The sequence below is a fragment of the Pseudomonas sp. PS01298 genome, from assembly GCF_029959745.1.
GTDB classification, from domain to species: domain Bacteria; phylum Pseudomonadota; class Gammaproteobacteria; order Pseudomonadales; family Pseudomonadaceae; genus Aquipseudomonas; species Aquipseudomonas aylmerensis.
The window spans coordinates 1-101,060 of sequence record NZ_JASCPP010000010.1; the positions used below are offsets into that span (position 1 = coordinate 1).

At 59.5% G+C, this 101,060-nt stretch carries 84 protein-coding genes and 1 pseudogene; 35 read left to right on the plus strand and 50 right to left on the minus strand.

Annotation, left to right across the window (positions count from 1 at the left end):
* Positions 1-91: 91 nt before the first annotated feature.
* The 12 genes from QMX97_RS06625 to arnC form a co-directional block, all read right to left on the minus strand.
* Positions 92-1,243, minus strand: a complete 1,152-nt coding sequence (locus tag QMX97_RS06625; protein WP_262133862.1) for an acyl-CoA dehydrogenase family protein — start codon at positions 1,241-1,243, stop codon at positions 92-94.
* 3 nt (positions 1,244-1,246) lie between these two features.
* A complete protein-coding gene (locus tag QMX97_RS06630; RefSeq protein ID WP_201144508.1) occupies positions 1,247-2,350 on the minus strand; it encodes an enoyl-CoA hydratase/isomerase family protein in 1,104 nt (367 codons plus the stop codon).
* A 142-nt stretch (positions 2,351-2,492) separates the two neighbouring features.
* Entirely contained in the window at positions 2,493-3,203 is a 711-nt protein-coding gene (locus QMX97_RS06635) for an HPP family protein (protein WP_201144506.1), read from the minus strand.
* A gap of 183 nt (positions 3,204-3,386) precedes the next feature.
* The gene (locus QMX97_RS32110) at positions 3,387-3,626 is read right to left on the minus strand and encodes a type VI secretion system contractile sheath small subunit (protein ID WP_348775363.1); all 240 of its coding nucleotides are present in this window, start codon (positions 3,624-3,626) and stop codon (positions 3,387-3,389) included.
* Between the two features lie 208 nt (positions 3,627-3,834).
* Positions 3,835-5,457 (minus strand): glycosyltransferase family 39 protein, encoded by a 1,623-nt coding sequence (locus tag QMX97_RS06645; RefSeq protein WP_282396543.1) that lies wholly within the window; start codon positions 5,455-5,457, stop codon positions 3,835-3,837.
* Between the two features lie 3 nt (positions 5,458-5,460).
* Complete coding sequence (locus QMX97_RS06650; protein WP_282396544.1) at positions 5,461-6,840, minus strand: UDP-glucose/GDP-mannose dehydrogenase family protein; 1,380 nt, start codon at positions 6,838-6,840, stop codon at positions 5,461-5,463.
* Positions 6,837-7,238, minus strand: a complete 402-nt coding sequence (arnF, locus tag QMX97_RS06655) for a 4-amino-4-deoxy-L-arabinose-phosphoundecaprenol flippase subunit ArnF (protein ID WP_106803828.1) — start codon at positions 7,236-7,238, stop codon at positions 6,837-6,839. Before arnF ends, QMX97_RS06650 begins: the two co-directional genes overlap by 4 nt.
* On the minus strand, positions 7,235-7,582 hold the full coding sequence (arnE, locus tag QMX97_RS06660) for a 4-amino-4-deoxy-L-arabinose-phosphoundecaprenol flippase subunit ArnE (RefSeq protein ID WP_282396545.1): 348 nt from the start codon (positions 7,580-7,582) through the stop codon (positions 7,235-7,237). Before arnE ends, arnF begins: the two co-directional genes overlap by 4 nt.
* Positions 7,579-9,234, minus strand: coding sequence for a lipid IV(A) 4-amino-4-deoxy-L-arabinosyltransferase (arnT, locus tag QMX97_RS06665; RefSeq protein ID WP_282396546.1), 1,656 nt, complete (start codon positions 9,232-9,234; stop codon positions 7,579-7,581). Before arnT ends, arnE begins: the two co-directional genes overlap by 4 nt.
* Complete coding sequence (gene arnD, locus QMX97_RS06670) at positions 9,231-10,115, minus strand: 4-deoxy-4-formamido-L-arabinose-phosphoundecaprenol deformylase (protein WP_282396547.1); 885 nt, start codon at positions 10,113-10,115, stop codon at positions 9,231-9,233. The genes arnT and arnD overlap by 4 nt, the downstream gene beginning before the upstream one ends.
* A complete protein-coding gene (gene arnA, locus QMX97_RS06675) occupies positions 10,115-12,106 on the minus strand; it encodes a bifunctional UDP-4-amino-4-deoxy-L-arabinose formyltransferase/UDP-glucuronic acid oxidase ArnA (RefSeq protein WP_120448627.1) in 1,992 nt (663 codons plus the stop codon). The genes arnD and arnA overlap by 1 nt, the downstream gene beginning before the upstream one ends.
* Entirely contained in the window at positions 12,103-13,140 is a 1,038-nt protein-coding gene (gene arnC / locus QMX97_RS06680; protein WP_065905334.1) for an undecaprenyl-phosphate 4-deoxy-4-formamido-L-arabinose transferase, read from the minus strand. The genes arnA and arnC overlap by 4 nt, the downstream gene beginning before the upstream one ends.
* A 412-nt stretch (positions 13,141-13,552) precedes the next feature.
* Between arnC and QMX97_RS06685 the strand changes: the two genes are divergently transcribed.
* Together QMX97_RS06685 and QMX97_RS06690 are read left to right on the plus strand one after the other, a co-directional pair.
* Positions 13,553-14,365: a hypothetical protein gene (locus tag QMX97_RS06685; RefSeq protein ID WP_282396548.1), complete on the plus strand. Its 813-nt coding sequence runs from the start codon at positions 13,553-13,555 to the stop codon at positions 14,363-14,365.
* Between the two features lie 108 nt (positions 14,366-14,473).
* Positions 14,474-15,388: a tyrosine-type recombinase/integrase gene (locus QMX97_RS06690; RefSeq protein ID WP_065905329.1), complete on the plus strand. Its 915-nt coding sequence runs from the start codon at positions 14,474-14,476 to the stop codon at positions 15,386-15,388.
* A 92-nt stretch (positions 15,389-15,480) separates the two neighbouring features.
* Here QMX97_RS06690 and QMX97_RS06695 read toward each other — a convergent pair whose 3' ends face one another.
* Together QMX97_RS06695 and QMX97_RS06700 are read right to left on the minus strand one after the other, a co-directional pair.
* A complete protein-coding gene (locus tag QMX97_RS06695; protein WP_065905536.1) occupies positions 15,481-16,338 on the minus strand; it encodes an SDR family oxidoreductase in 858 nt (285 codons plus the stop codon).
* A 95-nt stretch (positions 16,339-16,433) separates the two neighbouring features.
* Complete coding sequence (locus tag QMX97_RS06700) at positions 16,434-17,336, minus strand: LysR family transcriptional regulator (protein WP_282396549.1); 903 nt, start codon at positions 17,334-17,336, stop codon at positions 16,434-16,436.
* 114 nt (positions 17,337-17,450) lie between these two features.
* Between QMX97_RS06700 and QMX97_RS06705 the strand changes: the two genes are divergently transcribed.
* Positions 17,451-18,065 (plus strand): LysE family translocator, encoded by a 615-nt coding sequence (locus tag QMX97_RS06705; protein WP_282396550.1) that lies wholly within the window; start codon positions 17,451-17,453, stop codon positions 18,063-18,065.
* A gap of 30 nt (positions 18,066-18,095) precedes the next feature.
* Here the strand turns inward: QMX97_RS06705 and QMX97_RS06710 are convergent, their stop codons facing one another.
* Positions 18,096-19,310 (minus strand): multidrug effflux MFS transporter, encoded by a 1,215-nt coding sequence (locus QMX97_RS06710; RefSeq protein ID WP_201144492.1) that lies wholly within the window; start codon positions 19,308-19,310, stop codon positions 18,096-18,098.
* A 133-nt stretch (positions 19,311-19,443) separates the two neighbouring features.
* On the opposite strand from QMX97_RS06710, the gene QMX97_RS06715 reads away from it, so the two are divergent.
* Positions 19,444-20,340, plus strand: a complete 897-nt coding sequence (locus QMX97_RS06715; protein WP_282396551.1) for a LysR family transcriptional regulator — start codon at positions 19,444-19,446, stop codon at positions 20,338-20,340.
* On the opposite strand, the gene QMX97_RS06720 is transcribed toward QMX97_RS06715, so the two are convergent.
* From QMX97_RS06720 to QMX97_RS06730, 3 genes are all read right to left on the minus strand, one after another.
* On the minus strand, positions 20,317-21,513 hold the full coding sequence (locus tag QMX97_RS06720; RefSeq protein ID WP_282396552.1) for an iron-containing alcohol dehydrogenase: 1,197 nt from the start codon (positions 21,511-21,513) through the stop codon (positions 20,317-20,319). The two genes, QMX97_RS06715 and QMX97_RS06720, sit on opposite strands and share 24 nt — an antisense overlap.
* A 19-nt stretch (positions 21,514-21,532) precedes the next feature.
* Positions 21,533-23,005 (minus strand): APC family permease, encoded by a 1,473-nt coding sequence (locus QMX97_RS06725; RefSeq protein WP_282396587.1) that lies wholly within the window; start codon positions 23,003-23,005, stop codon positions 21,533-21,535.
* Positions 23,006-23,287: 282 nt separating this feature from the next.
* Positions 23,288-23,647 (minus strand): helix-turn-helix domain-containing protein, encoded by a 360-nt coding sequence (locus QMX97_RS06730; RefSeq protein ID WP_282396553.1) that lies wholly within the window; start codon positions 23,645-23,647, stop codon positions 23,288-23,290.
* Positions 23,648-23,747: 100 nt separating this feature from the next.
* On the opposite strand from QMX97_RS06730, the gene QMX97_RS06735 reads away from it, so the two are divergent.
* The gene (locus QMX97_RS06735) at positions 23,748-24,497 is read left to right on the plus strand and encodes a glucose 1-dehydrogenase (RefSeq protein ID WP_106803840.1); all 750 of its coding nucleotides are present in this window, start codon (positions 23,748-23,750) and stop codon (positions 24,495-24,497) included.
* Between the two features lie 198 nt (positions 24,498-24,695).
* Here QMX97_RS06735 and QMX97_RS06740 read toward each other — a convergent pair.
* The 7 genes and pseudogenes from QMX97_RS06740 to QMX97_RS06770 all read right to left on the minus strand — a co-directional run.
* Positions 24,696-24,907: pseudogene (locus tag QMX97_RS06740) on the minus strand (IS3 family transposase); the annotation flags it as partial.
* On the minus strand, positions 24,908-26,140 hold the full coding sequence (locus QMX97_RS06745) for an MFS transporter (RefSeq protein WP_282396554.1): 1,233 nt from the start codon (positions 26,138-26,140) through the stop codon (positions 24,908-24,910).
* Positions 26,137-27,222 (minus strand): alcohol dehydrogenase, encoded by a 1,086-nt coding sequence (locus QMX97_RS06750; RefSeq protein WP_282396555.1) that lies wholly within the window; start codon positions 27,220-27,222, stop codon positions 26,137-26,139. Before QMX97_RS06750 ends, QMX97_RS06745 begins: the two co-directional genes overlap by 4 nt.
* 79 nt (positions 27,223-27,301) lie before the next feature.
* Complete coding sequence (locus tag QMX97_RS06755) at positions 27,302-28,459, minus strand: FAD-dependent oxidoreductase (RefSeq protein WP_282396556.1); 1,158 nt, start codon at positions 28,457-28,459, stop codon at positions 27,302-27,304.
* A gap of 2 nt (positions 28,460-28,461) precedes the next feature.
* Positions 28,462-29,130, minus strand: a complete 669-nt coding sequence (locus tag QMX97_RS06760; RefSeq protein WP_120448617.1) for a cupin domain-containing protein — start codon at positions 29,128-29,130, stop codon at positions 28,462-28,464.
* Between the two features lie 70 nt (positions 29,131-29,200).
* Positions 29,201-29,542, minus strand: a complete 342-nt coding sequence (locus tag QMX97_RS06765) for a carboxymuconolactone decarboxylase family protein (RefSeq protein WP_201146400.1) — start codon at positions 29,540-29,542, stop codon at positions 29,201-29,203.
* Between the two features lie 91 nt (positions 29,543-29,633).
* Positions 29,634-30,407 (minus strand): SDR family oxidoreductase, encoded by a 774-nt coding sequence (locus QMX97_RS06770; RefSeq protein WP_282396557.1) that lies wholly within the window; start codon positions 30,405-30,407, stop codon positions 29,634-29,636.
* Positions 30,408-30,604: 197 nt separating this feature from the next.
* Here QMX97_RS06770 and gcvA point away from each other — a divergent pair, with 197 nt between their 5' ends.
* The gene (gene gcvA / locus QMX97_RS06775; protein WP_282396558.1) at positions 30,605-31,528 is read left to right on the plus strand and encodes a transcriptional regulator GcvA; all 924 of its coding nucleotides are present in this window, start codon (positions 30,605-30,607) and stop codon (positions 31,526-31,528) included.
* A gap of 323 nt (positions 31,529-31,851) precedes the next feature.
* On the opposite strand, the gene QMX97_RS06780 is transcribed toward gcvA, so the two are convergent.
* The 12 genes from QMX97_RS06780 to QMX97_RS06835 all read right to left on the minus strand — a co-directional run bounded on the left by QMX97_RS06780 (position 31,852) and on the right by QMX97_RS06835 (position 48,977).
* Positions 31,852-33,204, minus strand: coding sequence for an aminotransferase class III-fold pyridoxal phosphate-dependent enzyme (locus tag QMX97_RS06780; RefSeq protein WP_242485899.1), 1,353 nt, complete (start codon positions 33,202-33,204; stop codon positions 31,852-31,854).
* A gap of 84 nt (positions 33,205-33,288) precedes the next feature.
* Complete coding sequence (locus tag QMX97_RS06785; protein ID WP_282396559.1) at positions 33,289-34,764, minus strand: NAD-dependent succinate-semialdehyde dehydrogenase; 1,476 nt, start codon at positions 34,762-34,764, stop codon at positions 33,289-33,291.
* A 612-nt stretch (positions 34,765-35,376) separates the two neighbouring features.
* Positions 35,377-36,810: an amino acid permease gene (locus tag QMX97_RS06790; RefSeq protein ID WP_282396560.1), complete on the minus strand. Its 1,434-nt coding sequence runs from the start codon at positions 36,808-36,810 to the stop codon at positions 35,377-35,379.
* A gap of 199 nt (positions 36,811-37,009) precedes the next feature.
* Entirely contained in the window at positions 37,010-37,864 is an 855-nt protein-coding gene (locus QMX97_RS06795; protein WP_120448611.1) for an EamA family transporter, read from the minus strand.
* Positions 37,865-37,933: 69 nt separating this feature from the next.
* Positions 37,934-38,656 (minus strand): haloacid dehalogenase type II, encoded by a 723-nt coding sequence (locus tag QMX97_RS06800; protein ID WP_120448610.1) that lies wholly within the window; start codon positions 38,654-38,656, stop codon positions 37,934-37,936.
* A 68-nt stretch (positions 38,657-38,724) separates the two neighbouring features.
* Entirely contained in the window at positions 38,725-39,054 is a 330-nt protein-coding gene (locus QMX97_RS06805) for a tRNA-binding protein (protein WP_120448609.1), read from the minus strand.
* A gap of 45 nt (positions 39,055-39,099) precedes the next feature.
* Positions 39,100-40,383, minus strand: a complete 1,284-nt coding sequence (gene gabT, locus QMX97_RS06810; protein ID WP_282396561.1) for a 4-aminobutyrate--2-oxoglutarate transaminase — start codon at positions 40,381-40,383, stop codon at positions 39,100-39,102.
* A gap of 252 nt (positions 40,384-40,635) precedes the next feature.
* Positions 40,636-42,066: a GABA permease gene (gene gabP, locus QMX97_RS06815; protein ID WP_282396562.1), complete on the minus strand. Its 1,431-nt coding sequence runs from the start codon at positions 42,064-42,066 to the stop codon at positions 40,636-40,638.
* Between the two features lie 215 nt (positions 42,067-42,281).
* Positions 42,282-42,782: a hypothetical protein gene (locus tag QMX97_RS06820; protein ID WP_282396563.1), complete on the minus strand. Its 501-nt coding sequence runs from the start codon at positions 42,780-42,782 to the stop codon at positions 42,282-42,284.
* A 71-nt stretch (positions 42,783-42,853) separates the two neighbouring features.
* The gene (locus QMX97_RS06825) at positions 42,854-44,419 is read right to left on the minus strand and encodes a PucR family transcriptional regulator (RefSeq protein ID WP_282396564.1); all 1,566 of its coding nucleotides are present in this window, start codon (positions 44,417-44,419) and stop codon (positions 42,854-42,856) included.
* A 104-nt stretch (positions 44,420-44,523) separates the two neighbouring features.
* Positions 44,524-47,430 carry an FAD-binding and (Fe-S)-binding domain-containing protein gene (locus QMX97_RS06830; RefSeq protein ID WP_282396588.1) on the minus strand — a complete coding sequence of 969 codons (2,907 nt, stop codon included), beginning with the start codon at positions 47,428-47,430 and terminating at the stop codon, positions 44,524-44,526.
* A 254-nt stretch (positions 47,431-47,684) separates the two neighbouring features.
* Positions 47,685-48,977 (minus strand): MFS transporter, encoded by a 1,293-nt coding sequence (locus QMX97_RS06835; RefSeq protein WP_282396565.1) that lies wholly within the window; start codon positions 48,975-48,977, stop codon positions 47,685-47,687.
* Positions 48,978-49,422: 445 nt separating this feature from the next.
* Between QMX97_RS06835 and QMX97_RS06840 the strand changes: the two genes are divergently transcribed.
* The 4 genes from QMX97_RS06840 (at position 49,423) to QMX97_RS06855 (ending at position 54,148) form a co-directional block, all read left to right on the plus strand.
* The gene (locus QMX97_RS06840; protein ID WP_282396566.1) at positions 49,423-51,024 is read left to right on the plus strand and encodes an amidohydrolase family protein; all 1,602 of its coding nucleotides are present in this window, start codon (positions 49,423-49,425) and stop codon (positions 51,022-51,024) included.
* Positions 51,025-51,033: 9 nt separating this feature from the next.
* Positions 51,034-52,014, plus strand: a complete 981-nt coding sequence (locus QMX97_RS06845) for a GTP-binding protein (RefSeq protein ID WP_282396567.1) — start codon at positions 51,034-51,036, stop codon at positions 52,012-52,014.
* A gap of 305 nt (positions 52,015-52,319) precedes the next feature.
* Positions 52,320-53,759, plus strand: a complete 1,440-nt coding sequence (locus QMX97_RS06850; protein WP_106805665.1) for an ATPase domain-containing protein — start codon at positions 52,320-52,322, stop codon at positions 53,757-53,759.
* Between the two features lie 23 nt (positions 53,760-53,782).
* Positions 53,783-54,148: a response regulator gene (locus QMX97_RS06855; RefSeq protein ID WP_065905277.1), complete on the plus strand. Its 366-nt coding sequence runs from the start codon at positions 53,783-53,785 to the stop codon at positions 54,146-54,148.
* Positions 54,149-54,358: 210 nt separating this feature from the next.
* On the opposite strand, the gene QMX97_RS06860 is transcribed toward QMX97_RS06855, so the two are convergent.
* The 3 genes from QMX97_RS06860 to QMX97_RS06870 form a co-directional block, all read right to left on the minus strand.
* A complete protein-coding gene (locus QMX97_RS06860; RefSeq protein WP_065905276.1) occupies positions 54,359-54,607 on the minus strand; it encodes a CsbD family protein in 249 nt (82 codons plus the stop codon).
* Between the two features lie 211 nt (positions 54,608-54,818).
* On the minus strand, positions 54,819-56,198 hold the full coding sequence (locus QMX97_RS06865) for a heavy metal sensor histidine kinase (protein ID WP_282396589.1): 1,380 nt from the start codon (positions 56,196-56,198) through the stop codon (positions 54,819-54,821).
* Entirely contained in the window at positions 56,195-56,866 is a 672-nt protein-coding gene (locus QMX97_RS06870; protein ID WP_065905273.1) for a heavy metal response regulator transcription factor, read from the minus strand. Before QMX97_RS06870 ends, QMX97_RS06865 begins: the two co-directional genes overlap by 4 nt.
* A gap of 146 nt (positions 56,867-57,012) precedes the next feature.
* Here QMX97_RS06870 and QMX97_RS06875 point away from each other — a divergent pair, with 146 nt between their 5' ends.
* The 3 genes from QMX97_RS06875 to QMX97_RS06885 all read left to right on the plus strand — a co-directional run bounded on the left by QMX97_RS06875 (position 57,013) and on the right by QMX97_RS06885 (position 59,475).
* Positions 57,013-57,516, plus strand: a complete 504-nt coding sequence (locus QMX97_RS06875; RefSeq protein ID WP_282396568.1) for a heme-binding protein — start codon at positions 57,013-57,015, stop codon at positions 57,514-57,516.
* Between the two features lie 10 nt (positions 57,517-57,526).
* On the plus strand, positions 57,527-57,937 hold the full coding sequence (uraH, locus tag QMX97_RS06880) for a hydroxyisourate hydrolase (protein WP_282396569.1): 411 nt from the start codon (positions 57,527-57,529) through the stop codon (positions 57,935-57,937).
* A 218-nt stretch (positions 57,938-58,155) separates the two neighbouring features.
* A complete protein-coding gene (locus QMX97_RS06885; protein ID WP_282396570.1) occupies positions 58,156-59,475 on the plus strand; it encodes an ankyrin repeat domain-containing protein in 1,320 nt (439 codons plus the stop codon).
* A 91-nt stretch (positions 59,476-59,566) separates the two neighbouring features.
* Here QMX97_RS06885 and QMX97_RS06890 read toward each other — a convergent pair whose 3' ends face one another.
* Positions 59,567-60,400, minus strand: coding sequence for an oxidoreductase (locus QMX97_RS06890; RefSeq protein WP_106803862.1), 834 nt, complete (start codon positions 60,398-60,400; stop codon positions 59,567-59,569).
* 317 nt (positions 60,401-60,717) lie between these two features.
* On the opposite strand from QMX97_RS06890, the gene QMX97_RS06895 reads away from it, so the two are divergent.
* Positions 60,718-61,845: an NAD(P)/FAD-dependent oxidoreductase gene (locus QMX97_RS06895; protein ID WP_282396571.1), complete on the plus strand. Its 1,128-nt coding sequence runs from the start codon at positions 60,718-60,720 to the stop codon at positions 61,843-61,845.
* Positions 61,846-61,866: 21 nt separating this feature from the next.
* Here the strand turns inward: QMX97_RS06895 and QMX97_RS06900 are convergent, their stop codons facing one another.
* Positions 61,867-62,811: a LysR family transcriptional regulator gene (locus QMX97_RS06900; RefSeq protein ID WP_106803864.1), complete on the minus strand. Its 945-nt coding sequence runs from the start codon at positions 62,809-62,811 to the stop codon at positions 61,867-61,869.
* Between the two features lie 103 nt (positions 62,812-62,914).
* Between QMX97_RS06900 and araD1 the strand changes: the two genes are divergently transcribed.
* The 6 genes from araD1 (at position 62,915) to QMX97_RS06930 (ending at position 70,461) form a co-directional block, all read left to right on the plus strand.
* Complete coding sequence (araD1, locus tag QMX97_RS06905; RefSeq protein ID WP_213553460.1) at positions 62,915-63,913, plus strand: AraD1 family protein; 999 nt, start codon at positions 62,915-62,917, stop codon at positions 63,911-63,913.
* Positions 63,914-63,981: 68 nt separating this feature from the next.
* The gene (locus QMX97_RS06910) at positions 63,982-65,301 is read left to right on the plus strand and encodes an MFS transporter (RefSeq protein ID WP_065905300.1); all 1,320 of its coding nucleotides are present in this window, start codon (positions 63,982-63,984) and stop codon (positions 65,299-65,301) included.
* Positions 65,302-65,346: 45 nt separating this feature from the next.
* The gene (locus QMX97_RS06915) at positions 65,347-66,903 is read left to right on the plus strand and encodes an altronate dehydratase family protein (protein ID WP_282396572.1); all 1,557 of its coding nucleotides are present in this window, start codon (positions 65,347-65,349) and stop codon (positions 66,901-66,903) included.
* Positions 66,904-67,019: 116 nt separating this feature from the next.
* The gene (locus QMX97_RS06920) at positions 67,020-68,606 is read left to right on the plus strand and encodes an aldehyde dehydrogenase (NADP(+)) (protein ID WP_282396573.1); all 1,587 of its coding nucleotides are present in this window, start codon (positions 67,020-67,022) and stop codon (positions 68,604-68,606) included.
* A 164-nt stretch (positions 68,607-68,770) separates the two neighbouring features.
* Positions 68,771-70,309, plus strand: coding sequence for a cryptochrome/photolyase family protein (locus QMX97_RS06925; protein ID WP_282396574.1), 1,539 nt, complete (start codon positions 68,771-68,773; stop codon positions 70,307-70,309).
* On the plus strand, positions 70,306-70,461 hold the full coding sequence (locus QMX97_RS06930) for a DUF2256 domain-containing protein (RefSeq protein WP_083221410.1): 156 nt from the start codon (positions 70,306-70,308) through the stop codon (positions 70,459-70,461). Before QMX97_RS06925 ends, QMX97_RS06930 begins: the two co-directional genes overlap by 4 nt.
* 15 nt (positions 70,462-70,476) lie before the next feature.
* On the opposite strand, the gene QMX97_RS06935 is transcribed toward QMX97_RS06930, so the two are convergent.
* Positions 70,477-71,802 (minus strand): LLM class flavin-dependent oxidoreductase, encoded by a 1,326-nt coding sequence (locus tag QMX97_RS06935; protein ID WP_282396575.1) that lies wholly within the window; start codon positions 71,800-71,802, stop codon positions 70,477-70,479.
* A 329-nt stretch (positions 71,803-72,131) separates the two neighbouring features.
* Here QMX97_RS06935 and QMX97_RS06940 point away from each other — a divergent pair, with 329 nt between their 5' ends.
* From QMX97_RS06940 to QMX97_RS06950, 3 genes are read left to right on the plus strand one after another with little or no spacing between them, the layout of a single operon-like run.
* Complete coding sequence (locus tag QMX97_RS06940; RefSeq protein ID WP_282396576.1) at positions 72,132-73,688, plus strand: efflux transporter outer membrane subunit; 1,557 nt, start codon at positions 72,132-72,134, stop codon at positions 73,686-73,688.
* Positions 73,689-73,717: 29 nt separating this feature from the next.
* Complete coding sequence (locus QMX97_RS06945) at positions 73,718-74,914, plus strand: efflux RND transporter periplasmic adaptor subunit (RefSeq protein WP_120448589.1); 1,197 nt, start codon at positions 73,718-73,720, stop codon at positions 74,912-74,914.
* Positions 74,915-74,923: 9 nt separating this feature from the next.
* Positions 74,924-77,974, plus strand: a complete 3,051-nt coding sequence (locus tag QMX97_RS06950; RefSeq protein WP_106803872.1) for an efflux RND transporter permease subunit — start codon at positions 74,924-74,926, stop codon at positions 77,972-77,974.
* 32 nt (positions 77,975-78,006) lie between these two features.
* Here QMX97_RS06950 and QMX97_RS06955 read toward each other — a convergent pair whose 3' ends face one another.
* The 4 genes from QMX97_RS06955 to QMX97_RS06970 form a co-directional block, all read right to left on the minus strand.
* Positions 78,007-79,305: an OprD family porin gene (locus QMX97_RS06955; protein ID WP_282396577.1), complete on the minus strand. Its 1,299-nt coding sequence runs from the start codon at positions 79,303-79,305 to the stop codon at positions 78,007-78,009.
* Positions 79,306-79,384: 79 nt separating this feature from the next.
* A complete protein-coding gene (locus tag QMX97_RS06960) occupies positions 79,385-80,755 on the minus strand; it encodes an MFS transporter (protein WP_282396578.1) in 1,371 nt (456 codons plus the stop codon).
* 56 nt (positions 80,756-80,811) lie between these two features.
* Positions 80,812-81,645, minus strand: a complete 834-nt coding sequence (locus tag QMX97_RS06965; protein ID WP_065905239.1) for an inositol monophosphatase — start codon at positions 81,643-81,645, stop codon at positions 80,812-80,814.
* A gap of 149 nt (positions 81,646-81,794) precedes the next feature.
* Positions 81,795-82,787, minus strand: a complete 993-nt coding sequence (locus QMX97_RS06970; RefSeq protein WP_282396579.1) for a LacI family DNA-binding transcriptional regulator — start codon at positions 82,785-82,787, stop codon at positions 81,795-81,797.
* A 227-nt stretch (positions 82,788-83,014) separates the two neighbouring features.
* Here QMX97_RS06970 and QMX97_RS06975 point away from each other — a divergent pair, with 227 nt between their 5' ends.
* On the plus strand, positions 83,015-83,884 hold the full coding sequence (locus QMX97_RS06975; RefSeq protein ID WP_065905235.1) for an oxaloacetate decarboxylase: 870 nt from the start codon (positions 83,015-83,017) through the stop codon (positions 83,882-83,884).
* Positions 83,885-83,929: 45 nt separating this feature from the next.
* Here QMX97_RS06975 and QMX97_RS06980 read toward each other — a convergent pair whose 3' ends face one another.
* The gene (locus QMX97_RS06980) at positions 83,930-85,255 is read right to left on the minus strand and encodes an LLM class flavin-dependent oxidoreductase (RefSeq protein WP_282396580.1); all 1,326 of its coding nucleotides are present in this window, start codon (positions 85,253-85,255) and stop codon (positions 83,930-83,932) included.
* Positions 85,256-85,372: 117 nt separating this feature from the next.
* Here QMX97_RS06980 and QMX97_RS06985 point away from each other — a divergent pair, with 117 nt between their 5' ends.
* The 6 genes from QMX97_RS06985 (at position 85,373) to QMX97_RS07010 (ending at position 94,028) form a co-directional block, all read left to right on the plus strand.
* A complete protein-coding gene (locus tag QMX97_RS06985) occupies positions 85,373-85,786 on the plus strand; it encodes a VOC family protein (RefSeq protein ID WP_065905231.1) in 414 nt (137 codons plus the stop codon).
* 216 nt (positions 85,787-86,002) lie between these two features.
* The gene (locus tag QMX97_RS06990) at positions 86,003-87,748 is read left to right on the plus strand and encodes an N-6 DNA methylase (protein ID WP_120448584.1); all 1,746 of its coding nucleotides are present in this window, start codon (positions 86,003-86,005) and stop codon (positions 87,746-87,748) included.
* Positions 87,745-89,394 carry a hypothetical protein gene (locus tag QMX97_RS06995; RefSeq protein ID WP_282396581.1) on the plus strand — a complete coding sequence of 550 codons (1,650 nt, stop codon included), beginning with the start codon at positions 87,745-87,747 and terminating at the stop codon, positions 89,392-89,394. The genes QMX97_RS06990 and QMX97_RS06995 overlap by 4 nt, the downstream gene beginning before the upstream one ends.
* On the plus strand, positions 89,395-91,248 hold the full coding sequence (locus QMX97_RS07000) for an AAA family ATPase (protein ID WP_120448582.1): 1,854 nt from the start codon (positions 89,395-89,397) through the stop codon (positions 91,246-91,248).
* Complete coding sequence (locus QMX97_RS07005) at positions 91,241-92,368, plus strand: hypothetical protein (protein ID WP_162946085.1); 1,128 nt, start codon at positions 91,241-91,243, stop codon at positions 92,366-92,368. Before QMX97_RS07000 ends, QMX97_RS07005 begins: the two co-directional genes overlap by 8 nt.
* Positions 92,369-92,705: 337 nt before the next feature.
* Complete coding sequence (locus QMX97_RS07010; RefSeq protein ID WP_065905229.1) at positions 92,706-94,028, plus strand: OprD family porin; 1,323 nt, start codon at positions 92,706-92,708, stop codon at positions 94,026-94,028.
* Here the strand turns inward: QMX97_RS07010 and QMX97_RS07015 are convergent, their stop codons facing one another.
* Positions 94,029-94,511: a helix-turn-helix domain-containing protein gene (locus QMX97_RS07015; protein ID WP_282396582.1), complete on the minus strand. Its 483-nt coding sequence runs from the start codon at positions 94,509-94,511 to the stop codon at positions 94,029-94,031. It abuts the gene before it with no gap.
* 107 nt (positions 94,512-94,618) lie between these two features.
* Between QMX97_RS07015 and fabF the strand changes: the two genes are divergently transcribed.
* The 3 genes from fabF (at position 94,619) to QMX97_RS07030 (ending at position 98,390) form a co-directional block, all read left to right on the plus strand.
* Positions 94,619-95,887 (plus strand): beta-ketoacyl-ACP synthase II, encoded by a 1,269-nt coding sequence (gene fabF / locus QMX97_RS07020; protein ID WP_282396583.1) that lies wholly within the window; start codon positions 94,619-94,621, stop codon positions 95,885-95,887.
* A gap of 73 nt (positions 95,888-95,960) precedes the next feature.
* Positions 95,961-96,341, plus strand: a complete 381-nt coding sequence (locus QMX97_RS07025) for a RidA family protein (RefSeq protein ID WP_065905223.1) — start codon at positions 95,961-95,963, stop codon at positions 96,339-96,341.
* Positions 96,342-96,410: 69 nt separating this feature from the next.
* Positions 96,411-98,390: a U32 family peptidase gene (locus QMX97_RS07030; RefSeq protein ID WP_282396584.1), complete on the plus strand. Its 1,980-nt coding sequence runs from the start codon at positions 96,411-96,413 to the stop codon at positions 98,388-98,390.
* On the opposite strand, the gene QMX97_RS07035 is transcribed toward QMX97_RS07030, so the two are convergent.
* The gene (locus tag QMX97_RS07035) at positions 98,368-99,273 is read right to left on the minus strand and encodes a DMT family transporter (protein WP_282396585.1); all 906 of its coding nucleotides are present in this window, start codon (positions 99,271-99,273) and stop codon (positions 98,368-98,370) included. The two genes, QMX97_RS07030 and QMX97_RS07035, sit on opposite strands and share 23 nt — an antisense overlap.
* Before the next feature lie 109 nt (positions 99,274-99,382).
* Here QMX97_RS07035 and QMX97_RS07040 point away from each other — a divergent pair, with 109 nt between their 5' ends.
* Complete coding sequence (locus QMX97_RS07040) at positions 99,383-99,823, plus strand: Lrp/AsnC family transcriptional regulator (RefSeq protein ID WP_065905217.1); 441 nt, start codon at positions 99,383-99,385, stop codon at positions 99,821-99,823.
* Positions 99,824-99,923: 100 nt separating this feature from the next.
* Positions 99,924-100,772: an NmrA family NAD(P)-binding protein gene (locus QMX97_RS07045; protein ID WP_282396586.1), complete on the plus strand. Its 849-nt coding sequence runs from the start codon at positions 99,924-99,926 to the stop codon at positions 100,770-100,772.
* The last annotated feature ends 288 nt before the right edge of the window (positions 100,773-101,060 follow it).

Here is a 101,060-nt window from a genome sequence, read left to right on the forward strand (position 1 = left end):
CGCGAATACGGCTAATCAGTCACTGCAGTTTTGACTGACCTGGCGTATTCGCGAGCAAGCCCGCTCCCGCATGGGGGGTGTGGTCTTTCAGTTAGAGGGGATAGTTCTTCAGTTCCCGGGCAATCACCATCCGCTGTATCTCGCTGGTCCCTTCGTAAATCTGCGTGATCCGCGCATCGCGGTAGTAGCGCTCCACGGGATAATCTTCCAGATACCCATACCCACCGTGAATCTGCATCGCCGAGGAGCAGACCTTTTCGGCCATTTCCGAGGCGAACAGCTTGGCCTGGGAGGCTTCCGACAGGCACGGTTTGCCGGCCGAGCGCAGGCGCGCGGCGTGCAGGATCAACAAGCGCGCGGCATTCAGGCGGGTTTGCATGTCGGCCAGCAGGTTCGCCACGCTCTGGTGCTCGATGATTGCCTTGTCGAACTGCACGCGGTCGCGGGCGTAGACCAGCGCAGCTTCAAACGCCGCGCGGGCGATGCCCAGGGCCTGGGCGGCAATGCCGATGCGGCCGCCTTCCAGGTTCGACAGCGCAATCGCCAGGCCTTTGCCGCGCTCACCCAGCAGGTTGGCCTCGGGCACGCTGCATTGGTTGAGGGTGACGGCACAGGTGTCCGAGGCGCGAATGCCCATCTTGTGTTCGGTACGGTCGACGACGAAGCCTGGCGTGTCGGTGGGCACCAGGAATGCGGAGATACCTTTCTTGCCCAATTGCGGGTCGGTCACGGCGAACACGATAGCGAGCTTGGCGCGCTTGCCGTTGCTGACAAATTGCTTTGCACCACTGATCACCCATTGGCCATCGCGCAACTCGGCGCGGGTGCGCAGGTTGTGCGCTTCGGAACCGGCCTGGGGTTCGGTGAGGCAGAAGCAACCAATTGCCTGGCCACTGGCGAGGTCGGCCAGCCAGGTCTGTTTCTGTTCCTGTGTGCCGTAGTTGAGAATGGGCCCGCAACCGACTGAATTGTGGATACTCATCAGCGCGCCGGTGGCGCCATCGCCGGCGGAAATTTCCTCGACGGCCAAGGCATATGCGACGTAGTCGACATAGGTGCCACCCCATTCTTCAGGGACCACCATGCCCAGCAGCCCGAGTTCGCCCATCTTCGCGACCAGGGCATCGTCGATCCAGCCGGCTTTCTCCCAGGCCTGGGCATGCGGGGCGATTTCGCCACGGGCAAAGTCACGCGCCATGTCGCGAATCATCACTTGTTCTTCAGTGTATTCAATGTCTTGCATGGCTTAGTTCGCAACCTTCTCGAAGTGATGGAAGAAGCTCTCGACATGGGTGTTGTCCAGGCCGTGCAGCGTGGGTGGATTCCAACGCGGGGCCTTGTCCTTGTCGATGATCAGCGCACGAACGCCTTCAATGAGGTCGCCGCGTTCAAACCACTGGCGGTCAAGGTGCAGTTCCAGGGCAAAGCAGCGTTCCAGCGGCAGGCGCCGGCCGCGACGCAGCATTTCCAGGGTCACGGCCATGGCCAGCGGCGAGCGGGTGTGCATCAGTTGGGCGGTAGTGAGTGCCCATTCATGGCTGTCGGCGACCGTCACCTGCTGCAATTGCTCGACGATACTCGGTATATCCGGCAGGCCGAAGAAATGGTCGATGGCCGGGCGCAAGGCGGCCAGCGGTGCGTCGGGCAACTGTTGCACGGCGAGTTTGGCCAGTACGCCCTGCAGGTCCTTGAGTGGCGACTCGTGCCATTGCAGGCGGTCGAGCTTGTGGTCGAGGTCGGCCAGCTTTGCGCTGTCCAGGTACCAATCGGCGAGGCCGCAGTAGAGGGCGTCGGCGGCGCGAATCTGCACGCCGGTGACGCCGAGGTAAATCCCCAGCTCGCCGGGAATGCGCGGCAAGAAGTAGCTGCCGCCAACGTCCGGGAAGTAACCGATTGCCACTTCCGGCATGGCCAGGCGGCTACGCTCGGTGACCACGCGCAGATCCGCGCCCTGCACCAGGCCCATGCCGCCGCCGAGGACAAACCCGTCCATCAACGCGAGGACAGGTTTGCGGTAATGGTGGATGGCCAGGTCCAGCGCGTATTCCTCGACGAAGAAATCTTCGTGCAGGGTGTCGCCGTTTTTGAAGCTGTCGTAGAGGGAGCGAATATCACCGCCGGCGCAAAAGGCTTTTTCGCCGGCGCCGCGCAGCACCACGGCATGCACCTGCGGATCGTCGGCCCACGCCTGCAGCTGGCGGGCGAGGCTGCGGACCATGTCCAGGGTGATGGCGTTGAGGCCGGCAGGGCGGTTGAGGGTAAGGTGGCCGATGTGGTTGCGCACTTCGGCCAGGACGTCGTCTTGAAGGATATCGGCGCTGCTTGCTTGGTTTGAAACCTGAGCAGTCATCTGTAACTCCCTGCTTTTATTGTTCTTTATCAAGAGGTTCAGCGAAGAACCATCTCGCGATCGTACCAGTGCAAATTTGCCCAGTACAACCTTCAATCATGCAGGTCGTTTTTGCATTTATGCAGCAGGCCGCGTGTCTGCGTCAGGGGATGCGGCTGGCCAGGACTTCACCAATACTGCGGCGCCGTGCGTGGGTTTCGGCGGCGTGGATCAACTGTTCCAACTCGCTGGGGGCGACATCGTAGAACTGCTCCATGTCGGCGAGCGCGAGCTTCAGGTCGGCAGCGGTAATGGCCGGGTCTTGAGCGGCCCGGGTGTCTGGCAGGACCACCACGGGAGCCTCGACGGCGCCCTTGGGGTAGCGAGTGCGCGTGGCATTGTTGTAGGCCAGTGCACAGGCGAGCAGGGCGCCGGCACCCAGCAACACCGCGCCCATCTCATGCCAGCCGAGGGCGGCCGAGGCCGGGTCGGCCAGTACCAGGGTCATGGCCAGGCCACCGGCAGGTGGATGCAGGCAGCGCAGCCAGCACATCAATACCACCGTCATGCCTGCCGCCAGGCACGCACCGCCCAGGGTGCGCCCAAGGACGCGGGCCACCAGCAAGGCCACCACGCCGGCACACAGGTAGCTGCCGATGATCGACCAGGGTTGCGCGAGCGCGCCGGATGAGACCGCAAACAACAACACCGCCGAGGCCCCGAGTGGCCCCAGCAGGTGCAGGGCCACGTCCATGCCAAACACTTGGGCACATAACCACACGCTGAACAGCGTGCCGAGCGCCATGCCGATAGCGGCACGACTCCATTCGGTGGGACGGGTATTGATAGCAGCAGGGAACCAGCGAGCGAGCATTGACAGGCATTCCATAAACGACAGGCAAAAAAAAGGCTTGTCTGGTTGCCCGGAAAAGCCCTTTGAAAGTTCCAACATTGGGGGAAGGAACCTGTGCAGTGTGCCGTGCCTGTCGACAGCGCGCCAATGCATATTAATGCAGGTTAAATCCAAAAATAATGCAGTTAAATGAGACTGCCACACTTACAAAAGAGGGACCTGCACACTGAGCTTGCCCAGGACGCGATCATCGGTCTCGTCGTTGAACAAGCGTTTTCGCAGATCCGCCTGCAGCCCGGTATCACTGGCAAGTGGGCCCTTGAGCGCCACCAGCGCGTCGCGTAATTCCATCAGCCGCTCCAGGGGCGGGACCGGCAAATAGCCAACGTGAACGAGATCGGGCTCCGGGGTCGCGTAGACGCCCGGCGAAACATCATCTGACACGGCATTGTCCTCTTATTGGATAGGCTGCGGCGTACACCGCGGGCCTACAGCTTCCTTGTTGTTATGCATGACCCGTGGCGGTAAATGATTACCACACATGGCATTCGAGTTTACCGTTGGGTTTCGGGCGCGGGGAAGGGCAATGGTCGCAGCAATTACGCATAGCTGCGTAGGAGTTTTCTGCGTCGGGAGCCCCGACGCAGAGCACTCAAGGGTGTGGGGCCTGGGCCAGGTGCAGCAGCACGTAGGGGTTGCGGTCGAACTCACCGCTCAGGGTCGGCGTGAGGGCGCGAAAGCGCGGGTCTTTCAACCCTTCGAAATCCGCCTCGCTCATCACCAGCCAGGCCGGCCCTTGTATCGGGTTCAGGTCAGCGGGGTTCTGGGTGAACAACGGTACCTGGTCGCAATCAAGGTTGACCATGTATTTGATGGCCTTGGCGTCTTTACCCAGGCCGTGCAATACCACGGGCGCGCGCTGCTGCATGACCTGCTCGTGCACCTGCAGGGTAAACGTGCGGGTGTCGTAGAGGCTGCGCTCCAGCGGCTCGACCACGCCGATATAGCTGGCCCACAACGCCAGTACACCGGCCAACGCCGGGCCCAGCGGGCGCAGTTGCGCCTTGAACAACGCCAGCAAAGCCACGACCTGCAGCGCGCCCAGCAGGCCAAACATTGGCCCCAGATGCTCCAGCTGCTGCGGATAACGTGTGCGTGCGAACAGCAACCCGGCGATCAGCAGCGTCGGAAGCAACGTCCAAATGCCCAGCATCAGCCTGCGCAACCCGGCAAACAGCCGACCCTCGGCAACCTGGAACGGATAGGCCGCAATGATTGCCGCCATGGGCAACATCGGCAGCACATAGCGCGCCTTTTTGGCCTGTGGGATCGACAGGCCAAGCATCACCAGCAGGCCGGCGGCCGCGCAGTACAGCACCAACTGCAAGGCCGGCCCCGGCGTACGCCGGCCGCCGAGGGCGATTGCCAGCAGCACCAGCAGCGCCACGGGATAGGCCATGGCGTAATTGCCCAGCGAACTGGTGAAGTAATACAGCGCGCCGCTGGAGCCTTCGCTGCCGTCCATGCGCCCCAGGAACTGCATGCGGATCACGTCCTGCATGAAGCTTTCACCGCCGCTGAGCTTGGCCATCAGCAACAGCAGGCCGACACACGCCACCAACAGCGCCAGCGCCAGCAAGCCAAAACTGAATAACTGCCGCCATTGCCGATTGATCAGGTAGTAGCTGCACAGCACGCCGGTGGGTATCACCAGGCCAATCGGCCCGCGAATCGCAAAGCCGAGAATCAGCAGCAGGTACAGCCAGTGCAAACGCTTGCCAGCACCGAAGTGGTCATGCGCGTAACCCAGGTAGAACACCGCCAGGGCAATTGCGGCGAGCATCTGGTCGAGGGATACCGAGCGGGTTTCACTGATGAAGGTACTGCTGAGCAGCAATACCGCGATGCTCAGCAGGCCCCAGTGCCGGGAGTAGGGCGCCGTGAGGCGATACACCAGCACCACGATCGCTGCCGAGGCCAGCGCCGTGGGCAACCAGGCCGTGAGGCTGGTGACCTGGCCCAGGGGCAACGACAGCAACCAGGTCAGCAGTGTCGAGGTGGCCAGGTAATCCGCATACGGCTGCCCGTAGGTGGTCGGGAAAAAGCCCGGCCCGTGGCGCAGCATCTCCTGGGCAAACACCACGAAGCGGGAGTCGAAGCCGATAATCGCCTGGTGCCAGCTGCCAGCGATGAATAACGCCAGCGCCAGCAACCCCAGCAGTAGGGATTGGCGGCGAATCGTCGGGCTCAGCAGGGACGGTTGAGCTTTGTTCACGTATCAGGCTTCCACGACCTGTGGCACCCACTGTTGCTGCGGAATCGGCAACTGGCACGAGTCGCCACGGCCCATCGGGAAGTACTGGAAGCCTTTGCGCGCCAGGCGCTCGCCGTCATACAGGTTGCGGCCGTCGAAGATCACCGGGGTTTTCAGGCGCTGGTGAATCAGGTCGAAGTCCGGTGCCTTGAACTGCTGCCATTCGGTGCAGACGATCAGCGCATCGGCGCCGCTCAAGGTCGACTCCGGGGTGCCCATCAGCATCAGGCGCGGGTCATCGCCGTAGATACGCTGGGTTTCCTGCATGGCTTCCGGGTCGAACGCGCGTACGTTGGCGCCGGCGGCCCACAGGGCTTCCATCAATACACGGCTGGGGGCATCGCGCATGTCGTCGGTGTTCGGTTTGAACGCCAGGCCCCAGAGGGCAAAGGTCTTGCCGCGCAGGTTGCCCTTGAAGAACGCATTGATACGCTCGTACAGCTTACTCTTCTGGCGCTGGTTGATCGCTTCCACGGCTTCCAACAGGTCGCTGGAGCAGTTGGCCTGCTTGGCACTGTGGATCAGCGCGCGCATGTCCTTGGGGAAGCACGAGCCGCCGTAGCCGCAGCCAGGGTAGATGAAGTGGTAGCCAATGCGCGAGTCGGCGCCGATGCCCAGGCGTACGGCTTCGATATCCGCGCCCAGGTGTTCGGCCAGCTCGGCGATCTGGTTGATAAAGCTGATCTTGGTCGCGAGCATGCAGTTGGCGGCGTACTTGGTCAGCTCGGCGCTGCGCAGGTCCATGAAGATGATGCGGTCATGATTGCGGTTGAACGGCGCGTACAGGTCGCGCATCACGTCGCGCACTTCTTCGCGCTCGCAGCCGATGATGATGCGATCCGGGCGGCGGCAGTCGGCCACGGCCGAGCCTTCCTTGAGGAATTCCGGGTTGGAGACGATATCGAACTCCAGATGCCGGCCAGCCAGGTGCAGGGCCTTCTCGATGTGCGCGCGCAGGGTGTCGCCGGTGCCCACCGGCACGGTGGATTTTTCCACCAGGATCACCGGCTCGATACGGTGGCGGGCCACGGCATCGCCTACCGACAGCACGTATTTCAGGTCGGCCGAGCCGTCTTCATCCGACGGCGTCCCCACGGCAATGAACAGCACTTCGCCGTGTTCGACGGCCAGCTTTTCATCAAAGGTGAAGTGCAGTCGCCCGCTCTCCAGGTTCTCCTTGACCATCGCGGCCAGCCCCGGCTCGAAGATGCTCACATGGCCTTGCTGCAGCAGCTTGACCTTGTTTTGATCGACGTCCATGCAGATGACATCGTGACCGACTTCGGCCAATACGGTGGCCTGCACCAGACCGACGTAACCACTACCAAATACACTGATTTTCATGGGGCATTCCTGGGACTTGTAGCGCTAGCACGGCGAGAGTTGATAACCAGCACACCGAGGATGACCAAGGCCACCCCCAGGGTTTTTGAAACCGAAAAGTGTTCGTTGAAGACCGGCAGGCTGGCCGCCAGCAGGTACACCAGCGCGTAGCTGATGCTCAGCAGCGAATAGGCCCGGCCCAACGGCAGGTGTTTGAGCGCGCCGAGCCAGCAGAGCATCGACAGCGCATAGGCGAGGATCGCCAGCAGCACCACAGCCAGGGCGCCGAGGTCGATCTGCGCCGTCAGCCATTCGTTGGGCAGCGGCAGGCGCGTCATGCTCCAGCGCATGCCCAGTTGGGCCGCGCTGACCAGTGCGACGCTGCCCAGGGCCAGGGCAAACCCCTGGACCCGGCTCATACGTGACGCCCCAGCAGCACGACGCCGCCGATTACCAGCGCCACGCCCAGCCAGTGACGGCCATCGATGTGTTCATGGAACACAAAACGCGCCATCAGCGTGACCAAGACAAAATTCAGGCTGAGCATCGGGTAGGCGATGCCGACCTCCAGGCGCTGCAGTACCAGCAGCCACACCAGCAGGCCCAGGCCCAGGCACACCAGCGCCGCCCACAGCCACGGCGAGCGCAGTTTCAGCGCCCAGCCGTCCGGCAGGTCACGCCAGCTTTCCACGGCGAACTTTTGCGAGACCTGGCCCATGCAGGTCAGCAGGCAGGCGGCCAATAGCAGGAACAGGGTGATCACGGCTGCACCTGCGGGAAGATCAGAATCACGATATTGCCTTGCTCATAACGCTCGCCGTCGGTGGGCAGCAGCGCTACTTCGGCGATTTCATCGTCGCCTTTGACGCGCATCACCACACCCACCGGCCCTTGTTTGCGCGCCTCGCTCATCCATTGCTGGACCTGGCGGGTGTCGACCTTGTGATGCCCGGCATCCGGGTAGGCCAGGCCGTACTTCACTTCGCCGACCGTGTTGTACAGCGTCACATCCGGGCGCTGCAGGCGCCACGCCAGGGCCGATGCCGCGCCGAGGTCGTTGCTGAGCAACGCCGTAGCCGGGCGCAGTGCCTGCAGGTGGTCGATGATGAATTGATCCGGCGTCTTGTTGTAGACCACCGAATGCGGCAGTGCGGCCGGCAGCAGGGCGACCATCAGCCAACTGCCGATCACCGGCGCGGCCCACAGGTGCAAGGGCCGTGCAGCCTGCAGCAGGTTGACCAGGATCCAGCCGAACAGGAAGACAAACACCAGCACCAGGCTGAAGGTTTCCTGGCCATGTTCGTACAGCGGCTTTTTCAGTTGGAACCAGCTCAGGGCGAGCAATACCACCACACCGAGAATCAGGTTCAGCCAGCCGTTGAGGCGCAACGCGCGACCGCGGCCCTGGGCCAGTTTATCCGCCAGGGTGTTGCCCATCAGCAAGGCCAGCGGCAGCAGGCACGGCATGATGTAGGAGGGCAGCTTGCCTTTGGCCAGGCTGAAGAAGGCCAGGGGCATCAGCAGCCACAACAACACAAAGCCGATCTTCGCCGTGCGCTTGTCTTGCCACGCCTGCTTGAGGGTGGACGGCAGCAGGGCGACCCACGGCAGCGAGAACGCCACCAGCAGCGGCAAGTAATACCAGAACGGTTCGGCATGCTGGGCGTCGTCACCGGCAAAGCGCTGGATATGCTCGTGCCAGAAGAAGAAATTCCAGTAATCCGGTTCCTGCAGGTGCACGGCCAATGCCCACGGCACGCTGACCACAATCGCCACCGCTACGGCCACCAGGCCATAACCCAGCAGTTCGCGAAAACGCTTTTGCCAGATTGCGTAGGGCAGGGCGATCAATACCGGCAACAGCCAGGCCAGGAACCCCTTGGTCATGAAGCCCATGCCACATGCCAGGCCCAGCACTGCCCAGGACCACAACCGGCCGCTGCGCGTGGTGCTGTCGAAGCAAAACCACAGGGCCACACCGGTGAGGTTGACCCAGAAGGTGAACTGCGGATCCAGGTTGGCATAGCCGCCCAGGGCCGCGACGCTGACAAAGCTCATGTACAGCACGGTGCTGACCAGGCTTTTTTGCGGGTCATTCCACAACCGGCGTGACACCAGGTACACCAGCAGGATGCTCAGGCCGGTGCTCAATGCCGACGCAAAGCGCACGCCGAACAGGTTCTGCCCGAAGATCGCCTGGCCCAGCGCGATCATCCAGTAGCCGGCCGCAGGCTTTTCGAAATAGCGAATACCCATGAAGTGCGGCGACGCCCACTTGCCGGTCAGCAGCATTTCCTGGCTGATCTGCGCATAGCGGGTTTCATCCGGAATCCACAGACCGTGGGTGGCCAGCGGCAGCAGATAGAACACGCCGAACGCCAACAGGAGCAGGGGCAGGGCCCAACGGCGGATCATGCCTGTTGCACTCCGAGCCAACCCTCACGGCCGCTCAGGGCGCCGCGCACCAGCTGTTGCTGGGGCAGGGTGGTGACATCGGCAGGCAGCAACTCGCCCAGCGGTTGGAAATCGATGCCGCGCTGCCCTGCCTGGGCCAGCAACTGGCGAAAATCATTGGCCATCAGAATCCCTTCTACTTCTGCGTGGATGGTGTAGACGTTGAGCTTCGACTCCGCGAAGCGCTCGAGGATGTAGCTATTGAAATCCTTGGCAGCCACCACCGGCCCGACGACTTCGTCGAAGGTCGGCAGGTCGACCGGAATCTGTGGGGTGCCCGCGCTGCCATCGGCCAAGGTTGGCCTGAACAGGCTGGTGCCCCGACAATCACTGTTGTAGCGGAAGTTGAAGCCTTGCTTGGCCTGCACCACGCGTTCATCGGCGCGCCAACCGGCGGCCGCGGAACAGTCGATGCGTTCACCCAGGATATCGCTCAGGGTGTCGACGCCGCGCCGAATCTGCTCGACCAGCTGCGCGTCGCTCCAGCGCCCGGTGTTGGCCTGCCAGCCATGGTGATCCCAGGCATGCAGGCCGACTTCATGGCCGGCGGCCTTGGCCTGGCGCATCAAATGCCCCAGGTCACGGCCGATCGGCTTGCCCGGCCAGGCAGTGCCGGCGAGCAAAATATCCCAGCCATACAGGCCGGCAGCGTTGGAACGCAGCATCTTCCACAGGAACTGCGGGCGGATCAGGCGCCACAAGTGGCGCCCCATGTTGTCCGGCCCGACACTGAAGAAGAACGTCGCCTTGACCCCGGCTTCATCCAGGGACTCGAGCAGCTGCGGCACCCCTTCACGGGTGCCACGGTAGGTGTCGACGTCAATGCGCAAGCCTGCCTTCATTACTTCTTGTCCGCGATTTCGAGCATGGCTTCACGCAGGAAGAAGTCCAGGGTGTTGCCGATGGTCTCGCTCATCTCCACGGTCGGCTCCCAGTTCAGCAGGCGCTTGGCGTTTTCGATGCTTGGCTTGCGGTGTGCCACGTCCTGGTAACCGGTGCCGTAGAACGCCTTGCTCTCGACGTCGCGGAAACCGGCGAACGGTGGGAAGTTGCCACGCAACGGATGCGCTTCGAACTGACGCAGCAGCTCTTCGCCCAACTGGCGGATGCTGGCTTCGTTTTCCGGGTTGCCGATGTTGATGATCTGGCCGTTGCAGACATCGTTGTCGTTATCAATGATGCGCGCCAGGGCTTCGATGCCGTCGGCGATGTCAGTGAAGCAACGCTTTTGCTCGCCGCCGTCGAACAGGCGGATCGGCGTGCCTTCCACCAGGTTGAGGATCAACTGGGTGATCGCGCGGGAGCTGCCGATACGCGCCGAATCCAGGCGGTCCAGGCGCGGGCCCATCCAGTTGAAGGGACGGAACAGTGTGAAGTTCAGACCCTTGGCGCCGTAGGCCCAGATCACGCGGTCGAGCAGTTGCTTGGAGACCGAGTAGATCCAGCGCTGCTTGTTGACCGGGCCGACCACCAGGTTGGAGGTGTCTTCGTCGAAGTACTGGTCCTGGCACATGCCATAGACTTCGGAGGTCGACGGGAAGATCACGCGCTTGTTGTACTTGACGCAGTAGCGCACCAGCTTGAGGTTTTCCTCGAAGTCCAGCTCGAACACGCGCAGCGGGTTACGCGTGTATTCGATTGGCGTGGCGATCGCCACCAGCGGCAGGACCACGTCGCACTTCTTGATGTGGTACTCGATCCACTCGGTGTGGATGCTGATGTCGCCTTCCACGTAGTGGAAATTCGGGTGGCTGCGCAGGCGCTCGATGGCGTCGGAGCCGATGTCCAGGCCGTAGACTTCGTAGCGGTCGTCACGCAGCAGGCGCTCGGACAGGTGGTTACCGATAAAGCCGTTCACACCGAGGATCAGCACACGGGTACGGCGCGGCTTGCGGCCGGACTCGGCGCCACGCAGCACGGAGCCGTCGACCAAGCCGAGTTCATTGGCCAGGGATGGGCCGGCCAGGTACAGGCCGTTGTCATTGCGCTGGCCGAACTTGACCACCAGCGAGTCTTCACCACAGGCGATGCGCAGCGGGTTGACGCTGATCACACGTCCTGGCGCCAGGCCTTCATTGCCCTTCACCACCTCGGCCTGCCAGACGATCAGCTTGTGCTCGCCCACGGCGCAGAAGGCGCCCGGGTAAGGTTGGGTCACGGCGCGGACCAGGTTGAACAGCTCTTCAGCCGGCTTTTTCCACTCCAACTTGCCGTCGGCAGCGGTGCGACGACCGAAGTAGGTGGCCTGGCTTTCGTCCTGGGCGGTTTCAGTCAGCTTGCCGGCGGCCAGTTGCGGCAGGGCGTCACGCAGCAGGTTGCTGGCGGCGTCGCGCAGTTTGGCGTGCAGGGTCAGGCCGGTGTCGGTGCGCTCGATGGCGACCTTCTGCTGGGCAAGGATCGCGCCGGCATCGGCACGCTTGACCATGCGGTGCAGGGTCACGCCGGTTTCGGTTTCGCCTTTCACCAGCACCCAGTTGGCCGGTGCGCGGCCACGGTATTTGGGCAACAGCGAACCGTGCAGGTTGAACGCGCCTTTGCTGGCGGTGGCCAACAGGGCTTCGCTCAGCAGGTTGCGGTAGTAGAAGGAGAAGATGAAGTCCGGCTTGAGCTTGGCAATACGCTCGATCCACAGCGGGTGGTTGGCGTCTTCCGGCGCGTGCACTGGAATGCCGTTACGGGCGCACAACTGCGCGACGGAACCGTAGAAGTTGTTTTCCTTGGGGTCGTCGGCATGGGTAAACACGGCAGCAATGTCGTAGCCGGCAGTCAGCAGGGCTTCAATGCCTGCACAGCCAATATCGTGGTAAGCGAAGACAACGGCGTTTGAATTCATGACGAAACCTGATCGGAAGGAGAAGTAGAAGTGGTATGGGAAGACACCAGGCCGTCGACGACGACCACGGGTGCCGGTGCTGCCGGTTGGTTGCGCAGCACTTTTTCAATGAAGAACCGGGGGCGGGCACGCACGTCGCTGTACATGCGGCCCAGGTATTCACCCAGCAGGCCCATGCCGATGAACTGGCCACCGGTGAACACGAACAGCACGGCGAACAGCACGAACAGGCCATCACCGGCCCAGTCGGCACCGAATGCCAGGCGCATGACGATCAACGCGAAGGCGAAAAAAACGCCCAGTGCCGCCAGGCTGAAACCGACGATGGACAGCAGGCGCAGCGGGGTGGTGGTCATGCAGGTCAGCAGGTCGAACATCAGGCTGATCAGGCGCATGGCGCTGTATTTGGATTCGCCGTGCTCGCGCTCGGCGTGGTGCACCAGGATCTCGGTGGTGTGGCGGGCAAAGCCGTTGGCCAGGATCGGAATGAAGGTGCTGCGCTCGCGGCAGGCAAGCATGGCGTCGACGATGGTGCGCCGGTAAGCGCGCAGCATGCAGCCGTAGTCGGTCATGGCCACGCCGGTGGAACGTTGCACCGCCAGGTTGATCAGGCGCGACGGCCAGCGGCGAAAGGCCGAGTCCTGGCGATTGTTGCGCACGGTGGCGACCACGTCGTAGCCCAGCGCGGCTTGTTCGACCAGGCGCGGGATTTCTTCGGGAGGGTTCTGCAGGTCGGCGTCGAGGGTAATCACCACCTCGCCCCGGCACTGCTCGAAACCGGCCATGATTGCGGCGTGCTGGCCGTAGTTGCGGTTGAGGATCACCGCGACCACCTTGCTGCCGTCTACGGCGGCAGCGTCTTCCAGCAGTTGGGCGGAATTGTCGCGGCTACCGTCATCCACCAGGATGATTTCGTATTCGTAGGCCAGTTGCTGGCACGCTGCGGTGGTGCGACGCAGCAGTTCAGGCAGGCTTTCTTGTTCGTTGTAGACCGGGATGACGATCGACACGCAATGAATAGGGTAGGGTTTCAAAGATTCATGACCTCGGGGGTTAGCGCAACTTGGAGCGTGGAAACATCAATAAACAGTGGGCAAACGTCTAGACCGTAGAAGCAGGGACGGTGCTAAAGGTGAAGCGTAATCAACAGGTTAGACGGTGTTGCGCAATTTGCTATTAAGTTTCACATTCAAGATTAAGCGCAAAAATGTTGAACAGATATGAAAGGCAGATGAAAAACTCGTTTATTTGACAGGTAGACAGCTAGGGTTCAGCTAAACATCCACGGCGTTGTCCGTTGAATTGGCTGGCGAAATAGGAACGGCCGCGCAGGTGTTTGGTTCAACGCAAACGTGCGTCCTGTGCGTTGGCACTTTATTCAATAATCTTCTCTGCAATGCGCCCCAAGTGCCGGTAAAGTAAGCCGTCTCTTGCCAGGGTGATCGGATGAATAGCGTGCAGCTTTTACGCGGCCAGTTGCGGCCAGTGTTGATGGGATTGTTGATGACCGTGGCGTGCGTCACCACGGTGCGCGCCGACGACGGCGTGGCGCTGACCAGCATCGACCAGGTGCCGGACGGGGTGGAAGTGCGCGGCAAGCAGATCGCCGCGTATACCTGGGACGATCGCCAGGGCAAGAACCTGCTGGTGCTCGCCGAGCAAGTCAGCGAGCGCGACGATGACGGGACCCAGTCGGCCTTCGTCTACGCGGCTCAGTACCTGATCGATGGCAATCGCCCCAAACGCGTGTGGATGCTCTACGACGACGTGCAGCACTGCGAATTCGATGCCGCCCTGCGCTTCGACAGGGAGGCGACCAAGGTCACCGACCTTACCGGCGATGGCATCACCCAGGCGACCGTGGGTTACTCGCGCACCTGCACCAGCGACGTCAGCCCCAATGAATTCAAGTTGATCATGCACGTGGGCAAGTCGCAGAAGTACCGCCTGCGCGGTGTCGACCGGGTCGGCGCCAGTTGGTGGGACGAAGAAGCGGGCGCCCTGCGCGGCATGCCGTTGCCCAAGGATTGCAGCGTGGCCGGCCAGCAGGCATTGGTCAGCCAATACAAGGAGCAGGGCACCGAGTTGCCCTTGCCGGGTTGCTATGGCGATGAGAAGGATTTTGCCAAGGCCCCCGAGGCGTACCTGACCTTTATGCGCCAGCACTGGTTTGCGCTGATGCAGAAGCAGGACACCGATTGGAGCCAGGCCCAGACCCAACCGCAAGATTCCACCGAGGATGACGACAGCGCCCCGTGATGTGGTGCGAGGGCTCTTGCTGGGGTAGACTCAGGCCTCGCCAATTCACTAAATACCTCGATTAAACAATGGCTTGTTCGAGGTATTTAATCCAAAGGCTGATCTACCTTGACTGAGTCTATCCGCAACCCGCTGACCCTTTACCTCACCCGCCTGGCGCCCTCCAGCCAACTGACCATGCGCTACGTGCTGCAGGACGCCGCCGACCGCCTGGGCTTCGAGGACATCAACCTCGAAGACATCGACTGGCACCTGCTGCAGCCTGAACACGTGATCGCCCTGGTCGCCGCCTTGCGCGAGGACGGCTACGCGCCCAATACCTCATCGTTGTATGTGAACGCCGTGCGCGGGGTGATGAACGAGGCCTGGCGCCTGAGCCTGATCAGCCAGGAACACCTGCTGCGCATGCGCACGGTCAAGGCCGCGCCCGGTACCCGCCTGGGCCAGGGGCGCAACCTGCGACGCACACTGATCCGCGAAATGATGGAAGTCTGCGCCGCCGACCCACGCCCACAGGGCCTGCGGGACGCGGCGGTGATCGGCATCCTGTACGGCTCGGGCATGCGCAAGTCGGAGTCGGTCAACCTTGACCTGGCGCAGATCAATTTTGCAGAGCGCAGCCTGCGGGTGATCGGCAAGGGCAACAAGGAGCTGGTCAAGTATGCGCCGGACTGGGCCTTTGCCAAGTTGCAGGCCTGGCTGGCGTTTCGGCGCGAGCAGCTCAAGGAAGGTGAGCAGGACGACAGCTTCCTGTTCAATCGCATCCGTCGCGGCAGCCATATCACCCGCGAACGCATCACAAAACACGCGATTTACTACATTGCCCGCCAGCGCGGCGAGCAGGTGGGCGTGAAGATCATGCCCCACGACTTCCGGCGCTCGTTCATCACGCGGGTGATCGAGGAACATGATCTGTCGATCGCACAGAAGCTCGCGCATCACACCAATATCCAGACCACCGCCAGCTATGACGTGCGTGACGACAATGAGCGGCGGCGGGCGGTGGATCGGTTTGATCTGTAGAGCGTTTTTTGTGGGCGCCGGACTTGCCCGCGCTGCAGGCGCCTCGGTCTTCCTGGGAAGCCGAGAGGCCGACAACGTCGGCAAGCCAGTTGCTACAGGATGGGTTTGCCGCCGGTGACGGCATAGCGGGAACCGGAGATGTAGCTGGCTTCATCCGAGGCTAGCAGCACATAGATCGGTGCCACTTCCACCGGCTGGCCAGGGCGGCCCAGCGGGGTTTCGCTGCCGAAGCTCTGGACGTCTTCGTCGGGCATGGTTGCCACGATCAGCGGCGTCCAGATCGGCCCAGGTGCCACGCTGTTTACCCGAATGCCCTTGCTGCCGAGCAATTGCGCCAGGCCGCCGGTGAAGTTGGCAATCGCGCCCTTGGTCGCGGCATAGGCCAGCAGGGTCGGCTTAGGCATGTCGGAATTGACCGAACTGGTGTTGATGATCGAGCTGCCGGCCTGCATATGCGGCAGTGCAGCCTTGCAGATACGAAACATCGCGGTGATGTTGATATCGAAGGTCTTCACCCATTCCTCATCCTCGATCTCTTCGAGGGTTTCATGGGTCATCTGGAACGCCGCGTTATTGACCAGCACGTCAATGCGGCCGAACTGTTCGACCGTCTTGTCGACCAGTGCCTGGCAGTTGGCTTTCTGCGCGATATCACCGGGCAGCAGCAGGCACTGGCGGCCCGCTTCTTCAACCCAGCGTGCGGTTTCCTTGGCGTCCTCATGTTCGTCCAGGTAGGCAATGGCAACATCGGCACCTTCGCGGGCAAACGCGATGGCCACCGCGCGACCGATGCCGCTGTCGGCACCGGTGATCAGGGCGATCTTGTTGGCCAGTCGGCCGGAGCCCTTGTAGCTCTTCTCGCCACAATCGGGATAAGGCTCCATTTTCTTCTGGGTGCCGGGCACGGCTTGGGCTTGAGGGGCGAAGGGTGGGCGTGGATAGTCAGTCATTTCAATCTCCATAGCGCATCAAGGGTGCTATGGGGTTAGTAGTTTTGGCGGCAGCGATAGTTGTAATGGATGCCTGGCGGGCCCGACGAATGGTCTCAACCCGTGGCAGGTAAAAACACCAGGCCCGGCAGGTCGATGGCCGGGATATGTCCGCTGAGCGCATCGCGCAGCGCCTGCACTTGCTGGGTGTGCCGAGTCTCTTTCGGCCATACCAGGTAGTAGCCATCACCGGAGGCGACGGCCTTGCCGTACGGCAAGCCGATCAACCCGTCGCGGACATCGTCGGCCACCAGGTGCAGGTCGCCGATGGACACACCGTGGCCGCGCATGGCCGCCGAGATGGCCTGGTCGAGCGTGTCGAAGACCTTGCCGCGATCCAGGTTGATCCGGGTTTCCAGCGGCAGGGCCGCCAGCCAGCGGCGCCAGTCGCGACGGTCGGGAGTGGGATGGATCAGTTCGGCGTGCGGCAGTTCGACGTCGATCTTGCCCGGTGCGCAGATGGGGATCAGCCACTCATCAAACAGCTTGTACGCCTGCACATCGGCACCGAAATGGCCGTTGCCGAGCAAAATCGCGCAGTCGTAGGGCTCGGCGTAGAAGTCCACGCTGTCGAAATCCATCCAGACACTGGCCAGTTGCACGGTCAGCTCGGCCTTGAGAAGGTCCAGCGTGTGCAGCAGCCAGCGCATGGTCAGCGTGGAGGGCGCCTTCAGGCGCAAATTGCCGGTGCCGGCACGGAACGGTGCACAGGCTTGTTCGATGATGCGAAAACCAACCTTGAGTTCCTGCGCCAGCCGCTCACCGGCCGCGGTCAGTTGCAGCCTGGGCCCGTGCCGCTCGAACAGCCGGCAGTCTAGGATGCCTTCGAGGGTCTTGATATGGCGACTGATCGCACTTTGAGTCAACGACAGCTCTTGCGCCGCGCGGGTAAACGAAGAAGAGCGTGCCGCGATTTCAAAGGCGCGCAGGGCATACAGTGGCGGGATGCGTTCGGCCATGGCGATTATTCATTGTGATAAATACTCATAGTAGGTCACAGGCTTTTGCGTTTTTCAACGCGTGCCTGATGCCTCACGCTGCCAGCCCCTGAACCCCACAAGGCGGCGTGCACCATGGACACTTCATTACTGCTGGTCTACCTGCTCAGCGTCTTCATGCTGATCGCCACCCCGGGCCCGGTGGTGGCGCTGATCATCACGACCAGCCAGCACGCCGGCACCCGACGTGCGTTGTGGACGGCCGTGGGGACCAACCTCGCGTCGCTGACCCTGGCAGTACTGGCAGTGCTGATTCTGGCGGGCAGCCTGTCGGTCAGCCCGGCACTGTTGAATGGCATCAGTGTTATCGGCTGCCTGTTTATCCTCTACCTGGGCATCCAGGGCCTGCGTAGCCCTGCAGGTCAAGCGCCTGCGGCCGGCCGTCGCGGTGGCACTGTCGGCAGCGGCTTCCTGGTGGGCATCTCCAACCCCAAGGACATCATTTTCTTCGTGGCGTTTTTCCCGCAGTTCATCCAGGTAGCCGATTCGTTCAGCCGCAGCGTGACGCTGTTGACCCTGGCGTGGGTGGTCATCGACTTCCTGGTACTGGCGTTCTACATCGCCATTGCCCGCAGGCCGTTTGCGCTGAAGTACCGCGACGGCATCAACCGGGTGGCCAGCCTGGTGTTGCTTGCGGTCGCGCTGGTCGGCATCGTGCATTTGGTTGCAGGCACGGCCAGTATTGCCTAGCCTAGGTGCCATGCCCGCAAAGTCGGGTCTTCACTGAGGCGTGTGCGGCACGCTGGACGCCAGATGCGGTGGCAGGCGTTGCAAGGTCCACAGTGTCGTGAGCAGCGCCGCGACCGCGCACAGTGCGATGCCGATCAACATCGGTGCCGGCGTGTGGTCGGCGAACACGCCGACCAGGGTCATCGACACGGCGGCGGTTACCATCTGGATGGCGCCCAGCAGTGCCGACGCCGAACCCGCCACCGCGCCGTGGTCTTCCAGCGACAACACGCCGGCCGCTGGCAACAACAGGCCGAGAAAGCCGAAGCCGATAAACAGCAGCGTCATCATCAGGGCGAGGTTGTCGCTCCACAGGGTAGTCACAGCGAGCAGGATCATCACCGCCGCGACGCTGACCACGGACCAGCGAATCAACGGCGCCAGGCCGAAGCGCGCACTGAGGCGTGCGGTGAGCTGGCTCATGGCAAAAAACGACGCAGCGTTGAGGGCAAAGCACAGGCTGAACTGGGTCGGGGTCAGGCCGAAATACTCGATGTACACGAACGGCGCGCTGCCGATAAACACAAAGAATGTCGCCAGGCCAAACCCGCAGACCACCGACAAACCGGTGAAGACCGGGTCGTGGAGGAGGGCGCCGTAACTGCCGAACGCGCTGCCCAGGGTCTTGCCCAGACGCCGCTCGGCGGGGTGGGTTTCCGGCAGTTGTACGACGGTCATCACCAGGCAGAGCACAGCCACCACAGCGAGCACGACAAACACTTCACGCCAGCTCCACAACGAAATCACCAGGCTGCCGGCCAGCGGCGCAAGGATCGGCGAGACGCTCATTACCAGCATCAGCAAGGCCATCAGGCGCGCGGCTTCGTGGCCGGTGTACAAGTCGCGCACGATGGCCCGCGGGATCACCATCCCCGCACACGCCCCGAACGCCTGCACCGCGCGAAAGCCAATCAGCACTTCAATGCTCGGGGCCAGCGCGCAACCGATGCTGCCCACGGCAAAGATCACCAGGCCGGCATAGATCGGCAGCTTGCGCCCGAACACGTCGCTGATCGGGCCGTAGAACAGTTGGCACACGCCGACGATGATGAAGAACACCGTCAGGCTCATCTGTACCGCCGCCGGCGACGCCTGCAGGCTGGCGCCGAGGGTCGGCAGGGCCGGCAGGTAGATGTCGATGGCGAAAGGTCCGACGGCGGTGATCAACCCGAGCAGGAGGGCGAGGTGAGCAATACTTCGAGACATGGAATATCCGGGGTAGGGCGTGCAAAAGAGCGTCAGCTTAAGTTTCGTACCGCTGGCACACAAGCAAGATTGACGCTGGCGAAGCGCTCGCGTTGAATGAGCCCCTTCATAAGCCTGCACTCAGGGAATTGCTGTGCTCAGAAATGTCACGGACATGGATCTGCGCCTGCTGCGCATTTTTGCCGTAGTGGTCAGGTGCGGCGGGTTCACAGCGGCCCAGGCCGAGCTGAACATGAGCCAATCGAACATCAGCACGCATATCTCCGGCCTGGAAAAACGCCTCGGTTATCGCATTTGCGAGCGTGGCAAAGGGGGCTTTCGCCTGACCGAAAAAGGCCAGCGCATTCTCAAGGCGTCCTCGGCGCTGTTTGGGGCGGTGGATGCGTTTCGTGATGAGGCCCAGGATTTGGCCGGGCGCCTGGTCGGCGATTTATACCTGGGCCTGGCGGACAACATTGCGACCTTGCCTACGGCTCGTATCGACGCGGCGATTGCGCGGTTCTACGCGCGCGAGCACGACATGCACCTGCACATCTTCGTGAACTCGCCGACGGAGCTGGAATTGGCGGTGATCGATGGGCAACTGGACATGGCCATCTCGTATTTCAGCCGGCCATTGCCGACCCTGGACTACCAGCCGCTCTACAGTGAGGCGATCGGCATTTTTTGTGGCCGCACGCATCCGCTGTTCGGCGTCGAGGCGCCGAGCGTGGACCAACTACAAGCCTGTGACTGGATCAAGCATGGCTTTCTACCCGCCGACCAAGTCCTACCGGTGGTGCCCACGCGCGCGTCGGCCACTGCATACCACATGGAAGCGGTGGCCCACGGTGTTCTCGCCGGGACACACCTGGGGTATCTGCCGGCGCATTACGCGGCGGCCTGGATCGCCAGTGGCCATATGCGTGCGCTGCACCCCGACACCCTGCATTACGCGGTGCAGCACAGCATGATCACGCATATCGGCCACCCACGCAGTGAGGCGGTGCGCGCGTTTATCGAGGATTTACGCGTCGAGCACGAGCGCTAATTCGCCATGCACTGCGTTGCGGAAGATCTGGCTGTATTCATCGGCGCTCAAGGGGCGGGCATTGGTGTCGGAGGACGAAATATCGGCCACCGCCTGCTCACCGACCCACGGCGCGGCGTCTGCCTCCAGACCGATTTCGCCGAGTGAATGGGGAATGCCCAGTTGCCTGCGTAGCTGCAGTATCCAGCGCAGGAAACCGTCGAAATCCGCTTGGGGCAGTTCCAGGTAGCGCGCCAGGCGGGCGATGTCATCACTGATCACCGCCCGATTGGCCACCATTACATAAGGCAGCAGGATCGCATTCAACAACCCATGGTGGCGGTGGTACCGCGCACCCAGCGGATGGGCGAGGGCGTGCACACCGCCGAGGCCTTTCTGGAATGCCACCGCTGCCATGGCGGACGCGACCAGCATGCCTTCGCGCGCCACCATGTCCTGGCCATCCGCGCACGCGGCGGCCAGGTGCTGCTGAATCAGGCGCACGCCCTCGACGGCGACCCCGGCCGACATCGGGTGATACAGCGGTGAGCAGAACGCTTCAATGTGGTGGGTGAGGGCGTCCATGCCTGTCGCGGCAGTGAGCGCCGGTGGCAGTCCACGGGTGAGGATCGGGTCGAGAATCACCGTGGCGGGCAACAGCTCCGGGTGGCTGATCACCTGTTTGATGTTGTGTTCGCTGAGGGTCAGCACCGCTTCCCGGCCCAGTTCCGAACCGGTGCCGGCGGTGGTTGGCAAGGCAATCAGCTTTGGCAACTCCAGGCGCGGAAAGTCCGCCAGGCTTGGGTAGCGCTCGATCACCTGGGACCATTCGAAGCGTTCGAGACCATGCCGATCGACAGCCGCGAGGCTGATGCCTTTGGCCGCGTCCATGGCACTGCCGCCGCCGAGGGCGATCAATGAATCATGGCCGCCGGCCTGGAAGGCGCTGACGCCGCGTGCGACATCCTCCAGCGTGGGGTTGCTGTGAATGTCACTGAACACGGCGAAGGGAATATCCGCCTCGATCAGGTGCGCCTTGAGCAAGGCCAGGGGTTCCAGGGCGAGCATGCCCGGGTCGGTCACCAGCATAGGTTTGCGCATTTCGAGCAAATTGCAGCGTTGCGCGAGGACCGCCAGCGCGTCGGGCCCGCAGAAGATTTCGGTGGGGTAATTCCAATAGTGAAGGGCTGACATCTGAAACTCCGTGTCCAGTTTATTGAGCGCGCAATTGCGCGGTGACGCCGCGTTGATACGGCTTGGCCCAGAACAGGTAGATCAACCCGAGCACGGCCAGTACCGAGAACACCAGGACCACCGCCCATACCTGGAACCACGGCGCGTCTGGCGGTGCCAACGCCACCCGCGGCCAGGCCACGTTGATGCTTTCGAATATCAGCCAGGCAAAAGCCGCGACGTTGACCGGCAGGCCCCAGCGCCCAAGGCTGAAGGTGCCGGGCTCGGGTTTCCAGCGGCCGCTGAGGCGAGCGAGCAGGGCGCAGGTCACCACGATCAGGAAGACAAAGAAGAACCCGCCACTGCCGAACGCGATCAAGGTGCCCACGGCGGTCGCGTTCAACCCCAGGGCCAGGCCGAAGCTGGCGAACAGCGTGCTGAAGACCATCGCGGCGAACGGAACCTTGCGTTTATCCACCCGCCGCAGCAGCGCAGACGCCGGCAGGATTTCGTCGCGTGCCATGCCAAACACGGCGCGACCGATATAGGTCTGGACCGAGACGACGCAGGCAATGAACGCCACTAATACAATCGCCACGAAGGGACGCTCAGCCCAGGCGCCGAACGCATCGACCACGGCGGGCGTGACCGGATCGATCACTTGGCCGGAGACCATGGCGGCAGTGTCGGTATAGGACAGCGTCACGGCGAATGCGGTAAGCATCACGGTCAGGCCCACCAGAATCATCGAGCGCAGGATCGCGCGGGGCGTCGAGGTGCGGGCGTCGGCGGTTTCTTCGGAGACTTGCGAGCACGCATCAAAGCCCAGAAACGCCCAGCCGCCGACCGCCATGGCGGTGAGGAAACCCGAGAAGTAGGTCCCGTCACTGGTCGACGTCGCGCTCAGGCCTTCCAGCAGTATCGAAAACGAATGGTTACGGAAAAACAGCAGCAACAGCACACCAATACCAATCGAGGCGATGGCTTCCGCAACGATTCCTGCGTTGACGAAATACTTCAGCGGGTTGATTCCGAACAGGTTCACCCCCAACCCCAGCAGTAACAGCACTGCGCCGCTGAACACCTGGGCATTCGCCGCCGGCGGTTCACCAGTGACGAACAGCCACAGCCAAAACCCGCCCAGATACGCCACGGTGGTCAAGGAAGCCAGGGCGGAGGCGAGGTACATGAACCCGGTAAACCAGGCCAGGCGTTCGCCAGCCAGGCGCTTGACCCACTGATAGCAGCCACCGGCCAACGGGTACTGCGAGGCAAGCTCGGCGTAAACCAACGCCACCAACAGCTGCAGGGCGAGGCACAACGGCACGATCCACACCCAGGAAGGGCCGGCATTCATGGCGCCCAGCGACATCACCGAATAGATACCCACCACGGGGGAGACCGTGGCGAAACCAACCGAAAACGACGACCACAGCGACAGGCCGCGATGCAGTTGCTGGTCATAACCCTGGCTGTGCAGCAGGCGCTCATCGGCGTTTTGCCGGTCAGACAAATGAGAGGACATAGGTATTCCTTGGGTCGGCAGACACATTATTTTTAGGATCGCCCTTGTGTTCAGGGCGTACCGACGACGCATCCTCCATCACGGGGAGGAGTGAGGAGAGCTTAAGAGAGGCAAACATTTGGGAAAATCCATATGTTTGTAGGCTGGCATCTGGATTTTTTGATGTTTGCGCGGTGCGGGGGATTGCAGCGAAGCTTGTGAACGTTTCGTAACTATATGATTTAACTCAACTAAATAGTCATTTAGTTGAGTTGGCTATTGGGGCAGGGCTCAGGCCTGGGAGAGGGCGGTGGTACGCCGTTCGCTGATGCGCTCGACCGTCTGCATATGCTCGGTACCCCAGGCACACAGCCCACCCAGCGCCGTGGCCAGGGAACGGCCGAACGGTGTGAGGGAGTATTCGACCTTGGGCGGAATCTCCTGGAAGTCGACGCGCGCAATGATTTCATCACGCTCCAGCTCCTTGAGTTGCTGAATCAACACCTTATCGGTCACGCCTCCAATCGCACGTTTGAGCTCGCCATAGCGGTGAACATTTTGCGCCAGGTTGAACAGGACCAAGGGCTTCCATTTGCCGCCAATCACCGCCAGCGCAGCTTCAAGCCCGCAGTTGAACGAATTGTTTGCCATGAGGGTGGTTGCTCCCAAGGGGTACTTACTTAAAGGTGCATACTATTCAAAATAATAGCGCGGATCTACAGTTGGGCTTCAACATTCCACGGAGTTCATCATGAGCAGGCTCAACGGCAAAATCGCAGTGGTTACCGGCGGCAACAGCGGCATCGGCCTGGCCAGCGCCATACGCTTTGCAGAAGAAGGCGCACAGGTCGTTATCGTGGGGCGTCGCCAAGAGGAACTGGACAAGGCGTTACAGCTGATCGGCCCTGGAGCCATCGCGATCCAAGGCGATATTTCCAACCTGGCGGACCTTGATCGCATCTATGCCCAGGTCAAAGCGACCAAGGGCCGGATCGATATCGTATTCGCCAACGCAGGGCTCGGCGATTTCCAGCCCATCGGCGCAATCACTGAAGCGTCGTTTGATCGCACGTTTGGCATCAACGTCAAAGGCACGTTGTTCACCGTGCAAAAGGCCTTGCCACTGATGAGCGCAGGCGGCTCGGTGATACTCACCGGTTCAACCACAGCCAGCATGGGCACGCCGGCGTTCAGCGTGTACAGCGCCACCAAAGCCGCACTGCGTAATTTCGCCAGGAGCTGGGCACTGGACCTCAAAGGCACCGGCATCCGCGTCAACGTACTTTCACCCGGGCCAATCTCGACACCGGGCCTGGACCTGGCGCTTTCTGGTACAGGACAGAAAGATGCGATCATCGACGCGATGGTTGCGCAGATCCCACTGGACCGCATCGGCAAACCTGAAGAAGTCGCAGCAGCGGCGTTGTTCCTGGCGTCGGATGAAAGCAGCTTCATGACAGGCAGCGAAATGTTCGTGGATGGAGGCTTTGCGCAGGTTTGATCCAGAGAGGGGTTTTGCCCGTTGAAATCTGATGGGCACTGCCCCTGATTGCGCAACGTCTTATTACGCATAATGTATATTATGTTAAATCACATATCGTGTTAGCGATGTTCATGAGCTTTCTAAGGCACTGATTCGGCGAAGTCTTTTTACGTCTACTATCTCAACGGGCAAAGCTGACACCGTACTTTTTCAACTGGTCATTTTCGTTGTCATTGACCAGTCATCGACCTGACGAGAAAACAGATCCAACACCACCGCCAAATACAACCAGCCTTCATACGCTCGCTACACGATGACGACCACAATCCTCACCGACCTCGCGCAGATCTTTTTGGATTTTGCGATAGCTATAAACGTTGCTGGTCGTCTTTGGCGCGTACAGATTGCGGCTCAGACAACCAGGCGTATTAAACCGACAGGCCCTTGTACTTGGGGATAGTCAGTGCCAGCGCGACGGCAGCCAACACAAGCGGTAAAAACGACACCCACAACACTGTGTTCCAGCCATATACCGACAGCAGCCCACCCGATGAAAAAGACCCGATCGCCATCACACCGAACACGATGAAATCATTGAGCGATTGAACGCGCGTCTTCTCTTCGGGCCGATGGCATTCCAGCACCAGTGCGGACGCGCCCAGGAAGCCGAAATTCCAACCAAGCCCCAGCAGGATCAGCGAGCCGTCAAAATGCATCACCTCGGCCCCGCCAAGTCCAACTGCAGCAGAGAGCCCCGTTAACGCCAGGCCGGCCACTGCAACGCGAACGGCACCGAACCGCGTGATGAGGTGGCCAGTGAAGAAGCTGGGTGCGTACATGGCGATGACGTGCCATTGCAGTCCCAGGTTGGCCGAGGCCTGCGAATGCCCGCAGAGGTGCATGGCCAGCGGCGCTGCCGTCATCAGGAAATTCATCAGCATGTAGGACACCGCACCGCACGTCGCGGCAGCGATGAAACGCGGCTGCCGCGCAATCAGCCCGAGTGGGCGCCCTCCTCCAAGCTCTTCAACTGTCGGCATCGGCAGCTTCACACCCAGCAGGATGAGCGCCGAGACCGCCGCAACGGCGGCTTGCGCCAAAAAGGTGGGGGCGAATGGGTACTGCGGCCAAATGTCCATCGTCCAAGTCACTAACTGCGGCCCCACTACCCCAGCGACCACGCCCCCGGCCATGACAAGCGACAGGGCCCGTGCGCGCCGTGATGGCGGGACACCGTCGGCGGCCGCGAAGCGGAACGATAACACCACGGCTGCATAGCTCCCGCCCAGGAACGTCGCCAGGCAAAACAACCAGAATGAGCCGACGAAGACCGCGAGCATCGCCAACACCCCCGTGAGCACACCCGCGCCCGCGCCTGCCAGGAACGCCGCGCGTCGCCCATACCGGCGCGCCAGGGCGCCCATCGGGAAAATACACGCCGCCATGCCTACCACGAAGATGGAAATGGGCAACGTGGCCAGCGCAGGTGCAGGCGCGAGCGTGTTGCCCACAATCGCTCCCGTGGCGTAAATCACCACCGCATTCGCTCCTGCCAACGCCTGAGCGACGGACAGTCGCCCTATGTTTTCGCGTTGCAAGCGCTCTGGTAGCAAGTAAGGCGCGCTGGCGGGGGGTGCAGTGTTGAGGTTGTGGTTCTTCATGGGTGTCGAGCGCCCATCGAAAGGTTGTCATCACGCGTCGATGGGCGCGCAGTGGCGTGTCCACGTGCGATGGTCAATACCATGCGGAATTTGACGTCGCCGGACCTCATCCGTTGGTAGGCTTCATTGGCCTGTTCGAAGGGCATCACTTCGATCCTCGGGCGTACGCCAGCCAACACGCTGAAATCCAGGGTCTTTTCGTTTTCATAGGGCGAGCCGGTGATCGAACCCAGCAGGCTGCGCTCACCCACGACCAGGTGGCCGGTCGACACCGGCAACGGGTCTTTGCTCGCACCGAGCAGCACAAGACAGCCTTGTGGCGCGAGCCCTGCCATGAGCGCCGATACGGCAACAGGGGCGCTGATTGTAGTCACGATGGCGTGAGCGCCGCCCATTTCCTTGAGCGTTGTTGCCGCGTCTTCTTCATGGGTGTCGATGTAGACATGGGCCCCCAGGTTCAATGCGTCCTCGGCGATATCACTGCCGCGCCCGACGGCAACCACGCGAAAGCCCATACGGCGCGCGTACTGCAGGGCCATATGCCCCAGGCCGCCAATACCAAAGATGGCAACCGTATCGCCTGCCTGCGCGCCGCATTTCTTCAGTGCATTGAACGTGGCGACACCAGCGCAGAGCAACGGCGCGGCTTCCTCGGCAAGGAGTTCGTCAGGAATCGACACAAGCCCTGAGACTCGTGCCAGCATCATTTCGGCATAACCACCGTCGCAAGTAGCGCCGACGAAGGGCTGGTGTTGGCACAGCTGAAAATGCCCCTGGCGGCACTGTACACATTCACCGCAAGACCCGCCCAGCCGGCCCACGCCGACACGCTGGCCGACCTTCCAGAGAGACGAAACGTGCTCGCCCAGCGCGGCGATACGGCCGACCACTTCATGGCCTGGCACGCGCGGTGGCTGCAGTGCAGGGTCTGCCCCTTCGATGTCACCCACATCGGCACCACAGATACCGCAGGCCTCAACAGCAATCAGCACTTGGCCAATACCGGGTGCTGTTGACGGACGTTCCACCAGTTCAAGAACACCCGGTCGGGTGACTTGCATGGCACGGTATGTAGCGTTCATAGCCGTCGCTCCTAAAAATGATGAATAACGGGAGATACCGGCACTGCTGATCAGTGCCGCCTTGCCTCGCGATCTCACGTCAACGCTTCGATGGACTCAACGCAGGCGCAGCGGCACGTTCAGCCAATGCCTTCACGCCCAGGCCGGCGGCCTCGACGGCACCGGCCACATAGCCCGAAAATTGCGGAGACCACTCACTGGCGATGCCTGTCAGGTACCCTTGCCAAGGTCCCGAAGTTGCGTTGGCCGAGGGCGCCCGGGCGTGCTGGGGCGCCGCATTTACATCGACTGCAGTGGCCGTGAACGGCTCTTGCGCCCAGTCCTTGATGGTCTCGGCCTTAGGCGTCGCCGCCTGGGGACCAAACATCCGGACGAGTTGCGAACGGCAATGGGTGCGCAGTACCTCGTCGGAGACCGTGCTGCGCACTTGCGCCGGCACACCCAGAAAGCCAAACAGCGCCGCGCTGCCACCGGGCATGGAGGCGTCATGGATTTCACCCAGCGGCCCACGTGCACTGCGGCCTTCCCCGGACAAACCCTGCTCCCGCCAGAACGGCGTGTCATAGAGGGCGACGTACTTGGCTTGGGGCGCCATCCACGTTCCCGTTTCACGCCACTGTTGGGCCAGGGATGCAGGCAAGGCTGGTTCGAATACGAGGGTGCTTTCAACCAGGCGAGGCGGCAGCGCCAGCAAGACATGCTCAGCCTGCCAGGCCTTGACATGGCCTGCGGCATCTTCGCTTTCGAGTTCGATATGACCGTCGTATTTGCGCAGCCGGCGCACCGTGTGGCCGGTGATGATGTTTGCTGGGGCCAGTTTCTCGCGCAAGGCTTCGATCAAGCTCCCCATGCCACCGACCAGGCGCATGGACGCGGGCGAGTTCACGTAACCACGCATGCGCACAGGGTGCTCCTCGGGCGAACGCTCCACCACCATGTCACCCTCCTCGAACTGCTCAAACCGCTCCAGGCCCAAGGCCTCCACGAGCCGGTCAAGCTCGCGTTGGTAGCCAGGCCAGAACCAGGTGGGGCCCAGGTCGAAACGGTCGATGCCGTCAGTGTTCGCGGTGGTGTGTGTGACCGCCTGGCCGGTGGCGTCGATAGACGCAATCCCACCGCCGAGGACTTCCCTCCCCTCCAGCAACACATAATCGGTAATGCCCTGGCGCTCCAGCAGGTAAGCGGCATACAGGCCGCTCAAACCAGCACCAACGATAGCGATGCGTACAGTGTGCATGCTTATTCCTCGACCGCTACATCGGCCAGATGGCCAGTTTTGAGATACACAGTGGCGCCTTGGTCTCCAGCGTGGAGGTTCGCAGACTCGCCGGCGGGCAGGCGCAGCCAGCTGCCGCGTTCGTAGGCCTCTCCATCCAGCGTCACGTTGCCCGCCAGCACCAGTAGTTCAGCGCCGTCAGGCGGTGTTTCGAAAATCGCTTCGCGCGGTGTCAGGCGTTGCAGACTGACCTGCTCTGTTTCATCGCAGAACAACGCGCAGATCTCGCGTTGACCCTTCCGACGCCACGCGGCAGGGTCACGGGTGTCAATGCGCACAGAGCGCTGCTCGCCTCCGTGCATCTGCTGAAGCTTGACGAAAATGACGGCGCCCTCGGCACTGGAGGGTTGGTGGCTGGACCCGGGGGGATTACGCAAATACCAGCCCACCGGGTAGTCCCCACTCCCGTCAGAGAAGGTCCCCGACAACACGAGAATCTCCTCTCCCCCGGGATGGAAATGGCGAGCGAAACAGGAGTCAGGGGCATACCGCACAAGGCTGGTGGCACGGGCTTTTTCAGCACCCACGCGATCCAGCATCACGCGCTCGACGCCATCCTGCGGCGAAGCCACCCATTGGCACTGCTGGGACGCCACGATGGCGCGGCGCGTGAAGTCGGCATTGATCAGCATGAGGGTTATCCAAACGGGGCAAAGACACCGGCCAACCCGTCCGTGGGTGGTCGGTGCTTATCGATAGGGCTTACTGACTGGGCAGTTGTTGATAGGCCTCGACGACGCGTGCCGAGTACGTCAACGCAGCACCCGCGTTCAGGGCAATCGCTACACCGAGGGCCTCGGTGATTTCTTCAAGCGTGGCACCGTGCTCGACCGCTTTTTTGGTATGGACGGAAATACACCCGTCGCAGCGCGTGGTCACCGCCACGGCCAATGCGATCAGTTCGTGGATCTTCGGCTCCAGATGCCCCGTCTTGACCGCCGAATTGTCGATCATCATCAGGCCCCGCATCACGTCGGGGCTTTGTTTAGCGTAGTCGCCTACGCGCTCCATCAGGGAGTCGCGGTAGCCATTCCAGTCTTGCATCATGGTCTTTCTCCAAAACAGATTGAAGCCAGGTGTCGGGTCACGCCTGGCAAAGAACTCAGTGCCTCAGCAACGCTTGCAGCAGCGCAGGTCAGTTACGACCGGCCATCACACCGCCATCGACGTCCCAGACAGCGCCAGTGACCCAGCCCGCCTTGTCCGACAGCAGGAAAGCGACCACTTCGGCGACGTCCTGAGGCGTGCCCACGCGACCAATCGGGTGGAAGCTATTGAAGCCTTGCAGCGCACTGTGCACTTCGGCCTTTGGAATGAAGCCTTCGTAGATAGGGGTCTGCACCACGGCAGGCGACACCGCGTTAACACGGATGTTCTTGCTACCTAGTTCCATCGCCAGGTGCTGGGTCAGCGAGTGCAGGCCCGCCTTGGCCATCGAGTACGCAGAAGACGGTGTGGCTGCGATCGCCTGCTTGCCCCACATCGAACCAATGTTCACGATCGCGCCGGGGCGGTTCTTGGCGACCAAGTTGGCGGCAACCTTTTGCGTGATGAAGAAGGTCGCTTTGTTGATCGACATGTACTGGGCGTAGTCAGCTTCCGAATGCTCCAGGAATGGCTTGGGGAAGAACACGCCGGCGGCGTTGACCAGCAGGGCGATATCCGAATGCTGCTCGTCCAGGGTTTTGATCAGCGAAGCTACGGCGGCGTCGTTGGACAGGTCGGCAGTCAGTGCCCACACCTGGCCCAGTTCAGCCAACTCCTTGCGGGCTGCTTCGGTTTTTTCCGGGCGGTTGCCCACGATGACTACGCTGCCGCCCTCGGCCAGTACGGTGCGCGCGGTCTGCAGGCCCATGCCGCTGGTGCCACCGACGACCAACAGCTTCTTACCTTTGAATTGATTGCTCATCTTGTAACGCTCTCCGTGCGCCCGCTTTCCGGCAGGACTTGAGTGGAAGAAAAACTATTGGTTCCAATGGTGTTCACGTGCCTATGCCCTCACCCATAAAACAGGCCAGCAGTCAGCATGGAGGTGATTTTTCTCTTCTTTCAGGCCGCAGACAAACGAGATAAAGTGTCAAACCCTGAAAGAAAAACTTTATCGCCATGAAATCACCGATCCATCTGAACGCTTTGCGTGCCTTCGAGGCCAGCGCCCGCCATCAGAGCTTTTCTGCGGCGGCGGCCGAACTCAACGTCACACCGGCGGCGGTCGGTCAGTTGGTACGCACGCTGGAAGATTGGCTGGGTAGCCCGCTGTTTGTGCGCGGCAACAGCGGCCGGGCAAGGCTTGTACCCACGGAGGCAGCCGAGCGCGCGTTGCCCGACATACGCGCAGGTTTCGACAGGCTGACCCTGGGGATGGAGCGACTGCGGGAAAGTTCGATCAACGGCGTACTGACCGTGGCGGTCAGCCCGGCCTTTGCCGCCAAGTGGCTGTTGCCTCGCATCGACCGCTTCCAGGCGGTGTGCCCCGAAACAGACGTGCGCCTGGATACCAACCTTAAACCGGTGGACTTCGTTGCACAGCGGATCGATATCGGCGTGCGTTATGGCACGGGGCGGTGGCCGGGGCTGACCGCCGAAAAACTGATGGATGAAGAGGTCTATCCGGTGTGCTCGCCGCAACTGTTGCGCGAGCACTCGCGTTTGCAGAAGCCCAATGACCTGACACAGGAGACGTTGATTCACGACCTGTCGATGGATAGCCATACCGGTTTTCCGACCTGGGAAACCTGGATGCAGAAAGCCGGGGCGAAGGACGCACTCTCTCTGCGGGGCATGCAAATCAACAATTCTGCCGCCGTGTTGCAAGCTGCGGTTGAGGGGCACGGCATCGCGCTGGCCCGCAGCGTCATGGCCCACGATGACCTGGCAAGCGGACGCCTGGTGCGGTTGTTCCCCGACATCAGCTTTGCATCGGAGTTGGCCTACTACATCGTTTATCGGCCTGAGTGCGCAAGCTTGCCCAGGCTGACGACTTTTCGGGACTGGTTGTTGGCGCAAGCGCAGCAGACGGAAAATCGCTGACTTTGAAGATGATTTACGGTACCCGCACGTGCCCCCTACACCACGTTTTCGCTTTCTTCTCGTGAGCCGCGAAAAGTAATATTTCGCCAAGAGAATTTGTTCGAAAGTTTGGGCTACCCGATAAGTCTCCAGAGATGCCTGAATGGCTCATATCGTGGTCAGGTGCCTGTGACGCCATGAGTTATCAACTCAGGGAAGAAGAAGGCATCTGGAATCAATAGCAGGGATAAGCTGAGCAATTAAACGGCTTATAGCTATCTTAAAAAGAAGGTCTTCTGATCGAAGACCTTAAACGCAGTGCTAAATCGCGCAGCGGAAAGCGGTCAGACCCATTTAGCGCCGATCACCTTCTCGATAGAAAAGGTCAGAATCTCAATCAGCTTGTCGACGTCAGCATTGGTGTAATTCAGAGAGGGAGCAAAACCGAGTATGTCGTCGGCAAAAGCACGGAATACAAGCCCCTCGCTAAACGCATGGGCCAAGATTTTCTGACCTATTTTCAAGCTCGGGTCAGGCTTGGCTCGTGTGTGCTTGTCTGTAACAAGTTCAACGCCCGCCAGCATACCCTGCCCCCGCACCTGTCCTACTACGGCCAGCGCCTCAAGGCTACGCAGCCTTTCCTGGAAATACTCACCAACAGCTTTGCCATTTTCCAAGAGACCGGTTTCGTACAGATCCAGCGTGGCGTTGGCAATTGCCGCGCTGACAGGATGTCCGGCGTAGGTTTGGCCATGACCAAACGGAGTACCATCAGCGCCGGCCTCCGCGATTGCGGCATAGATGCTGTCGGAGATGATGGTTGCGCCCATGGGCGCATACCCTGAAGTCAGGCCTTTGGCGAGTGTCAAGATATCTGGACTAACACCTTCGTGCTCGCAGGCGAACATGGGGCCAGTACGACCAAATCCAGTAATCACCTCATCAACGATCAGCAGGATGCCGAGCCTGTCACAGGTCTCGCGCATTGCTTTCAGATAACCAGCAGGAGGAACAATTACCCCACCAGAGCCAATGATGGGCTCGCAGATGAACGCGGCCACTTTTTCCTTGCCAATTTCTCGCACTTTACTTTCAAGTGCCGCAACGGTCGCTTGCAGTACCGATACCTCATCTGGGCCGGCACTATGACGGTAAGTGTAAGGCGCTTCAATGTGGTGCTGGGTAGGCGCAGGTACATCAAAATAGCGATGGAACACGGGCAGTGCGGTAAGTCCGCTGCCCAAAGCTGAGGAGCCGTGATAGCCACGCTGCACTGCAATGAAGTGCTTTTTTTCAGGCTGTCCGATCGCGTTGAAGTAGTAGCGTACCGTTCGGATCGCTGTGTCTACCGCATCAGATCCGCCCTGCCCGAAAATGACGTGGTTCAAACCAGAAGGCGCCAGGTTGGCTAAACGATGGGCTAGCTCAATCGCAGGCTCGCTACCGAAGCCGAAGTAACCGGTCGCGTAAGGCAGGACTTCAAGCTGCTTCCTTGCGGCCTCGATGATCGTCGGCTGTCCGTAACCGGCGTTCACACACCAGAGGCCCGAGAAGGCGTCTTGGACTCGATGACCATTCACATCCACCAGGTGAATCCCATCCGCACTTTTCCAGGCACATACGCCCTTTGCCTGGTGATCCATCAGGGCGGTCACAGGGTGAACCCAGTGTTGATCTTTTTTCTGAAGGTTGTTCATACGATCTCTCAATAAACACACATAGCGGATTCTCTCTGCCTCAAACAGGTTTGAGTAAAGAGCTCACTCATCAAAGGTCGGGAGTCAATCCAGGCCGCCTTGGCAGACATATTTGATGTGCATGTATTCTTCCAGGCCATGTACGGAGCCTTCTCGGCCATAGCCCGAATCCTTCACTCCCCCAAACGGAGCGGCTTCGGCGGCTATAGCACCTTCGTTCACGCCAACAATGCCGCACTCCAGCGCATCAGTAACCCGGTGCACACGGCGCATGTCGTTGGTATAGAAATAAGATGCCAATCCGAATGGCGAGTCATTGGCCATCTTGATGACCTCTTCCTCGGTTTCAAACCGAGTGATGGGTGCAACCGGCCCGAAGGTTTCTTCATGGAAGCATTTAGAGGAAGGATCTACGTCCGCCAGGACGGTTGGCGCGTAGTAAGTGGACTCGGCACGCTGTTCGGTAAAAAGACGCTTGCCACCCGTGAGGACTCGAGCACCACGCGCGACTGCATCATTGACGTGCTCCTCGATCTTGGCGATCGCTTTGGCGTTGATCATAGGGCCAATCTGCGACGTCGAATCGCTGGCAGGGCCAACGACCAGGGCCGACACGCGGGCGCTGAGTTTCTCCAGGAAATTGCCGTAGATTTTCGACTGAACGTACACACGGTTTGGACACACGCAGGTCTGGCCGCCGTTACGGAATTTAGCCACCATCAGACCTTCTACTGCGGCATCGACGTCGGCGTCCTCAAACACGATGAACGGTGCATTACCGCCCAGTTCCAGCGCCAATTTCTTCAGGGTACGCGATGATTCGTGGGCCAGGTGCTTACCGACCGGCGTCGATCCTGTGAAGGTGATTTTGCGAACACGGGGATCATCCAACCAGACATCCGCTACCGTCTTTGAGGCGGAAGTGTTGACGATGTTCAAGACGCCAGCCGGGACGCCCGCCTCCTCCGCAAGCTTCACCAATGCCAAAGCAGTCAGAGGTGTTTCCGCCGCTGGCTTACAGACAACAGTACAACCTGCGGCCAGAGCCGGAGCGATTTTCCGAGCGATCATCGCTGCCGGGAAGTTCCAAGGCGTGATGGCCGCTACAACGCCTACCGGCTCCCTGTAAGCAGCCATTTTACGTCCGCGTACGGCTTGAGGAATGATGTCACCGTTCGCCCGGGTGGCTTCCTCAGCAAACCACTCTACATAACTTGCGGCGTAGGCGATTTCGCCAACGGCTTCAGCAAGGGGCTTACCTTGCTCAGTAGAAATGATCTTACCCAAGTCTTCAGCGTTAGCCATGATCAAGTCATTCCAGCGCTTCAAGATCACAGCTCGCTGCTTGGCGGGTGTCGAGCGCCAAGCTTCAAACGCTTGCACTGCAGCGTCAACTGCAGCCTTTGCATCCTTTTCGTCGCTATCGGCAACGAGGGTTACGCGCTCTCCCGAAGCTGGGTTGTTGACTGGGAGGGTTGCGCCAGTGACTGCGTCCTGCCACACACCCGCGATAAAGTTCTTGGTGAGTATCAACTCTTCGCGCTGCAGCTTAAAACTCATAAAACCTCCAACGAGATTCGTAAAAAATGAAAAGAAAATACCTTCGTGACTACACCACGAAGGAACAGGTATTCATGTACCGTCGATGACTAAGCACTTAGAGCCATGGTTCAATCCACTACGCCTGCAGGCCGTCTTTGGGAGGCGTAACTTCAACCATTCATCTTGGGTAAATCCTAAGCAACGAACTCAGTGTCAGCTACCGATCCCGAGCAGGATAAACAGGGGTGTTTTTAGTATTTAAAGTATTAATCATTTAAGCCTTGAAGTGCCCCCTGGTGGTTTCGAGAACGGGGGAGATACTTCAATATGAATATGAGGGCATGGGCAAGCTACCAACACGTTGTCATCTTTCTCGGTAACAGGCCCTGCCAAACAAAAATCCCGAATGGCCACTAGCATGCTGATGAATAGGCTTTTATTATTATTCATTTAATACCCCGTGCAAGATTAGTCATTCAGAGGTTGATTTTTACGATTAGTCAAATGAGCACTGAAAGGTTAAGTGCTGTTATGAGGGGGCGGGATCCATTGCCACCCTTCTTTCGCAAAGGGTGGCTTTCTTCTGATAAACACAACATTCAGCGCGGTCTGCTGAGTGTGAGTCTATGGTCAGAGTCTTACGTTATGTTCCTGGCGCTTCAAGCGATTACAACGTCGCTGATGCACGATCCCAATCAGCACCAAAGCGAGACCTGCACTGCCTGTCGACACTACCAGGACCTGGTACTCAGCCATGAACGACATCACCGCCAAACACGCCACGATGAAGATAATCACCGCCCAGGTCAGCCAAGGAAACAGCCACATTTTCAGCGGGATTTCACTGCCCTGCAGCTCCAGCTTGCGGCGCATTTTCAGCTGAGAGCACGCGATAACCAGATACACCAGAAGCGCGATAGTACCGGTCATGTTCATCAGCGTATCGAGCACATCCTTGGGTCTCAGCGCCTCGCTGAAATTGATCAGCGCCAGAATCACAGCCACCAGACAGGATCCGACGATGGCATAGAGCGGAACACCCGTTCCTTGTTTTGTAAACTTGAAGAATGACGGGGCGTCGCCGCGACTGGCCAACGAATAGAGCATGCGTGAAGCTGTGTAGTGCGCGGAAATCAAGCAGCTGCTCACCGACGTCAGCACCACGAAATTCATCAGCACTTCTGCCCCAGGCACCCCAAGCAGCTCCAGCGTGCGTCGGTAGGCCCCATAGCCTGGCACACCGAGCATGGGGTCATTCCATGGCACCAAGCACACAATCAGGAAAATCGAGCCCACGTAAAACAACCCTACGCGCCAAACGACCGACTTGGTCGTCTTGATGATCTGCTGGGACGGGTTCGCAGACTCAGAAGCGGCAATAGTCGCGATCTCTGCCCCCAGGAACGCAAACATCACTCCCAGCATGGCGCCGACGACAGGGTCTATGCCGTTCGGCATGAAACCGTGCGCCGTCAAGTTGGTGATGCCCCTCACCTCCCCCAGCATCCAGATATTAGCTACCGCGAGGCCACACACTATCAAGAAGCAGAAAATCGCCACGACCTTGATCAGTGCAAACCAGAACTCAAATTCGCCGTAGTTTTTCACGTTGAAGAAGTTGATGCTGATCAGTACCAGCGTGGTTGCCAGAACGAAGACATTGATACTGATCGATGGAAACCAGCCGTTAAGGATCTTGCCTGCAACGTAGGCCTCCCAAGCCATGAGGCTTACCCAGTAGCCCCAATAAAGCCAGCCAATGGTAAAACCGGCCCACCGGCCAATCGCCCGATCGGCGTAAGTTGAGAAAGACCCCGTATCAGGAGAGGACGTCGCCATCTCACCCAGCATTCTCATGATAAGCATCATCAGAATACCGCCGACCAGAAATGCCAAGACGGCAGCGGGACCTGCAGTATGGATGATACTTGCCGACCCTACGAACAAAGAGCCACCAATGACCCCCGCGATAGACATCATGGTGAGATGCCTGGACTTGAGCCCCGTCTTGAGTTGACTATCTTGGATCTTCGGGTTTTCGATACTTATATTTGTTTCAATCATCGAGTCACCTCTATTTTTACCAACGACATTTCTGCCAAGCATCTGCGGCGCTGCGCACTTGGATGTTCTACTTCGATAGTTCAGGCATATAAAAAAGCCCCCAGCGTGACGGGGGCAAGGTTAAATCGGCGACTATGAATAGAATGACCTGTTCTATTTCTTCACCTTATTGACGCACGCGCACAATCAATAGCGATGACTAAGTTGCTCTTCTCGACATTATCATCGAGCAAACAACTAATCCCGCGCCTACCCAGATGTACCACTGCATGCCGACCTGCAGGTAGATGGCCAGGAATGCGGTGGACAGCACAGGTGTGGCATAACTGAGGACGGCTACCTGCTCATGATTGGCCTTTTTCATGGCATAGTCCCAGAGGTAAAAGGCTCCACCCATAGGCCCCAACCCCATGTAGACAATCGCCCAGGTCTCACTAGGGGTGAGCGACGGCCACTGCGCGCCTGCGCGATAAACCAACAGGCACGCAGCGCCCGACACAAGACAAAACAGCCCAACCGATGCACTGCGAACACCCGTATATTGCTTGGCAAGTAGCGAGTAAGCTGCCCACAGGATGGCCGAAACAAATGCCAGGCCATAGCCAAGCCAGTTACCCTCACCCAGAGAGTGATCCGGATTACAGCTGATCACTGCGCCAACAAAACCCACGAGTCCGGCCAAAATCGATCTCGTGGTGAGTCGCCCGCTCGACACAAAGAGTGGAGCCATCACCACGATCAGCACAGGCCAAAGGTAGTGCAGCAGACTGACGCCGATCGGATCAGCCAGTTGGAGCGCGTAAAAATAAATGACGTGGTAGGCCAACATGCAGAATGTGCCCAGCACAAAGAGCCTGCGCGGCATAGCCCAGAGCCTGAACCACGGAAGCCCGATGAGCCCACCAATAAACAGCGCAGCACCCGTAATAAACATGGGAGACACGTTCTGGCAGTAGGTAACACTCACTGCCAAGGTGCTCCAGATGATCACTGAGACTACCGCTGGGATAATCCCGAACTGAGATCTTGAGACAGTTGAATCATACGAACTCATGGCAGTCTCGCTGTTAGTTCAAGTTCAGCGGAAAATACCGGCGACCCACAACAGTCGCCGGCATCGGTATCAACCCTTAAGCGCTTGCTTATGGGCCTCAGCCATCTCGCCCATGCTGTTGAAGCGGAAATCGATGTTGGGCATACGCGACGGAACGTGGGTCGCACCGTAGCCTTCTTTACCGTGACGGCGGTAGATCCAGGCCGAAGCCAGACCTGCGTCGTTGGCGGGGATATGGTCGTGGTAAAGGCTTTCTGCAGTGTGCAGGATATCGCCTTTCTCGATGCCAGCTTGAGCCAGAGCATCGATCATGAAGGTAAAGTTGTTTGGGTTTGGTTTGTACGAACCCACATCCTGAGCGGTGATAATGTGGTCGAACTCGACACCCAGCTTCGCATTGCTCAGTTTGAACTCATTGCGGTCGATGTTGGACAGGATGACCAGCTTGTAATGGTTCTTCAGATACTGCAAAGCTTCCACCGTATCTGGGAATGCAGGCCAATTCTTCACAGAGGTGCCGAACTCTTCACGCTCAGCAGCCTCAGGTTGCAGGCTCCATTCTTTGGCGATGCGGTCATACACAGCGCGCAGAATGTCCTGGTAAAGCGCACCAGGGGTCTCGGTTTGCTGAGGCGACTCGTTGCGACCAAACACTTCCAGCAGCTCGTCAGAGGTGAAAGACTTGCCAGTGCGCTTGGCCAGTGGTTGGAGGGCGTTGACGATACCGGTTTCCCAGTCGATCAGGGTGCCGTAGCAGTCGAAGGTCAACGCTTTGAAGTCGGTCAGTTGCATCTTGATATCCTACTTTAGGTTTACTTGTTTTGAATCAGCCGCGGTATCGCAGCACAGCGGCTAGAGGGTTAAAAAATCTTACTACCGAGTGGAACAGGCCGCTCTGTGGTCAGGTAAACAACCTCACCCGGCTCACGATCGACACCCAACATCAATACTTCGGAGGTAAAGCCCGCAATCTTCCTGGCGCCCAGATTGACGGCGCACACCACCTGCTTACCGACAAGCTCCTCAGGGCTGTAGAGCTTGGTGTACTGCGCGCTGGTGGTTTTCTCGCCCAACTCACCAAAATTGATCCAGAACTTATAAGCTGGCTTGTTTGCTTTTTCATTGAGCTCTACTCGCACGACCTCGCCGATACGAATGTCAACCTCATTGAACGCTTCAAACGGGGACATAACCACTCCAGTATTATTGCGGTGTAAATCGATAAAACCTCAGCCTTATGCTTCGGCGACAACCAGCGCACGCTCAAACATGCCCAAGGCTTCAGCCACATCCTGCTCGGAAATGACCAGTGGGCAGATGAAGCGGACAACATTGCGGTACACGCCGCATTTGATCACCAGCAACCCCTCTTCACGGGCAGCATCGATGATCCGTTGCGCCAGAGCCGCATCTGGCTCTTTTGACTCACGATCAGAAACGAACTCAACGGCTGCCATTGCACCGATCGCACGCACGTGACCGATGCCTTTGAAGCGGCCTTCCAGGGCTTTGAAACCTTCCAGAAGCTGGGCGCCGATCGCGCGGCTACGCTCCGTCAGGTTTTCCGACTCGAAGATCTTGATGACTTCCAAGGCTGCAGCGCAACCGAGCGGGTTGCCACCATACGTACCGCCCAAGCCACCTGGTTGTGGGGCATCCATGATTGCGGCACGACCTACGACACCAGAGATCGGCAGACCGCCGGCCATGCTCTTGGCAACGGTTACCAAGTCAGGCTGGATGCCGGAGTGCTCGAAGCCGAACATCTTGCCGGTACGGCCGAAGCCGGTCTGAATTTCGTCGCAGATCAGGACGATGCCCAGCTCTTGGGTTTTCTTGCGCAGAGCACGCATGAACTCGACCGGCGCGGCGATGAAGCCACCATCACCCTGGACGGGCTCAATGATGATTGCAGCGACGCGATCAGCAGCGATTTGAGTGTCAAATACCTCCTGCAGAGCGGCCAGTGCTTTCTCGGTGGTCACCCCACGGTACTCGTTCGGATACGGCGTATGGTAGATATCCGGAGCGTACGGGCCGAAATTCTGGCGGTAAGGCTGGCTCATACCAGTGAGGGTCATACCCATCAAGGTACGACCGTGGAAACCGCCACGGAATGCGATCACACCTGGACGATTGGTATGGCCACGCGCGATCTTGATGGCGTTCTCAACAGCTTCAGCACCGGTAGTCAGGAACACTGACTTGTAGTGCTCCTCGCCACCCACCAGGTTGTTCAGCTTTGCGGCGAGGTCGGTGTATTGGTTGTAAGCCGCGACCTGGAAGCAGATGTGCGAGAAGGTATCCAGCTGCTTACGTACCGCTTCGACGACGCGTGGGTGGTTGTGACCGACGTTCAGCACGCCGATACCACCTACGAAGTCCAAGTATTTCTTGCCGTGGTCATCCCAGAGGTAAGCACCTGCAGCGCGGCTCACGTTGATCGGGTGAGCAACCGCAACACCATTGGATACATGTTGTGCGCGAGGCGATACGGACAGTTTTTGTTGAGAAGACATGGTATTCACCTTTGTGTGTCAGTGTGGCAATCGTAACGACACCCTCACACTCAAAATACGTGCGAGAACTAGGAAGACTGATTGATTTTTTCGTACTAAAAGTAGATGCAGAAAAGATGGGGCTCAGGGCAGGAAAGCGAGACGGCAATAAGCCGAGCCCAACTATTCCGCTGGCAACTGGTCGGCCAAGAACAAGGGCGCGCGCGACCCCGCCCCCTCCACCCCTCTTGAATAACCTGGACCTGAAGGAGGTCAGCGGCGGTTATTGCTGACGAGACCCTGAGACCAATCCGCCGCGTTGCTACGGCGCTTGGTGTAAACACCAGTGGCAACGATCACGAGTGCCAGCACCGCCGTCGACGCCACCTCATAAGTGTGTTTAGGGAGCGTCAGCATCAGGCACAGCGCGGCCGTAATGAAAATGATCACAAGCCAGGTCAGCCAAGGGTAAAGCCACATCTTGAAGCCCAACTCCTGGCCGTCAGCGACCAACTGCTTGCGCATGCGCAACTGCGAAACCGCGATAACCAGGTAGACCAGCAATGCAACTGCCCCCGAGGTTGCCAGGAGGAATGCAAATACTGTCTCAGGGGCAAAGTAGTTAATGGCAGTCGTAACGAAGCCAATAGCCGTACTGGCCAAGACCGCCCTGCGCGGGACATTTGAGGCAGTCGTCGCCTTGAGCGCTTGTGGCGCATCACCGCGCTTGGCCAGGGAGAACATCATCCTGGAAGCGGTGTAGATGGCCGAATTGAGACAGCTCGCTACAGCGACGAGAACCACGATATCGACGATCAGCTTGGCGTAGGGAATTTGCAGCAGCTCCAGCGCACGCTGGTACGACCCAACCACGGAAAGCTGGGCGTCGTTCCATGGCACGATGGAAACCACCATAAAGATCGAAACAATGTAGAAAATACCGATCCGCCAAATAACAGAGTTTGTAGCCCGGGCGATCTGCTGAGACGGGTTTTTCGATTCTGCTGCAGCGATCGTGACGATCTCGGTACCCATGAAGCTGAACATGGTCGTCAGCAAGGCACCCAGCACCGGCCCATAGCCATTCGGGGCGAAACCGCCATTTGCGTGCATGGTAGCGACGAAGCCTTCGACCTCCCGACCGGGCAGCCCTCCCACGAGAGCGACTGCAACCAAGATGATGAATGCCATGATTGCGACCACTTTCGACAACGCAAACCAGAACTCAAACTCGCCGTACTTAGCGACGCTGAAGAGATTTGAAATGGTCAGAAGCGCCGTGATCGCCAGCGCGAACAACCAGGTATCAATAACCGGGAACCATGTGTTCAAAATGGCAGCTGCTGCAATGGCCTCCAAGGGGATAACGAGAACCCAGAACCACCAATACAGCCAACCGATTGAAAATCCGGCCCATTGACCGATGGCCCTGTTCGCATAGGTGGAGAATGATCCGGTATCGGGAGAGGCTACTGCCATTTCGCCGAGCATTCGCATCACCAGCACAACAAGCGTACCGGCTGCGATATAAGAAAGAAGCACCGCCGGGCCAGCAGCAGCAATTGCATGACCCGAGCCAACAAACAAACCCGCCCCGATGACACCCGCAATCGAGAGCATCGTGACGTGGCGCTGTTTTAAACCAGTGGAAAGGTTTGATCCTTCAGCAGTAGCTGAATGGACTGAATGAGAGGGTTGGGACATCTTGAAAAGCCTCGAGTTATTATTAGGCAGGCGTACATATCTGGATCTAACTACTCGGTTCGCACGACCGGCAGGCCCTTTCCCTGGGACTTACAGGGAATCATTGAACAGGAGGGGGACGAAAGAGACTACCTACTCGACAAACGAATTCGCGATCGTTTTTTGGGTCGGCTGATAGCACACAGCCGTAATAGAGAAGAAAAAGATAAGTAATATTAAACAGCTACTTTTTGCCCGATCCCTTTCTTGTGATTATCCAGTAAAGTCAGCAGGAACGAATCCAACAATGTAGTACAGGCTCCACGACCACCGGCACTCAGTCCCACGATAGGAACAACCCCCCTATCGGTCAACTCACACAAGACGCCTGCCAACTGCTGGCCTCTGAGCGCGTTGTGAAAAACTACGGCGTCTATTAGAACTTGAGCCGCCACCTCACCACCGTTGTCAAAACACTTCTCCCACTCAGCCATGAGCCTGGTCTGAGATACAACCATCGCAGCATAGCCCGCACGGTAGGCTTGACCACCTGAGCATCCAGCCCCGGCAGACGGAGGTTCACCCACGGCGACGACAACGCGGTTGCCAGCAGCCTTTAAATCAATAGCCGTTCTGGCCAGCGCAACTAACTCAGACTGCACTACCCCGCCGTCGAGATCAAAGAGAGTATTTTCAGACTGCGATACCAAACGCAGCCCGCATGAAGTTTTCGTCACACGCCTAGACACATAGCCTCCCACGCTTTGGGACAGGCAATTAATAGCCGCGCCCCAACACGCAATATTTTCTAAGAGTTCTCGTCAGCGGCCAAAAGATACATTTGAGCGGCTACTTGAAGCTTGAATTTGTCATCAGGGTTATCGAGCGAAATATCCAACATCATCTCAATACGCTCTACCCTGTAGCGCAACGTACTAATATGGATATCCAGTGCCTTGGAGGTATTCAATAACTGGAAGCCTTCCTTGGCCAAGGTGAGAGCCGTTTCGATGAGCGTGTTGCCACGCTTGGGATTGCCCAGCGGTTCAATCATTTTCTCTACCAGCAAGCGTCGAGCATCCGCATCGCCCATCAGCGCCCTGGGAAATAGAACCTCATCAAAATCATGCAACTTACCTGGCTTGAGCAAAGGCAGAAGCGCAGATACATCCTCTGCGCCATGAGCCATACCGGTCACTCCTTGATGAGTCCGACTGACCGCCATTGCACAGCCCTCGGTGCGCACAGCCCGCCATACCGCGTCCGGCGCAATTTCCGACGGCAACAAGAAGCTCACCTGGTTCAGAGACACGGACATGAGCGGCGCCACACCCAGGCTCTGCATTGCTTGCGAGATTCGATCCGCAGTTCTTGAACGCCGAGTGAAACCCTCGATAGAAAGCGGAATCGGCTCATTTAAGAGCACCAGGCAAACCCTGTAGTTTCTATTTTCACTCCAACCCGAAGCTTGAGCTCGCTCGATAGCGCTAGGCGTGGCCGAAAATTTTCCCTCCAACAAACCCGCTACAAATGCGTAACCCAAGCGAGTTTCTTGATCAGACAGCTCTCGCTGATAGGTCAGGTGGAGAGCTGCAATAACCGCAGCATGCTCCAAGGCTCGGGAGTCTAGTTCTTCGAACTCGCGCTCATCACTTCCCAGCCATACGATTCCAATGACCTCGTTCCTTAAACGGATGGCTCCACCCAACCTGGGCTTGGCCACCCACTCCGAAACCACTTTAGGGACATTGGACTCGAAAAAAGCAGTGAGAGGCTCCAGCTCGGTGAGTTTTTTAACCAGCAGTCGTTCGCAGGCTTCATCTGCGCTGGGGTCGGACGCCCCCAATATCGTCCCGTCCACGGAAACGACGGTAGCTGATTTGTCGAGTGCCGCTTTCAAAGCCTTAGCCAGCCCCTCCAGGTTTTTCCCCTCCAGCGCAGCTTCCGTCAATGTGCGATGGATGTGGTCAGAGCGGCGAATCGTCTCGGCCTGGATATTGATGATCCGTGCCAACACATCGTGCATGATGTCGCTGAACGGAATTTCCCAAGGCAATTCAAGCAGAGGCAGATTGCAGAGGTTGGCTTCTTCGATTGCCGCTTCAGTGAAGTGCTCCCGAAAATGCGGGACTGCCAAAACGACTCCTGCCAAGCCGATCTCACTGAGGCGACGCACCATGCTTCGGCTTTCATCGTCATCCACCGGCCAGTTGTAACCGGTGGTCAACAGAAGCTCGCCTGGTTTCAACCAATTGGTGATCTCAGGGTGATCGACGATATGAACCCACGTTATTTCGCGATCCATGGCATTTGCCCCTGCAACAACAGAGGCTTCGCGCAACACAGTGTTTTCAATCGCAGTATCGAGCTTCATGACCAACCTACTCCACTCCATAAGTACCTACACGCTGGCATCCACTGACTGCCGGGACACAGGCCCCAGCAGCCGAATGCATGAGAATGCCGTGCCTGGCGCGACTAGCCCAGAATTTTCGCGAGATACTCAGCCAAGTGCATGGCCTCTCGACCACTCACGTTTCGGATCTGACCCCGGCAGCTGAATCCATCGGCGACCACCGGAGTTTCCTGTGGGATTTTGTCGATATGGGGCTTGAATTCTTTTTCACCGATGATCTTGGCTATCGGAGCCGTTTTGCTGTGGTAGGCGTAGGCTCCAGCAACACCACAGCAACCGGAATTGATCACCTGGCCTTTACCACCGAGCTTCTCCAGGACGCCTTGCTCGCCTTCCATGCCGCCACAAGACTTCTGATGGCAATGACCATGAATGCGGACATCTTCATCAATCAGGGGCAATTGCAAGCCACGACTCTTGATGAACTCACTAAGGGTCATGATCGACTCCTCGAGTTGCTTGGCACGCGGGTCTGCTGGGAACAAACTGGGCATTTCGTCTCGGAATACCGAAAGACAGCTTGGTTCCAGAACAATGACAGGCATGCGCTCCTCCAACACCGGCTCCAACTGAGTGAGGATCTGCTCCAGATTAGCCTTCGCCTGATCAATCATCCCTACGTCGTAGTAAGGCCGGCCACAGCACACATGACGCTTCATCAGCTTCACATTGAAGCCGAGCGTTTCCAGGACAGTCACACCCGCCTCCAACACCTTGGGCGTGAACCCATTGTTGAAGCTATCTACCCACAACAGCACTTCAGTGCCTGTGCGCTGGCCCTGGTTTTTCAGGATACGCTTGGCTGTGACACCACTGCGAAAGCTCTTCGCCGCGATCTTGGGAAATTTGGCGTGGCGCGCCAGGCCGAAATATGAACCTGCTGTGCGCATCAGCGGGTTACCCATCGCGTAATTGAGTACAGGTGAAAACTTGGTGGCATGGGGCAGCCATTCACCAATTCGGCCAATCATCGCATCCATGACCGGGCGACGCTTCTCGCTGTAGTAACGATTGAGGAATTCGGTTTTATATCGCGCGATGTTCACATTGGTAGGGCAGTCGGTCTTGCAGCCTTTACAGCTCAAGCACAAATCAAGCGAGTCTTTGACCTCTTCGTTCTGCCAGCCATCCTCAATCACCTCGCCCTTGAGTAACTCGAAGAACAGGCGCGCACGACCCCGCGTGGAGTATTTTTCGTCGCGTGTAGCCCTGAAACTCGGGCACATGGTTCCACCTTCCAGGGAGCGGCACTTACCCATTCCAATGCAGCGCTCGGATTCGCGAGCCAGGCCTTTGTCGCCGAGACGAGGGTCATATGTGAACTGGCTGGGGATTTCTCGACGCTTGTAATCTGGGCCCAAGCGAAGGTTGGCATCGACAGGCATTGCATGGATCAGCTTGCCTGGGTTCATTTTGTTGAGCGGATCCCAGATAGCCTTGAACTCGGCAAAGGCATTCATTATCTCGGCGGAGTACATGATGCGCAGGTACTCACCCTTTGCCTGGCCGTCGCCGTGCTCGCCGGACAAAGAGCCGCCGTAACGGACAACCAAGTGTGCAGCCTCGTCGAGGAACGCCCGCCAGTTGTCCAGGCCATCTTGAGACTTCAAATCGAAGGTGATCCGAGAGTGGATGCAACCATCGCCGAAGTGGCCATAGAGATTCGTTTTGTAGCCATAGTTGCTGACTAGGCTCTTGAACTCGCGCAGGTACTTCCCCAGGTGCTCTGGCTCGACCGCCGCATCTTCCCAACCCACGACAGGATCAGGTTCGTTGGGGTCCAAGCCCAGGGAAGTGGCCGAAGCCCCGGTCTCACGAATTGTCCAAATCCGGTTCATCAAGCCGGCATCCGTAACCAGCCGGACGCTTGGACGCCCTGGCAGCTCTGGCGCTATATCGACGGCTTTCTGAGCGAAAGCGATCGCATCTTCGGTTGAGAGCGCGCCGAACTCAATCATCAACCAGGCATTGCCGGCAGGCAGCTCCGCAATGTCAGCGAGCTTCATACCGCGCTCTTTGAGTCCCTCGATAATGCCGTCGTCCAGCCCCTCCATGGCGATAGGGTTGAGCGGTAGCAACTGAGGGACCGAATCGGCGGCGTAGTAGATCTCCTCGTAACCCAATACCAAAAGGACACGATGAGTTGGATTCTTCACCAGGAGGGTCTCGGCCTGGAGCACTGTCACGCAGGTACCCTCCACACCTACCAGTGCTCGAGCAATGTTGAAGCCATTCTCCGGCAACAACTGATCCAGGTTATAACCCGAGACTCGACGCTTCAGCTTGGGGAAGCCTTGACGAATTCGCTCCTCGTTCTTATCTACCAACGCTTTCAAGGAACGAACGATTTCGGCGCGACGGCCACCGGCGTTGATATGCTCCTGATACGTGGCCTCATCGGTCGGCCCGACCCAAAAACGCTCACCGTCGTAGGTGAGAATTTCCAGCCGCTCCACGTTCTCTACCGTCTTGCCGGCCATTACCGAGTGAGCGCCGCAGGAGTTGTTCCCAATCATGCCGCCAAGGGTGCAACGGCTATGAGTCGCGGGATCAGGGCCGAAGGTCAAGCCCACCTTTGCAGCTTCGCCTTTGAGCTGATCGCAAATAACACCTGGCTCAACCCTGGCCAGGCGTCGGCCCGGATCGATCTCGTGAATTGCATTGAGATATTTAGACGCATCAATGACCACCGCAGCGTTGACCGCTTGGCCACACATCGAAGTACCAGCACCACGAGGAAGAATCGGAATCCCGGAATCCCTGCACACTCGCACCGTGGCGATGATGTCGTCGATGCTTCTAGGGATCACAATACCGATTGGCAGTTGACGGTAGTTCGATGCCTCAGAGGCGTAGATCGCACGAGTCGCTGCGTCGAACCTCACCTCCGCCGAGGTCTCAGCCTCCAGTTTGGAGCGCAGACTCATGAGGACATTGAGGTCGAACGGGATAGGATTATTTTTTGTCATTTGGAAAAGCCTGGTCTCGATCAGCAGCACGGGAACACAACGTGAAGCCCTACGCGGAAGACCGGAGGTAGAGCGACGGAGGTTAGGTACTGTAAGCCGAGAAAGCGCGCAGCTCTACCAACTCAAAGAAGGATAAAAGCGTTATTTTATCCTGCTCAAAATAGGAATTAAGCAAAGACAAAATTTCAGATGAGATCGCCCAATACACCGCAAGAACGCCGGGTATCGCATAAGCGACCCCGGCGCTTCATCGATCAGCGGCGACCAGGCTGTCGATAACCGAGCATTACACCGAGAAAACTGAACGCTGCCGCGATCATCACATAGAAAGCTGGAGCAGTAACCGAGCCGGTAACACTGATAAGCCAAGTGAGGATCAGCGAGGCGAACCCACCAAAAGTCATCACTGCAAGGTTGTAGGCCAAGGACAGGCCCGTCGACAGCACCTTGGTAGGAAAGGTCTCTGAAAGCGCAGCGAGTATCGGGCCAGTGTAAACCGCGATCAGGACACCAAACACCGCCTGGAAGATGCAGAGTGTGTAAAGCGAGGGCGAACTGGCGATCATATTGAACATCGGCCAAGCCACAAGAAGTATCACCGCCGAGGCTCCAGCCAGCAGGTACTTGCGACCAACCTTGTCAGAAATGTAACCCGTGATTGGAGAGCAGAACGCAATTACGCCACCGCCCACCATAGCGGCAATGAAGGAGGCAGACTGAGGAAGCTTCAGCACCTTCACAGAGTAGGTTGGCATATAAAACAGAATGACATAGATGCACACCGTCCAAAGTACGATCATGGCGAAGCTGGCGACCGCCTGCCGTGGATACTCGCGAAGGACGTCTCGCAGCGGCGTCTCGGTCAGCTCGCAAGATTCTTCAAACACCGGTGACTCATGCAGGTTGCGGCGAATGAAGAATCCGATAGGGCCAATCAGGATGCCGAACAGGAATGGAATTCGCCAACCCCAGCTCTCGACCTCCTCCGGGCTCAAGCCGAGTGTAATGCCGGTACCGAAACAAGCACCGAGCAGAACTGCAAAGCCAATACTCGTCTGGATCCAGCTTGAGTAATAAGCCTTCTTCCCTTCAGGTGCTTGTTCAGTCAGATAAGCCGTGGCGGCACCCATCTCCCCCCCCGCAGAGATACCCTGGAGCAGTCGCGCAAATACGATGATACATGGAGCGAGCATACCTGCCTGCTCATAGGCCGGCGCCAAACCAATCAGGGCCGTACCAGCCCCCATCAAGATGATGGTGAGAGACAACGCCCCCTTTCGGCCATAGCGATCAGCGTAGATGCCGATCAGCACACCGCCCACAGGCCGCACCAAAAAACCGACACCAAAGGTTGCCGCCGAAAGCATCAGCGACGTCAAGTCATCTCCGGTAGGGAAAAATAACTTACCGATGATAATGGCAAAGAAGCCATACACCATGAAGTCAAACCACTCGAATCCATTCCCTAGAACAGTGGCGATGATAGCTTTGCGCCGCATTGCGCTCGTATCCACCGCACGACCAACATCCAAACTAATTGCACTCATTTTCAGATTCCCTCGAGCCTTCTGTGAAAGCCGCGCCTTTTGTCGTTGTTGTAGGGTTCGTCAATTGAGCGCCTGGGAACGTCGCGCTTCTACCACACAAAAATAGGAATTTCAGGCAAATAAATCCTATTTCGAGCACTTCAACCTATTCCGAGTCGGAATTTAACCGTCTCGCTTCGACTCCAGACACTAAGAAATGCAGGGGCTGCAGGGATAGGATGGGTGTAAGGGCAAATCCTCCAGCCGTACATCCAAGCCGCGCCACCAGATGGCTGAGATAGGCCCTGTAGAGCCTGAGCAAAGGTCACAAAGACCACCCGATTCAGGCCGACTTTCTTACTGCCCATCTGCCTAGGGTGCTGTGGTAACCCCACACCCCTGCTCAACTCCAACAGGCCCGCCGCAAAGTCGTCGCTGGTCGGTAAATAAAACAATAGGAGGCTATGTGAAGACGAGCCCTGCTACGTCAATTGAGGTAGGCGAAGAAATGGTCGCCGGCTTCGCCAAGAAAGGCCTTGGCCAAGTCAAACCCGCCACCAGCAACGAGCGAGGCAATGGGCCCTACTCTCGCCTGGTGCTTCGAGGTATCACGGTCATTGATGGTACCGGTGCCCCACCTTGGGGGCCTGCCGATATCGTTATCGAAAATGGCCTCATCACTGAAATCGCAGCGGTTGGCGTTCCCGGGCTGCCGATAAACCCCGCCCGTCGCCCCGCAAAAGGCGTTCGCGAGATCGACTGCCATGGCAAGTTCGCTACGCCAGGTTTCATTGATTGTCACGCTCACGTCGGCACACCCTTTCACGCAGAAAGCGGTGAGATGCTTTCAGCCGATTACGTGTACAAGCTCTGGCTGGCTCATGGCGTCACCTCGGTGCGAGAGGCCGGCTGCATGAACGGGCTCGCCTGGACATGTGAGCAGCAACGTGCGTCAGCTGATCACACCATCGGGGCGCCCAATCTCTACCCGTACGTCTACTTCCCTGCTGTGAACGATTACCTGAAGGTGATCTACAGCCCAGAGCAAGGACGTGAGTGGTTGCGCCAGGTGCGCGAGAAAGGCGCCTGTGGTGTGAAGTTCTTTGGCTCTCCACCCGCCATTATGGAAGCCGCTTTGGACGAGTGCCGAAACCTCGGGCTCAAAACCTGCTGCCACCATGCCCAGCTTTCAGTCGGCCGCATGAACGCGCTCAAGACAGCGAAGTGGGGACTGACCAGTACAGAGCATTCCTACGGCCTCCCCGAAGCGCTGATGGAAGGAAGTACCCTTCAGTTCATTGATGACGACTACAACTACAACGACGAGTACATCCGCTTCGCCGCCGCCGGCAGAACATTCCTGCAGGCAACAAAACCCGGTAGCCAGAAGTGGAATGAGGTGCTCGAAGCATTCCTTGAGGTAGGCCACACCTTTGTTCCGACGATGAATGTCTACGACAGTAACCGTGACGTAATGCGAGCTCGTCGCGCTGACTGGCATCAGGAGTACACCGACAGCACCTCCTGGAACTACTTCCAGCCTCAACGAGGTGGGCACGGCGCCTACTTCTTTCGCTGGTCAACCAAGAATGAACTGGAGTGGAAGGAAAGCTTCAGGATCTGGATGCAGTTCTTGAATGAGTACAAAAACCGAGGGGGCCGGGTGTGCCCTGGCAGCGATTCCGGATTCATGTTCCAGGTCTATGGCTTCGGCTATGTACGTGAGCTTGAGCTTCTACAAGAGGCAGGATTCACGCCACAGGAGGTGCTGCGTGCTGCCACCCTGCAAGGGGCCGAACTATTGGGTATTGAGCACAAGACTGGCACGCTGGAGGTCGGAAAAGAGGCCGACATCCTCATTCATAACCAGAACCCCTTGTCGGACTTCAAGCTGCTTTACGGGACTGGCGCCGTGCGACTCAACGATGACACCAACGTAGCCGAACGTAAGCGCTGCCTTGATTACACCCTCAAGGGCGGCGTCATTTTTGATACCGGGGAACTGCTCGCCGATGTCCGCGAGATGGTTGACGAAACCTGGAACGGCGAACATAAGCCAACCCTGTAGGAGGCGGATATGATTTCTCCTGCAAAGGGTATCGATTTCTTCATCTTGACCGGCCCGCTGGGCAGCGGCAAAACCACCCTGCTGGAACAGCTTCTCTACACCGTAGAAGACAGCACCGGCACAGCGGTAATCGTCAACGAAGCCGGTGCCGTCAACATCGACGGCGCGGTACTCGTCGATTCGACCAATGGGCTGGTCATCGAAACACTCAGCAATGGGTGCGTTTGCTGCAGCCTTAACAATGACTTGGTCACCACGGTGCAACATCTAGTCGAATCCAGGGCACGGATGGATTTACCGCCATTTGAACGAATCATCCTGGAGTGCAGCGGGCTGTCCATGCCCGGTGAAGTGGTGCGCTCCCTGGCTGGCTTAGCCGACCTGCAGATGGCCGTTTCGATCATCTGCACCTACGACTGCACGAGACCTTCCTTACTAAGCACCCAGTTCGATGCAGCAGCCGCTCAACTTAGTGCAGCCCAAACTGTAGTGCTCACCAAGATTGATTCAGCGTCACAGCAGGAACTGTGCACTGCAATGGCAACAGCGGAGCGAATCAACCCGTTCGCAACCATTGTCGAAGAGATATCGCAAGCCAAGAGGAGCCATCGCGCTTTTCTGAACGCGACCCCACGCCCCCTTGATCACACCCTCCCCCAACGCAAGCTCGTTCAAGCCACCGCTCACCCACGCATACACGTATACCAGGCTCAGCTAAATGAGCCAGACCCGGGCGATGCCATCGACTGGCTTGAAAACGTCACCGGCTGTCTCGGCGAAAAACTGCTCAGAAGCAAAGCACTGATCTGTACACCAGAGAGGGATTTTCTGATGCAGACAGTCGGCACAGCGTTTTCCGCGCCACGGCTACTTCGTACAAAGTCTGGAGGTCGATCGGTGGCCATCTTCATCACCCAGGACTGCGAGTTACATGAGCTGACAAGGATTCCGTCGAGCCTTTCTATAGAGTGGGAGCAGGAAGCCAACTGAGCGATGAAGATCAGGCCAGTTCAACGCCCCTCCTACGCTTTGCCTGGCCTCATTCCACTTGTCGCAAACGCTCGCTGTCTCTTACTGCAATTGAATCACTGCGAGATTAAAGGGTCATCTGCTAGCAAGGTTGATTTCGCCGTGACTTTGCAGGGTCGAAGTCCGAGTTCAAGGCGGCTGGAATGGGGCATATAACGCTCTTAGTCAGCCATGCTTCAGGCGAGAATGGCCCCAGAGCGAAAATGGCGTTAGCATTCCGCCTTACTCGGCTTAAACAGCCTGTTTTTTCAGATCAGGGTCGCAACGTGGAAAAGCTAAAACGCCTCCAAAGTGGAATCGAAGGGCTCGATGCTCTGCTCAAGGGAGGGCTGGTCGCAGGCGCTTCATACATAATCCAAGGGCGCCCGGGATCTGGAAAAACGATCCTCGCCAACCAACTTGGATTCCATCATGCGAGCAATGGAGGCCGGGTTCTGGTCGCCACGCTACTGGCCGAGTCACATGACCGCCTGTTTCAGTTTCTTTCTACACTGAGCTTTTTCGACTCGTCCAAAGTTGGCGCCGAAATTCAATTTGTCAGTGCTTTTGACACCCTGGAAAACGAAGGCCTGGATGAAGTAGTAAAGCTGCTTCGGCGCGAGATAAGTCGCCAAAAGGCCACAGTGATGGTGGTTGACGGCTTGCTCAATGCGCGCTCAAAAGCCGATTCGCACATCGACACCAAGAAATTCATTTCAGAGTTGCAAGGGCATGCGGCTTTCGCCGGTTGCACCGTCCTGTTTCTTACCAGTTCGCGACTCGATGACGGCAGCCCTGAGCACACGATGGTAGACGGCGTGATTGAGATGGGTGAAGAACTATATGGCACTCGCTCGGTGCGCCGTATTCAACTGCGTAAAACTCGCGGCAGTGGGGCAATGACAGGCCTTCATGAATGTGAGATCACCGACAACGGATTGGTGGTTTACCCTCGACTCGAAAGTCTTTACAGCCACCCGTCCGCCCCAGACAGCGCCGACATGACGCGCATTGCCAGTGGCATTGACTCACTGGACGACATATTGGGCGGTGGCCTTTACAGTTCCAGTGTGACTCTGGTCATTGGCCCATCAGGAATTGGCAAAACCACGCTGGGCCTCAAATTCCTGGCCGAATCGACGGTGGAGGCTCCGGGACTGCATTTTGGTTTCTACGAGAGCCCACAGCGGTTGCGGCTTAAAGGCCAATCACTGGGTATCGATATCAAAGGTATGGAAGACAGTGGTGCCCTGAATATTGCCTGGCAGCCGACTACCGAAGGCCTGCTGGATGGCCTGGGGGCACGATTGCTGAGTATCGTTGAAGATAAGGGCATCAAGCGCCTGTTCATCGATAGCCTCAGCGGTATGACACGGGTCTCGACAAATCCCGCGCGTATTACTGACTTCTTCAGTGCGCTGATGAACGAGTTGCGATCCAGGGGCGTTACGGTATTTGCGTCCTGGGAAATGCGCGATCTTTTTGGCTCAGAGGTCAGTGCACCGAACTCTGACCTGTCCAGCATCGTCGACAATCTGATGCTGATGCGGTTCTCTGAGAATCACTCTGAACTAAGCAGGACGCTATCCATTCTTAAAGTAAGAGACAGCTCTTACGATCCCTCTCGATTTGAGGTCGTCATCCGTGATCATGATGTTTTCCTGAAAAAGGCTTTAAGACATGAACCCTCAGTCCCCACTGATTCATGCCCCGGTTCAACTTTTTAAGCTTTTGAGCAGGTTGTATTAACATGACCACCATCCTGGTCGTCGACGACGAGTATTTGATCGCTGATATTCTCTGCTTCGCGCTGGAGGATGAGGGGTTCATGGTGGTGACCGCCAGCAATGGTCAAAAAGGCCTCGAGGTGCTCAATAGAGAGCAGCCAGCCCTGATCATTACCGACTTTATGATGCCGGTCATGGACGGCCTGGAATTCGCCACAGCTGTCCGAGCCCTCCCGTCCGCTGGCCATTTGCCGATTATCTTGATGAGCGGTGCTCAGGCACACATCGGTATGCAGAGATCTGATTTGTTTGATGCTGTATTGGCCAAGCCATTCAATATCGACTTGATCATCGCCGAGGTTCGAAAGCTCCTGGCGAACAGGCCATGATGGTGTAGATGATCAATCACAGCTGACAACTGCGGATACGACCCAGTGCAGCCGTTAGAGGCCTCTACGACGCGGCTGCCGACGCAGCGAGCCAGCGAGATCAGCAGCGTGGATGCCTGCCTGAATCGCCTCCCTCCCCCTCTCCTGATGGGAAGCCCTGGAGAGTCAGAGGGAAGGTTTCGGAAAAGCTATTGACGGCCTCCTCCTGGCTTAGCGCCGCAGGAGACGGTCAAGCACCAGCAGTGCTACTGCACCGATTGCCAGGGCGGCAACAGGCTTCTCTTTAACGAACGTCGATACGCTGTCCAGTGCGTCGCCGTAAGTCTGGGTCAGCTGACCCGCCGCTTGGCGTCCGGCGCCTTCGGCTTCCAGCTTCGAATCACCGAACAGTTTTCCCACGGCGCTTTGTGCCTTGCCAGTCAGCTTTTCTGCAACACCTTCTACCTGTTCACTTTTCATGATTCATAAACCTTCGTGTCAGTGGAAACTCAAATTAAGCCAACTGCTCTGGCGACCAGAGGAATAGGCGTCTTATCGGGACAGAAAAGTTGACCGGTGGGAATGAGCGGGAGTTCCACTTTTTATGACCACCGCTGGTCATTGACGCCCACAAAAAAAGAGGCGCTGCGAAAAGCACCTCTCTCCTTAGGCTTAGTCGTTAGACACTGAGTCAGACAACGCGAGGGTTTTGCGCAGGAAACTCCAGGCGAAAGCTCGTTCCTGATGAACGGCTGTCTACGGTCACCCGGCCGCCATGTAACTGCATGATTGAATGCACGATGGCCAACCCCAGGCCCCCGGAATCATCTGGCTGATTGCGTGACGGGTCGCACCGGTAGAAGCGCTCGAAAAGTCTCGGTAGATGCTCCGCGGCAATGGGCGGGCCCTGGTTGTGTACAGAAACTTCGACCCCACCCTCGCGCACCACGCTACGGATAATCACCTCCGCTGCGGGAGAACCGTAGCGCAGGGCGTTGGCCATCAGGTTAGCCAATGCTCGACGGATCAACGCCGGATCGGCACGCAACTCGCCATGAGCCTGATTAATCAGGGTGACGTCGCGTTCTTGCGCCACGCCTTCGAAATACTCACACAGTTGCTCGACCAGTTCATGCAGGTTGATGAGTTCGTCCTGCACGGATGCTTGCGGCTGCTCAGTCCGTGCGAGGAACAGCATACTGTCGATCATCCGCGCCAGACGCTCATATTCTTCCTGGTTCGACACCAGCAGGTTCTGATAGTCCTCGATGGAGCGGCTGTGCCTCAAGCTTTGCTGGGTATGCCCCATCAGGTTGCTCAGTGGCGTACGCATCTCGTGGGCGAGGTCTTCCGAGAACCGTGATAGCTGGGCGAACCCGTCTTCAAGACGTGCAAGCATTTGATTAAGCGCCTGGCTGAGCACTTGCAGCTCACTCAGCTCGTTGAACTCATCCAGCCGCAGATGCAGATGCTGCACATCAATCGCGGCGGCGCGCTGAGCCAGCCTGCGCACAGGCTGCAAGCCTCGCCGACTGACCCACCCGCCGAGCACAAAAGCCAGCAGCGCGCCGACTGACAGGGCGAGCCAGAGCTTGAGACGGTACGCCGCCAGCATCTGCTCGCGCTCGCTCAACAACTTGCCGGCAATCAGCGTCAAGCCGCGACCACCCTGCATGACATGCTCCCAGGCAAGCCGTACTGGCACCGAAGAGTCGCCGTCACCGAGCTGAGCCTGGGCTGCAGCCGGTAACGTGGGCAAGCGCATGCTGACGGGGTTGATTTCGATCAGTACCTGGCCGGTGTCATCGACAATCCACAGCAGGTTGTCGCGATTGCCCAGCATGTTTTCGTAGAGCTTGGGCCGATTTCTGAGTTGCTCGACGCTGACACTGTCGTTGATCAGTGCTTGCATGCGCTCCAGGCGCCCGAGCAGCGCCTGGTCATCGCGCCACGCGATTTCTCGCTGTAGCGACTGATAAAGATAAAACCCGATGGAGCCCAGCAGCAACGCGCTGACCAACGCGAACATGACCGCCAGGCGCAAGCTCAGGGTACGCGGAAACAGTTTCAGGATTGCACCTCAAGCATGTAGCCGATGCCCCGCACGGTGTGTATCAACTTGAGCGGGTAAGGATCGTCAACCTTGGCGCGCAGTCGCCGAATGGCGACATCGACCACATTGGTATCGCTGTCAAAGTTCATCTGCCAGATCTGCGAAGCAATCGAGGAGCGAGATAGCACCTCGCCTTCCCGACTGACCAGCAGGTGCAACAAGGCAAACTCCTTGTTGGTCAGGGTTAGCCGTTCACCCTGGCGCGTGACCTTGCGGCGCAACAGGTCCAGGCTCAGGTCTGCAACCAGGAACTGCTCGACTTCACGGGGCGGCCCCCTGCGCAGCAGCGTACGTACGCGCGCCAACAACTCGGCATAGGAAAAGGGTTTGACCAGGTAATCATCGGCGCCTGACTCGAGCCCTTTGACCCGATCCTCCACAGAATCCCTGGCGGTCAGGAAAAGCACCGGGGTTTGCCACTTGCGCCGAATGATCTGGAGCAGTTGCCAGCCGTCCAGGCGCGGCAGCATGACGTCCAGAATGATCAAGTCGAACTCACTTTCCTGCGCCAGATACTGGCCCTCCAGGCCATCCAGGGCGACTTCTACCACGTAGCCCGATTCAGTCAGGGCTTTGTGCAGGTAATCCGCGGTTTTCGCTTCATCTTCAACAACCAGGATACGCATCTTTTCCTCCAGAACTGGAGCATAGGCTAGCGCGCCTGAGCGTTTTGGCACATTACATCTTGGTAATCATCAGGCAATCATTCTGACGGCCCGCACGCGTCATCCTGCCTGACCACGACTCAGCCAGACCAAATAAAGGAAAAAGCATGCGGACAATCCTATCGAACTTATTGCTGATGCCACTCGCAATGAGCTCTGCGCTCGCGGTTGCATCTGCGGATCAGGTTGTACAGCGCAACGACGTTTCACTGGCAATCGCCAATGATTTGCTGAATGCCGCGCTGGCAGCATGTCATGCCGATGGACGTACCGGTGTTGCGGCAATTGTCGACCGAGGAGGCAATTTGGTCGCCCTGCAGCGTGACGATAACGTTGGCCCACACAATACATTGGCAGCCCAACGCAAGGCCTATACCGCCCTATCGACCAAGACCCCGACACGGCTATTGGCAGAGCGTGCCCGCAGCACCCCCGATGCGGAAAACCTCAACACCCTGCATGAGCTATTGCTGCTAGGTGGCGGAGTGCCATTGCTGTTTGAAGGACAAGTCATTGGCGCCATAGGCGTGGCCGGCGCCGGTGGTGCAGCAACCGATGAAGGTTGCGCATTAGCCGCTATCAACAAAATTCTACCTACCGTCAAAAACTAAGGACATCCTCATGACTGGATTAAAATCGTTGTTCGCTGGCGTTGTATTGAGTGTCGCCTCTTCGCTGGCATTCGCGACAGGAAACCCGCTCAGCGTGCATGTACTCAACCTGCAAGATGGTCTGCCGTCCCCTGGCGTCAATGTCACGCTGGAAAAACAGGACGGCAACAACTGGAACCTGCTCAACAGCGCTGCGACCAACGAGCAAGGGCGTATTCCCGGCCTGTACCCGGAAGGTAAGGCCCTGGAGAAAGGCACCTACCGTGTCACCTTCAAAACCGGTGAGTGGTTCAAGGCTCACAAAGTCTCGAGTTTCTTCCCCGAAGTACCGGTTATTTTTGAAGTAGACGGTACCCTTGCGCACTACCACATCCCGCTACTGCTCAGTCCCTACGGTTTCTCGACCTACAGAGGCAATTGAGCGTCGCCCCAACACCGAGACAAGGCCGCCCTCACCTGATGGGCGGCATTTGTGCCTGACACCGATTCGATCAAAAGAGCCGTTGGGAAAATGCAGTGACATCTAAATGCCCGCGTACATCAGATGTTGAACGCGCTAGGGATATCAATAGGTGCAATAGAACTGGAAAGGACAGCAACACCACTAAGCTGCACGCTGAATAAGTTTGGAGCCATGGTATGAGTTGTGTCCCTCCCGGCAATAGCGCTTCGATAGCACCGCTGATGATTTGCAACACTAACGACCCGATTCATGCTGCTGTGGCCCGCCGCGATAGCAAGCAGGTGTTGCAAGCGCGCATCGAAGGCATGCGCGCCGACGTGCTGGATAGCGAACGTCGCTCGCCTATCGATGTGCTGGAGAGCATGCGTGACCTGGACAAGCGCAGCCTCTCCCGCATGCGCATTGCCTTGTTGCAATCCTTAAACCCTACTGCACCTCTGGGCTACATCAAGCCCGAAGCCCTGCATGGTTCCCCGTGGGGCCTGGAAATACTGACCTCTGGCTCGCTCAAGGGCGGCGTCAATGATGCCAAGGGGGGCTCACAGTCGTTGAATGGTCGGGTATTTTTCTCTGATCGAACGCCTGAAAGTGCCACGGATGCCACGACCCGTAAAAATCTGCGCACCAAGGCCCGTACCTACTCACGAGGTCTCGGGATTGTGCCCTCTAACGCGTCATCCCGCGCCCAGCAACACCGTTTGACCCAGATCCTCACACACTCAACGGATCGAGGTTCGCCACTTTCGCTGACTTACAAGCCGGTGACGCTCGCTATAAAAGATCCCCAGGCTATTGATGCTGAGGGTAGCGCGTGGCTGCAGAACTTTCTGCATGATGCCTATATCGTTTCCGGTGCTGCCAGCAAGCTGCTCACCGCGCCCCCTGAGCACAGCGTCAACGCGGTGAAACTTCCTCGCAGCTTAACGTTTAAGTTCGAAAACGCCCCCGACCGTGTGCTCGAAGGTAAAGCGCTGGAGGTCCTTTATACGCAGTGGGCTTGCAAATTACGCGAGGCGTTGGAGCAGGGTAAAGCGCCTTATTTGAGCCTGCTCAATAAAGGCACGGTAATACCGGTAGTGTTTGGTTTTGAAAAACTCAGGAATCTTTCCTCCCACCCTATTCATGACCACTCGGGCAACGCCACCAAGCTCTATTCATACCAAAATCAGAATCACCCACTGTCGGGTGGTGCAAACGGCGGCAAACTTAAGGAAATAGAAGTGCGCAGCCTGGCAGATCTGGCCACTTTACTGCTCGGATGCGAAGTTAAAAGTACTCAACTACCAGAAGAGGTGCTGGTCCGAATCAAGGGTAAGAGGGAAGACAAAGCCGAGTACCTGACGCCTGCCCAGCTCAGCCAGTTTCGGCAGAGTGTCTTGGCTCAGGCTGCCCTCCATGCCCCCCAAGGCTCAAGCCTGGCTCTGGCGTCCATGAGTCACTTGCAGCAGATCAATGCGATCGTGCGTAGCGGAAATCTCCAAAATCATTGGGTATGAGAGCGATAGGAGACATCCAGCGTGAAGACACGCGCCTTATGCCAGGCGGCTGGGTGACAACCACCCTCCTCCCTTGCCAATTCCCGGCTTCTTAACCATCCGTAGAACGCGTCAGTGCCTCCCAGTGGCTAATATCGCGCAGGGATTGCTCAAGTTTTTCGCGCACGTATCCCAGCGCGTCACTGCCCAGCAGCAGGTGGGCCGGTGGATTGTCGCTGGCGATCAACTGCAGCATGGCGTGCGCAGCTTTCTGCGGGTCGCCCAGTTGGTGGCCGCTCTTGGCTTCGCGCGCCTGGCGCACCGGATCAAAGCTGGCGTCGTAGTCGGCAATGCTGCGCGGCGTACGCTGCATGGAGCGGCCGGCCCAATCGGTGCGAAACGAGCCCGGCGCCACGGCGGTCACGAAGATATTGAACGGCTTGAGCTCCTTGCTCAGCGTGTCGGAGATGCCTTCGAGCGCGAATTTGCTGCCGCAGTAGTAGGCGATCCCAGGCATGGTAATGGTGCCGCCCATGGACGTGATGTTGATGATGTGTCCGCGGCGACGCTCCCGGAAATACGGCACAAAGGCCTTGGTCACGGCAACCGCGCCGAACACGTTGACGTCGAACTGGCGGCGCATGTCTTCCAGCGACGACTCTTCGAAAATCCCCTCGTGGCCGTACCCTGCGTTGTTCACCAGGACGTCCACCGGGCCGTAGCGGGTCTCCATCTCGGCGACGACGCTGTCGATCCGCGCAAAGTCGGTGACATCCAGAATCACCCCGTGGGCACGGTCGGCAGACAACGCCTCGAATGCTTCAAGGGCTGCTTCATTACGCACGGTACCGATGACACGGTGACCGGCCGCTAATGCCTCGGTCGCGAGGGCCTTGCCAAAGCCGCTGCTGATGCCGGTGATGAACAGGGTTTTGTGAGTGCTCATGGACATGCCTCTCGGTTGATGAGTACTGATGTTAGTCAAGTCACCGCTGCCGACCTATGCCGGATCATCTGTGAGGCTTGCCTATTCCTATCAGCCCTGCGAGGAATGGATTGGCATTGCTGGCAGGCTGTGGAGATGCGCTGCACGTCCCCGCTGGAATGACGGCGCCTGACCGGTAGCGCCCCGCGGCTTGGCTGAACAATCATTGGTTGCAGGCTTACCCCTTTCTGCCGGCAAAATAGGGTAGAAATATCCGGCCAACGATGGCCGGGACATGCCGCGCCGCCGGCCCCTTTCTCACAGCCAACAGGTACCTTATGCACACCTGCGTCACAATCATCGGGGCTGGCCTGGGCGGCCTCATCCTGGCGCGTGTCCTGCACGTCCACGGCATTGCCGCCACGGTCTATGAAGCCGAGCCGTCGGCAACCGCACGCGCACAAGGCGGGATGCTCGACATCCACGACTACAACGGCCAGCTGGCTTTGCAGGCGGCGGGCCTGACGGATGAATTCCGCGCCCTTGTCCTGGAAGGTCGCGAGGCGACTCGAGTGCTTGATTGGGACGGCACCGTTCTGTTGGACCAACCCGACGACGGCAGTGGTGGGCGTCCCGAAGTCATGCGTGGCGAGCTACGCAAGATGCTTCTCGATTCACTGCCTGCCGGTACCGTGCGCTGGGGCCACAAGGTCAATAGCGTGCGTGCCCTGGGCGCGGGTCGCCATGAGGTGACCTTCGCCGACGGCTCTCACGTTGTCACCGACCTGCTGGTGGGGGCCGACGGTGCCTGGTCTAAAGTCCGCCCGCTGCTCAGCACCGCCGTCCCCGAGTACATGGGCCGCTCGTTCATTGAAACCTACCTGTATGACAGCGACACCCGCCACCCCGCCACCGCCCAGGCGGTAGGGGGCGGTGCGATGTTCGCCCTGCAACCCGCAAAAGGCATCCAGGCGCACCGTGAGGCGGGCTCCACGCTGCACACCTATGTCGCCATCACCGCACCCCAGGAGTGGTTTGCCGCCATCGATTTCACTCACACGCCAACAGCGGCAGCACGGATCGCGCAGGTATTCACAGGCTGGTCCCCTGCCCTCACGGCACTGATTACCCACAGTGACACCGAACTGATATGGCGCCCGCTCTTCACGCTGCCGGTTGAACACCACTGGAACCGAGTGCCGGGCGTGACGCTGGTGGGGGATGCCGCACACCTTGCAGCCCCGAATGGCGAAGGTGCCAACCTGGCCATGTACGATGGCGCCGAACTCGGCAAAGCCATCGCCTCACACCCGGATGACGTCGAAGCCGCGCTGCATGCCTACGAACAGGCGATGTTCCCGCGCAGCGCGCAAACGGCTGCAGAGTGCAATGAACTGCATGAGTTGCTGTTTGGTGACGACGCACCGCACAGCCTGGTGAGCATGTTCAACGGCGCAGGTACTTGAACACGGCAAGCTTCAGTCCTATCAAACGCCTGCTGCTGGGCTCACGCTTGCACCGGTGAGTTCTTCAATCAACAAAACCATCGGCGCCGTGTACTCCACATCGGCCCGCGTCACGATTTCATAGGGCTCGCTGGTCGACTGAATGGTCAACGCCAGCTTGACCAACATGCCGTGGTCGAGTGCCATTTGCGCCACGTCGTTCGGCATGACGGCGACCAGGTTCGGGTCCTTGAGCAACAGCGACAAGGTCGTGAATGTCGATGAGGTCTCGATGGCGTACAGCGGGAAGCTCAACCCCACTTGGCGAAACTCGCGTTCCAAAGTCAGGCGCATGGGCATATTGACCGGGAAGACTACCCAGTGGCTGTCCATGAGGTCGGCGAGTTGCAGCGTCTGCGCGCTGGCCAGTCGATGCCCCGGGTTGGCCACCACGACCAGCGGCTCCTGTGCGCGGAAACGGGTTTGGTAAGCCGTCGGGCGTGGGCTGACGCTGGTTCGACAGATCGCCACATCCAACCGCCCCTGATCCAGCAAGCTCAATAGCCGCGAGCTGGTGTCCTCGACAATCGCTATCGACAGCTCCGGCTGTTTATCGCGAAGGCGCGCCAGGCTCTCCACCAATGCCGGCACGGCGCCCATGATGGTGCCCACCGCCAGGCGTCCACCGTGTCCCTTGAGAATGCCGACCATTTCCTCGCGAAGGTGCTCGAGGTCGGTGTGAATCAAACGCGCATAACGAATCACACAGCGCCCAAGGTCGTTGGCTTCCAAACCTTTGCTCGTGCGTTCGAAGAGGCTTGAGCCGAAGATGGTTTCGATTTCCTGCAATGCCTTGGTGGCACCGGGTTGAGACAGCGCCATGATCTCCGACGCCTTGCGCACCGAGCCGTGCTCGTCGAGGGCAATCAAGAGGCGCAATTGCTTGAGCCTCAGGCGCGATACGATGGATGAGAAGGACGGAAGCATGGGTATACCTGAAAGTTATCGCTCGGGTCGTAACTCTCATTAGGCAGCAACAGCCTGGAAATTTAAAGTGGCCCCAACGATAACAACAAGCTGAGGCTCCTCCATGCGATTAATCCAATTTGAAGACTCCACCGGCCAGCGTGGAGTCGGCGTCGTCGAAGGCGACGCGATTCAAGTCGTCAACGGTGCATCCAGCACCCGCACGCTTGCCCTCGCCGCGATTGCCAATGGTCGCAGCCTGCTCAAGGAAGTCGAGGCCAGGGGCACCACCCTCGGTCCTGAAGGTTATACCCAGGTGCTGGAAGCCCGCCGAGTCCTGCCGCCCCTCGACCATGAAGACCCCGCGCACTGCCTGATCAGCGGCACTGGCCTGACCCACCTGGGAAGCGCCTCCACCCGCGACCAGATGCACCAGCAAAAGGTCGACGACAAGGCCGCACTTACCGACACCGCCAGGATGTTCCAATGGGGCCTCGACGGCGGCCGTCCGGCGGCAGGAACAGTGGGCGCCCAGCCGGAATGGTTCTACAAGGGCGACGGTTCCATTGTGGTACGCCCGAACCAGGCCTTCCAGTCGCCGGACTTCGCCGAAGATGCGGGTGAAGAACCAGAGCTGACCGGTCTCTACGTGATCGGCGAAGACGGCAAGCCCTACCGCCTGGGCTTTGCCTTGGGCAACGAGTTCTCCGACCATGTCATGGAGCGTCGCAATTACCTCTACCTGGCACACTCCAAGCTGCGTAACTGCTCCTATGGACCAGAGCTGCGCGTGGGCGAGTTGCCCCGGCATCTGGCGGGAACCAGCCGGATCTGGCGCGACGGTACCGTGTTATGGGAGAAAGAGTTCCTGAGTGGCGAGGACAACATGTGCCACAGCCTTGAGAACCTTGAGTACCACCACTTCAAGTACGCCCAGTTCCTGCGTCCAGGCGATGTGCATGTGCACTTCTTCGGCACCGCCACCCTGTCGGTAGCCGATAACATCAAGACCCAGCCGGGCGACCGTTTCGAAGTCAGCATGCGTGAGTTCGGTGAACCGCTGTGCAACACCATCGAAGTGGTTGCACCCGCCTTCAGCACTGGAGAAGTACAGACGCTCTGACCGATGCGGCCCTTGATCGGGCCTCAAGCAAGGCTGCATTTCATAATAAACATAAGAGTGAGATGAAAATGACCACTGGCAATGCACAGGTCGTTACCGCTACGACAGCGAGTCCCGCCATCACCGCCCGCCCGACCACCGTACGTTGGAGGATTTTCCTGCTCCTGCTGCTGCTCTCGGCCATCAACTACATCGACCGGGCGTCACTGTCGGTTGCACTGCCGCTGATTTCAGCTGATTTCAACATGACGCCGGCGCTTGAAGGGTTGATGCTGAGTGCATTCTTCTGGTCGTACGCGCTGATGCAGATCCCCGGCGGCATGCTGCTCGACCGTTTCCAGACACGCAATATCGTCGGCATTGCCACGGTCGGCTGGGGCCTGTTCCAGGCCTTGGCGGGCGGCGCGCACAACTGGATCACGTTGCTCATCACCCGCATCGGCCTGGGTGTCGCGGAGTCGCCGATCATGCCGGCCGGCGCCAAGCTCAACGGTGCCTGGCTGACGCCCAATGAACGCGGGCGCGGCGCCACCCTGGTTGATGGCGGCGCGCCGCTGGGCACTGCACTGGGCGCAATCCTGATCGCAGGGCTGATCACCTGGTTTGATTCCTGGCGGATCGCATTCGTCATCGCGGGCGTCGGCACCATGGTCGTGGGCATATGGGCGTGGTGGTACATCAGGAACCATCCCAGTGAGCACCCGAAAGTCAACGCTGCAGAGCTGGCCTACATCACCGATGCCAACGAAGCCGCGAAGAAAGCCACCGGTGGGCGCAAGGCGATCCTCAAGGACCTGCTCAAAAGTCGTTCGGTACTGGCCATGTTCGCGGGGTACGCGTGCTACAACAGTGTGTTCTACGGCCTGCTGACCTGGATGCCAAGCTACTTGCACAAAGCCCATAACCTCGACATCAAGGCCATGGGCGGCGCCACCTTCCTGATCTTCATATGCGGCTTCATCGGCGAACTGTTTGGTGGTTGGGTGTCGGATAAATGGAAGGCTGCCGGCGGCCAACCCAACACGGTCATGCGCAGCATGTTCGCAGGCTCCGCCGCAATTGCTGCGATCTGTATCCTCGCCGTGGCCTACAGCAGTGACGCCGTCGTGGTTATCTCGCTGCTCTGTGTCGCGCTGTTTTTCATTCGCTGGTGCGGCATGTACTGGTGCCTGCCCGCCATTCTCGGCGGCCAGTCCAAAGCCGGCGTGTTGGGCGGCAGCATGAACTTCTGCGGCAATATGGTCGGGGTGATCGTGCCTATCCTGATCGGCCTGATTGTGCAATTCACCGGCTCGTACTTCCTGGCGCTGATCTTCTTCGTCGTCATGGCTTCAGGATTGATGCTGTTCTCCAGCCTGATTGATTATCGCGAGCGTGGGTTGGCCTGACCTGCCCGACTCCATAGCGCTCCCTGAAAAACCGAGGCAACCGTCATGCAACTCATAACTACAACAGGCAGCGAGACCGCTGCCAATGCCGTGATCAGACTCAATGTGCTCGACGATGTATTGATCGCGCGGCAACCGCTGATCAAGGGCCTGGAGCTCAAGGCCGAAGGCATCCAGGTACTTGAGCCGGTGCCCTCCGGCCACAAAGTCGCTGCGCGTCATATCGACGTGGGCCAACCCGTGCGCCGCTACGGGCAGATCATCGGCTTCGCGAGCCAGCCAATCGAAGCGGGACAGCATGTGCACGTTCACAACGTCGCAATGGGCGATTTCTCTCGGGACTATGCCTTCGGCGTCGATGCCAAAGGCAGTCCTGTGCCCACCGCAGAGACGTTCATGGGCATCGTGCGCGCCGATGGCCGTGTCGCGACCCGCAACTACATCGGCATTCTGACCTCGGTCAATTGCTCGGCGACGGTGGCGCGTGCGATTGCCGATTACTTCCGCCGCGACATTCATCCTGAAGCGCTGGTCGAGTACCCCAACGTCGATGGTGTCGTTGCACTCACCCACGGCGTTGGCTGCGCAGTCGACCCCGGCGGCGAGGCACTGGCCATGCTGCGCAGGACGCTGGGCGGTTATGCCGTCCACCCCAACTTTGCCTCGGTGCTGCTGATTGGGCTGGGGTGCGAGACCAACCAGATCCCTGAGTTGCTCGCGGCCCAGGGCCTTGAAAGCAGCGATTCGTTGCGCACATTTACCATCCAGGGCACTGGTGGCACCTCCAAGACCATTGCCAGTGGCATTGCTCAAGTGAAGTCGCTGCTGGCCGAAGCCAACCAGGTCAAGCGTGAGCCGGTCAGCGCCAAACACCTGATTATCGGCCTGCAATGCGGTGGTTCGGACGGTTACTCGGGCATCACCGCCAACCCGGCACTGGGCAATGCCGTGGACCGCCTGGTGGCCGCCGGCGGCACCGCGATCCTGTCGGAAACCCCGGAGGTCTACGGCGCCGAGCACTTGCTGACCCGTCGCGCGGTCAGCCAGCAAGTGGGTGAAAAACTCATCGCGCGCATTCATTGGTGGGAAGCCTACTGCAAGCGCATGGATGCCGAGCTGAACAACAATCCGTCGGCGGGCAACAAGGCCGGTGGCCTGACCACCATCCTGGAAAAATCCCTCGGCGCCGTGGCCAAGGCCGGCTCGACCGATCTGGTCGACGTCTACGAATACGCTGAAACCGTCAGGGCCCACGGCCTGGTGTTCATGGACACCCCCGGCTATGACCCGATCTCCGCTACCGGCCAGGTCGCCGGCGGCGCCAATCTGATTGCCTTCACCACGGGGCGCGGATCGGCTTATGGGTGTGCACCCTCGCCGTCGATCAAACTCGCCACCAACAGCCGTCTGTGGGAAACCCAGGAAGAAGACATGGACGTCAACTGCGGCGGGATTGCCGACGGCACCATGACCATTGAGGAGCGCGGCGAATACATCTTTCGCATGATGCTGCGCATCGCCTCAGGCGACAAAAGCAAAAGTGAACAGCATGGCTACGGCCAGAACGAATTCGTGCCCTGGCAGATCGGTGCGATCACTTAAGGCCCTGCATTCACTTCGACACACCGGCTCCCGTCGTCCCGCACGATGCGGAGCCGCTTTATTTTGCCGGTGTCGAGCCTGGCATTTCTCTTCATCCTCCAATCAGGAACCCTGACATGACTCAGATTCTCGGTCAGAACTACATCGGTGGTCAGCGACTTGGCGCGGGCAACGTGCATCTGCACAGTTTCGATGCGACAACCGGCGAAGCCCTCCCGGGCCACTTCATCCAGGCCACACAAGACGAGGTCGACGCGGCGGCCAAGGCGGCCGGCGCCGCCTACCCGATTTACCGCAACCTGCCAGCCGCGCGCCGCGCCGAGTTCCTGGAGGCCATCGCTGACGAGCTGGATGCCCTCGGCGACGATTTCGTCAGCACTGTCTGCCGTGAGACCGCCTTGCCTGCCGGGCGTATCCAGGGTGAGCGTGGCCGCACCAGCGGGCAAATGCGCCTGTTCGCCAAGGTACTGCGGCGAGGCGCCTTCTACGGCGCGCGCATTGACCGCGCCCTGCCGGACCGGGCGCCCCTGCCCCGCCCTGACTTACGCCAGTTCCGGATCGCGGTGGGCCCCGTCGCCGTGTTCGGCGCGAGCAACTTCCCGCTGGCGTTTTCCACTGCCGGTGGCGACACCGCTTCTGCCCTGGCAGCGGGCTGCCCGGTGGTGTTCAAGGCTCACAGCGGCCACATGGCGACCGCTGAATGGGTCGCGGACGCGATCATGCGGGCCGCGCAGCGCACCGGTATGCCCGCCGGCGTGTTCAACATGATCTATGGCGGGGGCGTCGGCGAGTGGCTGGTGAAACATCCCGCCATCCAAGCCGTGGGGTTCACCGGCTCGCTCAAGGGCGGCAATGCGCTGTGCAAGATGGCCGCGCAACGTCCGCAGCCGATTCCGGTGTTTGCCGAGATGTCGAGCATCAACCCGGTGATCATTCTGCCCCAGGCCCTGCAAGTGCGCGGCGAGACCATCGCCAAGGAGCTGGCCGGCTCGGTGACCTTGGGTTGCGGGCAATTCTGTACCAATCCCGGGCTGATCATTGGCCTGCGATCAGCGGATTTCAGCGCCTTCCTGCAACGCTTCACCGCGCAGATGCATGACCAGCCGGCCCAGACGATGCTCAACGCAGGCGCCTTGGCCAACTATGCCAGCGGTCTGCAACACCTGCACGCGCATCCGGGCGTGGAGCACCTGGCGGGCAATCCTCAGCAAGGGAAACAGGCCCAGCCACAATTGTTCAAAGCCGATGTCAGCCTGCTGCTCAACGGTGACGAATTGCTCCAGGAAGAAGTGTTCGGCCCTGCCACCATCGTTATTGAAGTCGCCGACCAGGCACAACTGGTCGCCGCACTCAATGGACTGCGCGGGCAACTGACCGCCACCGTGCTTGGCGAAGCCGATGAGTTGCTCGAATACAGCTGGTTGACCGGCTTGTTGCAGGAGAAAGTCGGACGGATCCTGTTGAACGGCTATCCAACCGGTGTTGAAGTCACCGACACCATGGTGCATGGCGGGCCTTACCCGGCGACATCCGACGCGCGCGGCACGTCGGTGGGAACCTTGGCGATTGATCGCTTCCTGCGTCCTGTCTGCTTCCAGAACTACCCCGACGCCCTCTTGCCCGAAGCGCTTCAAGATGCCAACCCGCTTGGCATTGCGCGCTTGGTCGACGGCGAACACACGCGTGCGGCCCTGGGCAACTAAAGCGAGCGGGGAATAAAAACGCTTCAATAGAGAACCCGACCGCTGTGTCGGGTTTTCTGTTTATGGCGGATTGTCAGTCCATCCCTTTAAGCCTATCGTGTTAAAAACTTATACAAGGACATAGGCTATGTACAACAAATCGCAGTGGTTGGCGATGTTCTGCAATGGATAAGACTCACCGACTGTGCCTCGTCCTGGGCGACCAGTTGTCTTTTGACCTGGCCTCCTTGAAAGCGTTGGATGCCGAACACGACACGGTGTTGCTGGTCGAGGTGATGGAGGAAGCCAGCCACGTGGCCCATCACCCGCAGAAAATCGCACTGATCTTCAGCGCGATGCGCCATTTCGCCCAGGCGCTGCAACAGCGGGGCATCCGCGTGAACTACGTCACCCTCGATGATCCGCACAACAGCGGCTCGGTGCCGGGCGAGTTGCAGCGCTGGCAGTTGCTGCTGCAGCCCGACTCGCTGCATCTGACCGAGTGCGGTGACTGGCGCCTGGAGCAGTCCCTCAAGACATGCGGCTTGGCCATCCAGTGGCATACCGATAGCCGCTTCCTCTGCACCCGGTCCGGATTCTCGTCCTGGGCCGCCGGCAAAAAGCAGCTGCGCATGGAGTTTTTCTACCGTGAGATGCGGCGCAAGAGCGGCCTGCTGGTCAATGGCGACGGCAGTCCGGTGGGCGGCGCCTGGAACTTTGATGCCGACAACCGCAAGGCGCTGCCCAAGCAGGTGAGAGCGCCCTTGCCGATGCGCTTTACCGCAGATGCCATCACCCAGGAGGTGCTGGCGCTGGTGGCGGAAAACTTCACCGAGCATTATGGCGACCTAGGCACCTTTGACTACCCGGTGACCCACGCCGACGCCCAGGCGCTGTGGGAGTATTTCCTCGACTGGGGGCTGGCGGCGTTCGGTGACTACCAGGATGCCATGGCCAGCGATGAACCCTTCCTGTTTCATGCCCGGATCAGCGCCGCACTGAATATCGGCCTGCTGGACCTGCGCCAGGTGTGCCAGGACGTCGAGTCGGCGTATTGGGCGCAGAGGATTCCCCTCAACGCCGCCGAAGGTTTTATCCGCCAACTCATCGGTTGGCGCGAATATGTCCGCGGTGTCTACTGGCTGAAAATGCCGGACTACGCCAGCGGCAATCTGTTTGGCAACAGCAGGCCGCTTCCGGAGTTCTACTGGACGGGCGAGACCCAAATGAACTGCATGCGCCAGGCGATCGGCCAAAGCCTGAAGCATGCCTATGCCCACCATATCCAGCGGCTGATGGTGACCGGCAACTTTGCGCTGCTGGCCGGCATCACGCCGAATCAGATTTGCGACTGGTACCTGGCGATTTACATGGACGCGTTCGACTGGGTCGAGTTGCCCAATACACTGGGCATGGTCATGCACGCGGACGGCGGCTACCTGGGCTCCAAGCCTTATTGCGCGAGTGGCCAATATATAAAACGCATGTCCGACTACTGCGGCAACTGCGCGTACAAGGTCAGCGAAAGCACCACTGACGACGCCTGCCCGTTCAATGCGCTTTACTGGCACTTCCTCATGCGTCACGGCGACCTTCTGCGCAGCAATCCGCGCATGGGCATGGTCTACAAAAACCTCGACCGCATGACTGAGCCCAAACAACAAGCGCTCTGGGACCGCGGCCAGACACTGCTCGCCAGGCTCGATGCCGGGGAGTCGTTGTGAAGAAAAGCGAACTCCCGGTCAAAAAATGCGTGGTCTGCGGATTGGATTTCGCCTGGCGCAAGAAATGGGCGCGCTGTTGGGACGAGGTGCGCTACTGCTCGCAGCGTTGCCGACGACACAAGCCGTCAGCACCGGGCAGCCCGCCCGCCTGAACACCTGTTGGACCGCTAGCCGCCGCGTGCAAACCGAGGAATGTCCAGCCCCAGGTTTTCACGCAGTGTCGTGCCTTCGTACGCCGTGCGGTACACCCCTCGTTCCTGCAACAACGGAATGACGTCCTGGGTGAACCGCTTGAATTGCTCTGGGTGCCCGATATAGAGGTTGAAACCATCCACGGCGCGCGCCTCGAACCACTCGGCCATTTTCCGCGCGACGGTGTCGGCGTTGCCCACGAAGGCACCCGGACGCAGTTGTCGACCAAATTCAACGGCCTGGCGCAAGGTAAAACCCTTATCGCGCGCCTGGTCGGCAATGCGTTTGGCTGCGGTAAAGAAGCTGCTGCGCGCGGCCTCCAGGCTTTCTTGCGGAAACGGCGCATCCAGGTCGTACTGGCTGAAATCATGCCAACCGAAGTTGCGTCCGAACTCCTTCAGGGCGAGTTCAAAACTATGGTCGACGTGATGGTAATGCTGCTCGATTTCACGTGCATGCGCGTCGGTGTCGCCGACATAGACTTCTGCGCCGGGCATCACCAGCAGGTGCTGCGGGTCGCGGCCCAGCCGCGCCGCCCTGCCCTTTACATCCTGGTAAAACGCCTGGCCCTGCTCGATGCTGGCGGCGTGGGTGAAGATCACGTCGGCGGTAGCGGCACCGAGGGCGCGACCTTGCTCCGAATCACCGGCCTGGAAGATCACCGGCTGGCCCTGAGGTGACCGCTGGATGTTCAGCGGGCCAACCACGGAAAAATGCTCGCCCTTGTGGTTCAGGCTGTGCAGTTTGCTTGGGTCGAGGAACTGGCCGGTGGAGCGGTCGCGTACGAAGGCATCGTCTTCATAGGAGTTCCACAACCCTTGCACCACCTGCACGTGTTCAGCGGCGCGGCCGTAGCGGGTGTCGTAATCGTAATGCTCGTCGCGGCTGTAATTGCCGGCAGTGCCGGCGTCGCCGCTGGTGACCACGTTCCAGCCGGCGCGGCCTTTGCTGATCAGGTCCAGCGATGCCAGGCGCCGCGCGACGTTATACGGCGAGTTATAGGAAGTCGTCAGCGTGCCGACCAGGCCTAGATGCCGCGTGCTCACGGCCAGCGCCGATAACAGGGTCAACGGCTCCAGGCGATTGAGGTAATGGGAGGGCGACCCCGGTGTGATGAACTGGCTGTCGACGATAAACATCAAGTCGAACAGCGCCGCCTCTGCCTGGCGCGCGATGTCGATATACCAGTCGACGTTGACACTGGCATCGGCCGGCAGGTGTGGGTCAAGCCACAGGTTGTGGCGCCCGGGCCCACCGCAGCCCATGGTCAGGGCGCCCAGTTTCAGCTGTCTTTTGCTCATGTCCACGTATTCCAGCCCAAGTGACTAAGGGCGCATACAGTGAGCGACTCGCCCCGCCGTGTAAAATAACCACAATGCATAACCTAATTCATTAACAATGCCGAAAGCGCATTTAATGCGCCTGCCGTGCCTGTGCGGCCCCATGCACTGACATTGCGCAGCGCCCGGCACCACCTACACTCATCTGAATCCTGCGACGCCGTGCCCTTGATACCCGGCCGGTCCGTTGCACCTGCACGCAATGCTCGACAAAAAAAGCAGTTAACCAACTGATTAATAGAGTAACTATGAAAGAGCACCCGCGGCAGCGTGTATTCAGACCGCAACAGGTGGCACACCTTCTGGCGCCCTTGAGCCTGCTATGCCTCGCCCTCGCCGGCTGTACGGTCGGGCCGGATTTCGTGCGCCCGGATGCGCCGGCGAATGCCGACTACTCTCGCGAAAAACTCAGCACCACTGCCCAGGCCGATATCGACACCGGGGGCGCGGCGCAGCGGTTGATCGCCGGGATGGATATTCCCGGTCAATGGTGGGCGCTCTTCCGTTCGCCAGCCCTCAATGCCCTAGTTGAAGAGGCCTTGCGTGCCAACCCGGACGTGAGCGCCGCGCAAGCCGCGCTGCGCCAGGCCAACGAGTTGGTGTATGCCGACCAGGCGTCACTGTTTCCCTCGGTCAGTGGCAATGTGCAAAAAGCCCGCGAGAAAGTCTCCGGCGTCACTTCGGGGTTGCCGGAGTCGCCGATTCTCACCGTCAGTTCGGCCTCGTTGAGCGTGTCCTATGCGCCCGATGTGTTTGGCGGTACGCGCCGGCAAATCGAAGCCACCTCGGCGCAGGCCGAGTACCAGCGCTTCCAGCTGGAGGCGACGTACCTGACCTTGACCGCCAATGTGGTCAATACCGCGATCAGCCTGGCGTCGGTGCGAGACCAGATCGCCGTCACCGAGGAAATCATCCGCCTGCAGGGCGGCCAGCTCGACTTGCTGCAAGCCCAGCGGCGCCTGGGCGCCATCAGTGATGCCGACGTGCTCACGCAACAGACCGCGCTGGCACAGTCGCGCGCGACCTTGCCGCCGTTGCAAAAGCAATTGGCGCAGACGCGCAACCAACTGATGGCCTACCTCGGTCGCTTCCCCAATCAGGATCAGGGTGAGCGTTTCAACCTGGCCTCCCTGCAACTGCCGCAGGCACTGCCGGTCAGCCTGCCTTCCGACATGGTCGCGCAGCGGCCGGATGTGCGCTCTGCACAGGCGCAATTGCACCAGGCCAGCGCTGACATTGGTGTGGCCGTGGCCAACCAACTGCCGCAGTTCAGCATCACCGGGTCATTGGGCTCCACGGTGGCGGGCGGCACCAAGCTGTTTTCGTCCGGCTCCGGCGTGTGGAGCCTGGCCGGCTCGATCACTCAGCCACTGTTTGATGCCGGCGCGCTCGAACACCGCAAACGCGCGGCCGTGGCGGCCTATGACGAATCGGCGGCGCGCTATCGCGGCACCGTGCTGACCGCGTTCCAGGACGTGGCCAACGCGCTCCGGGCGCTGGAAGCCGACGCTGACGCACTCAACCAGCAGGTCGTGGCGGAACGCTCCGCGCAAGCCAGCCTGGATCTGGTGCAAGCCCAGTTCCGTCTCGGCGCCGTGGCGTACATCAACCTGCTCAACGCCCAGCAAACCTACCAGAACACTGCGTTGGCACGTGTCAGGGCACAGGCTGCGCGCTACAGCGACACCACGGCGCTGTTCCAGGCACTGGGTGGCGGCTGGTGGAACCGCGCGGATGTGGACCCCGCGACAAAGGGCCGCCCGGATCGCTTCGGCCTGCCGTCGTGGCAGGAAATCATGCCGGCCACGAAAAAGCCTGCGCCCAGCGACTCGGCGCGGTTCGACTGAACTGAATCATTGAAACAGTGAGATTCTCCATGGCTGACGTCCAGACTGCCTCTCCCCTGCCTCCCGAACCCAGCGCACCGGGCAGCCCACGCAAGCGCCGGTTATGGCGGCCGATGCTGATCATGGTCGCGGTGGTGCTGGTGATCGTGGCGATCATTGCCGGGGTGAAATTCGTGCAGATTTCGGCACTGATCGCCCAGTCCAAGGCGCCGTTGCCCGCCGCCGTAGTGACGGCCATGCACGTGCCGTTCAGCGAGTGGCAACCCAGCGTCTCGGCCGTGGGGTCAATGAAGGCGGTTCGCGGCGTGGATGTGACCACCGAGGTCGGCGGTATCGTGCGCACCCTCGGTTTCAAACCTGGCCAAGAGGTACCGGCCCAGGCCCTGTTGGTGCAACTGAATGCCGATTCCGACATCGCGCAACTGCATTCGCTTGAGGCCACGGCCGACCTGGCGGTGATCGTGCTCAAGCGCGACAAAGCCCAACTGGCGGTCAACGCCGTGTCCCAGGCCCAGGTCGACACCGACACCGCCGACCTGAAGGCCAAGCAAGCGGCAGCCGAGCAACAGCGCGCGCTGGTGGCGAAGAAAACCATTCGCGCGCCGTTTGCCGGGCGGATCGGCATTACCAGCGTCAACCCGGGGCAATACCTCAACCCCGGCGACAAAATCGCCACGCTGCAGACGTTCGACCCGATCTACATCGACTTCACCGTGCCGCAAACCCAGCTCGAAGCCATCGCCATCGGCCAACCCGTCGCAGTGACCGCCGACGGCCTGTCCAACCAGACCTTCACCGGGCGCGTCAGCACCATCGATACCCAGTTCGACTCGACCACGCGCAACGTCACCGTCGAAGCGACCGTCGAGAACCCCAGGCAAAGCCTGGTGCCCGGCATGTTCGCCCGCGCCGTCGTGACCTCCGGGACGCCGCAGCGCTACCTCACCGTGCCGCAGACCGCAGTCACCTACAACCCTTACGGCACCACCGTATTCATCGCGACGTCGGCGAAGAACGACAAGGGCGAGGACGTGCTGACGGCGCAGCAGACCTTTATCCAGACCGGGCCGACCCGTGGCGACCAGGTAGCGATCCTGTCCGGCGTGAAGGAAGGCGACCTGTTGATCACCAGCGGCCAGATGAAACTCAAGAATGGCTCGCCGGTGAAGGTCGATAACAGCGCGGCACCGCTCAATGACCCGGCCCCGACTCCCCAAGAACATTAAAGGTGTCCCATGAAGCTTACCGATACCTTTATCCAGCGACCGGTGTGGGCCGTGGTCGTGTCGCTGTTCATCCTGATCCTGGGGCTGCGCTCGATCTTCGAATTGCCGGTCAACCAATGGCCGCGCACCGAAAATACCGTGGTGACCATTACTACCTCCTATTACGGGGCGGACGCGTCCACGGTCGCAGGCTTTATTACCCAGCCGCTGGAGTCGGCGATTGCCCAGGCCCAGGGCATCGACTACCTGGCCTCTTCAAGCATCACCGGGATCTCGACCATCACCGCCACGCTGCGGCTGAACTACGACGCGAGCAAGGCGCTGACCGAGATCAACACCCAGGTCAACTCGGTCAAGAACCAACTGCCGGCCCAGGCCCAGGAACCGGTGCTGACCATTGCCGTCGGGCAGACCACCGATGCGATGTACCTGGGCTTCTACAGTGACACCCTGCCGACCAACAACATCACTGACTACCTGGTGCGCGTGGTCAAGCCCAAGCTGGATTCGATCCAGGGCGTGCAGACCGCCGAAATCCTCGGCGGGCGCCAGTTCGCCCTGCGCGCCTGGCTCGACCCGGACAAACTGGCGGCGCATAACGTCACCGCGCAGGACGTGTCGACGGCCCTGGCCAACAACAACTACCTGTCGGCCGTCGGCTCCACGCGCGGGCAGACCGTGACCGTGGACCTCACCGCCGGCACCGATCTGCACACGGTGGATGAGTTCAAACAGCTGGTGATCAAGCAGAAAGGCGATGCACTGGTGTACCTGGCGGACGTGGCGACAGTCACCCTCGGCGCCGAGAGCTATGACAGCAGCGTGGCATTTTCCGGCAAGCGCTCGGTGTTCATCGGCATCAAGGTAGCCCCCACCGCGAACATCCTCACGGTCGCCGACAGCGTGCGCCAGGCGTTCCCCGAGCTGCAATCGCAACTGCCCACCGGCGTGCGCGGCGACATCGTGTATGACTCCACCGCGTTCATCAACACCTCGATCTACGAGGTGGTGAAGACCCTGGTCGAGGCGATGATCATTGTCTCGGTGGTCATCTACCTGTTCCTCGGCTCTTTCCGGGCGGTGATTGTGCCCCTGGTGGCGATCCCGCTGTCGCTGGTCGGCACCTTCTTCGTCATGTACCTGCTCGGTTACTCGATCAACCTGCTGACCCTGCTCGCGCTGGTGTTGGCGATCGGGCTGGTGGTCGACGACGCAATCATCGTGGTGGAAAACGTCGACCGACATATCAAGGAAGAAGGCAAAGGTGTGCTGGAGGCCGCGTTGGTGGCGGCGCGCGAACTGGGCGGGCCGATCATTGCGATGACGGTGGTGCTGATTGCTGCGTACGTGCCCATCGGCTTGCGCAGCGGCCTGACGGGCGCGCTGTTCAAGGAGTTCTGTTTTTCGCTGGCGGGCGCGGTCACCGTATCGGCCGTGGTGGCGTTGACGCTGTCGCCGATGATGACCTCCAAGCTGTTCAAGACCGGCCAGGAAGAAGGTCGCTTCGCGCGCCGCCTCGATCAGTATTTTGACTGGCTGCGCGGGCGCTATCACCGCGTGCTGTCCGGCGGGCTGGATATCTGGCCGGTGCTGGTGACGTTTGGCTTTGTGCTGTTCCTGCTGGTCGCCGCCAGTGGCATGACCGCCAAGAGCGAGCTGTCGCCGACCGAAGACCAGGGCCTGGTGTTCATGCAGATCAAAGGCCCGCCGACCGCCTCGCCGCAGCAGATGGAGCGGATTGCCGACCAGGCGTTCCAGATCGCCAGCAAAGAGTCCGAGTACGCGCAAATGTTCCAGCTCACCGGCCTGCCGGCGCTCAATCAAGGCCTGGGCGGCGTGCTGCTCAAGACCTGGGATGATCGGACCCGCTCCCAGGCCCAGCTGATTCTGGACCTGCAGCAAAAGTGGAACCAGGTGCCCGGCGCAACCATCGCCGCCTTTCCGTTGCCGTCGCTGCCGGGGGCCCAAGGGTTGCCGGTACAGTTCGTGATCACCACCACTGATTCGGTGGAAAACCTCAATGAGGTCGCGCAAGCGGTGATGGCCGAGGCACAGAAGCAGCAGCTGTTCTGGTTCTCCGACATGGACCTGAAACTCGACAAGCCCCAGGCGCGACTGGTGGTCGACCGGGAAAAAATCGCTGCATTGGGCATGACCCAGGCCGATGTCGGCGCGGCGCTGTCGGCGGCCCTGGGCGGCAACTACGTCAACTACTTCTCCACTGCCGGGCGCTCGTACAAAGTCATTCCCCAGGTGCTGCAGGTCAACCGCCTCAACCCGGAGCAGATTCTCGACTACTACATTCGCACGCCCGCCGGTGCCATGATCCCCGCGCGCACCGTGGCGCACATCGAGACGTCGACGCAGCCGGAGTCGATCAACCACTTCCAGCAACTCAATTCGGCCACGCTTTCCGGCGTGAGTGGCGTGGCCCAGGGCGAACTGCTGGCCAAACTCAATACGATCCTCAACAACGTGGCGCCGTCGGGCTATACCTCCGACTTTTCCGGCGAGTCGCGGCAGTTCATGCAGGAATCCGGTGGCTTCGTCGGGCTGCTGATGTTCTCGATCCTGATCGTCTACCTGGCGCTGGCCTTCCAGTTCGAAAGCTTCCGCGACCCGGTGGTGATCCTGTTCTCGGTGCCACCGGCGCTGTTTGGGGCATTGGCGTTTATCACCATGGGTTACGCCTCGATCAATGTGTACACCCAGGTGGGCCTGGTGACGCTATTGGGGCTGATCACCAAGCACGGGATTCTGATTGTGCAGTTCGCCAACGAACTGCAGCGCGCAGGCCACAGCAAACGTGAGGCCATTGAAGAAGCGGCCGCCGTGCGCCTGCGGCCGATCCTGATGACCACGGCGGCCATGGTCCTGGGCGTGGTGCCGCTGGTCTGGGCCTCCGGCGCCGGGGCTGCGGGTCGACATGACATGGGGCTGGTGATCTTTGCCGGGCTGTCGATCGGCACGCTGTTGACGCTGTTCATGGTGCCGGCGATGTACCTGTTTATCGGTGCCACGCACCATCGAGAGATCGAACAACCGGTGTATGAGAGTTGAGCCAGTGCACAGCCCGCTGTGCACTGGCGTGCTTACAGGATCGAGATCGGGTACTGAACGATCAGGCGGTTCTCGTTGAAGCTGTTGGTGTTACCAAAGCTTCGACGCTGTGTCGCATTGCGCCAGCGCAGGTTCAATGAGCGCAACGGCCCGCTCTGCAGCGTATAGCCCACTTCGGTTTCGCGCCCGCGTTCGCGACCATCACTCACGGCGCCGGCGTGCACATTGCTGCCCTTGATGAACCTGTTCATCAGCGTCAGCCCCGGCACCCCGACGGCCGCAAAGTTGTAGTCATGCCGCACCTGCCAGGAACGCTCGTTGGCCAGGTCGTAACTGGAGCCATAGCTGTCGTTCGCCAGGGTCGCCCCACTGGTGCCGGCGACCCGCTGCAGGCCGGTTTCACCGGTGAGACGTTGCAGGCCGACGTAGAAGGTGTGGCCGCCGGTCTTCAGGGAAAACAGGCCCGACAGCGTGCGGTTGTCCTCGCTGCCGGCCAACGCGGCGCCATCTTGCGTGCCGATGAAATAGCCAATATTGGCACCCAGGCTGATGCTCTCGGTGATCGGCTGGGTGTGCAGCAGCTGGAAGTATTGCTGCTGGTAAACGTCTTCGAGTTGGCCGTACCAAGCCGCAACCACTGTGTGTTCGTGGTTGAACGTATAGTCGCCGCCGATGAAATTGAACGCATCCGATTCGATGCTGTTCCTGCCGTGCAACACCGTGCCGACACTGTTCTGCGACAGCTTCTGCATGCTGGCGTCGTTACGCTGGCTGTTGCCGCGAAATTGACCGCCGTACAGGGTCACGTTGGGGATTTCCCGCGAGGTGATTTGCGCGCCTTCGAGGGTCTGCGGCAGCGAACGGCCATCGTCGGCACGCAGTATCGGCAGGACCGGCATCCACTCGCCGATTTTCAGCTCGGTCTTGGAAAACCGCGCCTTGCCGGCGACAGCCAAGCGGCCAAAGTCATCAGCCGGCCGGTTGCCGTCGTGGGTCGGCAACAACTGCGTGCCGTAAGTGCCCCGGCCGCCGTCCAGCTTGATCGCCAACATGCCCAGCGCGTCCAGGCCAAAGCCGACGGTGCCCGAGGTAAAACCCGACTTCGCATCGAGGATAAAACTTTGTGTCCACTCCGCGGCCTGGCCATGCCCGGTAGACCCCGGCAGGGCTTTGGAGGCGCCGTTATCGACAAAGTCACGGCTCATGTAGAAGTTGCGCAGCACCAGGTTGGCCTTCGCATCCTCGATAAACCCATCGGCCTGCACCAGGCCGGAGAAGCCCAGTGCAATGACCACGACGTTGCTTTTCACACGCTGAAAATTGAGGCTCATTATTATGCTTCCCATTGTTTTTTGAGCGCAGCGATCCCGTCCCCGACCACCGTCGCCGGGGCGGTTTACACAGAAAAGGTCAGGTGTTGGCAGGCAGCGCCGCCAGTGACGAGGGGCGTCGTGGACGCCGTGCCACCCAGGACAACAGGCAGGTCAGCAGCACCGAGCCGATGGCCGCGCCGACCCACAGTTGCGAAAGGGTGTTGAAGTCGTAGAGTTTGATGCCGGTGGCCGACAGCGTGGTGCCACGCTGGATGATGACGCCGGTGAGCATCTCGCCGGCTGCCGCGCCGATGTAGCTGACAATCCCGATCATGCCCAACGCCGCGCCAGCCGCCGCCTTGCCGGCAATATCAACGGCCATCAGGCCGCCGAGGAAGCACAGCAATGCCCCCAGCGAACTGCCGAATATCACCATCGACAGCACGTCCATCCAGTAATGCCCGGCCGGGCCATACAGAAACAACGCCAGGCCCCCTGCGTTCATGACGCCGAAGACCACCGCCAGGCCATGGCGGCGGCCGGCGAAAAAGCGATCGGAGATCAGCCCGCTCAAGCCCGTACCGGCGATCCCGCAGATGCTCGCCACGGAAATCAGCGTGGACGCGGTCAGGGTGTCGTAGTGCTTGGCGTTTTCCAGGAAGAACACGCCCCAGGAGTTGACCGCATAGCGACCGACATACATCAGGCACGAAGCGAGTGCCAGCAGCCAGAGCGCCGGGCTCTTGAGCAATAACCATTGAATCGCCGCAACACTGGTGACGGTGCCTTTGATTTCCAGTGCGGGCTTGGAATTGACCGGTGCAAAGCCTTCGCTTTCCGGCGAGTCGGCCATGAACGCAAACACCAGCACGATGCCGAGCAAGCCCATGGCGGTCGCCAGCCAGTAGCCGTACTGCCATCCCCACGTGACCACGACCGCGGCGACAGCGACATACGTCAGCGCTTCGCCGAGGTTGTGCGCAATCGACCAGAAGCCGTAATAGGTACCCCGCTCCCGGTCGCCATACCAGCGCGCCAGGGACACCACGCATGGCCCGACGCCCATCGACTGCGCCCAGCCATTGATGCCCCAGGCCAGGGTCAGGATCACCGCGTTGGTGGTCAAGCCCATGCAGGCATTCACCAGCGCACTCAGGGCCAGGCCAAGCATCATGAAGCGGCGCACATTGGCATGGTCGGCGAGAAAGCCGTTGACCAATTTACCGATGGCATAGGTGAAGAACAGCGCCGAGCCGATCATCCCCAATTCGCTGGGGCTGAGGATGTCCTGGGACACCAGCGCGGGCTTGACCACGTTGAACGACAACCTGCAGACATAAAACAATGCATAACTGAGTGACATCGACAGCAAGGTTTGCAGGCGGATGCGCCTGAAGAGTTGGGGGTCGATTTCGGGCTCCAGCGCGCGCGCTGGTGCAGCCTTGAGCAAGCTCAATAGAGATTTCATAGCCGACAGTTCCTGTTTTTATTGTGCTGTACGTGCTTTAAAAGGTGCTGCTGCGATCAGGCGTCCAGGGCATTCCCAAGCATCGAGGCGACTTGGGCGTAGACCTGCGGGTTGGCCACCAGCAACGGATTGCCCTCGGTCAGGCCGTGGTTGCGCAGAAAGTCATTGCTCACGCCGCCCGCCTCCTTCACCAGTACCAGCCCGGCGAGGCAGTCCCAGCTGTTGATGTGGGTTTCGTAGTAACCGATCAGCCGGCCTGCGGCGACGTAGGCCACCATCAGCGCGCCCGAACCATTGCGAATGAAGGTACCGCCCTCCTCCAGCAACTGCGCGATAAAGGGAATGAAATGTTGCTTGCCGCGCCGATGGGAGGTGCCTACGCCCATCACGCCATGAGCAATATCGGGCGCCGTGTGCACGCTCAGCCGCTGCTGATTGAGCCAGGCACCTTGGCCGTTGCAGGCATGGAACAACTCGTCGTGCACCGCGTCCGCCACGGCGCCCAACCACGGCTCGCCGTCGACCATCAGGCCGATGGACACGCACCAACTGTGCAGGCCGTTGACGAAACAGCTGGTGCCATCGATGGGATCGACCACCCAGATGCACTGCGCATCAAGGGTCGCGCCGCCTGTCTCTTCCCCCAGGAACCCATCCTGCGGAAACCGCTCGGCCAAGCGCTGCTTGATGTAGGCCTCGGTGTCCTGGTCGACGATGCTGACCAAGTCCTGGAGCTGGTCGCCCTTGTGGCTGACGACCAAGCTGTCGCGCTGCCGGTAAGGCTCGAGTGCGCGCCGCGCGGCTTGCATGGCCAGCTCCTGCGCACAGGCATAACGCTGTTGCAGGTCTTCAGGACTCAGCGGTGTGCAGCGCTGTTGGCTACTTTGCATGGGCTACCCCCTTGTTGGATGTGTGAATTTCAGCGCTTTGCACACGTGTGCAAAGCAAGTGCAAAAAAATGGCGGACCTGCCGCCATTCACACTGAACCGCTTTATAAGGCACGAAAAAAATATTCGTTTCAACATATTTTTAAACTATTTATTCCAACGTACTGCGCCGTTGAATCAACTGCACCGGCACCATGAAAGGCTGCTCCACGGCCGCGTTGAGCGTGGCAGCCACTGCCTGCCGGGCCAAGGCCTCGGGGTCCTGGCGGACGGTGGTCAGGGCGTAGGCATCGTGGCCCGCCTGGGGAATATCGTCAAAACCGACCACCGCCACATCCCGGGCAACCTGCAGGCCCAGCTTGAATCGCAGGGCGTCCATCACCCCCAGGGCCAGCAGATCGGTGGCGCAAAAAATCCCGTCTGGGCGCGTCGGCTGTGCAAACAGGGCCAGCGCGGCGTCCACGCCTGCGGCGTAACCCCCGACGGCCTCGTAATGTTCGGCCAAGGGCGCCAGGCCGGCCTCGGCGACGACCTGGCGAAACCCCTGCAGGCGTTGTCGTGAGCTGTAATTGCCCTCGCTCTGGCCGACGAAGGCCAGGCGGGTCGCGCCGCTGCGCAGCAATTCACGCGCCGCCAACCGGCCCCCTTCGACATGGTCGCTGACCACCAGGTTGGCACCCTGCAGGTGCGCATCGCAATTGATCATGGTCAACGGCACTTGCCGATTCAGGTAGCGCTCCACCTGCTCGCTGGACGCTGCCGCCGAGGTGAGGATCACCCCGGCCACTTGATAGCTCAGCAACTCCTGCATCGAGCGTTCGAGTTGTTCCGGGTCATTGGCGTTCATCAGCAGCGGCATCAAGCCGTGCAGGCTCAAATGGTGGGTCAAGGGCCCCAGCAGGCTCGCGAGGAACGGGTTTTCGAACCCGGCGGTGATGATGCCGACAAAATTGCTGCTGCCCTTGTTCATGGTCCTGGCAATCAGGTTGACCTGGTAACCCAGCGCCTCGGCAGACTTCATCACCCGTTCGCGCATGCGTGGCGACACGCTGGCGCCCGGCGTAAAGGTACGGGAGACGGCAGAGCGTGAAACCCCGGCATGCAGGGCGACGGCTTCGGCGTTGATAATGTCCGGGCTAGGCATGTAGGCAAAGTCGGCCTGAAGGAGAAGGCAGCATTCTGGCAGCGCAAAAACCTGAAGTCGACGGCAACGGCGCAGTTGCTGGCAGGAAAAAACACAGGCTAACCTATGTGCTAGAGGCATAGCCCATTCTCAAACGTCATAATCCTACGTTTTCCTACATGGTAATCTCACATCCCTACCAATAGGCATTGATCGTTTGTCGACAATGGCCCCAACCAGGAAAGATCATGCCAAGAAAGTCACACTCAGCCCTGCGTCGTAATTTCCGTGAATTGCTTGCAACGCCTACGTGCGTTGAAACCGCGTCCGTATTCGACCCGATGTCGGCGCGTATCGCCGCCGACCTGGGTTTTGAGGTGGGTATCCTGGGTGGCTCCGTCGCCTCGTTGCAGGTACTCGCCGCACCCGATTTTGCCTTGATCACGCTGAGTGAATTCGTCGAGCAGGCCACCCGCATCGGCCGCGTCGCCCAGTTGCCGTTTATTGCTGACGCCGACCACGGCTACGGCAATGCCCTGAACGTCATGCGTACCGTCGAAGAACTCGAACGTGCCGGTGTCGCCGCGCTCACCATCGAAGACACGTTGCTGCCCGCGCAATTCGGGCGCAAATCCACCGACCTGATCTCCATCGAGGAAGGCATCGGCAAAGTCAGGGCAGCCCTGGAAGCACGCGTCGATCCGGAATTGGCGATCATCGCCCGCACCAACGCCGGCGTCTTGCCCACCGAAGCCGTGATCGAGCGGACCCTGGCCTATCAAAAGGCCGGTGCGGACGGGATCTGCATGGTCGGTGTCAGCGACTTCGAGCACCTGGAGAAAATCGCCGAAAACCTCACCGTGCCGTTGATGTTGGTGACTTACGGCAACCCCAAGCTCAATGACAGCCAACGCCTGGCAAGCCTCGGTGTACGCGTGGTCGTGGCGGGTCACGGCGCCTACTTTGCTGCAATCAAGGCCACCTACGACAGCCTGCGCGCGCAGCGCCAGTTGACCCACAGCACCTCCAACCTCAGTGCCACCGAACTGACGCACACCTACACGTTGCCGGAAAACTACGTGGCCTGGGCGCAAGAGTTCATGGACGTCAAAGAGTAATACCCGGGCGGAACGAGGGGGTCACCCCCTCCTCCACACCCCGCTTCAGATGAAGAACCGGTTGCCCGGCCGTGGCAATCCCAGGTTCTCGCGCAAGGTTGCCCCTTCATACTCGCGCCGAAAAATCCCCCGCGCCTGCAACTCAGGCACGACGTGGTCGACAAAATCATCGAGCCCGCCCGGCAGCCACGGGAACATCACGTTGAAGCCGTCACTGCCCTCCTCCTCCAGCCATTGCTGCATCTCGTCAGCAATACTCTGGGCGGTGCCCACGAACGACAGGCCGGCATACCCGCCAAGGCGCTGGGCCAATTGACGCACGGTCAGTTGCTCGCGATCGGCCAGGGCCAGCACACGTTCGCGCGAGCTCTGGCTGCCGTTGGTTTCGGGAATTGCCGGCAGGTAGCCGTCCGGGTCGAATTTGGACGCGTCCGTACCCAGCGCAACCGACAGCGAGGCAATTGCGCTCTGCTCATGCACCAGGCTGTCGAGGTGCGCACGAATGCGGCGTGCGTCTTCAAGCGTGTCGCCCACCACCACAAAGGCGCCAGGCAGGATCTTGAGGTGGTCGGGGTTGCGCTGGATCAGGCGCATGCGCCGCTTGATATCGGCATAGAAGGCCTTGCCCTCCTCCAGGTTGCCCGGCGCGACGAAGATCACTTCGGCGGTTTCTGCCGCCAGTTGCCGCCCGGGCTCGGAGGAGCCGGCTTGCACGATCACCGGCCAGCCCTGTACCGGGCGGGCAATGTGCAGCGGGCCGCGCACGTTCAGGTAGCGCCCCTTGTGATCGAGGGTGTGCAGCTTGTCGGGGTCGAAGAACACGCCGCTGTCGGCATCGCGAATAAACGCATCGTCGGCCCAACTGTCCCACAGCCCGGTGACCACGTCGTAGAACTCGCGGGCACGGGCGTAGCGCTGATCATGCGAATAGGCCTCGTCCAGGCCGAAATTCAGCGCGGCATCCGGGTTGGCGGTGGTGACGATATTCCAGCCGGCGCGGCCATTGCTCAGGTGGTCCAGGGAGGCAAAGCGCCGGGCAATGTGGAAGGGTTCGTCATAGGTGGTGGACGCGGTGGCCACCAGCCCGATGTGCTCGGTCGCCTGGCTCAAGGCCGACAACAGCGTGAACGGCTCGAACGAGGTCGCGGTATGGCTGCGCTTGAGTGCCTCGGTGGGCATGTTCAGCAAGGCCAGGTGGTCGGCCATGAAGAAGGCGTCGAACCGACCGCGCTCAAGGGTTTGCGCAAAGCGCTTGAGGTGCGCGAAATTGAAATTGGCGTCACGAAAAGCGCCGGGATAGCGCCAGGCGCCGGTGTGGATACTGGCCGGACGCATGAACGCGCCCAGCTTGAGTTGGCGTTGTGCAGTCATGAAGCACTCCCAGGAAATAGTCCTCCAGCATCGTCCGGCTGGACTTTTGCTGTCCAATAATCAAACGTGCTGGCTTATTCCTTGAAGTACCACCGTGCCCTGTCGTGAGGTTTAGCCATGCAGACCGTTTTTCACTTTGCCTTCAATGTCACCGACTTGGACCGCGCCAGGGCCTTTTACGGCGGCGTGCTCGGTTGCGAGGAAGGCCGCAGCACCGAGACGTGGGTCGATTACGATTTTTTCGGGCACCAGCTGTCATTGCACTTGGGCACACCGTTCAAGACCGAAAACACCGGGCATGTCGGCAAGCACCTGGTGCCGATGCCGCACTTCGGCCTGGCCATGGCCCTGGAAGACTGGCAAGCCACCGCCGAGCGCCTGACCCAAGCTGGCACCGACTTTGTGTTGCAACCGCAAGTACGCTTTGCCGGTGAGCCCGGCGAGCAGTGGACGATGTTTTTCCTCGATCCGTTTGGCAACCCTATCGAGTTCAAGGGGTTCAGGTCGATGAGTGCGCTGTATACGCGTTGAATCGCGTGGGTGAGTCCGCCTACGGTGACGATCCCGCCGATCAACCCGGACTGAATCACCGCCTTGTCCGCTGACATGCCACTGTAGAAAGGAGGATTGACGGCAAGGCGCAACAGCCTGGTTACACGGTTTGGGTCATTTTGCAACTCTGCCAATTCTGGCCTTTTGCCTCTATTCTTTACCGCCGACCTGTATCAATTATCGAAAAGGACTCCGATGTCGACCCCAATTCGCCGTAACCCAGTGACTGTGCTTTGGGAGATCATCTCGGCCTCTGGGCTTGCTTCATCGCCTCACGTTGCGGTAGAGCAAATAGCTTGCCTAATCACAATCAAGTACTTGGAGCACCTTGGTCATGAAGCACTGTGGTCTTCACTGCTTGAAAAGCGCGATCCGGCGGCATTTCTAGTTAAAGACGGGTTTCCCGCCTTACGCAGAGCGGAAACCGACACTTCTCAGTCCGTCATTCGCGTGGATCCCAATGGCCTGTTCAATGATGCCTATTTTCAGCTTGAGACCACCAAGCCCGAGGCATTGATCCGGTTGTTGGAAGCCGTCGACGAGTTATTTTTTTTTGGCGAGTCAGAGTTGTCCAACCGTCCCTCCGCTGGAGATGCATTCGACGAGTTGCTGAGCATCGCCGCTGTCGGTGGGAATTCGCTGAATACCACGCCACGCGCGCTGTCACGTTTTGTCGTGGCACTACTCGATCCGACCGTAGGCAAGCGCTGGATAGACCCGGCCGTAGGGACCGCACGATTATTGCTCGACGCAGAGCATTACGTGAGTGGCATGGGAGGCCAGGTACCCAAGACGCCTGCCGGTGTTGACGTCGATAAGTCGGTGGCGCGCATTGGCTGGGTAAATTTACTCTTGCACGATTTGGATCCGGTACCGCTGCACGTGGGCAATAGTATCGCCGGTGCTAAAGAATCAACGATGAAACTCAGCAGGCTCCTGCACCGGGGACACTATGATTTTGTCATGAGTGACTTGCCATTTGGCACTATCGGTGATCGCGTACAAGATGACAAAGCTAATTTCCTGCCTTCTCACACACTCAACGAGAAAGAAAAACTCATACAACGGATGGAGTTACTTTTCATCTGGCGCTCCCTCGACTTACTCGTCGTCGGTGGGCGCGCTGCATTGGTTATTCCCCAAAGCGTATTGTACGGGACTGCCAAGGAACAACGCAGGTTGCGCCAGGAGCTGATGACCCAGCAGATCGTTGAGGGTGTGATTCTGCTCCCCGAGTGGATGCCTCAACAATCGAACCCGATGGCATTGCTGCTTTTCAAAAAAACAGTCTCATCAGCAGCCACCTATGACATATCCTCAGGCTCGCGGCCACGTACGACAAGCATTTGGTTCTACGAGATTGGAGCAGAGCATTCCTCCGCGTCTGGCGATGATGATTTTTATGACGCACTTGTGCACTACCGACGTCAACTGCAGGGACATGAGCTGGAAAGTGAATATTATTACCAGCCGGCCCTTGATGACGATCAGTCCAGTGAACATGTGAGCCTGCACACCAGTGACCTGGACGCAGACGTTGCTTATCGTCAGATGATGCGGTTTTTGCCCCGCCCCGCCGCCCGGACAAAGCAATGGCGGATACCCGTTCGTGAATGGATCCATAACCCTGAATGGCGTGATGCGGAAGGCCGCACAGTGGGCTCCCACGATAGTGATCATCAAGTTCGCCCGGAGTACGAGGCCTTTCACGAATCGCATCTGTACGTTAATCAAGAGTTAAAACCAGGTTTACTCGAGCCCGGTTGTATTGAGGCGCGACGCTGGAGCCTGGATATCAATGACTATCGATGGCCAGAGGCGCCGCTCGCCAGTGAGGGAACCAGCGCACTGGAGCTGATTGACGAATTGGTGGGAATTGAAAAGGACATACTTAACAGGTTGGAAAGCCTGCGTTCGCTACTGGCAGGAGAGGACCGATGAATGCGCCTGCCCATTGGCGCCGAGTGAGCCTTCTGGACGTATGCACACTGAACCCGCGCCCCCGATTGAGTGCTGATGTCAAAGTAGATTATGTCGACTATTCGAATATTGACGATGCCACAGGCGTCATTACCTCAAGCAGGGATCGAGCATCCGGAGAAGTGCCAAGAGGCGCGTCGACGTTCCGGAATGGGGATGTGTTATTTGCTGGTGTGACCGCAGAGCATTGGAAGTCGGCGTTGGTATCCGACTTGAAGCATGAGTATGGAAAGGGGCCTAATCTGACCGTCTTGCGCCCTGGCCCAGAACTTTCGGCAGCTTACCTTTGGCACTTTTTTCAACAGCCTTGGATAAGGCAGCAAGCGTCACGCATGAACACATCCACCCTCAGCCAACCGATCCTGCCGCATTCCTTTTTCAAGAACATACGCATCACTTTGCCACCATTCGATGAACAGCTGTATATCGTGGACGCATTAGAACAGGCCAGTATCGTCCCCTATCGCCACGCGTTGCAGCGTGTCCAGCAACTCAAAGGCGAGTTGGCTGCTCACCTGATGCTACCTCAGCGCTCATTTGAACCCGGTTGGTCGCTGTTCAAGATTGACGACATCTGCCAGATCAATCCGGCAGAGCATCTATCAGGGGCACCCGCTCCGTCATTAGATGATGAAGTGGTGTACTTCCCAGGGCAGGACCTTTTGACAAACGAGTTGGCTGCAACATCGGTTCGTTATCGCGACATTCCTTTACCTATTCGTCCGGTTCAAGCAGGTGACTTGTTAGTGGGCGCATACACAGACAAAACAGGATACGGTGGCGCGGTGGTGGTGCCCGAGAGTGATACTCCACAGTTTGTGGCACGGGCACTCACCGTATTGAGACCCGAACCTACAGTATCGTCGCATTATCTCGCCGAACTTCTGCAATCCACCTGGTTCAACAACCACGTACAGCGCCAGGCGACGCCATCGCACAGGTCTGCCAACGATACAAGCATGCTCGCCCGCCTGAAACTCACACTGCCCAACAGGTACAAGCAAAAGCACATTGTCGATGTCCTGTGCCAAGTCCCTGTGCAAGAAGTCAAGAATACCGTGGCGAAGGCTCGATCGATCTATCACGCATTGGCGCGTGATGCCTTCGATGGCCAATGGTCAAAACGCTGGCGTCCTGCGGGCAACTCAAACTCTGCTGCCGCCCTCCACACAATTGATGATCGCACGCAAATTATTGCTGTTGCGCCCCTGGCCGTAATGCCGTTCAAGCGCGGTAATCGTGCGGGCGCCATCGTCAGCTTATCCAGGTTCCAGCGCCTGGTCTGGCGCGCGCTTCGAAAAAATAACCAGGCATTGATCGTTGATGACCCTGAAAGCTTCGAGATGTTCTGTACTTCGCGCTCTCTGGCCCCCTTACGCGAATTCGTCAGCCATAACCAAGTTCGCCGCACGCTGGAGCAGATCGCCTCGTTGGGCCTCATTCAAAAAATGAGCCTGCCACCTCGCGGCAAAGGGGATGCGAAACCTTATTTGTTAGCGTTCCGTGCGTTCCGGCAAGAGGTCAGTGCGCGAATAGATGAAGATACGAAATTAACTGACGCTCAAATGTTGCGCGCCAGCATATTAGAAGAGGAGATCGGTTTATAAATGCGCCTACGTTACCTGAGCATTGATCGATATCCGCCACTCTCCAACGTGAGAATCTGTTTTTCTGCTGACGCCCCCTGGGACGAACTGGGAGGCGAATCGATTGATTGCGGCATTCATTTTGTTGCTGGCCTCAATGGCAGCGGCAAGAGCCATTTACTGCGAGCGATCTCTTCAATTTTCTTGGGCATGGCAGATGGCGAGCTTCCTGGCTTTCCTTTCACGCTCGTCTACGAATTGGGCAAGGGTGAGCAGTTTCTTGAGATCATTTTTGATAACAGGGATGGTCGAAAAAACGAGGCTGCCATCTGGCAACGGAATAAACCAACCTTCAAGAAAAACTGGGACCTGGATGCTTTTGAGCGGCACCTCGCAGCATTGCGAATGGGTGACCTGCAAGGCTTAACTGCTCGGGTGCCGAAAGGCAGCTACCCTCAAAGCGTGAAAGACCTGCTCCCCAAAGTACTCGCCTACACCTCGGGTTCCTGGAAGCCCTGGCAAGCAATCTGGCAGCCACCGCTCTCCGCAGACGAGCGCCCAGATATTCAGGCTGAAGAACTCTACGATGCGGGCATGGAGCGTCCTGCGGGATGGACCGACCGCGATGAAAGTGCTGCGCGGTTCGCTGGAGCCTCTTACCTTCAGTCGACTCCTGTCGCTCACGTCAATAACGATGCCAGTGATCTGCTCAGTCGACCTTTCCTGCTGAGTGATAACCGGCCTGATGCCGCACTGTTGGCAGTTGCGCTTCACGATGGGCTGGCCAGTCGCAACGCTCAGTCCAAACCACGCCTGACGCAATTGCTCCAGAAAGCAGGATGGCAGCAATTGGTATGTGTGCGGCTACGAATCGACCTCGATAAAGTAAAAAACGCTCCCGCAACCTTCCAGAGAAAGATTCACGATTTACTGTTGATAGCAGGTGAAGTTATAAGCTTGCCTCATCCGACCCGGCTCTTGCGTATGGCGTACTTCGACGTAGACAGTGTGGTTCCTGACACCCGAGTGAAGTGTTTCGACGAACAATTGCGTACGGACAACGTCAAGTATCAGGGAGATGCCCTGACCCTGATGCTAGGGGAACGAAGCGAAAGTCCATTCAGTCGTTTCCACGAATTAATTCGTTGGATGGCGTTGGGTCTGATTGATGACGTTGAAATGTGCATCCGACGCAATGTGAAGCCTGATGACGATGAAGCGTGGCATGACAAAGGCATCATGGCCTACAGCGAGATGTCGGACGGAGAGCAAATGGTCTTGCGCCGTTGGGCGCTCTTCTATTTGCTGGCAGGCGAACCCGATTCGTTGCTTCTGCTGGATGAACCGGAAACACACTTTAACGACAGTTGGAAACGCCAGATCGTCAGCATCATTGAGCACGCAATGGGAAAAGATAACAGCGCCGTGCTAGTGGCTAGCCACTCTTCGATCGTGCTGTCAGACGTGTTTGATCAAGAAGTTATCCATATCAGTAAGAATACAGAGGGGCACGCGACTGCAAGACCGTTGAACACCCGTACATTCGGCACAGACCCTGGTGCGCTGGTCATGAAGGTATTCGACGCTGAAGACAGTATTGGTATACGCGCGAAACAACGAATAGAAGCCTTCCTCACACACGTGAGCCAGACTGCAGCGCCGACACGCGAGGACATCTCGAAACTCGAGTCGGTGATCAACAGCCTGGGCACTGGTTTCTATCGTTCGGAACTGCGCACGGTATTATATCGTTGGAAGCAGTCGGACGATGTCAGAGCACTCAATCAGCTACTGCCGACGTTGGGCGGCCCTATGAAAGAAGGGGTGTTGGAACTGCTCAAGAAGCACATACAGAGCAACGCTCCAGATGCTTAAACCTATTCGCTACAGCAAATGGTCACCCGCGCTGGCAGCGGGTCAAAAACTGATGCGCACGTTTGCATTGTGGCTTTGTCAGCCGACCGTTAAAAAGGTGCACGTGAGTAAAAAAAGTCTGGTTGGCCTACTCAGCACACCTGTTGAAGCGGAATGGCTTTGGCAGTTTCTGCAGCGTGAAGTTGGCAAAGTAACCTTGAAGGTGCGTGCAGAAACAATTGCAGGATTGGATAAAGCCGAAAAACAGTTGTTAACACGATGGGTCACGACCACTACCGACATTGGCAGTCACTTTTCGCTGAACCCTGGGGTCCCTCCACTACCGCTGGAAATTCCTCTAAAAAACAAAGCGGATAGACACGCACTGCAAATACTCATGGAGTCGTTTTACTCGCCGGGATTGAGGCACGGTCTGCCCTATGGTGCAGATGGAGTTGCCACCAGCGATCCATCACAGCACGTCAACTACGAACGATTCAAAACGGACTTCCTGCTGCTGCACAAGGTCGACAAGGATGAGGACGCGAGAGCGGCGTGCGTGATGTGCGGCGCAGAGTTACGCAAAGCCCACATCGATCATTGGGTCGCAAAGGCGTCCTACCCGATGCTTTCCGTGTGCGCAGACAACCTTGTTCCGATGTGTGACGAATGCAATGAAGCACCCAATAAGGGCTCGGAAAAGGTTCATACAAATGGTTCTTTTGAAGAGTGGTTTCATCCTTACAAGCGACATCCAGGAGGCAAGCTGGTTCTTCAACTGAACGAGCCGATACTGGGGGTCAGACTGGCAAGCACCGACCCCGCTGACGTGGGTCGCGTCGCCAATCTGAACAAAGTCTTGAAGTTGGATACGCGCTGGAGCAAAGAGTTGCGTGCCGAATACCGCAAGGTTCAACGCATCCTTGAAAGGCGGCAATCAAAAAAACAACAACCACTCACACTGATCGAGCTTTACCAAGTGGTCGTCGATTGGATCGATGAACTGTCGGATGCAGAGCCAAACCATGAGGTTCATCAGGTGCTCGCCGAAGCATTGCAGGACCCCGCTCGCTTGTTGGCTTGGCATACGGAAATCGAAGAAGACTTCAAGGAAGACACAGGTACAGGGCATCAGTCTTAACGTTGGACGGCCTCCCCGCACAATTAGTCCACGCATAAAAAATCCGCCGCAGTATCTGCGGCGGCAACCAAAGGTTTTTGTCGAAGCAGAGCGGCTAAGACAGGGCCAACGCTACACCCCTGCTTGATTAAATAGTGTGAAGTTTAATTAATCGAGTTTAATCCAGCGCCTGGCTGCAGGCCGCGTGAACTGTGCTTAGAATCAACCTCGGCAAACTCGCCGAACACAATAAGAATCGTAACGCCTCACCTGAAAAACATCTGCCAATACGCTCTTATGCGCCATCCAGTCAGTGCGATGTTTCTGTGCGCGTTAATTATTCCGGGGAAGTCACAACATGATCAAACAGTGCAGCCTGTTAGCGCTGGCGGTGTGCGCCAGTATCAGCCAATTCGCGCAAGCCGACGCCGTCTCCGACCAGGCCGATTCCAAAGGGTTTATCGAGGGCAGCAGTGTCACCGGGCTGTTGCGCAACTATTACTTTGACCGCAACCGCGAAGGCGGCAGGGCCGACAACCGCGACTGGACCCAGGGCGCAATGCTCAACTACGCCTCGGGCTTTACCCAGGGCACCATCGGTTTCGGCGTGGATGCCTACGCCTACGGCGGGCTGAAACTCGACGCTACCCATGCGGACGCCGGCACCGGCAACCTGCCGACCGACCGGCATGGCGATCCCGAAGATGCCTACGGCTCCGTCGGTGCCGCGGTGAAGATCAAAATCTCCAAGACCCAACTCAAGTTCGGTGACATGCAGCCCACTGCACCGGTGTTCGCCACCGGCGGTACTCGCCTGCTGCCCCAGACCGCCACCGGCTTTGACCTGACCAGCAGCGAGATCGCCGGGCTGGACCTGGAAGCCGGGCACTTCACCAGCACCAACAGCGGCATGACCAGCGACCATGACCACGATATCTACGCCACCTACGCCAACGTGCCGGCCAACAGCGCGAGTTTTGTCGGCGGCAAATACGCCTTCACCCCGTCCCTGAGCGCGACGCTGTACGCCAGCGAACTGGAAGATATCTGGCGTCAGTACTACACCAACCTCAACTACGTCATCCCGCTGGGCCATGACCAGTCGCTGGCCCTGGACGGCAACCTGTATCGCACCCTCGACACCGGCAGCGCCAAGGCCGGCGCGATCAACAACACCACGTATTCGGTCGCGGCGGCGTATTCATTCCTGCAGGCCCACACGCTGACGCTGTCGTTCCAGAAAGTGCACGGCGACACGCCCTTTGACTACATCGGCACCGGCAACAACGGCGCGGGTGAAGGCGGCGACTCGGTGTACCTGGCCAACTCGGTGCAATGGGGCGACTTCAACGGCCCGGGCGAACAGTCCTGGGGGATCCGCTATGACTTGAACATGGCCAGCTATGGTGTGCCGGGCCTGAGCTTCATGGGCCGTTACATCAACGGTTCGGACATCAACGGCACCCATACGCCGGTCAACAGCGCGTATGCCGGCGACTATGGTGCCGATGGCGCTCACCACGAGACTGACCTTGAGGCCAAATACGTGATCCAGAGCGGCCCGGCGAAGAACCTGTCGCTGCGCGTGCGCGATGCGATCGTGGCGTCGAACGCCGACCAGCGCGACGGCGATTTGAACGAGTTGCGACTGATCGTCGACTACCCGTTCACCCTGCTGTAATCACTCCCGGAATGACTCCAGCCGCTCGCGCATCCCCGCGCTGGCGGCTGGACCGGCCTGCAACGTGCAGGCATCCAAGGGCACCACCTGCCCATCGGCATCGGCCATCATCGGCTGCACCAACCGCCCCGTCCCGCGCTCCACCACCTGCACACTGGCGCCTTCCTCGGCGTAGTGCCGGTTGCCCCACGCCACCAGCGACATCAGCACCATACGAAAATCCTCGCCCTTGGCCGTCGGTACGTATTCGTAGCGCGGCGGCCGTCCGCTGTAGGCCTTGCGCTCGAGCATCCCGGCGTCGACCAGGGCGGTGAGGCGGCGCGTGAGCATGTTCGGCGCGATGCCGAGGCTGCGCGAAAACTCATCGAAACGGCGCAGGCCTTGCAGCGCGTCGCGCATGATCAGGATGCTCCACCACTCCCCTACCCGGTCGAGGCTGCGGGCGATGGGGCATTCGTCGCGGGTCAGGGACTTGCGTTGCATAGGGGTTCCTGTGAGTCGCTATAAAGTTGTGTGACGCCATGTTACTTTCATCATGATAGTGACGTCCATAGGGTCTGTACCCTCAACACAACCGGAGTCGATTGATCATGAGTAAACGTATCGTTGTGACGGGCATGGGCGCCCTGACGCCGCTGGGCGCCAGCGTGGAAGCGACCTGGCAGCGCCTGTTGGAAGGCCAGTCGGGCATCCGTCGCCTGCCTGAAGAATTGATTGGCGACCTGGCGGTCAGCATCGGCGGCCAAGTCCAGAGTGCGCAGCAGGATGCCGAGGCGGGTTTTGATCCTGATCGGCTGTTGGCGGCCAAGGAACAACGCAAGATGGACCGCTTTATCCTGTTCGCCCTGGCGGCGGCCGACGAGGCGTTGAAGCAAGCCGGCTGGGCACCGAAAACCCCGGAAGAACAGGAACGCACCGCGACCATCATTGCCTCGGGCGTAGGCGGTTTCCCGGCGATTGCCGATGCGGTGCGCACCACTGACAGCAAGGGCCCACGGCGTCTGTCGCCGTTCACTATTCCGTCGTTCCTGAGCAACATGGCCGCCGGGCATGTGTCGATCAACTACGGTTTGAAAGGCCCGCTGGGCGCACCGGTGACCGCCTGTGCGGCCGGCGTGCAGGCGATTGGCGACGCCGCGCGGATGATCCGTGCCGGTGAAGTCGATGTCGCCGTGTGCGGGGGCGCCGAAGCGGCGATCCACCGGGTCAGCCTCGCCGGGTTTGCAGCGGCGCGGGCGCTGTCCAGCGACTTCAACGACACCCCGGAGCGTGCCTCGCGACCCTTCGACCAGGCGCGCGACGGCTTCGTGATGGGCGAAGGCGCCGGCATCCTGGTCATCGAGGAACTCGAACACGCCCTCGCACGCGGCGCCCAGCCGATTGCCGAACTGGTGGGCTACGGCACCAGTGCCGATGCCTACCACATGACGGCCGGCCCGGAAGACGGTGACGGCGCACGCCGGGCCATGACCCAGGCCTTGCGCCAGGCCGGAATCGAGGCGTCTGCGGTGCAGTACCTGAACGCCCACGCCACCTCGACGCCCGTGGGCGACAAAGGCGAGTTGGCCGCGATCAAGACGGTGTTCGGCGCCACGGGCAGCCCGGCGATCAGCTCGACCAAATCCGCCACCGGCCACTTGCTGGGCGCTGCGGGCGGCATCGAAGCTATCTTCACCGTCCTCGCCCTGCGCGATCAGATCGCCCCGGTGACCCTCAACCTGGACCACCCTGACGCCCTCGCCGAGGGCCTGGACCTGCTGCGCGGTGAGGCACGGCCGATGGCCATTGAATACGCGCTGTCCAACGGCTTCGGCTTTGGCGGCGTGAATGCCAGCGTGCTGTTCCGCCGCTGGCACTGACCCGCCGGTTTGCCCCTGTTGTGATTTTCGGGGACCATGGGCGCCTTTCCTTGACTGCCAACCAGAGGCGCCCATGGCCAACCACGACCTGTCCTACACTCCCGATCCGGATGCCGACTCGATTTCCTCCGACGTCATCGGCTTCAACGGCATCCTGGTCTCCACCCAGATCCCGACCCGCGCCGACGGCAGCCTGGAACTGGGCGATATCACCGCGCAAAGCGAATGCACCCTGCAGGCCTTGAAAGTCGCCCTGGAAAAGGCCGGCAGCTCGATGGACCGGGTGATGCACCTGACCATTTATCTGACCGACATGGCCGACCGCGCCGCCTTCAATGAAGTCTACAAACGCTTCTTCGCCAAGCCCTGGCCCGTGCGCGCGGCTGTTGGCGTCGCCGCCCTGGCGGTCGACGGCATGCGTGTGGAAGTCACCGCGATGGCCGCTCAAGCCTGAAGTGATGCCGGTCAGGCATTTCACGGCTACAATGCGCGCCTCAACCGTGACAAGCCTGACTAAAAAACTATGTCCTTGCCCAAGCATCACCTGGAATTGCTCAGCCCTGCCCGCGATGTCGCCATCGCGCGCGAGGCTATCCTGCATGGCGCCGACGCCATCTACATTGGTGGCCCGAGCTTCGGCGCCCGCCATAACGCCTGCAACGAGGTGAGCGATATCGCTCAACTGGTGGAATTCGCCCGCCGTTACCACGCGCGCGTGTTCACCACCATCAACACCATCTTGCATGACAACGAACTCGAACCTGCGCGCAAGCTGATCCATCAGCTCTACGACGCCGGTGTCGACGCGTTGATCGTGCAGGACCTGGGCGTGATGGAGCTGGATATTCCGCCTATCGAGCTGCACGCCAGTACCCAGACTGACATCCGTACCCTGGGCCGCGCCAAGTTTCTCGACCAGGCCGGTTTCTCGCAGCTGGTATTGGCCCGTGAGCTGAACCTGCAGGAAATCCGCGCCATCGCCGACGAAACCGATGCCGCCATCGAGTTCTTCATCCACGGCGCCCTGTGCGTGGCGTTCTCCGGGCAGTGCAATATCTCCCACGCACAGAATGGCCGCAGCGCCAACCGTGGCGATTGCTCCCAGGCCTGCCGCCTGCCGTACACCTTGAAGGACGACCAGGGCCGCGTCGTGGCCTTTGAAAAGCACCTGCTGTCGATGAAAGACAACAACCAGAGCGCCAACCTGCGCGCCCTGGTCGAGGCCGGCGTGCGCTCGTTCAAGATTGAAGGCCGCTACAAGGACATGGGCTATGTGAAGAACATCACCGCCTACTACCGCCAGCGCCTCGACGAGATTCTTGAAGACCGTCCGGACCTGGCCCGCGCCTCCAGCGGCCGTACCGCGCACTTCTTCCTGCCCGATCCGGAAAAAACCTTCCACCGGGGCAGCACCGATTACTTTGTCAGCGACCGCAAGATCGACATCGGCGCCTTCGACACTCCAACCTTCACCGGCCTGCCGGTGGGTGTGGTGGAAAAAGCCGGCAAGCGCGACCTGCAGGTGGTGACCCATGAGCCGCTGTCCAACGGCGACGGCCTCAATGTGCTGGTCAAGCGTGAAGTGGTGGGTTTTCGCGCGAACATCGCCGAGCCCAAGGGCGAGTTCGAGGAAGACGGTGAGAAGCGCTACCGCTATCGGGTCGAGCCGAACGAAATGCCGGCCGGCCTGCATCAACTGCGCCCCAACCATCCGCTGAACCGCAACCTGGACCACAACTGGCAGCAGGCCTTGCTCAAGACCTCGGCTGAACGCCGGATCGGCCTGTCATGGGTGGCGTGCCTGCGTGAAGAGCAGTTGCACGTCACCGCGACCAGCGAAGAAGGCATCAGCGCCAGCGTCACCCTGCCCGGCCCGTTCGGTGTGGCCAACAAGCCGGAACAGGCGCTCGACACCCTGCGCGATCTGCTCGGCCAACTCGGGACCACCGAATACCACGCGACCAACATCGCGCTGGATGCGCCGCAGGCGTTCTTCATCCCCAACTCGCAGCTCAAGGCGTTGCGCCGCGAAGTGATCGAGGCCCTGACCGCTGCTCGCGTCGCGGCGCACCCGCGTGGCGGGCGCAAGGCCGAAACCACGCCGCCGCCGGTGTACCCGGAAGCGCACCTGTCGTTCTTGGCCAACGTCTACAACCAGAAGGCCCGCGACTTCTATCATCGCCACGGCGTGAAGCTGATCGACGCCGCCTTCGAAGCCCATGAAGAAACCGGCGAAGTGCCGGTGATGATCACCAAGCACTGCCTGCGTTTCTCGTTCAACCTGTGCCCTAAACAGGCCAAGGGTGTGACGGGCGTGAAAACCAAGGTTGCGCCGATGCAACTGATCCATGGCGATGAAGTGCTGACCCTGAAGTTCGACTGCAAACCCTGCGAGATGCACGTGGTGGGCAAGATCAAGGGGCATATCCTCGGCCTGCCGCAACCGGGCAGTGGCGTGGCGCATTTCGACCCCGAAAACCTCATCTACCAGGGCACGCACTGACGCTGCGGGAGCGGGGCCACCACCAGCCCCGCTGCAACCCTGCCGCTGCCAGCAGAATCGCCGCCACACCCAACCATTGCAGCCAGCCGAGGCGATGCCCGAAGGCGATCCAGTCCACCAGGATCGCCGCAATCGGGTAGATGAACGACAACGCGCCGGTGATGGCCGTGGGTAATTTCTGGATCGCGCCGTACAGCAGCACATACATCAACCCGGTATGTACCACCCCGAGCGTGATCAGGGCCGACCAGGCGTTGGTCGATGCCGGCAGGCTGTTCCAGGGCACCAGCGGCGCCAGGAGTACCGCGCCGGTTGTGACCTGAATCAACGCCATCAAATGCGGCGGCACTTCTTTCAAGCGCTTGATAATCAGTGCGGCAATCGCATACAAAAAGGCCGCGCCCAAGGCCAGGGCGATCCCCGCGAGATAGTCGCCACCGCCCGACGTTTGCTCGCCATGGGCCGTGACAATCGCCAGCATCCCCAGGAACGCCACGCTCAACCAGGCCAACTTTTGCACGGTGATCTTTTCACCCAGAAACAGCGCTGCCAACAGCACCAACATGAACGGCTGCACGTTGTACACCGCAGTGCTGATGGCGATCGACGCGTGGGAATAGGACTCGAACAACAGCAACCAGTTACCGACGATGGCCACGCCGCTGAGCATCGCCAGGCCGAGTTTCGTCCAGCTGAGCAGGTCGCGCCGCAGGTAGCCCAGCAGCGCGCACACCAACAACAGGGCCAGCCCGCCGATCACGCAGCGCCAGAACACCACTTCGATCACCGACACGCCCGACACCAGTACAAACCAGCCGATGGTGCCGGAGATCAGCATGGCGGCGACCATTTCCCACGAACCGCGACGGATAGATGTGTCCACGATGGAGGCTCCTCAAATGAGGCTCAATTATGGCAATCTGCTTGGCAGCCGCTCCAGCGACTAAAAAAGGCAAAACCTCGTATTCACCTTTACTAATTAGGCGCACCCCATGATCGACACCATCGACCAGCAACTGATCGCCGCCTTGATGGACGACTCGCGGCTGTCCCTCAAGGCTTTGGCCGGCATCACCGGGTTGTCCTCGCCGAGTGTCGGCGAACGCCTGCGCCGCCTCGAGGAACGCGGCGTGCTCACCCACTACACCGTCGACATCGACCCCAGACACTTCGGCTACCTGCTGCAAGCCATCGTGCGCATCCGCCCGTTGCCGGGCAAATTGCAGGAGGTGGAACGCCAGATCCAGGCGATCCCCGAGTTCACCGAGTGCGACAAGGTCACCGGCGATGACTGCTTTATCGCACGCTTGCACGTGCGCACCATGGACCACCTCGACACCCTCCTCGACCGGCTGAACGCGTATGCCGAAACCAACACCGCGATCGTCAAGAAAACCCCGGTCAAGCGACGGCTGCCGCCGCTTGCGGATTAGTGACCAGGCGTCATCAACGCAGTGACTGGATCGCTATTCTGTCAGCATTGGCCGCTCTTTATGCTGGGCTCCACACATTGGAACCACAGGTATAAAGCTCATGTACGTCATTACCGGAATCACAGGCAAAGTCGGCGGCGCCCTGGCGCATCACCTCATCGAAGCGGGCCAACCGGTGCGCGCAGTCATGCGTGACGCGGACAAGGCGGCCTATTGGGCGGACCTGGGCTGCGAGATAGCATTGGCGCGAATGGAAGATGCCCAGGCCCTGACCGAGGCCTTCCGGGGCGCGACGGGGGTGTTCATCCTACCGCCTTCGGATTTCGACCCGCTGCCGGACTTCCCCGCTGCGCGCGCGGTGATTGCCGCCGTCAGCCAGGCACTCCAGGCGGCGGCGCCGAAGAAAGTGCTGTGCCTGTCCACCATCGGCGCCCAGGCCCGCGAACTCAACCTGCTGACCCAGCGCACCCTGATGGAACAAGCGTTGAGCGCTCTCGATCTGCCGGTGACCTTCCTGCGTCCGGCCTGGTTCATGGAGAACGCGCTTTACGATGTGATCGCCGCCCGGGAAACCGGCGTCATTCATAGCTTCCTGCAACCCCTGGACAAGGCCGTGCCGATGATCGCCACCGCCGACATCGGCGCCCTGGCGGCGCAGTTGCTGCAGCAGGACTGGGCTGGCCGCCGCGTGGTCGAACTGGAAGGCCAATGGGTCAGCCCCAACGACATCGCCCGCAGCCTGACGCAGATCCTCGGCCGTGACGTACGCGCCGAAGTGGTCGAGCGTGACACCTGGGAAGCGTTGCTGCGTGCCCAAGGCGCACAAAACCCAACACCGCGCATGCGCATGGTCGATGGGTTCAACGAAGGCTGGATCTGCTTCGAGCACGATCAGGTGCTCAAGGGCAGCACCTCACTGGACAGTGTGCTGCGCAAGTTGGCTGGCTGAATAGGCTTGTTGTGGTTACAACACTTTATGTGGCCAGCAGGTTTGTTGTGGCGAGCAAACGCTATGTGGCATAGGCCTTTTGTGGTGAGCAGGCTCTTTGTGGTGAACAAACTCTCTGTAGCAACCAGGCTTGTTGTGGAGAGTGGGACCTACATGGTGAGCAGGCTCTCTGTGGTGAGCAGGCTTGCCCTGCGTTGGGCTGCGCAGCAGCCCCATAGGGTTATCCAGACACCCCGGGGCGCTTGGACCAGGGGCCGCTTCGCGCCCCAACGCAGGGCAAGCCTGCTC

Coding starts and splice junctions, on each gene's coding strand:
- QMX97_RS06805 (WP_120448609.1), bottom strand. CDS start 39,054: ATGTCCCCGTTTGAAGCGTTCAATGAGGTTGACATTCGTATCGGCGAG.
- QMX97_RS06705 (WP_282396550.1), top strand. CDS start 17,451: ATGGACACTTCATTACTGCTGGTCTACCTGCTCAGCGTCTTCATGCTG.
- QMX97_RS07030 (WP_282396584.1), top strand. CDS start 96,411: ATGTCCTTGCCCAAGCATCACCTGGAATTGCTCAGCCCTGCCCGCGAT.
- QMX97_RS06960 (WP_282396578.1), bottom strand. CDS start 80,755: ATGAAATCTCTATTGAGCTTGCTCAAGGCTGCACCAGCGCGCGCGCTG.
- QMX97_RS06770 (WP_282396557.1), bottom strand. CDS start 30,407: ATGAGCAATCAATTCAAAGGTAAGAAGCTGTTGGTCGTCGGTGGCACC.
- fabF (WP_282396583.1), top strand. CDS start 94,619: ATGAGTAAACGTATCGTTGTGACGGGCATGGGCGCCCTGACGCCGCTG.
- QMX97_RS06635 (WP_201144506.1), bottom strand. CDS start 3,203: ATGCTCGCTCGCTGGTTCCCTGCTGCTATCAATACCCGTCCCACCGAA.
- QMX97_RS06710 (WP_201144492.1), bottom strand. CDS start 19,310: ATGTCTCGAAGTATTGCTCACCTCGCCCTCCTGCTCGGGTTGATCACC.
- QMX97_RS07040 (WP_065905217.1), top strand. CDS start 99,383: ATGATCGACACCATCGACCAGCAACTGATCGCCGCCTTGATGGACGAC.
- QMX97_RS06980 (WP_282396580.1), bottom strand. CDS start 85,255: ATGACTGCACAACGCCAACTCAAGCTGGGCGCGTTCATGCGTCCGGCC.
- QMX97_RS06755 (WP_282396556.1), bottom strand. CDS start 28,459: ATGCACACTGTACGCATCGCTATCGTTGGTGCTGGTTTGAGCGGCCTG.
- QMX97_RS06845 (WP_282396567.1), top strand. CDS start 51,034: ATGATTTCTCCTGCAAAGGGTATCGATTTCTTCATCTTGACCGGCCCG.
- QMX97_RS06975 (WP_065905235.1), top strand. CDS start 83,015: ATGCCAAGAAAGTCACACTCAGCCCTGCGTCGTAATTTCCGTGAATTG.
- QMX97_RS06625 (WP_262133862.1), bottom strand. CDS start 1,243: ATGCAAGACATTGAATACACTGAAGAACAAGTGATGATTCGCGACATG.
- QMX97_RS06990 (WP_120448584.1), top strand. CDS start 86,003: ATGTCGACCCCAATTCGCCGTAACCCAGTGACTGTGCTTTGGGAGATC.
- QMX97_RS06735 (WP_106803840.1), top strand. CDS start 23,748: ATGAGCAGGCTCAACGGCAAAATCGCAGTGGTTACCGGCGGCAACAGC.
- QMX97_RS06945 (WP_120448589.1), top strand. CDS start 73,718: ATGGCTGACGTCCAGACTGCCTCTCCCCTGCCTCCCGAACCCAGCGCA.
- QMX97_RS06720 (WP_282396552.1), bottom strand. CDS start 21,513: ATGTCAGCCCTTCACTATTGGAATTACCCCACCGAAATCTTCTGCGGG.
- QMX97_RS06700 (WP_282396549.1), bottom strand. CDS start 17,336: ATGGCCGAACGCATCCCGCCACTGTATGCCCTGCGCGCCTTTGAAATC.
- QMX97_RS06950 (WP_106803872.1), top strand. CDS start 74,924: ATGAAGCTTACCGATACCTTTATCCAGCGACCGGTGTGGGCCGTGGTC.
- gabT (WP_282396561.1), bottom strand. CDS start 40,383: ATGTCTTCTCAACAAAAACTGTCCGTATCGCCTCGCGCACAACATGTA.
- QMX97_RS06985 (WP_065905231.1), top strand. CDS start 85,373: ATGCAGACCGTTTTTCACTTTGCCTTCAATGTCACCGACTTGGACCGC.
- QMX97_RS06765 (WP_201146400.1), bottom strand. CDS start 29,542: ATGCAAGACTGGAATGGCTACCGCGACTCCCTGATGGAGCGCGTAGGC.
- arnD (WP_282396547.1), bottom strand. CDS start 10,115: ATGAAGGCAGGCTTGCGCATTGACGTCGACACCTACCGTGGCACCCGT.
- QMX97_RS06685 (WP_282396548.1), top strand. CDS start 13,553: ATGAATAGCGTGCAGCTTTTACGCGGCCAGTTGCGGCCAGTGTTGATG.
- QMX97_RS06995 (WP_282396581.1), top strand. CDS start 87,745: ATGAATGCGCCTGCCCATTGGCGCCGAGTGAGCCTTCTGGACGTATGC.
- QMX97_RS06915 (WP_282396572.1), top strand. CDS start 65,347: ATGCAACTCATAACTACAACAGGCAGCGAGACCGCTGCCAATGCCGTG.
- QMX97_RS06890 (WP_106803862.1), bottom strand. CDS start 60,400: ATGAGCACTCACAAAACCCTGTTCATCACCGGCATCAGCAGCGGCTTT.
- QMX97_RS06955 (WP_282396577.1), bottom strand. CDS start 79,305: ATGAGCCTCAATTTTCAGCGTGTGAAAAGCAACGTCGTGGTCATTGCA.
- QMX97_RS07045 (WP_282396586.1), top strand. CDS start 99,924: ATGTACGTCATTACCGGAATCACAGGCAAAGTCGGCGGCGCCCTGGCG.
- QMX97_RS06695 (WP_065905536.1), bottom strand. CDS start 16,338: ATGACTGACTATCCACGCCCACCCTTCGCCCCTCAAGCCCAAGCCGTG.
- QMX97_RS06860 (WP_065905276.1), bottom strand. CDS start 54,607: ATGAAAAGTGAACAGGTAGAAGGTGTTGCAGAAAAGCTGACTGGCAAG.
- araD1 (WP_213553460.1), top strand. CDS start 62,915: ATGCGATTAATCCAATTTGAAGACTCCACCGGCCAGCGTGGAGTCGGC.
- QMX97_RS06925 (WP_282396574.1), top strand. CDS start 68,771: ATGGATAAGACTCACCGACTGTGCCTCGTCCTGGGCGACCAGTTGTCT.
- QMX97_RS06745 (WP_282396554.1), bottom strand. CDS start 26,140: ATGAAGAACCACAACCTCAACACTGCACCCCCCGCCAGCGCGCCTTAC.
- QMX97_RS06835 (WP_282396565.1), bottom strand. CDS start 48,977: ATGAGTGCAATTAGTTTGGATGTTGGTCGTGCGGTGGATACGAGCGCA.
- QMX97_RS06760 (WP_120448617.1), bottom strand. CDS start 29,130: ATGCTGATCAATGCCGACTTCACGCGCCGCGCCATCGTGGCGTCCCAG.
- QMX97_RS06970 (WP_282396579.1), bottom strand. CDS start 82,787: ATGCCTAGCCCGGACATTATCAACGCCGAAGCCGTCGCCCTGCATGCC.
- QMX97_RS06965 (WP_065905239.1), bottom strand. CDS start 81,645: ATGCAAAGTAGCCAACAGCGCTGCACACCGCTGAGTCCTGAAGACCTG.
- QMX97_RS06910 (WP_065905300.1), top strand. CDS start 63,982: ATGACCACTGGCAATGCACAGGTCGTTACCGCTACGACAGCGAGTCCC.
- uraH (WP_282396569.1), top strand. CDS start 57,527: ATGACTGGATTAAAATCGTTGTTCGCTGGCGTTGTATTGAGTGTCGCC.
- QMX97_RS06630 (WP_201144508.1), bottom strand. CDS start 2,350: ATGACTGCTCAGGTTTCAAACCAAGCAAGCAGCGCCGATATCCTTCAA.
- QMX97_RS06885 (WP_282396570.1), top strand. CDS start 58,156: ATGAGTTGTGTCCCTCCCGGCAATAGCGCTTCGATAGCACCGCTGATG.
- arnA (WP_120448627.1), bottom strand. CDS start 12,106: ATGAATTCAAACGCCGTTGTCTTCGCTTACCACGATATTGGCTGTGCA.
- QMX97_RS06780 (WP_242485899.1), bottom strand. CDS start 33,204: ATGAACAACCTTCAGAAAAAAGATCAACACTGGGTTCACCCTGTGACC.
- QMX97_RS06895 (WP_282396571.1), top strand. CDS start 60,718: ATGCACACCTGCGTCACAATCATCGGGGCTGGCCTGGGCGGCCTCATC.
- QMX97_RS07000 (WP_120448582.1), top strand. CDS start 89,395: ATGCGCCTACGTTACCTGAGCATTGATCGATATCCGCCACTCTCCAAC.
- QMX97_RS07025 (WP_065905223.1), top strand. CDS start 95,961: ATGGCCAACCACGACCTGTCCTACACTCCCGATCCGGATGCCGACTCG.
- QMX97_RS06800 (WP_120448610.1), bottom strand. CDS start 38,656: ATGCAACTGACCGACTTCAAAGCGTTGACCTTCGACTGCTACGGCACC.
- QMX97_RS06920 (WP_282396573.1), top strand. CDS start 67,020: ATGACTCAGATTCTCGGTCAGAACTACATCGGTGGTCAGCGACTTGGC.
- gcvA (WP_282396558.1), top strand. CDS start 30,605: ATGAAATCACCGATCCATCTGAACGCTTTGCGTGCCTTCGAGGCCAGC.
- QMX97_RS06935 (WP_282396575.1), bottom strand. CDS start 71,802: ATGAGCAAAAGACAGCTGAAACTGGGCGCCCTGACCATGGGCTGCGGT.
- QMX97_RS06870 (WP_065905273.1), bottom strand. CDS start 56,866: ATGCGTATCCTGGTTGTTGAAGATGAAGCGAAAACCGCGGATTACCTG.
- QMX97_RS06825 (WP_282396564.1), bottom strand. CDS start 44,419: ATGAAGCTCGATACTGCGATTGAAAACACTGTGTTGCGCGAAGCCTCT.
- QMX97_RS06795 (WP_120448611.1), bottom strand. CDS start 37,864: ATGAGTTCGTATGATTCAACTGTCTCAAGATCTCAGTTCGGGATTATC.
- QMX97_RS06875 (WP_282396568.1), top strand. CDS start 57,013: ATGCGGACAATCCTATCGAACTTATTGCTGATGCCACTCGCAATGAGC.
- QMX97_RS06830 (WP_282396588.1), bottom strand. CDS start 47,430: ATGACAAAAAATAATCCTATCCCGTTCGACCTCAATGTCCTCATGAGT.
- QMX97_RS07005 (WP_162946085.1), top strand. CDS start 91,241: ATGCTTAAACCTATTCGCTACAGCAAATGGTCACCCGCGCTGGCAGCG.
- gabP (WP_282396562.1), bottom strand. CDS start 42,066: ATGTCCCAACCCTCTCATTCAGTCCATTCAGCTACTGCTGAAGGATCA.
- QMX97_RS06900 (WP_106803864.1), bottom strand. CDS start 62,811: ATGCTTCCGTCCTTCTCATCCATCGTATCGCGCCTGAGGCTCAAGCAA.
- QMX97_RS06730 (WP_282396553.1), bottom strand. CDS start 23,647: ATGGCAAACAATTCGTTCAACTGCGGGCTTGAAGCTGCGCTGGCGGTG.
- QMX97_RS06785 (WP_282396559.1), bottom strand. CDS start 34,764: ATGAGTTTTAAGCTGCAGCGCGAAGAGTTGATACTCACCAAGAACTTT.
- QMX97_RS07010 (WP_065905229.1), top strand. CDS start 92,706: ATGATCAAACAGTGCAGCCTGTTAGCGCTGGCGGTGTGCGCCAGTATC.
- arnF (WP_106803828.1), bottom strand. CDS start 7,238: ATGAGCCGGGTCCAGGGGTTTGCCCTGGCCCTGGGCAGCGTCGCACTG.
- QMX97_RS06750 (WP_282396555.1), bottom strand. CDS start 27,222: ATGAACGCTACATACCGTGCCATGCAAGTCACCCGACCGGGTGTTCTT.
- arnT (WP_282396546.1), bottom strand. CDS start 9,234: ATGATCCGCCGTTGGGCCCTGCCCCTGCTCCTGTTGGCGTTCGGCGTG.
- QMX97_RS06855 (WP_065905277.1), top strand. CDS start 53,783: ATGACCACCATCCTGGTCGTCGACGACGAGTATTTGATCGCTGATATT.
- QMX97_RS06650 (WP_282396544.1), bottom strand. CDS start 6,840: ATGAAAATCAGTGTATTTGGTAGTGGTTACGTCGGTCTGGTGCAGGCC.
- QMX97_RS07015 (WP_282396582.1), bottom strand. CDS start 94,511: ATGCAACGCAAGTCCCTGACCCGCGACGAATGCCCCATCGCCCGCAGC.
- QMX97_RS06790 (WP_282396560.1), bottom strand. CDS start 36,810: ATGATTGAAACAAATATAAGTATCGAAAACCCGAAGATCCAAGATAGT.